The sequence below is a fragment of the Sediminibacillus dalangtanensis genome (assembly GCF_017792025.1).
In the GTDB taxonomy this organism is placed as follows: Bacteria; Bacillota; Bacilli; order Bacillales; family Amphibacillaceae; genus Sediminibacillus; species Sediminibacillus dalangtanensis.
The window spans coordinates 1,266,930-1,382,272 of sequence record NZ_CP046956.1; the positions used below are offsets into that span (position 1 = coordinate 1,266,930).

A 115,343-nucleotide genomic window follows, 5' to 3' on the forward strand; every position below is an offset into this window, starting at 1 on the left:
ATGTGCGCTGCGAAAAAGAGTGCAGCAAGTGAAAGTAAATTTGGTAAACAATGTTATTGCAATTTCTGCTTAGCTGCTGTAGTATAAGAATACAAGCTACGTTGTTCGTAATGATAATAAGTTTTAACCTTTAAACTGTAATAGGGAGTTTTAAATTGAATGTGGAATGTCAAGCCTCCATGATAGAGGAAGACAGGAAGGATTCTGCGAACACCCACTTTGAGGAGTGGTGGTTTAAAACTTTATTACGTGAGGTTACGGCAAATGTGGCTCTAAACACGATATGTAACAGCCAGTCCTTCATTGGGGGCTGGCTTTTTGAATGGAAAAAATCCCCTGTCTTTGTGGACAGGGGATTTTTCACTTATAACTGTCATCGTTGATAGAAATTGCGAACTAGTTTGAAATGAGTCTCCCTAATCTCCTATATACGTTGAGTTGGAGTACGGCGCTGCGGAAATACCCTGCGCTTTCCGCGGGCGGCTGGTGAGCTTCCTCGAGCTAACGCTCTGCGGGATCTCACCGAGGCCTTTCCTCCCGCAGGAGTCTCCGGGTATTTCCACAGCTAGGGACAGCTTCCTGTTTATAAACTGTATTAGATACTTCTCTATTGAATCACTTTTAATGCATGTAGCTATAAAAACAAGCAGGAAAAGAAGAAAAGCACGCGTTTCCTGGGAACCGTTTTTAAGGAGTCTTGTTGTGTTTCAAGGGAAAAGGTTTCTATGCTCACGGTAATCAGCATGCTTCTTAGCGCAGGGAGCATACGCAGACTCCAGCGGGAAGAGCGCGAGCTGAAGATCCACTTGGTAAAGCGGTTTTCTTTACCAAGTTAGCTGAAGCCGTGCCCGCGGAAAGCGAAGTATGCTACCGAAGCGTTGCTTAACACGCTTTTTGAATAGGCAATGGCACTTCCAGTACAGTTACTGCGCAGTTTATACATAGTGTGAAAAACAACTTCTGATTAAGAAGAAGTGTACATTCCGCCATTGATATGGACGAATTGTCCGGTCATATAGGCACCTTCATCGGATGCAAGCAGGATATAGCTCCCTACATGATCTGCAGGCTGTCCAGGTCTCCCGAGTGGAGTACTGCTTCCGAATTCGCTGATTTGGTCCTCCGGTATTGTGGCAGGAATAAGCGGTGTCCAAATCGGTCCTGGCGCCACGCCGTTCACGCGAATACCTTGTGGTGCAAGCTCCTGTGCGATCGAGCGGGTGAAAGCCACGATGGCTCCTTTAGTGGAAGTATAATCGACCAGTTGTTTGTTGCCGACATAGGCATTGATCGAAGCAGTGTTAATAATCGCACTACCGGTGTTTAAATGTGGTATGGCCACCTGTGTGATATAGAACATAGAGAAAAAGTTGACATCGAATGTCCGTCGTAATTGCGCCGGAGTGATATCACGCACGTTTTGTTTCACTTCCTGCCTGGCTGCATTGTTAACAACAATATCCAGCTTCCCATGCTGGTTGACAACATCCTCGACTAACTGATTGCAAAAATTCTCGTCGCCAATGTCACCGGGATGCAGGGTGCATTTTACGCCTTCTTGCTCAATCCGTTGTTTAGTGGCTTCCGCATCTTTGTGTTCATCTAAGTAGGCAATCGCCACATGGGCACCTTCTTTTGCATAGCCGATCGCCACTGCTTTACCGATTCCGCTATCGCCTCCAGTAATCAATGCGACACGATCTTTTAATTTCCCGCTGCCGACATGGCTTTCCACTTCATAAATCGGCTTCGGATCCATTTCTGACTCCAATCCTGGCTGGCGGGATTGCTGTTGAGTAGGAATACCATCAGACAGGGGAGTTTGTTTGTTTAGTTCGTCCATATTTATTTCCTCCTTAGTGATTCCATTGAATTCTTTTTGGATATACCCCTTAGGGATACAGGAAAAACAAGCAAGCGTCTTTATTGCCTTTTCTTAACATTTGTCATTCTTGCCGGTTTATGAATAGACAGCCTCATTCTTGCCTTGGTCCAAGATGCAGCCAGGTTTTTGCTTTTCTAAAAATAAAAGGTTTTCTGCGATTAGCAAGTATGGTAGCCTTGACTTATCAGAAATTTCCAATAAAGCAGAATTGATATAAACGGTATTGTAGCAGAATCTCGAATAATTCCCAGCCGATAGGGAGAATGAAAATGGGGAAACAATTATGAAAAGGAAAATGGTATTTCTATTAACAGGGTTGACAATTTTTTTAGCAGTCTTCTTATTGATTTCCACTTCCGTCATGAACCACTTGCAAATCAATAATGCTGCGGATCAATGTGTGGAAATCGGGGGCAGTCCCAATGTGGAAAAGGATTTTTTTGCCTTTAACTGGTCCTTTTCCTGTGACATTGATTAAACATGGAAATGAGGTAGTGTGGTGGAGAAAAATACAAAAGATCATCCAGAAACAGCTGCGAAAAAATTTATCGATAAACGTTTTCCGGATTGCCAAGGAGCGTTATTAGCAGGAAGTGTTGTCAGAGGGGAGGCAACGGTCGCTTCCGACTTGGATATCGTTATTTTCGTTGACCATTATTCTGGTTCATACCGAGAATCTTTTGTGGAGTTCGATTGGCCGATCGAGGTGTTTGTACATAACTTGCAATCTTATAAGGAGTTTTTTCTCCAGGACATGGAGCGTGCCAGACCATCCTTGCCCCGTATGGTGTCAGAAGGGATCGTTTTGAAGGATAGCGGCGGCCTGATCGACTCGATAAAAAAGGAAGCTGCAGCGCTTCTAGCCGCCGGCCCAAAACGTTGGACTGCATCCGTTATCGAACAAAAACGGTATTTTCTAACAGATGCGCTCGATGATTTTATCGGCAGCAACCTGCGGGAGGAAGACCTAGTGATTGCCAATACGCTGGCTCAGCTAACGAGTGAATTTTACCTGCGCGTCAACGGTCAATGGGTGGGAGCTTCCAAATGGACCATCCGAGCTTTGCGGCATTACAATCCCGGATTTGCAGATCGCTTTGCCTTGGCTTTTGACTCCTTTTATCGAGATAGCCATAAAGAAAAGGTCATCCAACTGGTCGACAGTGTTATGGAGCCGTATGGGGGGCGCCTGTTCGCTGGTTTTTCTATTGGGAAAACTGCGGCAGAGCAAAAGTGAGAAAGAATGCGGGATGGAAAGTATTTATATACCTTCATTTTTTTTGTGACACGTCATGAATTTTCTCCATCCCGTAAAAAAGTGAAGGGGGAGGAGCGGATGAAAGCATTACTAGCAGCAGTATTTGAGCTTCTTCGCATTCTTATCATTTTCTTATTTTTGGCGGCGTTGATGTGGATTGCTCTGGGCAATATTTATACTTGGTCTCCCAGAGCGGAGAAGTTTCAGTGGCTTGGCGGGATTGCCGTCTACCTGGTTTTATTTGTCCTCTATCGAAACAAGTGGCAGTTTTCCGGGTGGTATCAGGGAGAAGGACGGAAAAGACTTAATAAAACAGTCACCATGGGTCTTTTGACCAGTGCACTTGTCCTTTTTGTTGCCCCGTTTGTATTGAGCTTAACGTTGTATTAATGAGAATCTTGCAAAATTCGCCAGGGTTCGTTGAGTCCTGTTGTGACAAAGGGAGGGCTTTTTATGGATTTAACCACCAGTGGCATTCTTATCCTTACCTTTTTTTCCTTATATTTACTGATTGCGACGACGGGTATGCTGGTTTCGTTTCTGTTCCATAAAAGAAACAGAATAGCAGGTTATATAACGGCCATATTCATACCACTCATCGGTTCATTCTTATTTGAAGCACATACCTATTTGCTTGCCCCTTTTCTCGTCGGAACACTATATTTATACAGCAACAGACCGGAAAAACGTCAATGGAAACGTCTAGTGGGGGAGCGATATTCCTGGCCGAGTTATCTTTCACTCCTTTGTGGCGTACTTGGATGGGTATCCTGTTTGTTATTCCTTATCGCTTGGAAGAGCTTGTACTTACACGGATGGTGGCTGTTTCCTGCCATCTCGATTCTGACCTCAGCGGTGCTTCTTTTTTCAAAAAAAGAAAAGAACCTGCTTGCGGCTTTATCCATTGTCCTTTCATCTTCTGCCCTTTTATGGCTGTCGCAGGTTTTAGCGGCTTCCCAAATGGGCCAGCCCACGTAGAATGGAGGCCGGTGAGGAGGTCTGTTGAGAGGCTAATGTGATTAGAATCATCTTAAAAGGAGATAAATACAGGGAGCTTTAAGTACAGTTGCTTCCCTTATTCGAAAGAGAGGCAGGGTTCTAAAATGAAACAATTTGGAAGGAAAGAAAGAGATAAGCAGTATCATTTTCGCCCAGGCGTGTATGGTTTACTGATAAATGAAGAAAACTCACTTGCCGTCATCGAAACTGAGGATGGGAAGTTCTTTTTGCCTGGTGGAGGCATTGAAGCGGGAGAAACGCATCAGGAATGTTTGAAGAGAGAGGCAATAGAAGAAATGGGAATGGAAATAGAAGTTGGACCGTTTATCGGTAGTGCCCGACAATACTTCTATTCTACCAATCAGTACAAGTACATGCTGAGTGAAGGTCATTTTTATCTCTGTTACCAGGCAAGATTGCTTGGAGAACCAAGTGAGCCGGGACACTATTTGCGCTGGTTCAGCCTAGCGAAAGCGACGGAACACTTATTTCATGAGTATCAGGTTTGGGCGGTCGGGAAAGTGAAGAACCGATTGACCAATGCTGGAGGTAGTTATGGAAAAAATGATTGATATAGGTTCCAAGCAGTTGGAAATACTCGATATAGGGGAAGGAAAACCGGTCGTCATCCAACCAGGAATGGCTTGCTCCATCTATGAATGGGAAAACATTGCCCGGCAGTTGGCAACCCATGCAAGAGTTATTCTGTTTAACCGTGCAGGGTGCGGGAAATCGACGCTTGGCTATGGGTTGAGAAATATAGAGGCAAACGTGGATGATTTATATAAAGTGTTAGAGCAATTACATATAAGCAATCCTCTTCTGGTCGGACATTCATACGGCGGTTTATGTATGCAGCATTTCGCCAAAGCCTATCCCGAGAGGATATGTGGTCTCGTTTTGGTCGACTCTTCTTCGGTTGATTACCAACTGCTTGATGAAGTCGAGATAGAAGATGATGAAAATTCGAACGATGCCTGGAGAAAGAAATGTGCGTATTACGCCCGTTTAACAAGCAGAGAATTAAGCAATGAACTGACTGCCTGGATAGAAGAGGTTCCGGAGGGCGTTCCTCCTGGGAAATGGAGAGATTTTTTATGCAATCCTGGTTTATTTAAGGCCATGTCAGAAGAAATTCAATCGATGCCAGATGATGTGGTCAAGATAAAGTCAATGGGTTCTTTTCCTGAAATTCCCTTGACAGTTATCGTACGTGATACTGATCTATCGGTTCGAGAGATGGTGGAAAAAGAGGGATTGAACGATTCAGATGCGCGAGATGTAGAGGATATTTGGCAAACAATCGTCTTCAATCAGACAAAGTTGACGACAAACGCTACTTTTGTACGAGCGAAAAATGCCAGTCACGACATTCATCTGGACAGACCTGACCTCCTTGTGGAAACCACCATGGCAATGTTGAAAGAAGAGGGGAAATGGAGATGAAAACAGAAGGCGATATTATCCAGCTGATTGAGGAAGATAGCTGGATGATGGACATTATCCATGCAGCTGCAACACTTCGTTTGCCAGATTGGTGGGTGTGCGCTGGATTTGTCCGGGCGAAAATTTGGGACACTTTGCATCAAGTTAATAAGCGGACACCTCTTTCCGACATCGATGTTATTTTCTTTGATTCAACACGATCTGAAGAAGAGTACGAGAAGCGATTGGAGCAACAGCTATCGTGCTGGCATCCCATGGTCGGTGAAAAATCAGGCGCGGATGCATCTAATCAATGGACTTCCCCCCTATACATCCTCAGTGGATGCAATGGCTAACTTCCCGGAAACTGCCACAGCTATCGGTGTGAAAATTAATGGGTATGGAGATATTGTCATGGCTGCTCCGCATGGAATAGAGGATGTAGTAAATCTGGAAGTGAAACCATCCCCAAGATTTTTGTCCGATAAAAGGCTTCTGAAGCTATTTGAACAACGAATGAAAAGCAAAGAGTGGAAACGGAATTGGCGTAACGTAACCATTTATAAGGGGGATGCTTGATGAGTGAAATTGATGCTGTTTTTATCGATCGGGATGGAACGCTTGGAGGTGATGACACCGTCCAGTACCCTGGTACATTTGAATTGTTCCCATATTCTTTTGAAGCTATAACACGCTTGAAGGAGGCTGGTATATATGTGTTTTCTTTTACAAATCAGCCGGGCATTTCAAGCGGAAGAGCTACTTTAGAAGAATTTAGAGAGGAGTTGAACCGTTTCGGTTTTACGGATGTATTCATCTGTCCTCATAAGCCAGAAGAAAATTGTCATTGTAGAAAACCACAGCCAGGGATGCTGCGTGCCGCAGCTGCAAAATACAAAGAATTGGATTTGGAAAAATGTGTGGTTATCGGTGATCGGTGGAGCGATATGGCTGCGGCAGATAAGGTGAATGCAACGAAAATCCTTGTAAAAACGGGTGCGGGGAAGACTACTCTGATAGATTCTTCGAAAATTGATTATGCAGCAAATAATCTAAAGGATGCGGTGGAGTGGCTATATCAATCTTTTGATTTAAAAAAACAATCAGTACTTAAAGTAGACGATGCCTAACAATCTTATCATTTCCCAAAACTCATTAGCTTTTTGTTTGAAAGGTTTCTGATGTCAGGGCTAGAAAGAAGGGGGAAAAGTGGCTGATCAAGAAAAAAACATTGTCATAGGAGCGGGAGAGTACCACAACAATCCAGGCTGGATACATACACAGGAAGAGGAACTGAATTTGCTAGAAGAAGAAGGGTGGCGAAAAAAATTTGCTCCCGGCTCGGTTTCTGCCATTTTGGCAGAGCACGTTTGGGAACATCTTAGCTTTGAGGAAGGAATAATAGCAGCTGAAATATGCTACCGATACTTGCGTCCTGGAGGCTATGTCCGGTGTGCTGTACCTGACGCCAATTTCCGGAATGAAGAATATCAAATAGGAGTACAAGTAGGCGGTCCCGGGTTTCCGGATCACCCGGCTGCCTCCCACAAAATTGTACATGACTATAAGAGTTTATCGAAAATGTTTCAAGCAGCTGGGTATGATGTGAAGTTGCTGGAATTTTGTGATGAGCTGGGGGATTTTCATTACAAGCAATGGGATGAAAAAGCCGGGTTCATCTATCGATCAAAACGGTTTGATCATCGCAACCAAAATGGACAGCTGGGATTCGTGTCTTTGATAGTGGATGCGATTAAGCGGTAACCCTGCGCTCCTTGAAAGCGGGAGACGGATCAGCCAGTACATAGAATGCGATATTGCCAAGAGAAATAATTTGTCGGTGGATTTTTCGCTTTAGGAAAAATTCGCCGTGTTAAGCTGTCTGCAGCAAAAATGCTGCAGGCGGTTTTTTTTCTTTTTTAGATGAAATAGTGAATTGTAAAGCCCGAACTCTATCCAATTAATCTAAATAAAATAGGGAGTAAACAAGCAGTTGTGATTAACAGACAGAACGTGTTGCTCCCGATTTTAAAATAATGGTAGTTTAGGCTTGATTTCCTCTCGGAATTATTTATAATTAAAGTTAAATAATAATTATTATAATGTGATAAGATTTATTAAGAATGAGAGGAAGTGTTGGAGATGAGCTCCGAAGTCGTTGATGCGGGAACTGCAAAGGAAAAAACAGCATGCACTCCCATCAGCAAATTAGTTGATGGAATGATATTGCACGGTGAACTTATAGCGGCTATCATCAGTGGCCTGCTCGTGTTGACGGCCTGGTCGATGGAGGATAAAATAACGGAGCCATTGTACATTTTTCTGCATCTTGCAGCGTTTTTGATCGGCGGATTTGCAAAAGCGAAGGAAGGCATAATCGAAACCATTCAGGACAGGAAACTGAATGTCGAAATGCTGATGGTATTTGCTGCAATAGGCTCAGCGGCAATAGGTTACTGGACAGAAGGAGCCATTTTGATTTTTATCTTTGCTTTAAGCGGGGCTCTGGAGACTTATACGATGAATAAAAGTCAAAAGGAGCTTTCCGGCTTAATGGATTTGCAGCCGCAAACAGCGGTGCGGCTTGTAAACGGAAAAGAAATGGCAGTAGCGGTTTCGGAATTGGCGGTGGGTGATCTTGTTTTCATTAAAGCAGGAGAAAGCGTACCTGCAGATGGACAGATAAGCAGAGGAAGCACTTCGTTGGATGAGTCAGCGATAACTGGTGAAGCATTTCCGGTGGAAAAACAGAAAGGTGACAACGTATTTGCCGGTACAATCAATCTGAATGGCGCCATTACTGTTGAAGTCAGCAAACCTGCTGATGAGACACTGTTCCAAAAAATCATCTATCTAGTCCAATCTGCTCAGAGTGAAAAGTCACCATCCCAGCTTTTTATCGAACGATTTGAAGGTTCTTATGTGAACGTAGTCTTGCTTGCTGTTCTATTGATGATGGTGATTCCCCCTTTTGTAATTGCTTGGAGCTGGCAGGAAACGATTTATCGTGCCATGGTGCTCCTGGTGGTAGCTTCACCGTGTGCATTGGTCGCTTCCATCATGCCGGCGATGCTATCATCGATTTCCAAAGGTGCCCGAAGCGGTATTCTGTTTAAAGGCGGAATCCATCTGGAAAAACTGTCCCGAATCAAGGTTGTAGCCTTCGATAAGACAGGTACGCTGACAGTAGGGCATCCTCACGTTACCGATGCTTATTTCCGTGATGACGATGTGAGTATTTTAGAAAATATCCGGGCGATAGAAGCGAACTCCAATCATCCCTTGGCTCAATCGATTGTACGATATGCAGAATCACAAAAATACTTCCCGAAGTCTTTACCTGAACAAGTAATCGAGGAACGCGGCCACGGGATTAAGGCAGTATTGGGAGAATCGAGTTGGAAAATAGGCAGTGCTGAATTTGTCGGAAGCGAAGAGGCAGCCGAATTTCAAGGAGGAATTGCCGGTCGGTTGGCTGCAGAGGGAAAGACGGTTGTTTTTGCTGCCGACGAGAGGGGGATCGCTGCAGTGATAGCCCTCAAAGACACGGTTAGACCGGAAACGGCTGCGGCATTAAAAACATTGCAAAAAAATGGCATTACGACCGTTATGCTGACCGGGGACAACGAAAAAACTGCTGCAGCAATAGCAGCGGAATGTGGAATCGATGATTTTAAGGCAGCGTGTCTGCCTGATGAGAAGTTAACTTATATCGACCGATTGAAAGATCAGTATGGAACGGTCGGCATGGTCGGTGACGGCATCAATGATGCACCCGCCCTGGCCACGGCTAATGTGGGAATAGCCATGGGGGCAGGTACCGATGTGGCACTGGAAACAGCAGATATCGTCTTGATGAAAAATGACTTAAGCAAGATCGCCGACGCTGTATCGCTTTCTCGGCGAATGAACAGGATCGTTAAACAAAATGTTTTCTTTTCTGTTGCTGTCATTCTGTTATTGATCATGACCAATTTTCTGCAGCTTCTCGATTTGCCATTAGGAGTAATCGGCCATGAAGGCAGTACGATTCTGGTTATTTTAAATGGGCTGCGGCTTTTGCGCTAGCTGGCAGTCTCCGATTGTCAGCTATGCCAGACTTCATCCGCAATGTTTATAATGTGCTTTAATTTCGCCCACTGTTCTTCTTCTGTCAGCAGGTTTCCTTCTTCTGTTGAGGCAAAACCGCATTGCGGGCTCAAGCATAGCTGATTTTTGTCTACATATTCCGCAGCTTGTTCGATGCGTTTCTTGATCAACTGTTTGTCCTCTAAATTACCGTGTTTGGAGGTGACCAGTCCTAAAACAATTTGCAAATCTGAACGATTGACAAAACGTAGTGGCTCGAATCCACCGGAACGATCGTCGTCATATTCAAGAAATAGACCGTCTACATCCAAACCGCCGAAAATCACTTCAGAAACAGCGTCATAACCACCAGAAGCGGCCCAGGTGGACTGATAGTTTCCCCGGCAAATGTGCATGGTAATGATCAGGTCATCTGGTTTATCGGCAATAGATTCGTTGATACATCGGGCAAAAAAGCGGCTGAGTTCGTCTGGGTCCTGTCCATTTTCACGTATCCGCGCACGTCCGTCTTCCGAGAAGAACAACGACCAGGATGTGTCATCGAGTTGTAAATAGCGACAGCCGGCATCATAAAAAGTTTGGATCGCTTTTTTGTACGCAGTGGTTAAGTCAGCGAAAAAGACTTCCTGGTCTTCATAAGGAGAGTATTCCAGTTTTCCGCGGAAATACAACATGTTGGGACTCGGTATCGTCATTTTGGCGGTATGGTCTCCGGCTATGTTATGTAAAAATTTATAATCTTCCACCATTGGATGCTCGCTGAAATTGACTTTTCCTGTGATTTTAATTCCGCGTGCTTTCGTTTTTGTACCATGGAATTGAATACCGCTTTCCGGTACGTAAGCTTCTACGCCATCAAGTTGCTCCAGAAAGTCGAAGTGCCACCAGGAACGGCGGAATTCTCCGTCTGTCACAGCCTGAAGACCCGCCTGTTTTTGTTTTTCCACTGCCCGGATAATCTCCTCGTCTTCCACGTTTCGAAGTTGTTCTGCTGTTATTTCTCCATTTTGCCGTTGCAAACGTGCCTGTTTAAGCCTTTCCGGACGCAGCAAGCTGCCGACATGATCTCCCTTAAACGGTGGGGTAGGAAGCACGTTTACAGGTTGGTCAAATTGATTTTTTTCCATAAGAATCTTCCTTTCAACTAGTGAGTTAATGTTGGTTCCTAATGATGGTGCTTTTGCATAAAGATAGTAACGTAGATTGGGATTGTGCTTGATTTCCTTCTGTTTGAACAAGGTTAACCAATCGCTCCAGCACAATAGTTATTTGTTTGTTGGAGGCGCCTGTTTCAAGAAACACTATGCATCCTTTTCCCATAGTTGGAAAACAGTACGCAGACTATCATCGCAGGTATTTCCACAGCATGATACTAGCACCCAACTTGTAAAGGAAAGCTGGAAATCACTTTTACCGGTTTTCCTCCACTTAAAAGTGCAAGCCAAAAAAACAAAAAAGAGTCTTCTAAGAAGAAGGCTCTTTTAATCCACGTTCTTCTTATCTGCTAGACACATATGTCTACTGGATTTAGCACCATGCCGAATTTGGCTGGTTGCTGAGGTGTCTTCGGGCCAGTCCCTCAACCTCTCTTGATAAGCGCTTTATTCAATTTGCATGATTAATTGTCATTAACCATACACTAAATGAAAAAGAAACACAACAGAATTTTTCAAATTTTCATTGCTGCAATAAAATGAATGCGCTTCCAATTTATTTCCGCTATAATGATAAAAAGATAGTTAAATAGATTTATAAGAGGGGATGGAATGAAAAAGAGAATAGGTTGGATTACCGGTGGCATTGTGGTTCTGCTAACAGTTGCGCTTCTGGGTGGAAGTAATTATTTTTATAACCAGGGAGTCAATCGGGGGGAACAAGTCGAACTTTATAGCGAAGAGCCACCGGTGTTGCCGAGTAGCGAGGCAGACCGTAAATTGTTGGCAGAAGCGCAGGACTGGTTTGCCGCTAAGAAACTCAAAGAATTGGAAATGACATCCTATGATGGATTGAACCTAAAGGCTCATTATTTGCAAAATCCGCAAGAGTCCGGGAAAGCAGTTATACTGGCACATGGCTATCGAGGTTATGGGCAGCAAATGGGTGACCTAGCCAAATTTTATTATGATCATGGATTTTCGATTCTTATGCCGGATGCACGTGGCCATGGGGAGAGCGAAGGGGATTATATCGGTTATGGCTGGCACGATCGCCTGGATTACCAAGGATGGATAAAACGGTTAATCGATGATTATCGAATGGATAGCATCTTTTTGCATGGTAATTCAATGGGAGCCGCATTAGTATTGATGACCAGCGGAGAAGATTTGCCTTCTCAAGTAAAAGGAATTATTGCGGATAGTGGATATACGGATGTAAGTGAGGAATTGTCTCATCAACTTCGGCATTTGTATCATCTGCCTGCTTTTCCCTTGATATCTATCACTAGTGGTATGACTAAACTTCGCGCTGGTTACTGGTTTGGCGAGGCTTCGGCCATTGAGCAGGTCAAAGACAACACCCGGCCGTTGTTTATTATACATGGCGACCGGGATGAACTCGTCCCCACCGAAATGGCGCATCGATTGTACGAGGCAGCCGATAGCGAAAAACAGTTGTGGATCGTACCGGGAGCTGGGCATACGGATGCTTACGCCGCTGCGACTGCCGAATTTCAAAAACGATTGGAAGCATTTATCGAGTCGGCTCTTGGTTTCTGAAACGGAAAGAATTTTCCTCTTTAACGAAAGGCATCTTTGTCAGGATTGTAAGCGTTTTTGGCAAAGAGGAGAGTTTAGTTATAATAAAAATATATTTGAAACGATACCGTCCAGGTTGTATAGTAAAGGGCATAAAATATGATAATCAAGAGGAGATTTTCATGGGCAGACATTCTAGAAAAGTAGAAATACTTACTGCTGCATCCAAAATCGTCAGCGAACGAGGGATATTTAATCTGACCTTGGAAGCTGTTGCGGAGGAAGCTGGTATCAGTAAGGGAGGATTATTGTACCATTTTCCTTCCAAAGAAGCCCTGGTAGAAGGAATGGTGGAACACTTGACCAATAACTATCGGGAAAAAATCGCCAACAATGCAGAAATGGATCCGGAAGAAAAAGGGCAGTGGGTGCGTGCCTATGTAAACGTCACTTTTAATCAAGTATATCAAAATAAAGACATGAATGCCGGATTGCTGGCAGCAAAGGCGGTCAATGAAAAACTGCTTGATCCCATTCGGGAACTGTATGCTGAATGGCAGCAGGAAATTGAAGAGGATGGGATTGATCCCGTAAAGGCAACCATTATCCGTCTTGCTTCAGATGGTATCTGGCTGGCGGAGTTATTTGATATTTACCATATCGAGCAGGAGAAAAAGGAAGAGGTTTACAAGACACTATTAGAGTGGGCCGACGAATAAGGTTGCTCCCTTTATTTAAAAAAACACTGTTAAAGGATTGTCAGGGTTATCTTATCCGGTTCAGGCTGTGAAATGTCGATACATCAGCGGCTCTTTAGCAAAACGCATGTTATTACATGATAGCTGAATCCTGCTCCAAAATATTGAACGAAAAAAGAATAGTACACCTGGAGGATGGGACAAAACCATCGTGACCAACACAAAACCCGAGCGAATTCGAACCATTCGAATTCGCTCGGGTTTTGTTTTTTATAAATTAATTTCAGAGATGTCTAGCTCCAGCGCCTACCCCCTCGAGGTCTTAAACCTATCTCACCTTCTACATATTTCACCAATCCCGAACAAATTTAAAAAAGTTTTATTACCCTCCCTCCTACCACTGCTGACAAGGGATTGAGCGGTCATCCTTCCATGGAAGAAAAGGAATGTAACCCCTTACATAATGATGAACGGTTTGAAACAAAACCGTCTGGATGGTATAGTTTAAAACGTGTTTTCAAACCGTCCGGACAGTACAGTAAAATGTAAAATCTACTTACGAAATAAATAGGGAGGAATCCTTCATGAATAAAGTTCTTTTGACTGCAGCCGTTACTGGCGCAGGGGATACGACGAAAAAAAGCAAGCATGTACCTGTCACACCGAAAGAAATTGCAGAAGCAGCCATTGCTTCCGCGAAAGCCGGGGCCACTGTAGCACATGTACATGCCCGTGACCCGGAGACCGGAGGGATCAGTCATCATATTGATCATTATCGAGAGATTGTAGACCGTATCCGTGAATCGGAAACAGATGTGATTATCAACATTACTTCAGGTGGGGGTGGAGACTTCATCCCTAGTCTTGACACACCGGCAGCCGGAGGGAACGGAACCGATATGCAAACACCGGCAGAGAGACACGAGCCGGTAGGAGAGCTGCTCCCGGAAATGTGTACGTTGGACTGCGGCAGTACGAATTTTGGGAACATGATTTATCTTAGCCCGACAGACTGGCTGCGCGAACAGGCAAAGCTTGTCCAGGCCAGTGGAGTGAAGCCGGAGCTGGAATGCTTTGACACTGGCCACCTTCGTTTTGCTAAACAATTGATCGATGAAGGACTGATAGACGGTGATCCAATGTTCCAGTTCTGCCTGGGTATTCCTTGGGGAGCGGAAGCGGATGTCGAAACCATGACGTACATGAAAAATCGATTGCCTGAAAATGCCCATTGGTCTGCATTTGGCATTGGCAGAATGCAATTGCCAATCGCTGCTCAAGCAGCGATGCTAGGCGGCAATGTCCGCGTGGGATTGGAAGACAACCTGTATTTGAGCAAAGGTGTTTTTGCGCGGAATGATCAGCTTGTCGAAAAGGCGATCACTATGCTGCACGGAAACGGTATGGAAGTGATGACACCACAAGAAGCCCGTGAATCTTACGGATTGAGAAACCCGAACGGAGGAATGAAATCATGAATCAAACAACACAATCAACGAAGACATTTGCAGTCATCGGCACCGGGGTTATCGGCAATGGCTGGATCGCACGCTTCTTGGCTAATGGTCATGATGTCGTAGCCTTTGATCCTGCAGAAGGAGCCGAAGAGAAAACGCGCCGTGCAGTGGAATTGGCATGGCCATCCCTGAAGGAAATCGGATTGGCTGAAGGGGCAACCATTGATCGCTTGCGCTTTGTTCCTACCATAGAAGAAGCAGTTGCACAAGCTGATCTGATTCAAGAAAACGTACCGGAACGGGAAGAACTGAAAAAAAACGTGCTGGCTAGCATTGATCAGCATGCCAAGCCGGACGCAATCATCGGCTCGAGTACTTCCGGCATTATGCCATCGACGTTGCAGGAAGGTTTGCAGCATCCAGAGCGCCTCGTTGTCGCCCATCCATTCAACCCGGTCTATATTTTGCCATTAGTGGAATTGGTCGGCGGAAAAGCTACCAGTCAGGCGACGATCGATGCAGCAAAAGAAGTTTATGCTGCTATCCAAATGAAGCCGCTGGTCATCCGTAAAGAAATCGAGGGTCATTTAGCCGACCGCTTAATGGAAGCTTTGTGGCGCGAGGCACTTCATATGGTGAATGACGGAGTGGCAACAACCGAGGAAGTGGATGCCGCCATTATTTATGGAGCAGGTCTGCGCTGGGCGCAAATGGGGCCATTCCTGACATTCCATTTGGCCGGCGGTGAACAAGGAATGCGCCATATGCTCGAACAATTCGGGCCAGCATTGAAGCAGCCGTGGACCAAACTGGTCGCACCAGAGTTGACCGATGAGTTGAAAGAAAGGGTTATTGAAGGCTGCGAATCCCATGCTGGTGATGCTTCTATTGCCGAATTGGAAAGCAAACGGAATGAATTTCTCGTCAAAGTGCTGGATTTAGTGGAGGATTACTGGCCGGAAACAAAAAGTATTGCTAAAAGAGGTGAGTAAAGATGACCGACAAGCCGTTTCATTATCAAAACCGTGTCCATGATGAATGGGTGGATTATAACGGCCATATGAACGATGCTGCCTATGCGAAAGCATTCAGCCAGGCCGTTGATGCATTTATTGAAGATATTGGATTGGATGAGGAAACCCGTACAAGTTGGGGATATACAATTTTCACCCTCGAGACGCATATTTGTTATTTGCAAGAGGCGCATCGCGACCAGGAACTAAGACTGGATATTCAATTGCTGGATGATGACACAAAACGTCTGCATGTATTTTTCACCATGAAAAACGCTGATGGTGATTTGCTGGCCACAAGCGAGCAAATGCTGATGGGAATCAATACCGAGCAAGGCCGACCTGCTCCATTCCCCGATCCGGTCGCGGCTGCCATCGAGCAGCTGCGCGACGCACAGCAATATTTATCAACACCGAAACAAGCGGGCAGGCACATCGGTATTAAACGCTAGTCCGTCCTGCCCGGTGGTTTCAAGAGAGGAGAATGCTTGTGAATAAGATTGAAGTTAATAATCTGACCAAGATTTTTGGCTCCCATCCCCAGCAGGGGCTGAAACGATTGAAAAACGGGGAACAAAAAAGCGAAATATTAGAAAAAACGGGCATGACTGTTGGTGTTAGCCAAGCAACATTCGCTGTCAAACCGGGTGAATTTTTCGTCATTATGGGACTGTCCGGAAGTGGAAAATCGACGCTTATCCGCTTGATTAACCGACTGATCGAGCCGACAGACGGAGAAGTTTTGATTGAAGGTGAAGATATCACCAAGATGGATACGACCAACTTAATCGAAACACGACGCAAAAAACTCGGCATGGTCTTCCAGAAATTCGGTTTGTTGCCGCACCGGACTGTATTGAACAACGTGGCTTATGGCTTGGAAATTCAAGGAGTCGACAAGCAGGAACGGTACCAGAAGGCAGAAAAAGCAATCGAGGATGTGGGTTTGAAAGGCTATGAAGCTAGTTATCCGAATCAGTTGAGTGGTGGAATGCAGCAGCGGGTAGGGCTTGCGAGAGCGTTAGCCAATGATACCGACATACTCTTAATGGATGAAGCTTTCAGTGCGCTCGATCCGATCATCCGAAAAGAAATGCAGGATGAAATACTTCATCTGCAAAACAAACTTGGCAAAACCGTCTTGTTTATTACGCATGACTTGGATGAAGCATTAAAACTAGGAGACAGAATTGCCATCATGAAAGATGGCCGGATTGTCCAAGTCGGCACCTCTGAGGAAATATTAGAAAACCCCGCAAATGAATATGTCTCCAACTTTGTGAAGGATGTAGATCGATCCAAGGTTTTGGAAGCTTCTCATGTCATGAAAAAGCCGGAAGTGCTGATGACATATAAGGACGGTCCCCGTGTTGCCGTTCGGAAAATGGAAGAAGTCGGAGCCTCTAGTATTTTTGTCGTAGACAAAGAGAAGAATTTCAAAGGATTACTAACGATTGACGACGCCATTCGGGCTTATAAAGAAAAGATCGATTTGGAAGAAGTATTGATTACGGATGTAGCCTCAGCTGCACCGCACACTCCGTTAAATGACTTGATCGGAATTGCTGTCGATGCCAAGTACCCGATCACGGTAATTGAAGACGGACGGCTGCTGGGGATCATTTCCCGCGTATCGATCCTGTCGGGTCTAGTACTTGGAAAAGAGAAAGATGAGGTGACGCCATCATGAACTATTTCCATTTCCCATTAGAAGACTGGACGAATTCCTTTGTGAATAACTGGTTGCTGCCGGTAATGGGCGGATTTTTCAACGCAATCAGCGATGCACTTGGGGCCTTTATCGAGGCGGTTACCAATCTTTTGATCGTCATTCCACCTGAAGTGATTGCCATCATCTTGATCGTGTTGTCTTGGCGGATTGCCGGTAAAGGAATGGCGCTTTTCACCTTGATTGGATGCATCTATTTAGGATCGGTTGAACTGTGGCCTGCTGCGATGCAAACGGTGGCTATTGTGCTCGTTTCGACTTTGTTGTCGGTCCTTATCGGTGTTCCTGTCGGAATATTGACGGCTACCAGTTCCATCATGGATAAGATTGTCCGTCCCATTTTGGACTTTATGCAGACGTTGCCGAGTTTCGTCTATTTAATCCCGGCAATTCTGCTATTCGGCCTCGGCGGTGTTCCGGCTGTTATTTCCACCTTTATTTTTGCAACACCGCCGGCTGTCCGCATGACAAGCCTGGGAATCAAACAAGTGCCGGAAGATGTGGTGGAAGCTTCCAGAGCTTTTGGTACAACGAAATGGCAGCTGCTGTTTAAAGTTCAACTTCCGTTAGCCTTGTCGACAATCATGGCAGGGGTCAATCAAACCATCATGCTTGCTTTATCGATGGCTGTCATTGCTTCGATGATAGGAGCTCCCGGATTAGGGTCGACCGTCCTTTCTGGTATTTCCACGGTAAACGTTGGGCTCGGTTTGACCGGTGGACTTGGAATTGTTGTCCTGGCCATCATATTGGATCGTATCACGCAAGGATTAGGTAAAAGGTTTTAATGAATCCGTAAGCCCGTCAATTCACGGCCGGATTTCAACTATAAAAAAACAGGGGAGAGAAAATTAGCATGAAAAAACTATTATTCGGTCTTATGGCCGCACTATTTGTCGCATTGATCGCAGGATGTTCTTCTGACAGTGAATCAGAAGGAAACGGCGAAGAAGCAAGTGAGAGTAAAGACCAAACCATCACTTTCGGTGTCACACCTTGGACAAGCACCGTGCCTCCGACTGAAATCGCAAGCTTGGTTCTGGAGGATATGGGCTATACGGTAGAACACACGGATGCCGATGTAGGCAGTGTTTTCATGGGACTTTCCCGCGGGGACATCGATGTCTTCATGGACTCTTGGTTCCCGATGCACAAAGTCCATCTGGACAAATTTTCCGATTCTGTCGAAGACACAGCGGTAAGCTATCCGGAAGCCGAAACTGGATGGGTAGTCCCGAAATATATGGAAGATATCAATAGCATGGAAGACTTAAAAGGAAAAGAAGATCTTTTTGACAATAAAATGTACGGCATTGAAGAAGGTGCCAGTGCAACGAAAGAATCAAAAGAAATGATCGAAGAGTATGGTCTTGATATCGAGCACGTCGCTTCCTCTGAAGGCGGCATGCTGGCTCAGGCTCAACGCTTGATGAGTCAGGAAGAACCGGTCATTTTCTTTGGCTGGCGCCCGCACACCATGTTTAACAAATATGATATTAAAGTGTTAAAGAATGACAAAGGCTTCTTCGAAACGTCTTCTGTCCATGTGGTAACCAATAAAGATTTGAAAGAAAATGCCCCAGAAGCATATGAGTTCCTGAGCAACTGGAGCATTTCCATTGATGATGTCGAAGAAATGATTGTGAAAATCGAAGAAGAAGACCAGGATCCAAAAGAAGTAGCACGTGAGTGGATCGAAAGCAACCAGGATAAGATCGATGAAATGACTGGTAAATAAGAGAGTAAAGGGGTCTGTTTGCGGCTGCAGTCGTAACAGGCCTTTTCTCTATATAAAATAAATGATAGAGGTGGTAATAGTGCCGAAAACTGCACCTGTCGTATTCGAAAAAGACGTGCCCTGCCGGCTGCGCGATGGCGTGACCTTATACGCAAATGTATATCGCCCGGACCGGGAAGGCAGTTACCCTGTATTGCTGACAAGGCATCCGTACAATAAAAATCTCGTAGATTTTTCTCACCGATATGTGGATCCTTTCCGCTTGGCAGCGGCCGGATATGTGGTGATCATCCAGGATGTCCGCGGTCGTTTTTCATCCGAAGGGCAATTTGTTCCATTCATCCATGAAGGAGAAGATGGTTACGATGCGGTGGAATGGGCTGCGAACCTACCTTATTGTGATGGCAAGGTCGGTATGTTCGGTTTATCCTATTATGGCTTTACCCAGCTGTTTGCCGCGGCGGAATCACCACCGTCCTTAAAAGCGATTTTCCCCGCTCAGACCGGAAGCAGTCTAAATGAAGATATGCTGTTTCGGCAAGGAGCATTGGAATATGGGTTATTTGCAACGTGGATGCTTGATTCGGTCGCTCCAGATTTAATTCACAGGGAATGTCCGGATGACTATCCTTTTGTCAGGAAAGATATAGAGTCAGCATTGCACCATATCAATGATACTTTTCATCATGTCCCGCTAACGGAGTGGCCGCCTTTGAGGAATCTCCACCCGGTCCTATCTTTGTATCAACAATTTATTACCCAGGAAATATCCAATGAGGCCCAAAGTAAAGCTTCGATAAAACATCAATTATCTTCTCTTGAACTGCCCGCATATCATCTAGCTGGCTGGTATGACTGTTTTCTCGGTTCTACTTTGGAAAATTTTCAGGAAATGTGCAAAGCCGGAGAAGAGCAGCGCCTAATCATCGGCCCATGGGGACACGGCGATTTTTCTGCTGCTCAAGGGGAACGTTTCTTTGGAGCCCATGCAGCAGGAGATTGGATGGATGAAGAACGAGACATTACTGCCTTGCATATAGAATGGTTTGACAAAAAGTTGAAGGCCACCACTTCTGCTTCTGGGAGAGAAAGTGCGCCGGTTCAATTATTTGTGATGGGCATCGATAAATGGCGTGAAGAAAAAGAATGGCCGCTTGCACGGACTCGCTATATCCCGTATTATCTCCACAGCAATGGCAAGGCGGGTTTAGAGTCTGGTACTCTTTCGACCACCAAACCGCAAGAGGAGCCAACCGATCAATTCTGCTATGATCCGTCCAATCCAGTACCTACGGTTGGAGGAAACGGCTTATTTTATAAGGGAGAAAATGCAGGTCCGTGTGATCAGAACGAAGTTGAGGCGAGAAAGGATGTCTTTGTATATACATCCGAAGCATTGAAGGAACCTTTAGAGGTGACAGGTCCGATAGAGGTGGTGCTATGGGCAGCAACCGATGCTGTTTCAACTGACTTTACCGCAAAACTTGTCGACGTTTGGCCGGACGGGAAGGCTTTCAATCTAGCAGATGGGATAGTCCGAGGAGATACATGCCAGGAATCGGAGATTGGTGCCATTCGTTATCAACTGGATCTTTGGGCGACGAGCAATGTCTTTCTGCCGGGTCATTCCATCCGACTGGAAATTTCATCAAGCAACTTTCCGCGGTATGATGTCAATCCAAATACAGGGAAAACAACGATAGATTCCGAAGTAATGCTTCCGGCCAGTCAGACTATCTACCATGACGAAAATTATCCATCGTACATTTTACTACCAGTAATTCCAACAAAAATATAGAGGCCGTGACAAAAGCATGGTGACAAAGCAAAAACCGAACGAATCCTAAATGCCAATCGTATTCGTTCGGTTATATTTGTATATTCTCTTTTATCCTGTTGTTTGTTGCGTGCTTCGAATCGCTCCGGCAAGATACTATGCGTTCCCGCGGAAAGCGAAGTACCTTGCCAGAGGGGGAAGTGGCACTTTTCATAGGGTGAAATGTTTGCTTTTTGCTCATCAAAAAAACCGAACGAATGGTGGATCGTTCGGTTTTTATTTTGGTCATGATGCTTTTGTCACAGGCTCTTATCATCCCTGTTTTTTGTTTTTATTTTTCTTACCTTGGTTAATGCGGCCAATGCCTAGCTCACGCGACTCCCGATATAGTGATTTGACGAAGCTTGCTGTCATCAGCAGCATGATGATCGAGAATGGCAGGGCTGCAATGATCATGGTGTTTTGCAAAGCCTGCAATCCGCCGGTGTATAAGAGTGCCAGTGCAGTAGCTGAAAGCAATACACCCCATGTAAGCTTGATAAAGTGTCCCGGATTTTGAGAACCGCCTGTCGTCATCATGCCAAGTACGAATGTACCAGAGTCTGCTGACGTAATAAAGAACGTACCGATCAGAATCATGGCTATGATCGAAGCGACCATCCCGAACGGATAGTTGGAAAACACGCCGAATAAGGATTCTTCTGTTGCCAACTCGGAAATTTTGGCTATTCCTTCATGCTCAAGTGATATAGCCGTACCGCCGAAAGTAGCAAACCAGAGAAAACCGATTATAGATGGTACAAGCAGAACGGTGAAAACAAATTCCCGAATGGTACGTCCTCTTGATACGCGGGCGATGAAGATACCGACGAATGGTGACCAGGCTATCCACCATGCCCAGTAAAAGATGGTCCAATCATTGATCCATTGACGGATATCTGGATCAAGAGGTGCTATTCGGAAACTCATCCCTGGTAAGTGCTGTACATAAGATCCTAATGTATTGGTAAATATGTTCAACAAGAATAATGTCGGTCCCATCACAAAAATCATACCAAATAAAATTACAGCTAGTACCATGTTGGCATTACTCAGATAACGTATTCCTTTGCTGAGACCTGTCCAAGCTGAAAACATGAACAACACTGTGACGATAACGACAATAATAACCTGAATAACGATATTTACCGGTATATTAAAAAGATAAGACAATCCACCGTTTATTTGAACGGCACCAAAACCAAGTGTAGTCGCAACCCCCATGACGGTGGCAATAACGGCAAGAATATCGATTACTCTTCCAGTATTTCCTTCAGCTGTTTTTCCAATCAATGGCTGTAAAGTCGAGCTTACTAATCCTGAGCGATCATGACGAAAATTGAAATAGGCGAGTACAAGGGCTACAATTCCATAAATTGCCCAGGCATGAATCCCCCAATGAAAAAACGTAAAACGCAGGGCATCTTTAATGCCTTGCTGTGTTCCTATTTCTCCTGTCGGTGAACTAGTGGCGTAGTGACTGATCGGTTCTGCTGTTCCCCAGAACACTAACCCAATCCCCATTCCGGCACTGAACAGCATGGCAATCCAGGTTGCTCTGGAGAATTCCGGTTTGTCATCCGGTTTGCCAAGTTTGATTCTGCCGACAGGGCTGATTAATAGAACTAAACAAACAATCACAAACAAGGTTACAACGATTAAGTAATACCAGCCAAATTTGTTGGCAATAAAAGCCTGGATATTAGTGGTGGCCGTCTCTAGACCGTCAGGCCAAGCCACACCAAAGATGACTAAAACTAACATAATTCCAGCCGATACTTTAAACACGGGTGTGAATTTATTCCACATTTTGTTCTAGCTCCTTCCTTGAAACAAATTTTAAAAAAGAGTATGCAATACTTCACGAAGGCACTCTAATAGACTGTACCCTTGTGGCAAGAGAAAAAACGGAAAATGTGTGCTGAAAACATTAAAAAACATGTTTAGATAAATACAGCCTGCTATGTTATGCCATTTCCTTTATATTTAGCATTAAATCTTTTTTTATAAGCTGATTCACTTTTATGTATCTGTTAGAAACTTCCCTTTCAGCTGCTCCCGGCTTCGGTATGGGAAACAGCTGTGTACAAAATAATGAGAAGTATATTCAGAAAGTACTTTTTTAAAAGATAAGAAAGTATAAATTTCAGAGATGTCTAGCTTCTACCGCCTCGAGGTCTTAAGCAAGTCCTCTGTGTGGCAAAAGGCCGCCACTTCGAGGTTTTTGCTTAAACTTGTCGGAGGCCCAAACGATGTGATCATGCAGGCGTTGCCACAGGACGTGGCGGCTTTAGCCTGTACTCCTTTGAACAGGCGCTTGCGCTTTTGTCCAAAAAATGCAGTAATTGATCCCCTCATAATGCAAATGCTTGGAGGCTATCAAATAGGGAAGTTTTACCTGAATCAGAATTTACGTCTTACTTCCATAGTGAAAAGGAGAAATGAGTGGTAAAATGCAGCTTTGAGGGGGAATTTGATTGAAAAAGAAATGTTTGTATTTTATTGCCTTCCTGTTCTTGCTGATTGCTGGAGGATGTGGTACAGGGCAGCTAGATTCGAATTCCACAGACAAACAGGATAATCAGCAAACAGAAGAAACGGGAGATAAGCCAGAGCAATCTTCAAAAGAAACAGACGCTGAACAAGAAGGTACAGCAAAGGAAGCAGCTGCTGAAGAAACTGACACACTCCAGCTCCCTTCCGGAAATGCAGGTTCATTTTATCGATGTAGGCCAGGCCGATGCAACACTGTTTTTGTTTGGTTCTTATAAGATATTGCTCGATGCTGGAGACTGGGATAACAAGGATGTAGTCGACTATTTACATTCTCAAGGTATTTCTCAAATCGACATAGCTATCGGAACACATCCTGACGCTGACCATATTGGCCAACTTGATAAAGTGGTCAGTCAGTTTGAAGTTGGGGAAGTATGGATGTCTGGAAACACAAGCACATCGGATACGTACCAACGGGTCATGGAAGCAATCGATTCCACTCAGACAGGTTATGAAGAACCGCGTATGGGAGATATTTTTGACATTGGTGATCTGCAGGTCGAAGTCCTTTATCCAGCCTCGATATCCGGAGAAACGAATCAGGAATCGCTCGCTTTTAAAATGTCCTATGGAGACATTGATTTTATTTTTACCGGCGATGCGGAAAAAGCACAGGAACAGGAAATGATCGACAGTGCAACAAATCTGGAAGCAGAAATACTTCAGTTGGGACACCACGGTTCCAATACGTCAACAAGCCAAGCTTTTTTGGAAGCAGTCTCTCCTGAATTGTCCATTTATAGTGCAGGTAACGAAAACCAATATGGACATCCCCATCAGGAAGTGATAGACCGTGTCCGGAATGTGGGAGCGGATTTATACGGAACCGATGCCCATGGAACCATCATGGTGACAACGGATGGATCATCGTATCAAGTGACCACTCATGAAAATGGAGAAATCAAAGCCGGGCAGTCAAATCTGCAGGAAAAGACAGAACGGGAAGCCGAATCAGAGTCAGCAGTAGAAGCAGGACAAGACACGGAGGGACAATGCATCGACATTAATAGCGCCGGTTCAGAACAAATCCAGGAAATTATCCATATTGGGCCGGAGCGGGCACAGGATGTAATAGATGGACGCCCATTTCAGTCAATCGATGAATTGACAGAAGTCAGTGGTATTGGCCCTTCCCGACTTAAAGACATCAAGGATCAAGGCATTGCTTGTGTAGGAGGATGATTAAGCATGAAAGGTATGTTGGATCGTATCGAAGACGAGAAGTTTGCCGTTATTCTTGTGGAAGAAGAGGGCAAGGAATTTGTAATAGATGTAAGGCTGCTTCCTAAAGGAGTAAAAGTAAACGACTGGTTGGAATTTACTGTCCAAGAAGGTGACATAGCAAACATCCGAATTGATAAGCGAAAGACGTCAAACCGTCAAGAGAACTCGGAAGCACTAAGGGACCAGGTGCGTTCCCGGTCAAGAGGAAGTAAATTTAAGCGGAAATAATTGAAAGGAAACTTGAGCAGCAGCCCAAGCCTGCTTGTTAGATAGACACTGCGCAGAGCAGCGACTCGGAAAGTGGTGAAATCAAGCTTTGACTTTGACAGGCATGGCTGTAATGTATGGCCAGCCGTCATGTAAAGGGCATTTCTTCTTGCTCCGGTCCAAAGCCAAACGTCCGTCGATCACTGGGTGTATAAAAACCATCAGCGTATGAAAAGAACGCTGATGGTTTTTTGGGCAATAATCGCCTGGTTCTATTTTGTTGTATTACCTATTTCATTAATTCTCCAACAATTTCATAGGAACGCAGCCGGTCTTTGTGATGGAAGATTTGAGAATTGATGATCAGCTCATCGGCTTCTGTTTCCTTGATGAATTCCTCCAATTTTTGTTTCACTGTTTCCGGACCACCGATAATAGAAGCAGGTGATTCGAGCGTTTTTGCTACGGCTGCCTTTTCATGTGGAGCCCATAAGTCGTCGATGTTTTCCACTGGCGGCTGCAGTCTGGATGGCTGGCCGCGTGTAATGCTCAAAAATTGCTGTTGTTGGGAAGTTGCCAAGTACTGAGCCCGTTCGTCCGTATCGGCAGCCACGATATTTACCCCGAGCATGGCATATGGTTTGTCCATGTTTTCCGACGGTTGAAAATGATCACGATAAATTTTCAAGGCAGGAAGGGTGTAATCTGGTGAAAAATGACTGGCAAATGAAAACGGCAATCCCTTCATTGCAGCCAATCTGGCGCTGAATCCGCTGGAACCAAGCAGCCAAATCGGGATATTTAGTCCTGTTCCCGGATAAGCGCGAACCCTCGCCGAAGAATTTTCATCAAAGTAACTTTCCAATTCTTCCACCTGCTGGGGAAAGTCCTCTGGTGTTGTATTCAAGGTGCGTCGAAGAGCATAAGCAGTTGCCTGGTCACTTCCGGGGGCGCGTCCCAAGCCAAGGTCAATCCGTCCTGGATACAGGGATTCCAGTGTTCCGAACTGTTCGGCGATTACTAAACTTGCATGGTTCGGCAGCATGACGCCTCCAGAACCGACCCGGATACGGTCGGTAGCGCCTGCTACATGGCCAATTACTACAGAAGTAGCCGAGCTGGCAATCCCCGGCATGTTATGATGCTCAGCCAGCCAGTAACGGTTGAATCCCCACTTTTCTACATGCTGAGCCAAATCGACTGTGTTTTTATAGGATTGTCCCGCATTGCTGCCTTCATTGATGGGCGCAAGGTCGAGAACCGACAATGGTATATTGTTGAAAAACGTTGCCTGATTGGTAGTCATTACATTCCCACTCCTTTTGTAAATCACTGCCACTAAATCATACGGCTAATCACCAATACCGTCCAATATTCTGTTTCGTGGGTAGATAGGTTGCTGCGTTTTAGACTTCGATGGTTTGAGAAGAGAAGTCTGTATGGAGTATGGAGAAATAAAGATAAACAGCAATGAATATTTAACTATGGTAAAAAATTAGATAATCTTTCTAAAGAACCGATTTCGGCATATGGCTTTATATCGATATTATTCTTTTTGGCATGAGGATTGAACCATATGCCCTTCATATCTGCATTTTGACAACCGGCAATATCTTTTTCCAGGTCATCTCCAACAAATAATGCAGCTTCCGGGTGCACATGAAGCTTATCTAATGCTAATTGAAATATGCGTATGTCAGGTTTACTGTAACCCACTTCCTCAGAAATAATAATCGTATCAAAGCAACGGTTTAAAGCAGTGTTTATTATTTTTGCTTTTTGCCGCTGAGTCGTCCCGTTTGTGATAATAGCAATTTTCATTTGTTTCTTTAATGTATGTAAGATATTTATAGTAGCTTGATTTATGGAAAAACAATAAGGGAAATGCTCATTCCAAAAATCTTGAAAGTAGTTACGTGGTATTTTATATGTTGGTGGAAATTCATCAAAAAAGGATTTCAAAACCTTTGTTTTATCACTATGGCCATAGCTTTTTTTGTCACATTCTTTAAATTGATGAAGCATTTCGTATTATTTTGAATGTATTACATCCTCATAACATTTTTCTAAAATCATTAAAAACATTCTCTCTACTGCCATATCCCTATTAAGCAAGGTATCATCTAAATCAAATAGAATTGCTTTATAGCCTCTCAAACAACTTCACAGCCTTTCTCCTAATAGAAGAATCTCTAGTGCTTCATCCTGTTCATTTCTGTTTAAAGGTATTACGTTATAGAACAAACAACAACGAAATCTTTTTTTATTTTAACATAAAATGACAAATGATTATTTGGGCCTTAACAAAAATAGAAGCGAATCCCGGAGATCCGCTTCCATTATAATCAATCTGATTCATCCATTTTTAAAATGATTTTACCAATGTTTTGATTGCTCTCCATGCGGCGGTGTGCCTCTTGAACCTCTTCCATTGGAAACACTTTATCAATGATCGGTCTTAATTTGTTTTGTTCAAACAAAGACAGTACTCTTCCAGCAAAGTCTTTTGTTAGTTCAGCTTTATAGTGATCAGACCTTGGAGTAAGCAGGGTTGCCTTCCATTGAACCCGTTTGCTCATCAATTCCATTAAGTTAACGTTTTCCAGCTGTGCCCCACCTAACAAGCCGATTAAGATCCACCGGCCATCGGTTTGAATGCTATTCAGGTTTTTCCGGTAATACGAAGCACCGATGAAATCAAGAATGACTGCTGCTCCACGCTGGTCGGTGGCGGCCAGCACTTCTTTGTCAAAGTCCTGCTCTTTATAGTTGATGGTGGTGTCAGCACCTAAGGACTTGCAAAAATCAAGCTTTTCGCTGGAACCTGCAGTTGTAATGATATGAGCGTCTACAAGCTGCCTGGCCAATTGAATGGCGGCAGTTCCGACTCCACTCCCACCTGCGTGAATCAGGACGGTTTCTTTATCCTTCAGTTCTCCCAGCCAGAATAATGTTTGGTAAGCAGTTAAAAACACTTCCGGTATTGCTGCTGCTTCTTCAAAAGACAGGTTATCAGGAATGATCATTGCCCGTTCTGCAGGCATAACAGCGTATTCAGCGTACCCTCCGCCATTTACCAGTCCCATTACTTTTGTACCGGGTTCGATCCCTGTGTCACTTCCTGCTGTCTCGACTACACCTGCTACTTCAATACCTAATACATCAAAGTCTAAATAACCGGAAGAGGACTGTCGATTGATGATATCTGTTCGGTTGATGGCAGCTGCCTTTACCTTGATCAACAATTCACCGGAATTCAGTTCCGGTTCCGGACGTTCACTTAGCTGGAGTTGTTCAGCGCCACCTGGCTGCTTGACTGTGATAACTCGCATCGTAAAAACTCCTTTATCCCATTATTTTAATGGTTTCTATCGTTTTTATCCTATCACAGCCCTCAGCCAACGGGAAAAATTTGAACCGGCTGGATATGGATTCACAAGCATAGACGGGTTGGACGCGATATATAAATGTAGAAATGACCATTTGGAGGGAAGTCCTGGATGAACAGCAATCAAGAAGTGGCATTAAGCGATATCCGCCTGGCCCACAATCGAATAGCGGAGCTTATCGGGAAAACTCCGCTCCTTAAAGCACCTGCCCTTTCGGAGCTTGCAGGGATTGAGGCATATTTAAAATTAGAAACAATCAATGAAGTGGGCTCCTTTAAGATACGGGGAGCAGCAAACAAAATGCTGCAGCTTACCGAAACACAGTGCAAGCAGGGGGTCACCACCTATTCAACAGGCAACCATGGCATGGCTGTAGCATTTATCGCCCGGGAACTGTCCATACCGGCCGTGATTTGTATCTCCAACCGTGTGCCGCATGCAAAAGTAGCTGCACTTCAAAGGCTGGGAGCGAAGATTGAGATAGTAGGTGATGGTCAAGATGATGCAGCCAAACGTTGCCAGCAGTTACAGGAGCACGATGGCCTGACGGTTATACCGCCATTCGATGATCGGGACATTATAGCGGGGCAGGGAACGATTGCTCTGGAAATATTAGAAGACTTACCGGGACTGGAGGAGGTGATCATTCCAGTATCTGGGGGAGGATTGATAGCCGGGATCGGATTTGCATTGAAACAACTAAAACCAGATGTTCAGGTCACTGGTGTATCCATCCAAGCGGCATCTGCAATGCATGAGAGCCTTAGAGAGGGAAAACCCATCGAGGTACCGGAAAAAAACACGATAGCGGATAGTTTACTGGGCGGAATCAATCTGGAAAATCACTATACTTTTACGATGGTACAGCAATATATGGATCAAATGATTCTTCTTTCAGATCGGAACATCGTCAAAGCGATGACCTTCTTAATGGAACAGGAACGGATTGTCGCGGAGGGAGCCGGAGCTGCTGGGGTTGCTGCCGTGTTAACCGAACAGTCTGCCATGAAACAATCCACTGTTATCTTAGTTACCGGAAATAATCTCGATTGGCAGCAATTTTATGCGGCAAAGGAGGAGGGATAGGGATGATTGTATGTACGGAAGCACAAATAAGAGCGCATATTCAACAGAATCTTCAAATAGTGAAAGCAGTCGAGACAGGATTCGCCCACCTGTTTGAAGGAGAAGTGGCAATGCCTCCGATTATGCGCATCGATTTTCCTGAACAGCAGGGCGAAATCGATATTAAATCCGCTTATGTACACGGTATGAATCAGTTTGCGGTGAAAATGTCGACCGGTTTCTTCGAAAATCATCGATTAGGACTTCCGAGTGGGAATGGCATGATGCTAGTATTTAGTGCGGAAACAGGCGTACCACTTGCTGTTCTGTTGGATAATGGTTACCTAACGCATTTACGTACAGCAGCTGCAGGAGCTGTCGCAGCTGATCTTTTGGCAAATGAGACGGTGGAGGCAGTAGGATTGATCGGGACAGGTGCCCAGTCACGCTATCAGCTGGAAGCATTACAGCTAGTCCGACAGTTTTCCAAACTGTTTGTCCATGGACGGAATGTCGACCATGTTCGTAAATTTTTAGCAGATATCAGATACATTTACAGTGGGGAAGTGATTGTCTGCGAGACAGCGGAAGAGGTTGTACGGAATTGTGGTCTTCTGATAACCACCACTCCGGCTGAGTCCCCATTGATTCAGGCTGAATGGCTACACCCCGGTCTGCACATTACGGCGATAGGAGCGGACGCCGAACACAAAAACGAATTGGACCCAGCAATTTTTAAAAAAGCAGATAGAATTGTCTGTGACAGCAAATCGCAATGCAGCCGCTTAGGGGAGCTTCATCATGCCTATGAAGCAAAGGTGCTGGATTCTCAAACGCCTGTCGAAGAAATAGGAGCGATAGTCTCCGGAGCGAAGCCGGTCCGGAGGGAGAAAGACGCCATAACCGTTTGTGATTTAACTGGTACCGGTGTTCAAGACACGATGATTGCCGCTTATGCCTATGAATTGCTAAGCAAAAGCAACGCAGGTACGGTGTATTGAAAATGGAAGGCGGGGAGCAGGTCGTGTTTACAAAGGAAGAGTATAAAGAACGCGTGAAGCGCACCAAGGAACAGATGGCGATTGATGGTATCGAAGTGCTGCTGATCACCAATCCATCCAACATGAATTATCTGACCGGGTATAATGCGTGGTCTTTTTACGTTCACCAAATGGTCGTTGTCCTTCCTGATGAGGAAGAGCCTCGTTGGATTGGCCGCAAGCAGGATGCCAATGCAGCGAAAGAAACGACCTGGCTTCAACATCAGCATATTTTATTTTATAACGACGACTATATTCAGTCACCGATTCTGCATCCTATGGACGCAATTGCCCGCGTTCTAGTTAAAATGGGGAAAGGAAGCTGCCGGATCGGTGTCGAAATGGAAAACTATTATTTCACCGCAAAAGCGTTGAAACAACTGGAAACAGGGCTTCCCAATGCAGTATTCCTCGATGCAACGCTCCTAATCAATTATTTACGGATGATCAAGTCGGACAAAGAAATTAGTATGATGCAAAAAGCGGCAAAGATTGCCGGGCGGGCAATGGAGAGAGCGATGGAAGCAATCGAGCCTGGCCGGAGGGAAAACGATGCGGTGGCCGACATCTATCATGCCCAAATCAGTGGCACTTCCAGCTTCGGTGGTGATTACCCCGCCATCGTTCCGCTTCTGCCTGCAGGAAAAAAGACTTCTTCCCCGCATATCACCTGGTCGGACCAGCCTTACAAGGCAAAAGATACGGTGATTGTCGAACTAGCAGGTTGTTATCAACGCTATCATGCTCCGTTGGCGCGGACAGTTAACCTCGGAAAACCAATGGATAAAGTAAAGGATTTGGCTGAGGTCGTCGTAGAAGGATTGAATGAAGCCCTGTATGCAGTGAAACCGGGCTCGACCTGTGAGGAAATAGAGGAAGTTTGGAGGAAATCAATCGCAAAACATGGTTTTCTCAAGGATTCGCGAATTGGTTATTCTGTAGGCCTAAGCTATCCGCCTGATTGGGGCGAGCATACAGCAAGTATCCGCGCCGGGGACAAGACGATACTTCGGCCAAACATGACTTTTCATATGATTCCGGGAATTTGGTTTGACAGCTACGGAGTAGAAATCAGTGAGACGTTTCAGGTTACCGAAACAGGATGTGCTACGTTGACGGATTTTCCAAGAAAACTTTTTGTGAAGTGAGTGAAAGGGTCTGTCTCCCTAAAGTTTCGATGGGGGGCAGACTCTTGCTATGTAAGAACGGTATTCCTTTGGTGCCTGGCGGTCTTGGTCCCTGTGTAATCCCTTTCCGTAGATGACAATGATGGAAACTTTATCTCTGGTTTATTCCAAGATGGTGACGAGGGATTAGTTCCAAGTCACTCTTTTTCTGTTAACAAAGTAACGTTAATTGCTAAAGACAAAAGGAAAACAAGGATTAATTGGCGAATTTTGGTTAACAAGGCTCTATTTTATAAGCTGGAACGGTTTCAATGCCTGTTAAACATTCCAAGAATACAGCCAGTAGGGGGTAAGCTATGGAAAAATACATAGAAAAGTTCTGGGCGGAAATAAGGTCGGTTCCAAAAGCGAAAAACATCAAGAAACTAACAAAAGGGTTTTCCGCTGACAGTAAATTTCTCATACAAGCTGAAAGGGAAAAGTACTTGCTGTGCTTTGCCGATAAGCAGGATTACGAGAAGAAAAGGAGGCAGTTTCGGTTATTAAAGAAAATGATAGAAATGGGAGTGAGAGCACCCATTCCCGTCGAGGTTGGTCTACTAGACGATAGGAAAAGCTGTTATTCGATTTATTCCTTTTTGGAGGGGGAGGATGCTAGAGAAGAAATTCCTCACCTCTCCGAACAGAATCAATTTGTTGTCGGGGAAGCAGCAGGTAAGCAATTAGCCAAGATTCATAATCTTAGGGCGCCCGAACATATCGGCAGCTGGCATGACCGGTCAATAGCCAAGCATTACAAGTACCTGAACGCTTATTGGGAGACAGGTGTGAAAATAAAAAACGAGCAGCAAATCATTGATTTTATTGAGGAACATAAGCATTTGTTAAAGGACCGTCCAAATCGATTTCAACATGATGATTTTCACTTGGAAAATATCATTCTGAATAACGGGAAGCTTGCTGGTATCATTGATTTTGATAATTATGATTGGGGCGATCCTTATCATGACTTTGTCAAAATGGGCTTGTTTCAGCGGGAAACGAGTATCCCTTTTGCAATCGGGCAGCTGGAAGGTTATTTTCATGGGAAGATACCAGATGATTTTTGGACCTTATATGCTGTCTATCTCGCAATGGCAATGTTTTCTTCTGTAGTATGGACGGTTCGGTTCTCTCCGGAAAACCTGGAACAAATGCTCAAGCGCTTGATGACTGTCCAGCAAGAACATCACTATTTTAATCTGGTAAAGCCTGTCTGGTACACCAACCGTTTAATTTAGGCGAAAAATGGTATAATCTGCCTTCCGAAGTAAACAATAAAGGTAAATAGTTTTTACTTGGAGGGATACCCATGGTGGATAAAAGTGAGAAGGAAGGAATATTGCCAAAGTTTCCGGACTCCTACTGGCTGGAGAGTTCAAACATACCGCAATTTTCTCCTTTACAGGAAGATATACAAGCCGATGTCGTTATCGTTGGCGGTGGCATTACTGGAATAACAGCCGCTTATTTGCTCATCCAGGAAGGTTTGAAGGTGGCTTTGCTGGAAGGTGATCGGCTGATGAATGGAACAACCGGCCACACTACCGCGAAAATAACTGCCCAACATAATTTAATCTATGATGAATTGATCCGTCATTTTGGAGAAGAGGCAGCGAAGCAGTATTACGAGGCTAACACAGATGCACTGGAATTTATCGCTAAAACGGTAAAAGATCATGATATCGACTGTGGATTTATCCGGCAAGAAGCGTATTTGTATGCTACGACGCCTGAATATGCCGATAAATTGGAGAAAGAGTACGAGGCCTACCAAAAATTGGGGATCAGCGGTGAATTGCAAAGCGAAATTCCGTTTGACCAAAAGGTAGAAAATGTCCTTTCGATGAAAAATCAGGCACAGTATCACCCGTTGCAGTATCTAATCAAACTTGTTGAAACGATTGAAAAATCAGGCGGGCAGATTTATGAACAGACAACTGCTGTAAATGTGGAACGTACAGATAAGGGAACCGCAGTGCTAACAAGGGATGGTTTTCGTGTGACAGGGGAGTATGTTTTGGCCTGTACGCATTTTCCTTTTTATGAGGGAGCGGGACTCTACTCGACAAGAATGTATGCAGATCGTTCTTACCTGATAGCAGTCAAGACAAAACAAGACTATCCGGGCGGCATGTACTTAAGTGTGGATCAGCCGAGCCGTTCCCTCCGCGCTGCAACAGCTGGCAAAGAAAACATTGTGCTTGTCGGAGGAGAGAGCCATAAAACGGGTCAGGGGAAGGACACACTGGAATATTATAAAGCGTTAGCTTCCTTCAGCGAGGAAGTTTTGCATTCAACCGATATACTTTACCGCTGGTCGGCTCAGGATTTGACGACGTTGGATAAAATTCCATACATAGGCCAGGTGACTGCAGGGCAGCCAAACGTGTTAATTGCAACAGGATACCGGAAATGGGGAATGACAAGCGGGACTGCAGCAGCAAGACTGCTAAGGGATATCGTGATGGATAGACACTCCCCATACCGAAACTTGTTTGCCCCGTCACGATTCCAAGCCGATCCAAGCGCGAGAAAATTTGTGAAAGAAAATGTAGACGTAGCCAAGCACTTAATCAAGGGCAAGCTTGAATTGCCTGTTAAAAGAATCCATGACTTAGCCAGGGACCAGGGGGCGGCTGTCACGATTAAAGGGAAACGGAAAGGTGCATATCGTGATGAAGAAGGGAAGGTGCATGTCGTTGATACGACCTGTACGCATATGGGATGTGAAGTGAATTGGAATCATGGGGACCGGACGTGGGATTGTCCGTGTCACGGATCCAGATTTTCTTTTACTGGAGAAGTGGTCGAAGGACCAGCCGAAAAGCCACTCCAAAAAGATGAACATACCTTTTTCGATAATATTTTCTCGGAGGATTCAGGTTACTGATGTTGAAGTCCGCGAAAGTGAATAGAGCCTGGGACAAAAGCATCGTGACCAAAATAAAACCGAACGATACTACCATTCGTTCGGTTTTTTTGATGAGCAAAAAGCAAAACGTTTTACCCTATGAAAAGTGCAACTTTCCCCTCCGGCAAGGTACTTCGCTTTCCGCCGGCACGGCTTCAGCTAACTTGGCAAAGCATACCGCTTTGCCAAGTGGATCTTCAGCTCGCGCTCATCCCGCTGGAGTCTTCATACCTTGCCTCCGTTAGATCGAGATACCTTCTCTTTGGATGTGTTTTTCGTTTTGCCTATTGCCTTTACGATAGAAAGCTGAGCTGCATGGAAGTCGCCTTTTTATGCTATTGTCCAATCTCTAAAGAATAAAGGCCCCCCATGCTGATTTTCCGTTTTCTTCCCTGTTTGGATACCTATCAGCCAATAGAAAAATACGGTTCATCTATCGTGTGGAAATCAGAGCCCAAAAACATAGCGAAGGCAAGATACGGAGACTCCGACGGGAACAGCACGAGCTGAAAATCCCGCAAGAAAGCGGTTGGTGCTTTCGGAGGAAGTTGAAGCCGTGCCCGTGGAACGCGTAGTATCTTACCGTAGCGATTCGAAGCACGCAACAAACAACAGGATAAAACGAGAGTATACAAATACAAACCGAACGAATTTAATTGGCATTTAGAATTCGTTCGGTTTGTTCTTAAATGGCCATGCTTTTGTCCCGGCCTTTTTTATTCGTGCTGGTGTGTAATGTTTAGATCTCTTTATCTTAAAAAGCCGCTTAATCAGCCAATTTTAATGCTGCTTTAGAAGTTTTTAGGTCGACCTCAAGCTGTTCTTCCAAATCACTTGGATGATAATAGCCCTTGTCGATCATATATTGGCTTATTTTTTCATGGGCTTCGATTGCGTAGTTCAGTTGTGTACGTAAAACATCTCTTACTTCCGGAGTTGCTGCCTCGGTCAGCGCAAAAGTCATATTCCGGACAGCGGATTTTGTGGTAATCAAAAAATCAGTAGCAATAACTTGATCTGTCATTCCACTCAATCCAGCAACTTTTTGCAGCATATTTGTCATGTTAATTCCTCCTCTTTTGTTTTAACAGCTGATTCAATTGTTCTACATGCACTTTCCCCTCGCTGACATCCCTTTCCAAAATCGACTTCAGCTGATCACATCCTACCAGTCCGTGCATGGTGGCCGACTTTGTCAGACACAAATTTTTGAAGGTAATTATTTCATGCAGTTCTAATCGTTCATGGAGCGCTAATTGATCTGACATTTGTTCACATCCAATCATCTGCTTTTTTATTAGATTGCTTTCTTTCCTCGAAATTATTCGTTGGAGCAGTTGTGCATAGACTTCCTGGATTGAGACAAAATATCAATTAGTTCAATACATTTTAGGAGGATTCCGATGGGACAGGAAGACTTAGCTTTTCATGAAACAATGGATCTGCATGAACTATTGAATCTAAAGACCGTGGCCTTGCTGAAGTCCAAAATGATGCAAGGAATCGTGTTTGATCAGGATCTTCGCGCTATGCTGGAAAAAAACGTCCAACTGTCGATTATGGACATCAAACAGCTTCAGCGTCTTTATCCATACGCAAAGACACAGTAAAAATGGGGTGTAACAAATGAATGATTACTTAGATCCAATCAATTCGGTTGGCATGCCGGAGAAAATCGATTCAGCGATAGCGCTAGACTTGCTTATTACAATCAAAGAAGCCATACGTAACTATTCTGTAGCTTTGACAGAGGCTGCCAGTCCGGAGGTCAGGACGACCATCCGCAATCAAATGGAAGCTGCCCTTGATTTTCAGGAAGAAATCACTAATTTGCTGGTAAGGAAAAAGTGGTTTCATCCGTATGATGTAGCTGAACAGCAAATGCTTGATTTGAAGTCCGCCCAGACGGCGGTCGATATAGCTGGACTGGACCTCTTCCCGGAAAACAATAATCGAAAAGGGTTGTTCCCAACACCGCCGCAATAAGAAAATAACGGAGGAGATAGACACCATGAAAGCAGTAACATACCAAGGAGTGAAAAATGTTGCCGTCAAAGACGTCGAAGCTCCTAAAATACAAAAGGCTGACGACGTCATTGTAAAACTGACCCATACCGCCATTTGCGGCTCCGATCTACACTTGATTCATGGCATGATCCCGAACACCCAGGAAAATTACATCATCGGACATGAACCAATGGGAATTGTGGAAGAAGCAGGGCCGGAGGTTACGAATGTGAAAAAAGGCGACCGTGTCGTGGTGCCGTTCAATGTCAGCTGTGGGAAGTGCTGGTTTTGTGAAAACCAACTGGAAAGCCAGTGCGATAACGCCAATGATAATGGGGAGATGGGTGCCTATTTTGGTTACTCGGGGACCACAGGAGGCTATCCTGGCGGTCAAGCGGAATACATGCGTGTTCCATATGGAAACTTCACCCCCTTCAAAATTCCGGAGGATAGTGAAGTGAACGACGATAACCTGGTGTTACTCTCCGATGCCGGTACCACAGCTTACTGGAGTGTCGATAACTCCGGCATGAAAGAAGGCGATACAGTCGTTATTTTGGGCTGCGGTCCGATCGGGCTGTTGGCTCAGAAGTTTGCCTGGCTAAAAGGAGCAAAGAGGGTAATCGCCGTTGACTATGTCGGTTATCGACTGGAACATGCCAAGCGCACCAATCGAGTGGAAGTCGTCAACTTTGAAGACCATCAAAATGCCGGCGCCTATCTTCATGAAATAACCAAAGGCGGTGCGGATGTGGTGATTGATTGTGTAGGGATGGACGGGAAGATGACCGACCTGGAATTTCTCGCTACTGGCCTGAAATTGCAAGGCGGCTCGATGGGGGCTTTGGTAATGGCAAGTCAGGCTGTACGAAAAGGTGGGAATATCCAGGTCACGGGTGTTTATTCCAGCCGGTATAATGCTTTTCCTTTTGGGGATATTTTTCAGCGGAATGTTTCTATAAGGAGCGGACAAGCGCCTGTCATTCATTATATGCCGTACTTACACGACCTTATTTCACAGGGGAAGGTTGATATAAGCGATATTATTACGCATACATTGCCACTGAATGAAGCAAAACATGGTTACGAAATATTTGATACGAAGACGGAAGACTGTATTAAAGTGGTTTTGAGACCTTAATGCTGATTTGTTGGCATTCTATAATAAAAGGAAAGGAGGTTACGCTTATGGATGCACACCGTGCGCAGGAAATCACCTCATCCGATGCTATGATCGATGTCACATACAATGGTGGAAAAGTCTATATTGAACACGTCGACCAAGGAGCAGGAATGGCGACCGTCCATCCGCTTGATAACCCAGAAACAAAACAAAGTGTTCAGGTGGAAGACTTGTTAGAACAGTAAAGCATTCAATAAATCTACTTGCAAAATCGGACGATGACATGGGTAGGAAGTATGAACAATTGATAACGATATGAAGAAACAGCGAATGAAAGCAAACTCTTACCCTGTTGTTTGAGTGCACCTCCTTGCTACACCAAGCTACTGCGCTTCCCATGCTTCAACTTCCTCAGAAAGTGAAATACTTTGCCGGAGTGTTCTTTCTAAATAGAAAGTTCATTCACGCTTTATATGAACAAAAAAACCGAACGAGTTCGAATCATCGTTCGGTTTTTGCTTTGATCAAGCTGTTTGAATTTCGGCATAAGTACTGTCCAGCTGGTTTGTTTACATTCAACACTTGCACTGCTTGTTTTGGTTTGTTTTTTTGTCCATGGCTATAACTGTATCTCGCCATCTTCTTTGACCGGTAGATATTTCGTGAAATAGGCTCCTGCTATCAATAACAACAAAGTAATCACCCAGCTGATGTTACCCAAAAAATCCAACCAGTAACCTAACAGCTGTGTGACAGCAATCAAATAAAAGCAAATGGATGTCAAGGCGGTCTTTATTCCGGTTACCTTTGCTTTTCTTCTTTTCTTTATGTTGACGCTTATAGAAAAAACTAGTGCAATCACCGTGAGTATGGTGAGAATAATCGGAAGCAATCTACCCCTCCTTACCTAACGCTTATTCTGATGATAGATTTAGTTTAACATATATTAGGAAATCCGTAATGGGCGGAAAATTAATGATCTCGAATCTGAAGACAAAACAAATGCGATTGGTACGAAGTGATGAAGGTTATGCTAAGATAGAAACTATCCTGAGTGTCAACGAACAAAACCCAGTACAGAAGGATTTTATGGTGTAAGGTGGCAAGGTCGACTATTGAAATAAGCACAAAGGAGAAACAAAAGATGGAAATAAGAAAACCTGACGAGTCTGAACAGGAGTTGATTTTGTCGTTGTCTCCACAAGCGGTACAAGAGGGAACAGTAGGAGAATCAGCACCTGATACAGATAAGGCGAAAAAGCTGATTGAGTCTGTTCTGCAAAAAGGTGGATGTTATTGGGCTGCTTTTGAACAAGACCAATTGCTTGGATGGAGTTTAGTAGGGAAGGGCAAGGATTCCTTTACAGACAGGCCATTCGGCTTTGTTTATGAGCTGTTTGTCCTCCCCGGTTATAGAGGAAAAGGGATTGCCGAACAATTGCTGAATGCTGTCTGTGATCAACTTAAGAGTGCGGGATATCCGGAAGTACGCTTGAGTGTTCATGCACAAAACAGAGCGATTGAACTTTATCAAAAGATGGGATTTACAGAAAAGACGATTACGATGAATAGGGAGTTATAAGTAGTATCGATTAATTGTTGTCTTGCCAGGACTCATAGAAATACCAAATAAAAAACAGAATACTGATCAACAAAAATCCGGGAATAAAAAAATTATGGTATATGGGGTGCATGTCCGGGTTTGTAGGGAATTCGCCACTAGAAGTTTGTGCGAACCAATAGATATAACGGTTTAACCGTTCCATTGTGTATAAGAAGCCGCTTGCTAACAAAAACACTGATCCAAAAATCAGTCTTGTTTTGCGATCGATCATAGGTAAGACTTCCCTCCATTCGTTATTGATTTCATTTTACCTCGATTTCTATTTCAGTTCCAGCTTTTAGGAGAAAAGTGGTGATTTCGTATGATCATTAAAAAAATTTCATGCCACGTTTAGGATCGGCAGCTTCCAAAAGTGATGGGAAAGAGTTCTGCATGTCTTTTTGATGATTTTGTTCACAGGGATGTCTCTTTCCTTGCAGGAGAGCAGTTCGGCGTTCAAGAAAGCTGGCGGGCTAGCAATGACATCCTACCCTGATTATAGGAAACGGTGCCAGCTGATGTCTTCCGAAATGCTAGAAGAGATAGCAAGAAGTCACTTTCATAACCTGTTCACCGGGATTTAGCGTTAACTTGACTGCTTGAAAGTTTGCCTGTTATGCTAATTTCATTCTTTCCCTGTAGAAAGGGTATCCTGTGCAAAGATAGAAAGTTTCACGTTTTATCTTCTCTGAGAAAAAACGGAAATGCCCTCTTACACGAGATGCCGTTTAGAATGTAGGAGGTAGTATGATGGACAGGTTGGAAACGTTAAGGAAAAAACTTACATATAAACATGTTTTGGTTGCGGTTTTGCTAGTACTGCTTGTTACTTGTTCGATATTTTTCGTTTATCATAACTATTCCTTCTACGATCGACCGATCGCCAAAGTGACGGAAACAAACCTTGTTGATAAAGAAGAAGTAACAGCTGAACATGGTAATAAGGATGAAGTCTTTACACAAGAGGTTGTAGCAGAAATAATGAATGGTGCTAACAAAGGGGAGGAACTTCACTTAACGAATGAGTATTCTGCTTCGGCTACTTATAGTCAGGAATATCGTGTGGGGAACGATTTGTTTGTGTCCATCGATCCTGATAATGCAAACGCACACGCCGAGTTGACCGGAACCATCTTGGATGTTAAACGAGACAAGTACATCGTGCTTGTTGCGTGGGTGTTTGTGTTCATTTTATTGCTAGTTGGAAAAAAACAAGGGTTGTATTCTGTCATAAGCTTAGCCATCAATGCTGTGTTAATTTCTTATGCCTTAGATATGTATATCCAGTACGCAAATTTCGGCTTGCTGTTGATGTGCGCCTGCAGTGTTGTTTTATTCACCTTAACTTCTTTATTACTTGTCAACGGATTCAACGAAAAAACGTACGCGGCGATAGCTGCAACCCTATTAGGAACATTAACCTCCTTGCTGATTACGTATTTGGTTATGTGGATCACTTCTGAAAAAGGTCTTCGTTACGAGGAGATGGGCTTTTTAACACGTCCGCCGCAAATGGTGTTCATGGCAGGTATATTGATCGGTTCTTTAGGAGCCGTCATGGATGTGGCGATTACAATGTCTTCCTCCATTTTTGGGTTATATGAGAAGAAAACTGACATTGCAGTCAAAGCGCTTAAAACTTCTGGGATGGAAATTGGAAAAGATATTATGGGCACGATGACCAACATCCTGTTTTTTGCTTATATCAGCGGCTCGATTCCGACCATGATTTTATATTTGAAAAACGAGTACCCAGTATCTTACACGTTTTCCATGAATCTTTCCCTGGAATTGGCCCGGGCTTTAGCTGGTGGCATAGGAATCGTACTGACCATTCCAATCGGGCTTTATACAGCAATATTTTTTGTTAATCGAAAGCGGGCGAAATCATGAACACTTTAGTTTGGCTGGCAGCGATACTGTTTTTATTGATGATTGGCATTGGAGGAAAAAAGGGAGCACGATCCTTTTTCGCCATCATGTTGAACTTTGGTGTGCTGATTATTATCTTGTTTATGATGCTTGGACGTGATAACGATCCGGTTATTTTGACGATCATTGCCAGTACCCTTATTAGTTGTATCACGCTCTTTTTTATTAATAAAGTCAACATTACGACCAAAACGGCCTTTGTGTCTACGGTTATCACCATTGTCCTGTTAATCTTTTTTATTGTCTTCCTGACGGATAGATCGATGATTCAAGGATTCAGTGAAGAAGAAATGGGGGAACTTTACGTATTTACGATGCATATAGGGGTGGACTTTGTAAAGATTGCAGCTTCTGTGATCATTATGAGTACAATCGGCGCAATAACGGATGTGGCCATTTCGATTTCCTCTCCAATGCGGGAAATATTTTACCATAACCCCTCGATGAGCAGGAAAGAGCTGTTTGTTTCTGGTCTAAGCATCGGCAGGGACATTTTGGGGACCAATACGAATACGGTTTTCTTTGCTTTCATGGGAGGCTATTTGGCATTGTTGATTTGGTATAAAGATTTGGCATATTCACTTGGCGAAATTATCAACTCCAAGGTGTTCGCGGAAGAAATGATCGGCATACTCTGTGCGGGAATGGGAGTGGCTATCGTCATTCCGATCACTTCCTGGGTTACCGCTCTTGCGTTAGTACGGACAAAAAAGAAGCGTGAGGCCTCCCAATAGGTTTAAAAGATGGTCGAACAACAAACCCTCCGGAAAAAACCGGAGGGTTTGTTTTGTTAGTGGCTGAAATAGTGCTGAATTCCTTCGCTTATGCCAGCGGCCACGTTATCCTGATAAGTTTCGGTTTTGATTTCCCCAAGCTCTGCTGGATTGGAGACAAACCCAAGTTCAATCAAGACCGACAAATCGCTATTTTTCTTAAGTACACGATAGTCTGCTTGTTTTGTTCCATTGTCCTTAAGAGAGACGTGGTCCATTATCCCAGATTGAATGTTTTCTGCCAACTCCAAATCTTCATCTTCGGTATAGTGATAGGTACTGATGCCGCCGACTGTCTCAATAGGAAAAGAATTGTAGTGAAAACTGATAAAAGCGTCTGTATCGGAACGATTGCTGATTTTAATCCGCTTCTCCAGTGAAATATACGTATCATCATTTCTAGTCATGATAATGGTGGCGCCGCTTGCCTTCAGGTTTTTGGCCACTTTGGAAGCCGTCGCCAATGTCAAATCTTTTTCATAGGTTCCATCGATCCCGATTGCGCCAGGATCTTTACCGCCATGCCCTGCATCCAGAACGATCGTATAACCTGTCAGTGGCTCGACTGTTTGGCTTTGTTCCTGTCCATTCTTAATAGCGACAGAATCCTGTTTTTGTACTTTTCTTTCTGTCAAACTGCTGACACTTTGTTTCTTGTACATTGCTGTCTGCTTGCGTTTATGTAAAGAATCATGATTCTGTTCCATCGGGAAAAGATATTGCGAAGCTACCCAGCCTACTTGGTTGTCATAATAGGTTTTTACCCAGCCATAGGCTTCATCGAACACGGTGACTTGATCTCCATTCTGGAGTTTTCCGACTACTTCTCCACTGCTGGTAGGCTCATCACGGATTAAAAGGGAAGAACCATCTTCCACGTCAACCATATAAGTCTCGTTATCTGCTGCCATAACAGATGGAGCGAGCAACAAGGAGAGAAGCAGCAAGACTGCGCCTGCTGTTAAAGTAATTAATCGGTTCATCAAAAAACCCCTTCCTATCAAACTATTTTCCTGCCTCAGCTGTCTAGCACGATATTCCTCCAGCATACCCAGTCTGCAATCCTTTTAAACATTCTTTCTATTATTTATAGTGAAATATCTAGCAAAATAGTACTTCCAACGGAAAAATAGTAAGAAAGGTAGGGATGACTAGGAAAATAGATAGGGGGGAGAAGACGGATGAATTTCCCTGAAAAAGGGTAGCAAAAAAGAAGAAATTCTCCACGGACCCAAACAAGGTCTTTGCGGGAATTTCTTCTCTGCCTCAGGATGACAATTTTTGCTTGAAAGCTGTCAGTTTTTCTTTTACTTCTGAACTCAACTGTTTGATTTGTTCGATATCAGGTGTTTGGTTTTGTGCATACGCAATCAAAGGATAGAGACTATCTTCAATGTTTTTGTATTCGTCTGGAAAGTTTGTTTCCACTGATTTTTCGATTTTGTCCCATTTCTCGGAAAGGTTTTTACCTAGTTTGTTTATGGTTTCTGTCTGATTAGGTTGATTTGTAACGATAGAAACCAGCTCATCGAGGACGCCAAGTACTTTCTCCACACCGTCTGCAATTTTCCTCTCGCTTTGTGCGTCGATGGAAGTAACCTTTTCTACTGGTACCGTTTCCGCCGGTCCGGCTTCCTGCTGTTGTTCCTGCGCGTCCTCACCAAGGTAATAGTACAGCCCGAGTCCTAGTAAGGCAATCCAAAAAAGCTGCTTCAAGGGAATCATCTCCTTTTGGTTTTGTCGAAGGTAGCCTTCCCCTAAAGCAGGTAAGATTATGCAGATGAATGTTTGGTTGGATTTTTTGGAAACTTTTCTATTCGAGTGTTTTTACCCATCTAATCGGAAAATAGACATTGTAAATCAACTAGCCCCGCTTGAAAACCTGAAAAAGCCATTATTAGGCTATAAAAACAGACTATTCATTATTGTTCTTTTCCAGGAAATCAATCAAATCAGAAATTTCCCGGAATACTGCTTCAGGCTCTACTGAATATTCCGAGGACTGGTATTCGGGCAGCCATTTCGCCGCCCCGATGTGAACGCCCGCTTCTTTACCAGCATTCATATCATCATCACTGTCCCCGATATACATCGCATCGTCGGGAGCAACATGTACGTTTTTCAAAGCTTGCTGTATTCCTTCTGGCGCGGGTTTGGCTTCCTTGACGTCATCTCCTGTGATCAATACATCGAAATATTTCTTCATATCCAATTCTGCTAGAGAATATTCAAAGCTTTTTCGGGATTTACCAGTAACGACTCCCAGTTTCAATCCTCGCTCTTTTAATCTGGAAAGCAGCTGGTCAATCTCCTGATTCTTATCGACCAACCGGTTGTGATTTTCTTCATACTGTTGGTAATAATAAGAGACAGCTTCTTTAACATCATTGCTCTGCAGATTTTGTTCGATTAATTCCGGCTCGGGCGGCCCGAACATTTCTTTGATTTCCTCTTTCGAATAGTCTTTTTGATCAAATTTTTTAAAAACCTCTTGAAATCCGAAAATGTTGACGGGGAGTGTGTTAGCGAGTGTGCCGTCAAAATCGAAGATGATTGCTTTCATTGTTTCCATCCTTTCTTCTATTTTCTTTCTGCTATCGTCTGTTCCGGTCTTTGATGTTATACCCGAAAAATGGTATAGAAAAAAGTGACATAGGAATGAAATTGGCTACCACTGCTATGCTAACCTAACAATCAATAGTCGCCAAGCCGAAGTTATCCTCTATCTTCCCTTCGGACGTTTGAGCCATAAAAGGACAGAGAAAAGCGCTTCATCCGGTTGATGAAGTTCAAAGTAAGCGGAAGAAACGAGCAAAGTGCACTTCATCCGGTTGATGAAGTTCAAAGTAAGCGAAAGAAACAAGCAAAGTGCACTTCATAAGGTTGATGAAGTTCAAAGTAAGCGAAAGAAACAAGCAAAGTGCACTTCACAAGGTTGATGAAGTTCAAAGTAAGCGGAAGAAACGAGCAAAGTGCACTTCATCCGGTTGATGAAGTTCAAAGTAAGCGGAAGAAACGAGCAAAGTGCACTTCATCCGGTTGATGAAGTTCAAAATGAACGAGGGAACGAAGAAAAGCATTTCCTATAGGCATTGAAAATGCAATTGGAGGAAGGCAAGCATATGCTTACAATCTATAAAAAACTCCTGCTAGACTTGTTAAAATTTCTTGCAAACTAGATAACTGGCGTAGAAAAAATAGAAGTATAAGACCAGCCATTCTTTGGAATCGTCTAAAGGTTCGATGTTCGGATTTTTTCTCTAACGATGAAATTGCCCCTACATACGTTATACGTTTGAAATGAAACCTGGAAAGGCATTAGATTAGTATAGAGAATAGGAGGGTGGCAAATGAATAGACAGATTGCTGGAAAGACGATTAATGACTGGATTCAACAGTTTCCTTTACTAGAACAAATCAAACAATATCAGCCGGTATACTGGGAGAACCCAGGGGTCCGGGAAGACCTTCTGGGTATGGAGAAGTTAAAAGCAGATGATATTACCGATGCAGCGGAAAGATGGAAGCGTTTTGCTTCCTTATTAAAAGAACTTTTCCCTACCTTGCAGGATACGGAAGGGAAGGTTGTCTCCCCGCTTCGCAGGCTTGACAGGTACAAGGAAGCCTGTTCGAATGTGCTTAAAGAAGACAGTCCCTTTTATCTGAAGTGTGACAACCAGCTGCCGGTGGCAGGATCGATCAAAGCCAGAGGCGGTATGTATGAGGTGCTTAAACATGCGGAATCTCTGGCGCTTAAAGAAGGATTGCTTAAGCAGTCAGATGATTATCGTGCGCTTACTTCCCCGGCCTGCAGACAGTTTTTTAGCAGACATTCTATTGGAGTTGGCTCGACCGGCAACTTAGCTCTCAGTATAGGTATTGTCGGAACGGCGCTTGGATTTGAGGTGCATGTTCATATGTCGAGCGATGCCAAACAGTGGAAAAAGGATTTGCTGCGAAAACATGGTGCTCAAGTTCATGAATATAAAGGCGATTTTAGTGAGGCAATCACTAAAGGCAGACAGCAGACAGAAGCAGATCCAGCTGCTTATTTTATCGATGATGAAGATTCCAAAGATTTGTTTCTGGGCTATAGCGTAGCAGCAGCTGAACTAAAACAACAGCTGGATGCAGAGAATGTTTTCATCAGTGAACAAAACCCACTTTTCGTTTATTTACCTTGCGGTGTCGGCGGAGCACCGGGTGGTATTGCTTATGGTTTAAAGCAGTTGTTCGGTGGGTTGGTTCACTGTGTTTTTGTCGAACCGACTCATGCACCGGCAGTATTGCTTGGACTAATGACAGGTCTTCATGAAGGTATATCTGTTCAGGATTTTGATTTGGATAACCGTACTGCTGCGGACGGTCTTGCGGTGGGAAGGCCATCCAGGTTCGCCTCTTCTGTCAGTCAACATACGGTAAGTAGTATTTATACAGAAAACGACGACATTTTTTATCAGTTGACTTATGAGCTTTGGAACCAGGAAGGCATTTTTTTGGAACCTTCGGCAGCGGCTGGATTATCAGGGCCAAATCGGATTCAGGAAGATTCCCGTTTATCACACAAAGCGCCGGATGGAGTCCACGTCGCTTGGGCGACAGGGGGAGCGTTAGTCCCTGATTCTGAACGGGAAATGATTTATCAGAAAGGTAAGCAGCTTGCTGAAAGCAAATAACCCTCGTATAACAAGCGTTTTGAAAAGGGCTCCTGTGGACACATATCTGCAGGAGCTTGTTTTACGGAGGAATGGCTACTTAATAACAAACATATTATGGAATAAACTACGAGATGAAGGTAAGATGAAAACATAGACAAAGAGCAGAAGTCGAAAAAATCAGGGGGTTTAGGATGAAAAGATGGAAAATGTTTTTGCTTGGACTAACAGCATTTTTTGTTTTGTTCTTCATTGTAACCGGTTTCAAAACTATCACCTTGACCAGCAAACAACCTGAACCACATCCGATAAAGATCGACCTGGCTGAAGAGGATGCGGTTGCCAGGTTTTCGAAGGCGATTACCTATCCTACCATTTCTCACCAAGATTACAGCCAATTCAGTTATTCCGAATTTGATGGTTTTCTCGGTTTCCTGGAGGAAAGCTACCCGCTCGTCCATGAGCAACTGCATCTTGATAAGGTCAACGAATATGGACTTATTTATAGGTGGCAAGGCAGTGAAGAAACAAAAGAACCAATCGGCCTCACAGCACATTATGACGTAGTCCCTGTATTAGAAGGGACAGAAACAGCTTGGGGTCAGTCCCCGTTTAGTGGGGAAGTGGTGGATGGAAAGATTTGGGGGAGGGGGACGCTTGATGACAAGATCGGAGTAATAGGTATCCTTGAAGCTGTCGAAAACCTACTGTCCGAAGACTTTCAACCAGAACGGGATGTTTATCTTTTGTTTGGTTTTGATGAAGAAGTCGGCGGTGAGAAGGGGGCGCAGGCTATTGCGGAAGAATTGAAGCAGAGGAACATCAAGTTTGAATTTATTCTCGATGAAGGAGGAGCCATCATCGATGGAATGGTCCCGGGCTTAGATAATCCGGTTGGCGTGGTTGGCTTGTCTGAAAAAGGGATGGCGACAGCCGAACTTTCTACCGAAGGAAGCGGAGGGCATTCCTCACAGCCAGAAAATCGAACCAATATCGGCAGGATTGCACGGGCAATCACCAAACTGGAAAGAGCACAATTCCCGGCTGATCTGCAAGGCCCCGCTGAGGAGCTATTAGCCTATACTGCTCCTGAGATGAAAGGAGCAATGAAATATATTTTTGCCAATCAGGCCATATTTGAACCAGTAATCGAATCGATTCTGTTGGAAAAACCGGCTACCGCCGCCCTGCTTCGCACGACAATCGCCCCGACCATTTTCCAGGCAGGCGAGCAATACAATGCCCTACCAGAAAAAGCATCGGCGGTAGTCAATCTGCGTGTCATGCCGGGTGATTCTTTAGCAGATGTACAGTCTTTTATTGAGGAAACCATTGACGATGACCTCGTCCATGTGAGTGTAACCGGAAATGAAGCATCTTCCGTCTCTTCCGTTGACAACTGGCACTTTAAGACCATCCAGCAGGCTGCACGGAATGCGTATCCGGATGCGGTTATCGCTCCCTATTTAATGTTTGCGGGTTCAGACGCCAGGCATTACGATGGAATCGCCGACAATACGTATCGCTTTTTGCCGGTTTTGATTACTGCGGAAGATTTGAACCGTATGCACGGAAGCAATGAACATATCAGTATCGATAATTATTTTCATGCCATTTCTTTTTACCGGGAAATCATAAAAACCGCCGATAAACAGGCAGGGGATCAATAGGATATTATAGAAGTGTTCAGTAAATAATCAGGAAAAAGGGTGTGAACCAGTCATGAAAAGAGGTCTTTGGAGGGTACCGATTCTGGTCGGTGTGATTGCTAGTTTGGCAGCTTCGCTAGTATTTCTTTGGATAGATTCACCTTCACCGTACCTTGGTGCTTTGGTAATAGGTTTCTTGATTTTTGAGATTAGTTTTTATCACCGTTTTCATCAAAGAAAAGAAAAAAATAGATAGAAATGATAAAATTTTTTGCTGTATGTCAGACTCTAATCGAGAGGAGTGTGCCCATTCGATGAAGCTTGCCTTTACCACACTAGGCTGCCCGCAATGGGATTTAGATACCATGATCAATTACGCAGTTGAAAATGGATTTCAAGGCATAGATTTTCGGGGGTTCCAAGGAGAAATGGACATCTTTCGCACGCCTGCGTTTTCCAGCCAGCGGGAGGAAACCAAACAAAAATTTAATCATGCAGGTCTCGAAATCCCCTGTTTCTCCAGTTCTGTCAGGTTATATACTAAATCAGCAGAGCAATTTCAGACTTACCTGAATGAGTTGAAGGAGTATGCAAAACTATGCCACTTTTTCCAGACTCCTTACATTCGTGTGTTTGGAGGAATCATCGGTGACATTGCAAGGGAACAGGCACTGGATAGACTCGAACGAAATCTTAAGGAAATGCTGGCGATTGCAGAGGAGTATCAAGTAACGTTGCTGCTGGAAACGCATGATGATTGGACGGCGTGCGGCTATGTAGAAGAAGTTCTGCAGCGTGCCCGTTCCCCTTATTTGCAAGTTTTGTGGGATGTCCACCACCCATACCGGATAGCTGGCGAAACACCGGAACAGACATGGGAGACACTTGGCGGACATATTCGGTACACACATTGGAAGGATTCTTACAAAAGCAGTAATAATGAAAAGGGGTATCAGCTTTGTCTGATGGGAGAAGGGGATGTGCCACTACAGCGGATTTTTCAGTTGCTCCAAACGAAAGGGTTCGATGGCTATTATACATTGGAATGGGAAAAAGTATGGTGGCCGGACATTGAAGAACCCGAAGTGGCCCTTCCCCAATACGCAGCGTTTATGAGAGAAATGGAATGAAACAGGCTGGCCCTGGAAAAGGACCATACAAAAAGGAGAAAAGGCAATCGACAGGGTAATTAAATTACTTCCGAAATTAAGAAATCCGTTCTTAGATTAATAAGACGGATTTATTTGTTTTTTATATGATAGGGATAATCTATTGAGGGAAAGTTTTGTAAAACACGCTTCCCGCAAAGCAGGGAAGTAGGAGTTCTCGTGTAACAAAATTTATCAGAATAAGGGACTGTCAGCGCAGGCAGAATTGTGCAACAGCAGGAGTCGTAGCCCGGTAGGAGCTTGTCTGCCTCTGAATAGACTGAAGCCGAGAAAGCAAGGTTTTCTGCCGTAGCGATGCCAAGCCCTCATGGTTTTTAGAAGACGAAGTAGGTTGCAGTAATTTACTTATAGAATAAACGTCTTTTCGAGAATAGGAAAACTTTATGTGCAAGGAAGAACTAAAAAATGGAAGCGTTTTATAAAAGGGGCGATAACAGTGATCAATTTTGGAGTTGTGGGGTGCGGACGTGTAGCCGGAGTACATACAGAAGCTATTGCGGAAGCGGACCATGCGAATTTATACGCTTTATGTGATATCGACCATAACAGAATTCGGAAATATGCAGATCATTATCAGGTCGAAAACGTTTATACCGATTTTGAAGCGATGCTCCGTAACCCGGCTGTAGATGTGGTGAATATTTGCACCCCACATGGTTTGCATGCAGAAATGGCTGTAAGAGCAATGGAAGCGGGAAAGCATGTCATGATCGAAAAACCGCTTGCCCCTACCTTGGAGGAAGCCGATCGCATCATCAAGACGGCCAAGCGGCACCGTGTGAAAGCGACAGTGGTTCAACAAAATCGATTTAACGAAGCGATACTGACCACCCGACGTGCTTTGCAGGAAGAGCGCTTCGGCAAGTTGACCTATGGAACCGCCTATATCCGTTGGCGGCGGGAACAGGATTACTATGATCAGGACGCTTGGCGTGGAACAAAGGCTATGGCTGATGGCGTTCTGATGAATCAGGCAATTCATACCATAGACTTACTCGTCTGGCTCATGGGACCAGTTAAACGGGTAACTGGCAGGACTGCAACCAGTCAGCATAGACTCGAAATGGAAGACTTGGGGATAGCCATGCTGGAATTTGAAAGTGGAACGTTAGGAATCGTCGATGGAACTACTACCGTTTTTCCTTCTGATTTAGGTGCAGGTCTCAATTTGTTTGGTCAGAATGGAATGGTTTGTATTGGAGGGAATGCTGCAAATCGTATAGAAAAATGGCGGTTTGGCCGGGATTTTCAGCAGGAAGAAAACCAAGTGCTCGCTTTGCAAAAGGAGAATCCTGCCAGTGTTTACGGTATCGGGCACAAGCATTGCGTGAAGGACTTTGTACAAGCTATCCGGGAGGACCACAATCCATTCATATCATTAGAGGATGGCCGTTATGCACTGAAGTTGATATTGGCAATCTATCAATCGAATACGACGGGTCTTCCGGTCGATTTAACAAAATAATTTTCATTAAAACTGCGGCTGCTAGCAAACTGATCAAGGAAAGGATGAATGAAGATGGAGCAAGTACGTATCGGAATCATCGGGGTTGGAAACATGGGAAGTGCCCATGCGAAATACCTGCAGGAAAATACTGTTCAGGGGGCTAAATTAACCGCTGTTCTGGATACGAATGAGGAGCGTGCCAAATGGCTGGAAAGTCAACTAGAGGAAGAGATTTCTGTATATTCGGAAGAAGACGCCTTTTTTGATTCTGGTTTGGTTGATGCCGTTCTAATCGCCACGCCACATTATCAGCATTCCAGGTTGGCGATAACAGCCTTTCGTCGAGGGCTTCACGTACTGTGTGAAAAACCGGCAGGTGTTTATACGAGCCAAGTACGGGAGATGAATCGGGCATCTGAAGAAAGTGGAAAGGTATTCTCCATGATGTTTAATCAGCGGACCAATCCGCTTTATCAAAAGCTGCGTGATGTCATTCAAGCAGGAGAACTTGGGGAAATTCGCCGGATCAATTGGATTATTACCAACTGGTATCGTTCACAGAGCTACTATGATTCCGGCGGCTGGCGGGCAACCTGGGCGGGGGAAGGAGGAGGAGTGCTGATCAATCAGTGTCCTCACCAGCTCGATTTATGGCAATGGATGACCGGCATGATGCCAGAAAGAGTACGTGCTTTTTGTTATTTCGGTAAATACCGGGACATCGAAGTGGAAGATGAGGTCACCGCATTTGCCGAGTATGAAAATGGAGCGACCGGTGTTTTTATCACAACAACAGGAGAAGCGCCAGGAACAAACAGGCTTGAAATTGCTGGGGACAGAGGCAAACTGGTAGTGGAAGACGGCCGGCTCCGGTTTTGGCGGCTGCGGGTTCCCGAGCCTGAATTCAACCGGACTTATAAGGGTGGATTTGGGGCACCGGAATGCTGGGAAGTAGAGATCCCAATAGCGGGGGAAGAAACTGCACACCGAGGTATCACCCAAAATTTTATTAATGCCATATTAAAAGGAGAGCCCCTTTTGGCTCCCGGTACAGAAGGAATCAAAGGGCTTACGCTATCCAATGCCATGCACATGTCCGCGTGGCAAGATGACTGGGTGAATCTGCCTTTAGATGAAGAGGCTTATTACAAGATATTGAAGGAAAAGGTTGCGACTTCTGAGAAGAAGCGTACAGATGGCGATGTCCGGCTTGATGTAGACGGAACATATTAATTAGGACACGAAGCATGGGAAACAAAAAATGTGTCAAAAGGGGGAGAACAGGAAATGCAATTTTCTGTATTTACAGTGATGACACCTGACCTTACGCCGAAACAATTAATAGAACGTCTGGCGGAGACAGGTTATGACGGAGTAGAGTGGCGGTATAAGGAAACCCCGGAAGCATTTAAACGGGAACAGCCGAGCTATTGGCGTTTTAACAAATGTACTTTGCAGCCTGAAGTTACCGATGAAGAACTTGCGAGTTTGCGTAAGTCAACGGAAGAAAAAGGGATTGAAGTAGTCAGCGTCACCCCTTATCTTGATGTAGATGACATGCAAGCGACGGAGAAGGTTTTGCAGACAGCTCAAAAACTGGGAGCCACCACCATAAGGATTGGTGTTCCCCGGTATGACAGGACGGAAACGTACCAGGACTTATATAAAAAGGCGGTACAGTACATGAAAGAAGTGGAAGAAATGTGCAAGCAGTACAAGGTGAAGGGATTGGTGGAAACGCATCATCAGACAATCACGCCCAGTGCAAGCCTGGCTTATCGGTTGGTCCGTCATTTCGATCCCAGCCATATCGGCGTGTTATATGACCCTGGCAATATGGTGCATGAGGGCTTTGAAAATTATCGGATGGGATTGGAAGTCCTGGGAGATTATCTGGCACATGTTCAGGTCAAAAATGCAAGCTGGCAGATCAATCAGAAGTATCCGGATGGAAGCATAGGGTGGGAAGTGAAATGGGCACAGCTGGAGCATGGCGTGGTCGACTGGAAGCAGGTATTAACTGATTTGAAAGCTGTGGGATATGACGGATATGTCGGGTTTGAAGATTTTAGTGGCGTGTTTCCTACGAGGGAGGCACTTTCCCATAATATCAACCGAATCAAGCAGTTATTGACCGAAATATAAGGAAAGGGGGACGGTGAGTCATGAATATTGGTTGTTGTACCGATATCCAAAATGCCAAATTAGTGAAAGAGGCAGGTTTTGATTTCTTGGAATGCAAAGTCGTTTCCCTTATGGAAGAGCAAACAGATATCATTGACCAACAGGCTCAATTCTGTCGGGATATCAAGCTGCCAGTAATGTCCTGTAACATTTTTTTACCGGGAACTTTGAAAATAGTCGGCAATGAAGTAGATGAAGCGGCAATCGCCGGTTACCTGGAGGCGGCAATGCCTCGCGTCAAGCAAATAGGAGCTGAAAAGGTTGTCTTTGGAAGCGGTGTTGCACGTTCATTGCCGGAAGGGTTTTCGCGACAGAAAGGGGAAGAACAAATTGGCCGTTTTCTTGATGTAGCAGCAGATTATGCGGAACCACTCGGCTTGACTATTGTCATCGAGCCGTTGAATCAGATGGAAAGCAATATTATTAACAGCGTTCCGGAGGCCGTTCGATTAGCCAAGTCGGTCAACCGTCGATCGATTCAAGTGCTGGCTGATTTTTATCACATGGAGGTAGAGAGGGAACCATTAGAAAATATCATCACGGCGAAAGATTATTTGAAGCATGTCCATGTGGCCGACACGGACCGGAAGCCGTCCGGTACTGGGAGCTACCCGTACCATGAATTTAAGGAATGCTTGACGGCGGCTGGATATGACGGCAGCATAGCTGTGGAATGCAATTGGTCCAATCTGTCTGGTGAATTATATGCTGCCCGAAAATATCTAGCAGAAGTTTTCGCTTATCCATCGTAGTGTACCTTTTTTCATAGATATCCCTATATAGCCCTGCCAATAATTTTATCTACTACTTCTTATTTCTCCATAAAATACCATTGAAAAGACGGTCTATTAACTAGTATAAAACAACATAGCAGGCAATATACTAGGACAAACAGAAAGATAGTTTTCGATTTAATGTAAGCGCTAACAGAACTGCTGTCAGGTTTTCCGAGTCCCTGAATTCTATGAAGGAAATCTTCAGGAAAGGAGAATACGAGAATGAAAGACAAGGCGGAAATCGAGAACCAGTTTCCGGCAGGTACGGCTCAAAACGGACGTCTTCCAGCCAGATCGACGAAAAAAACGTCCTCTCCGTTAACTTGGTATATTTTTCTGATTCCCAGTTTCCTAGGTATCTTGTTGTTTATGATCTATCCAATCTTTGAATCTTTGCGGCTAAGCTTTTATCAGTCAAACGGAACGATCGAACACTTTATCGGTTTGGAAAACTTTAAAACGGTTTTGACATCAGGCCCTTTTTGGAACGCTGTTGGAAATACATTCTTTATCGGTATTTTTCAAATTGTCATTACGATACCACTCGGCTTTATCTTTGCTTCTTTGATTAATTCCACTCCTAGAGGAAAAAACTTTTTCAAAGTCATTTACTTTCTTCCTAATGTCACTTCCATTGTAGCTGCAGCCATGATCTTTGCATTTGTACTCCATCCAGAAATGGGGATTGTCAATTACTTACTTGATATCGTCGGATTTCCGACACCCGGCTGGCTTTCGGATCCATCGACATCGAAGTGGGCTGTTATTTTATTGGCGGTCTGGCATTGGATCGGGTTTGTCATCATCATTTGTCTTGCCAATCTGCAGGCAATTTCACCGGAAATGTATGAAGCGGCCCGGATTGACGGCGCCAGTGGTTTACAGCAGTGGTTGTTTATTACCGTTCCGAACATGGGAGGAACATTTGCCTTCTTATTGATAACCGGTTGGATCGGAGCCTTACAACGATTTAATGAAGTCTATGTGCTTGGCGGACCGAACGGCAGTCCGGCGCGTTCCATCCAAACCATGGGCGCATTTATTTATGAACGAGGGTTTACTGGATTTGAGTTTGGCATAGCCTCGGCAGCCACCTATATTATGTTCATGATTATCCTGGTGTTCACCTTTATCAATCTTAAGCTTTCCAATATGAAAATTTAGCAAGAAAGGGGTGAGTGAAGTGACACGTACGCTTTCCAATAAGCAAGCTGAACGTATGTCTGGCGCCTTCAAATTCATCGTTTTACTGTTTTTCGGACTATTATTGATGGCTCCGTTCATTTGGATGGTAAGTGTCGGTTTTGACCGAACGGCAAATATCAGCATGCCTTTTCCTCCCCGTCTGATACCAGAAGAGCCTTCCGGTTTCAATTATGGCATTGTTTTTGAAAATGGACGATTGATCCAGTCCTATATCAATTCAGCCATTGTAACAGTAAGCTCGGTGCTGCTTGGAGTATCCGCATCCCTGTTTGCCGGTTACGCTTTTTCTAAAGGCAGGTTCAAAGGCAAGAAACTTCTATTTATTCTTGTATTGTGTACACTGATGATCCCGATGGAACCTCGATTGATACCGTTGTACAAATTGTTCAACTCAGTCGATTTGCTGAACACGTTTTGGCCGTTGATTTTACCTACCGTCATCAATGGCATGTTGATTTTTCTTTGCAAGCAGTTTTTTGACCAACTCCCGGATACCTTAAGGGAAGCAGCGCAAATCGATGGGGCAGGCGAATTCAAAATTTTCTTCCGGGTATATTTGCCTCTGGCCGGACCCATTGCAGCAACCATGGTTATCCTGGCCTTTATCTGGAGCTGGAACGATTTCATGTGGCCGCTCGTCGTTCTCAATAATCAAGAACTGCATACAGTCCCTCTTTATCTGGCAAGCTTCTCGCTGGAAAATGGCACAAGTCTCGGTGGATTGACGATGGCACTGGCAACCGTCAGTATTTTGCCAATCATCATCCTGTATTTGTTCCTGCAGCGATACATTATCCAGAGCATTGCTTTAAGTGGAGTTAAAGGCGAGTGAGTGACAGCATCGTGTTGGCCGTCCCTTTTGTTTCTAAAAAAGTCGAGGAGGATAAAGCATGGAGAAAAAATGTTTTTCCAAAGTGAATGTACTGTTGGCTGCAGTGTTGGTGCTGGCAGGTCTGCTTGCCGGCTGCAGCAAGTCAGGAGCAGGGTCGGGAAAGGCTGATGGGGAATGGGCTGGACAAAAGATCAATGTTCAATTAATTGGCGACTTTGCGATGGAGACGAAAACGGATCCGGTAACAGGTGAGTCTGTCAAAGGGGTGGAAGTGCTGAAAGAGGAATTTGAAAAGCAGCATCCAGGAGCCACAGTTGAATTTACATTAATGCCTTGGGAAGGATATACCGAAAAAACACAGGCCATGATTACGTCGGGAGATGCGGATGTTTATCAAATGCCGGGAACCGTCGATTTTGCTCCCCAGGGAGTACTGGAACCCCTTCAGCCGTACATTGACAAAGATGAAGAGTTCGATTTAGACATTTTCATCGAAAATCAGGTCGAAGGCTGGAAAGCGTTGGGACCGGATGATGATGAACTGCAAATATATGGCCTGCCATTTCTCGGAGATGCCCGTTTTATAGCTTATGACAAGCAGTTATTTGATGAGTGGGGCGTAGAATACTTGTCAGACCATCCAACGATGGAAGAAGTAGCGGAAAAAGCAAAACAAATGACTGGAAAAAACCCGGTAACCGGAGAACAAAACTATGGGATTTGGTTCAGGGGCGATTGGTCATCAGCATTTACGCTGATTGATCTTGCAGAAGGGCAAAATGGTTCATGGGGCTCCGGTTTTGCCTGGGATGAGATCGAATTCAACTTTGACTCACCAGAAATGGTCAACGGGTTGAATTGGCTGCTTGATATGCAGGAGCTCGCTCCTGAAGGACTGGTGAGCAATCAAGGGAATGAGAAATGGCTGACAGAAGAAAACAATATCGCCATCATGCTCAATCAAGGACCGGGAGATACGGTTAAACCAGCCTACGCACAAGGGTTGGAGGATAGGATCGGTATAGCCCAAGAGTTCAAAAATGACGAAGGAGTCGGTGGATTGTTTGCCGGGAGTCCGATAACGATTGCCAAGGACAGTGAAAACAAAGACTTGGCTTGGGAGTGGGTCAAGTTCGCTACAAGTGAATTTACCCAACAGTACATTTTTGAAGAAATGGGGCTGGTTCCATCGATCAAGTCGGCAATGGAATGGGATAGCGTAAAGGATACCGAATTGATGCAGCCAGTGTTTGAAGCGATGCGTACACCGTGGACACCGCGTTATCCTTGGGGGTCTGCACAGCCGCGTTTTATCCTTACTTCTGAAGTGGAAGCGGCGCTTACAGGGGAAAGAAGCGCAGAAGAAGCATTGACCAAGGCACAAAAAGAGAGTACGGAGTGGCTGGATAACAGGTAACCAAAAAAATCTTAGCAGGAAGTAAGGTGAGAATCCTTCTTCCTGCTAAGTGGCATTTGTCGGGAGGGAATGAGAAGTGGAAGCAGGACTATTAGCTAAGGTTTGTATTTGGATAAACCGGTTCGCTTATCTCAATTTGTTGTGGCTGGTATTCTGTCTGGCCGGATTATTGCTGGTAGGAATTTTTCCTGCCACCGCTGCTATGTTTGCCGTTCAGCGGAAGTGGATTAGCGGCAGGACGGAAATACCTGTCTTCCATACCTTTTTTTCAACGTATAGGATGCTGTTTTGGAAGGCCAATCAACTTGGATTCCTTCTCCTGTTATTTGGCAGCTTGCTTTTTATTAATTTCCGTCTGGTTACGAACTGGGTTGGTGTGCTTACCGAGCTGTTTCAATTGCTCCTTCTGTTGCTTAGCTTTTTATACTTGCTGGTTTGGCTGTATCTTTTTCCGGTATTGGTTCATTTTGAGGGAACAGGCTTTGATACTGTAAAAAATGCATTGTTCACTGCAGTATCGTCTCCTTTTCTGACTGTTTTAGCGATCATAGGAGTTGTTTTGCTTTACTGGTTTAGTACGATCTTACCCGGAATCTTACCCGTGCTTGGGTGCAGTAGTATCAGTTTTATCCTGTCCGTTTTTGCCCAACGTGTGTTTAGTAATATCGAGGCTAAGGCCTCTTGATTTAACATGGAGAGTGAGGGAACGGCAATCGAACCTATAATAAATAAGGAACGGCACTATTGGTTGAAAATGATGCGAAAGGTCGCTGATCCGGTACTTTCTGCTTTAGAGGACCACCAATTAAAAGCTGCCATGCCAGTGGAAATGAAATCGAAAACCAATCGTGAAGCGTTTTCTGCCCTGGAAGCGATAGCTCGGCTATTGAATGGAATGGCCCCTTGGCTGGAGAAGAAACAAGAGGATTCAGAGGAGGAAAAAATCCGTCAGCGATATAGTGCTTTAGCACGGAAGGCGATTGACGCGGGTACCGATCCAACGTCACCCGATTATATGAATTTCACGGAGGGATTTCAACCAATTGTGGATGCAGCTTTTCTGGCCCATGCCATTATCAGGGCACCACAGCAGCTTTGGGAATCGCTTGACAGTCGGGTTAAGGCAAATGTGGTGACGGCTTTACGAGCTACTCGGGATCGAAAACCCTATTTTTCAAACTGGCTGTTGTTTTCTGCTATGATTGAGACTGCTTTATTTCAACTAGGCGAACTGGATTGGGATCCTATGCGGATTGATTATGCTTTAAAACAAACAGAACAATGGTATGCAGGGGATGGAATGTATAAGGATGGCCCGTATTTTCACTATGACTATTATAATAGCTTTGTCATTCAGCCTATGTTGTTTGATATAGTGGAAACAATCGGGGGGCAATATCAGGAATGGCAGGACCAATACCCGAAAGTCTTGCGCAGGGTACAAAGATACGCAGAAATTCAGGAACGTTTGATAGCTGCCGATGGAACCTTTCCTCCAGTAGGAAGGTCACTTGCTTACCGAACCGGCGTTTTTCATAGTCTTGCCCAGCTTTCGCTTCATGAGAAGCTTCCTGATTCTCTCGAGCCAGCTCAGGTTCGGACCGGTTTAACGGCCGTCATAAAGCGGATTTTTGAAATGCCAGGCAGCTTTAGCGAGGATGGCTGGCTTACCATCGGTCTTAGCGGCCATCAACCGAGTATAGGTGAAGGGTACATATCGACCGGCAGCACGTATTTATGTACAGCAGTCTTTTTACCGCTTGGTTTGTCTGCTGATGCACCGTTTTGGCAGGATCCGCCGCAGGACTGGACTGCCAAAAAGGTGTGGTCGGGGAAGGCGTTTCCAATCGATCGTGCGCTTCAAGATTAATCGGAAAGGAGATACCGGATGGAAAAAGGACTATTCATCATGCGCTTGGAACCGTTTGACTATGTTTATCCTCCCGCAGTCAGGGAGGAAATCAGTCAATTCATTGATATTTTAGCCCCTCCGATGGCGGCAGAAACGGCCAGGTTGCATCCAGAACTGTTAAGACAGGCAGATGTGATTTTTTCCGGTTGGAGTGGACCAAGGCTGGATGAATCCTTTTTGGAGACAGCCGAAAAATTAAAGGTCTTTTTTTATGCAGCCGGCTCTGTTAAACCGATTGTGACTGATGCGGTTTGGAAGCGGAAGGTCAAAGTCACCAGTGCCATTGGTGCGAATGCGATCCCTGTCGTTGAATTTACCCTATCACAGGTGTTGTTCTGCCTGAAAAACGGCTGGCAGTTCGTCCGGCAAGTCAAGCGGGAGAGACAGTTTCCGGAAAAACCATTTCCGATAGCAGGATCTTTCCAAAGCACGGTGGGATTGATTTCCCTGAGTACAGTCGGTCGGGGTGTTGCCGAGCAGTTAAAACGGTTTGATGTCGAGGTGCTTGCTTACGACCCTTTCGTGAACAAAAAGGAAGCTGAAAAACTTGGCGTCACGTTGTGTTCATTAAAACAAATTTTTCAGCAATCAGATGTTGTTTCCTTGCATGCTCCTTTACTGGATGACACGCGAGGGATGATTACAGGGGAGCATTTTGCAATAATGAAACAGCATGCCAGTTTCATCAATACTGCGCGGGGTGCTATCATAAGGGAACCAGAAATGGTCCGCGTATTAACGGAACGAACGGATATTACCGCGGTCCTGGATGTCACTGATCCGGAACCGCCAGCAGTTGGTTCACCATTGTATCAAATGGAAAACGTCGTGCTTACGCCGCATTTGGCCGGAAGCGAAGGGGCGGAGTGCGGAAGAATGGGAATGTATATGTTGGAAGAGTTGAAGAGGTATGTGGCTGGAGAAACGTTGAAATGGCAAGTGAATCCAGAAAACCTACACTTTCGGGCTTGATCGAAATAATGGATAAGAGGAATTGGGAGGGCGTACAGGTGTGAATATCACCTCTGAGAATATAGTCAATATACCAGAACAACCAATACTTGAAGGGGTGCTTCTGCTGCATGACTCCATATTCGGGGATGCAGATAAGCTAGCTGGAAAAATTAAAAAAAGGCAGTATCTGCTATTTACGCTAGCTTTTGATCTTGGTACGGTAATCGGTTATAAAATAGGCTACCCGGTGGATGAGAAAAAATTTTACAGCTGGTTAGGGGGAGTGAGCACGGATTACCGAAACATGGGGATTGCTTCCGCTTTGATGCAACATCAGCACGTGTATTTACGCGAAAAGGGGTATGACAGGGTACAAACGAAAACAATGAATCGTTGGCGTTCCATGCTGCTATTGAATATTAAGACAGGCTTTGATATTACTGACACGTACCTTGATAAAAAAGGGGAATTGAAAATCGTTTTAGAAAAGGAGTTAAGCTAGAAGTTACGTAAAAACTTCTTTTTCTAAATAGAAAAGTTATGAAGCAGCCGGAAAAACAAAGCAAGCAAAGAGCTGGGACAAAAGCATCGTGACCAAAATGAAAAGCGTTCTACCCTATGAAAAGTGCAACTTTCCACTCCGGCAAAGTACTACGCTTTCCGCGGGAACGCGTAGATCTTGCCGTAGCGATTTGAAGCATGCATCAAACAACAGGATAAAAGGAAGTCTAACCTTACAAAAAAACCGAGCGAATTCTATCAGCATTAAGAATTCGCTCGGTTTTTGCTTTGGTCGCCATGATTTTGTCCCGGCCTCTTTTATTTTTGGATGAAAAAAACTTTTCTGAACAGCGGGAATACGAGATAGCCAAGTAGGATGCCGGTGGTATTCAAGATTACATCATCGATGTCCATACTTCCGCGGTGGGTGATATGCTGAAAGAACTCGATGAAGGTGATGGAAGCTATAGCGATGCCTGCTAGGTTCGTAAGTTTGGCTTCCTCTCTTTTACAGCGATAGTAAATGCCAAAAGGGATAAACAGGCCGATATTGGCAGCGAGATTGTAAAAAGCAATGAGTGGGCGCGTCTCCCCATCCAAGTAAAACGTAATCGTTTTGAAGGGAATAACATTGACATGGTCGTAGACTTGGCCACCCGGACGGAAAAACAAAAGAATAAGCAAGAAAATACTATAACCTATTATGGTTACATTCAACGAATTCATTGGAATCTTGATCTGCTGCTTGAATAACAAGCTGTTAATAAAAAGGAAAGCAAAACTGTAGCAGATCCAGACGACTATTAACACTAGTGGATGCAGATATTCAGTAAGGGGCATCAAAATCGGCAAAATCAAAACAAACAGAATTTGCGCCATCAATATACTGAAAACAACCCTTTTTTTCACTCTATTATCACCATCTTTCCTATCAAGTTTACCATCGAATGAATGTAGTAGTAACTTCGAAAATAAAAGAGATAGCTGATTACATTAATGTACTATTTACAATATTGTGTGGCATACACTATAATGAAGTCAGGAGTTGATCGTATGAGCGAAGTGGATGAATTGGTCGACAAACTGCTGCAGGAATTGCGTCGCGGAACGATTACAATAGGGGTTCTCAGCCAGTTGGATGAACCACAATATGGCTATTCGCTTGTAAGCATACTTAGTGAAAAAGGTATGCCCGTAGAACCAGGAACGTTGTATCCGTTGTTGAGAAGATTGGAAAAACAAGGGTTGTTGGAGAGCAAGTGGGACACCAATGAGGGGCGGCCACGTAAATATTATTTGGTAAGCAGGAAGGGAAAAGAAGTCTTTGCCCAGTTGAAAAACGAGTGGAAAAGCATTGTCGGCAATATGGAAGGATTATTCAGAGAAAATGGTTGAGCGCTATATATATGCGGTCACACAACGTCTTCCGCAGGGGCAGCGGCAAGACATTGCAGAAGAATTACGAGGCTTGATCGAGGATATGCTGGACGAAGGGAACGATGGCCGGCCGGTAGAGAATTCGAATATAGAAAGGGTATTAATAGAATTAGGGAGCCCATCAGAATTAGCGGAAAAGTACCGTGGAACCAGCCACTTTTTAGTAGGACCAGACCTGTTTCCAGCCTATTTATCGGTAATGAAATTGGTTTTCATCATCGCTGTCTCAGCCATGGGGATCATTTTTGCAGTCGAAACTATCCTGACACCCCTTAGTATTCTAAGCCATTTTGTCGACTTTCTTATTTCCCTTTTTGTTACCGCCACACAAGCGTTTGCCTGGATTACTGCTGGTTTCGCTGCTGCTCAATATTTTGGTATGACACCTTTTGGATTGCCAGGGGTGTATAATAGGGGAAAATGGAACCCGTCCGAACTCCCGCCTGTTCCTGACGAGAAAAAACGAATAAAACGCGGCGATGTCCTAACAGGAATTATTTTTTCCATCCTACTATTGGTGGTAATGCGGTTTTCTAATCACTTGTTCGGAATCCTCTTATTCGAGGACCATCACTTGGAAGCAACAATTCCTTTTTTGAACGAAGAAAAACTGGATGAGGTAATGCCGCTTATTTACCTAATGGTAGCAATTGGTATTGTAAAAGAGATCACAAAATTAATGGCTGGAAAGTGGACCAAGAATCTGGCAGTCACTAATCTAGTGATAAATGGTGCAATCTTTTTACTGGCGATGCTTATACTGAGAGATCAGGCGATCTTAAATCCGGATTTTGTCCAACAGCTCACCGATAGCTGGGAAATCGGTAAACAGCAGGAAGAATATATGATCATAAAAACAGTCTGGAATCAATCGTACAACCTGGCTCTTGCTGCTTTTGTTCTAACCCTGTTGATAGACACGATGACTGGATTTTATAAAGCTTTGAGGAAGTAAAGAGTATTGACTTGAATTGCCTTGAATTGCCTTTTCGGCAAGTGGTCTTTTTGGTAGAAGCGATTCCACTTGCCAGAAAGGCAATCTAGTATTCGCTGACATTTCCCCTCTGGACATTGGCTACTTGGAGCGTTTAAGAACGCCCAAATATTCCTGCCATGGTCCTACATCAGTGCGGTAGCGTTCTGCCATCACCCGGACGATTTGCGAAATGTGGGTAAAGTCATGAACTACCCAGGTTGAAAGCAGTTCGCGAAGTTTCACTTCACCAAAAGCTGGATGGATGCCGATCCATTCAAACTGTTTATCAGAAACAATAAGCTGTTGAATAAGAGAGATGTTTTCGCCTCTCAGTGTTTTAAATTCCTCCAACTTTTGATCAACCGTTTTTTCTTCCGATTGATTCAAGTGGACAAACCGATCAAAGGGAGGAAAGGAGGTATCTTCTCCCTGGTCTAAAATAGTTTTGATTCGCGGCACCCAGTTTGTTTTTTCCGCTTCGATAAGGTGGCCGATTACTTCATCAGCATTCCAAGTTCCTTGGCCTTCATTACAGTGAAGCCAGCCGTTTGATAATCCTGTCAAAAAGGCTCCTAGGGTGTGCGGTGTTCGTTCGAGAATTTCGATTGACTCGTTTAACCGAAAATTCATTTTCCTGCTCCTCTCCAAATCAAGTCACTTATTTTATGCTTCCGGTTCTTTGTTTCATTCGGCAAATTACCGGTATATCCTTCTGTAATAAGCTGTTTTCTCATTGGATAAGTTTGTTAAAGAGGTAGTGGAAAGGATGATACGGAAGAAATTGGCGGAGGCGCAGGATGGAAAAGGACATCGGTGGTGTTAGTAGTGTAATACAAGCCAGGAAGATTTTATTAAGTCTAATCGAAAGGAGTCGATCATGGAATATAAAATCACGGAAAAAACAGGTTACACTCCCAAAATCGGGCATCTTGTTTCGATGATGGAGTATGCAAGAAAGACGACCCTCGATGCTGTTAGAGGCCTTTCGATAGAACAGCTGGATTACTTGCCAACGGAAAAAAGCAACAGTATTGGCGCCTTGTTATTACATATGGCAGCAGTCGAAATCGGCTTTCAAATAGAGATATTTGATGGCAGAAGCCCAAATGATAAGGAAACGGCCGAATGGGGAGCCGCTTATAGTCTCGGGGATCAAGGTAGAGCTGAAATTCATGGAAATCCTCTTGATTTTTATCTTGATAAGCTTGCTAAAGTTCGTCAAAGAACCTTGTCAGAATTCCGGCAGCGAAATGATGTATGGCTTTATGGGTATACAATGGGATGGTCAGCCGTCTAATCACTTTTTTATCTGGTTCCATGTAATGGAGGATGAAATTAATCACCGGGGGCAGATACGAATTCAGAGGAAATTGATCGAATAATTACTAAATCATCCTGTTCAAGCCAAAATGGCGAAGCAGAATGCGAAAACGCTCCTTGATCGTTTTTTATCAGCAGTCCTTGTTCCTAAGGGTGAGAATATCGTCGTGTATACCAAGAGGCCGGGAAAAAAGCATGGCCACCATAGCAAAAAAACCGAGGGAATTCTAAATGCCAATCAAATTCGTTCGGTTTTTCGTTGTTGTATAGGAAATGATAATTTTAACTGTCTGTGGATCATTATTGGCTGAACCAGCCACGTCCAGCTCCAGCACCTACCCCCTCGAGGTCTTATTCCCACCCTCTGTGTGGCAAAAAGCGCCACGCCGAGGCTGTTCTTAAGCTTGTCGGAGGCCCAAACGATGTGGGTCATGCAGGCGTTGCTGCAGGACGTGGCGGCTCTAGCCTGTACTCCTTTAAACAGGCGCTTGCGCTTTTGTCTTATATTCTCTTTTTATCCTGTTGTTTGATGCGTGCTTCGAATCGCTACGGCAAGATGCTACGCGTGCCCGCGGAAAGCGAAGTACTTGCCGGAATGGAAAGTTGCACTTTTCATAGGGGAGAAGGGATTGCTTTTTTCCAATCAAAAAAACCAAACGAATGGTGGAATCGTTCGGATTTTATTGGTGGCACGATGCTTTTGTCCCAGGCTCTTTTGAACAGGTAAGGATTGTTCCTTATCATGCTATAATAAAATAGAGAAACAGAATCGTGATCCAACTAGATTAGGAGTTTTTAATATGAAAAAAATTGCTGCTTCAGGATTTGCGGCAGCCGTCCTTCTCTATGCTGTCATGCATTATGTTACCTTTTTGGTTCCTTCTCATGCAGGGGAATGGATATTGTCTGTGGCAGGAATTGCAGCTGTCCTTTTTGCTGCTTTGATTTTACCGCTGCGCTCGTTTACGGTTCCATTGTTTTTGTTGGCAGCGGCAACGTCGATTCAACTAGCGTCAGGCGGTTCTTTTCTTTCCTTTCTTCTGGAAGGCATCATTCAGATGCGCAGCCTGATTGTTTTATTGCTGATTGTTCCGGTCATAGGCTGGATCCTGCGTGAGGAACCTTACATTGACAGTATGATGAACGCTGCCCACCATTTTCTGAATACTAGCAGAAAGTTTTATTTTGGAATCATGTTGATCAATCAGCTTATTGCCTATTTTCTGCTGTTTGGCTGTATCCCGATGATGTATCAATTTATCCATGCATTCCTTCGCGACAAAACGGGGGAAGCTTGGGAATACTTCAAGGGTACTGCCTTGTTGCGTTCCTTTGCGTTGACGACACTTTGGGTTGTCAGCATTCCGAGCTTTGCATTTGCTGTCGATCATTTGGACGCTTCTTTGGGTTGGACGATCGCCCAGGGGCTGATGATTTCTCTTGCAGGGATTGGTCTGGCTGTCTGGTTCGCTTCAAGAAAAGAAAAGCAGTATGGAATAAACTATACAGCAGGAATCAAATCAGAGATTGATAGATTGGTAAAATCAAAAGGACAAGACAACCATACAAAACAGCATGTACTGGAATTCGCCATCCTGTTTGTCTCTTTGTTCACGACTATTTTCCTTCTTCACATCACAATGGGGTGGGGATTATTAATGGTCATTCCGCCGGTCATTATTGTATGGACTTGTGGTTATTTTATCCTTAAAAAACGAACAGGAAGACTTATGAACCAGGCGAGGCAATATTTTGGGCATGATATGAAACATAAATCCCAGCAATTTAGTCTCTTGCTAGCTGCCGGGATGCTGATCTATGCAGTCAACCAGTCAGGTATAGGAAATTACTTGGTAGAAGGGTTGTTTTATTTGGAGGACATTGTTCCATTTTTGAATTTCCTGGTCATTCTGCCATTCACTACAATTATTCTCGGCTTTTTGGGCTTGGGCCCTTTGACGGTCATCGTACTGGTTGCTGGGATCCTCCAGCATGTGGATATGCCATATCCGCCGGAACTGGTAGTGTTGTCCATGACCTCTGGAAGCGTAATTTCAGTTTTGTTGTCTCCAGTTATCCTGCCTATCATCATTTTGAGTGCCACGAATGGATTGAGCATCCTGAAGAATGGTTTCCGCTTCAACCTGGGGTATGCCGTTGTTTTTTATTTCATGGTTCAATTATACATTCAGTTTATGTGGTATGTTGTCTATTAAAGGGATACATGGTTGCTTTTCCATAAAGAACTTGGACTTCGCCTAAAATAATAGAGGGAGGTAGTTGCTCTTTCCTGAACACAAAGTTCTTACACGCCCAGCGAAAAACCATAACAAACAATAAAGGGTGCTAAACGTGCGTTATGAAAAAAATCCACATAAATAGAAGGAGTGATAAGATGAAAAAACTGCAGCAAGATGCCGAATCCTTCCAGAAAGAAATGGGCTGGGAAATAAGGAAAGAAAGCTATGAAGTTAGCAGAGAAGATTTGTTGAATAATTACATGCTGTTGACAACAGAAGTAGCAGAGGTGGCGGAAGAATTTCGAAAGGCTTTTAACCTTACATATAAGGCGGTTCAGGAAGGAGAAGCCAAACAACAAGCATTTGAGAAGGCGAAGGCTGTTGTAAAGGAAGACGTTGGAAAGGAACTCGCAGATTGTATTGCCTACATAACCAAAATGGCTAATTACTTTGAAATTGATCTTGAGGATAGTTTTTATTCGAAGATGGAAGAAGTAAAACACCGAAAGAATAAGGATGTTTAGAAAAAACAGAAAAGCAACCCGGCATTTCTCTTTGGAAACCGGAGAATTCGCATTGATAAAGGGCAAAACGTAGTCTATCACTTAGATAATCGGATAATAGGTGCTCGGGAGGACTGCCCAAAACGTCATAATCGGTGACTGAGGGTCAGTCCCTTTTTTTTATTGTATAGGAAATTAAAATTTAACTGTCTGTGGATCATTATTGGCTGAAACAGCCACGTCCAGCTCCAGCGCCTACCCCCTCGAGGTCTTAAGCCCACCCTCGGTATGGCAAAAAACGCCACGCCGAGGCTGTTCTTAAGCTTGTCGGAGGCCCAAACGATGTGGGTCATGCAGGCGTTGCCACAGGACGTGGCGGCTTTAGCCTGTACTCCTTTAAACAGGCGCTTGCGCTTTTGTCCTTAATAGGGCATCCAAACAACAGGATTATCTCTTATAATGGAGGGGGTGACTTTCGATTTATTAAGCGTTTATAAAGATTTTCTCTAAAGCGATTCCGAGCCATTATAATAGAACGTGAAAGAGGGATCAGGCAATGAAGAACCAAGAAAAAATATTGATTGTAGAGGATGAAGTAGAGATTGCCAGGGTCATGATGGATCATTTACGGCAACACGGCTACGCTCCAACATGGGCCTCTACCGGCAGCGAGGGATGGGAGGAATTTAAAAATGACTGGTTTGATTTAATCCTTGTCGATTTGATGCTTCCGGGAATGGATGGTTTTCAATTAAGTAGAAAAATCCGCTTGGAAAGCGATGTTCCACTTCTTATTGTCAGTGCGAAGCAAGAACAGGAGCATAAAATACAAGGACTGGATTTAGGAGCGGATGATTATTTAACCAAGCCATTCAGTCTTGGTGAGTTGAGCGCCCGGGTTAATTCTCACCTTCGGCGGTATCGCAGATTTTTGAATAAAGCCGAACAGGCGGACAAACAAATGTATCCTGGTGGTTTGGAAATAGATTTTACCAATAAGGTGGTCAAGTTGAATAAGATTTTGGTACCTTTATCGATTAAGGAAAAGGAATTATTATTGTTACTTGCGAAAAATCCTTTTAAAACTTTTTCTAAAGCAGAGTTGTATCTTCACATATGGGGACAGCAAGAGCTGCAAGGAAACAATACGGTAACGGTCCATATCAAAAGTCTGCGTACGAAATTAAAAGATCAAACGAGGTCGGCGAAATACATTGAAACTGTTTGGGGAGTCGGCTACCGCTTCATTGGGGAGTCCGTTGTATGAAATTAAAAAACTGGCTTGCTTTAAGTTACTTGGTCGTTCTACTCCTGCCTTTGGCAGCCGTCTATGTACTCTACATAAGCATCAGTCGTTTTGATAGTAGCCAAGATATCAAGGAATCCCTAGAAGCTAGACAGCAAATGGAAGAATTGGAGACTATTCTGCAGGATGAAAGACTATATCATATTCAGCCTCAGGAAAACTATCGGGAAATAGCAAAAGCAGCTACTGGCTCACTTCGTATAACCCTTTACCGTCCTGACGGTATCACTCTCTATTCTTCATGGGATGATGCCTATGCAGGCAGGTTTTTACAGGTAGACACGTCCCAACTTTACAGCGGTTTGAACGACTTGACGAAAAACCCCCGTACATACGCTTTGAAACAAACAGTCTTTCATGATAGGGAGCTGGCAGGCATTTACGAAGTCACCCTTTCCAGAGATGTATGGATAGAAGGGGTGAATAACCGAACTATACTAGTGGGTGGCACCTTGATCCTGTTTAGTGCACTCATTTATGGAACGGTTATCTGGCTTCTTCATCGCAAGTTAAACCGGCCGCTTGGGCAGTTGCGTGAGAAAATGACGGCATTTGCCAAAGGGGAACCAATATCCGAAAATATGAAACATTCTCAGGATGAGATCGGTGATTTGATTGCACATTTTTATCGGATGAAAAGTCAAATCGAAAAAACAAGACAGGAACTTCTTAAGCAACAGCAAGAAAAACAATATATAGTTGCTGCTCTGTCTCATGATTTAAAAACACCCTTGACCGTTATACAAGCATACTCGGAGAGTTTATGGGGAGGACGCCCGCTTTCCGTTCAAGAAAGACAGGAGTATGCAGGCATTTTATTCAATAAACTAGCGTATATGAAGCAGCTGCTTCATGACTTATCCTTGTTCACTGCTCTGCAATCTGATGTGAAAGAGTCGGAACAGGTAGAAGTAGATGGAGATGAATTTTTTGACATGCTGCTGAACGGTTATGAAGAACCCTGCTCCCAGAAGGAAATCCAACTCCATGTGGAAGCATGTGTAGCAGATACTTACTATTTAAATCCAGGGCAGATTATGCGGGTAGTGGATAACTTGATGGCTAACAGTATTCGTCACACACCCCCAGGGAAAAGCCTGTGGTTGGCGACTGTGTCCAGTGACTGTAGGATACCGCAGTGGGTATTTCAACCATTTCGAAGGGAATTGGATACTTTTCGGACTGGAGGAACCTTGCTTTTGATTCAAAACCAAGGCAAAGCAATACCAAAGGATCTCCAAGAACGAATTTTTTTACCCTTTGTACAGGTTGAAAATGCCAGAGCGAGCGGCAGTTCAGGGCTTGGGCTCAGTATAGCTAAGAAAGTAATGGAACAACACGGTGGAAAAATCGGTTTATGGTCTGAACAAGGCTTTGGAACATTAATTGCATGCTGGTTGAGGGAAGGAGAAATATAGATGAAACATATAGGTTGGTTGAGTCTCGGATTATTGATGTTACTCGTCGTGACAGGATGTAAAGGAGGGGGAAGTGTGTCCTCGGAGGAAATTTTCACGAAGGTGCTTGCTGAAAGCGAAGAACCGCTTGTTTATTACGGAGAGGGCAGTTTGTCGATTCAAGATGGTGAGACAGTGGAGAAGACAGCCTTTAAAGAATATGCAGGTAGTAATGGGCAAAAAAAAGTCATTACCGAAGAGCCTTCTGCGAACAAAAGATCGATAGCACTTATGGATGGAGAGTCCATGACGATTTATGAAGAAGGAAGTAAAACAGCTCAGCGGATTGACTTATCCGCTGGCGAATTGCCTGCTTCCTTGACACAGAAGGAGCAGCTAATGAGTATGCTCGATTGGGTCAAGGATTCACATGATACGGAGATTATTGGTGAAGAAACTATTTTGGATAGGAACACTTACCATCTAAAACTAACGAGTAAAGAAGACGGGTTATTAGGGGATATGGACTTATGGGTGGAACAGGATAACTGGTTCATCGTCAAAATGAAACAAAAAGCAGGCGATGTAGAGACAACGATGGAATACACGAAGCTGGATGTGAATCCGGAATTTCCGAATGATACGTTTTTATTGAATTTGTCTGATAATGTAGAGGTGAAGGATATCGATGATGAGATGGCTGTACTGTCTTCTGTAGAGGAAGCGGAACAGGCATTGGGTACAGATTTTCTCATCATTGATGATGAGAAGCATGAATTGGACCGGATAGAAATGGATAAGCTCGGCGGTGAAATCAACCGTACAGAGGTAACATTATATTATATTCAGGATGATGTCCCATCTTTTTCTATCTCGATTTTTCCAACTCCGGAAGGGGAGGGAATGGCACTGGGCGACGGCAGTTTGAAAGTACGCGGTCATGATGCCGAAGAAATGGATGAAATCAGAAATATCAGCTGGGATGAACAAGGACTTCGCTATTCCCTAATGATTGACCATCCTGATCTGACAACAGAAGATGCTTTGCACGTAACCGAAACGATGAAAATGAGTTCAGAAATGTAGGTGACATTGTATGCTGCCAAGTTTTTATGAAATTTTAGTCTGTGCTCTACTCGGACTGATGATTCATTTAATCGGTCTTCTGGCCGGACAAATAAGTAAAAAGAGGGGTATAGTAATCGAAGTGGTTGCGGCTCTGCTGGTGACAGGTTCGATATTTTTTCTTAATCCTTCATTGGACGGATTCCTCTATTTTTCGTTTCTCACGAGTGGATGGTCTTCTGGTTTCACGTTAACTGGAGGATTAGCAAAATATAGAGATTTAAAGCGCGAGTTGGACACAGCAAGTGTGGAACAGATTAAGGCCGGGCGCAGTATTAACCGGATTGCACTTGATATAGGTTTTGCCCTATTCGTATATGCTGGAGCTATACTGTTCCTTTTATATGGACCAAAAGAAAGTCCGTTTCATTTCTTCATTGTTTTCGGCATGTTTCCGTCGCTTACGATTCTTATTAAAAGATTTGCTGACTGGAAAAATATACGTATTTATTATGCGGAAAAAGAGCAAGTGCTCTACATTATTTCCTGGTTCCATGCACGTAAGTATCCATTGCATGATGTAGAGTTGATAGGTGTAGAGTCTGCAGTAGACATACTTAAGCTTCATCCTTATTTTACCTTGTTCACTAGCAGGGTTGACCTTACAACATCTATGCAAAAGGTGTTACGTATTCAGTTTCCTGGAGAAAGTGTTTATATGACCGTTCACCAAACTGAATATTGGCGGAAAAGGATGACACTCTTCACATCTGATGTGACCGAAAAAAATGAAAAAGTGACCGTACTGCCTTTTTATCATCGTAAAAACATAAAAAGATTATTTGGAAAGCTTTACTTTGCTGTGACGGTAAAGGGTATATCAGCATATACTGGGCTGGTTTTGCTGCTGTATTTTTTTCACACACCACCAATGATGATGATTTTCTTTGCTAGCTGTTATTGGTTGTTTAATTTATATATATCCGACCGGGTGTTGAAGACAGCGATGGATGCCAAAGAAACAAACGACCCAACCGTCACTAATGCTGCTCGCAGGGTATTTTCACGGGCAGGGATCCCAAACGTAAAAGTCTATGTAACAGATTCTGAGGAATATAACGGGCTGGCGTTTGGAATGAACATTGGTCATTCATTGATTACGCTGACCTCAGCCACGTTAAAGCTTCCAGCTGATGTTTTGGAGGGTATCCTGGCTCATGAAGCAGTACACGTTAAAAAGAGGGACGTGATGTGGAAACAGATAGCCAACGCAGTCCTGTTGCTTGGATATGTAGGAATCGTGTTCGGAATCGCGGAAAATATTTCAGACATTGAAGCTGTCAAGACGCCATTATTTTTCGTTTTTTGGCTGATGTTTATGTTATATCCAGTATTTCAATCCTTAATCTCACAGTGGTGCGAAGTTCGAGCGGATTTTTTGGGATCCTCCTATTTAGCTGGAGGATCGGGTCAGATGGCAGAGAGTTTGACGGCGATCGCTGTCAAACAGGACGAAGCAGCGTTGAAGATTGTTGATTATAGTGAAACAAAACAGAGTGAGATGCTGAAGGAATCATCGCTTGACCGATCGCCATGGTGGCAGCGAGCTGTGGAATTCCAACTGATGCCCCATCCACCGATGTATTGGCGCATTAAGGCTTTGCGGTCACACCAGCAGAGATGGGGATTAGCGGTCGGTAAATATTGGTTTGTATCCAGGTGGAAAGAATCTGTTTACCGGAAAATATAGAAAGCAAAAGCTTGAAGTCCCTTTCAAGCTTTTGCTTCGTTAAGTCGAGAGAATAGTGCCACCAGCCAAATGAATCAGGGCGTGTTCTTTTTCAAAATCCCCATTAAATAATAAGTAAAGTAGGAGGAAGATGACACCGATTAATCCCCAAAAAACAGTTTTTTTACCGGCCCCTCCCTTAAAAAAGAAAAAGACAAACAGAAAATAAACAATACCAGCAATTATAAAAAAGACGACACCTGATACAAGTTCACCCTTTGTGTATTCCCGGGAATACCCCCAAAAATGGAGCAGAATAGTGATAAACGAGAATAGGCCGAAGCCATACATGAATTTTTCTATTTTAATTATAATCCTTCCCTTCTTTTAGTAGCATTTTCTATTATTCAATGAATTTGATTCATAGTAAGTCCGCATCTTATTTCTTAATCACTTTTTGTTTTTAAAGCTTGTAAAAACAAGGAAGGTCACCAATACAAAAAAGACGATCCCTACACCAAGTAATAGCTGAACAATCTGATTCATAAGTTTCTCCTAAAAGGTTACTTGAAGTAAATTTAATGAAGCTTCTCACAAAACAATACTGATTCTGTTTAACTCCATCGTAGTTTGTATGTATATCGAAACCATCAATCTGTTTTCTCAAAATCATTTATTCCATATTCACAACATTTTGCAGCTGAAAGTTTTTTAAGTCGAGTTCTACATAAGAAGGCATACCGAGCTTTTGCCAAAGTGTAAACGCGTTTACGTGATTATATTTTGCAACGAATAAAGAGATGACCGTTCCATGGGCAACGATTATTGTGTCTTCCTGACAGGATTGAACGTGAACCAGCGATTTAACAGCAGTATCGAAACGTTTAAGTGATTCATTAGCTGTTTCCGCTCCGAAAACTAAATCGTTTGGACGGTCGAAAAAAGACTTGATTAATGACTGCCACTCATTTTCTGGATAGATTTTCCGATTTGTGTCGCGCTCGTGTTCGTGCAAATCTTTTTTAAATTCGTGTTGCCGATTCAACTCTGTACCGATAATCTTCGCAGTATGAATTGCCTTTGGTTCCTCGCTTGAAAAAATCGTGTGGAAGTTATACTTATCTAATAAGGGAGCTAATTTTGCTGTCTGATCGTTGCCCTCATCCGAAAGCACCCACTTGGAAGATGGAATGGAAGAGGAAATGATCGGCTTTGCGTGTTTAATCAAAAGTAATTGTCCCAATAAAATGGCCCCTATTCCTATTTTAAAGATTAAAAGATTTAAAAAAAAATTGAGTAAACAAGCAATATATTCTTCACCTGGGATGAACAGGAATTGTGCTAAGATGGTACCGAGCAGCCGGGAGAAAATCATTATTAACGATACGCCTTTAAGGTTTAAATAATTGTCTTTTTTATTGATGACATCATCTGCGATGATCGAAATTTTCGGATCGATAAAGATGATAAGCAGAATTGTAGCTAAACCATTAATCAAACCTGAAAATGGATCGGTTTTTGGGGCATTATCAATCAGACTTCCAGTAAACGGCTGCAGCATCATGTTTGCCAGACGGTACACCATGACCTACCATCAGGTTGAACAGGGACAAAGCAGATGCGAGCAGCATGACTCTCGCTCCTGATAACTATTTTAGCTCTTTTCTATCTACTTATTTTAGGAAGCGGTAACAAGTCATTTATTTTTACTCCAACGCTTTGTTAACAAATCTACTATCAAACAGCCGATTGTACCGCCAATCATCATGCTAATCCACCAGCCCCAATCAAAATCATTCTTCCAAATGCCTCCAATTAGGAAGGCGATCGTAAATCCTAACAAGATGCCGATATATAGCGAGTACCATTTCAAAAATTTCAGCCTCCTAATAAAAACATTTGATCCTATTTTAACATAAATTTCCTAGTGATGAGCGTTGCAATTGAGCACAAAAAAACAGAGTGTCCATTTTTAACGTAAATGGGACTCTGTTTTTTAGATCGTTTACCTGTCTTCATGTGTCCAAGTGGTTTCTTCACCAGTAACCGGGCACATCGGAAACGACTCGCCTTCCTTGAAGGTCACTTTTTCGCCGGACTGGCATTGGTACTGCCCGCCTACTGGAACCCCTTGTCCAGTTCGGTATTCGTCATATCGTTTTTCCATTTGGATACCTCCTGTACCGCTAGTTTTTCCTGATCGATTAGTTCTTACTCTCCTGTTCCGATTCTCATAAGTAAAGAGAAATAGGAAAGAATAATAAAGCTTAACATTCAACTGGTCAGGGAGGGTTTTCTCAGTGAAGAAAAAGAATATTTGGCGGAATCCTGTGTTTTCCGTATCTGCTGTCATCATATTTGCTTTGGTCATTTTAGGCGCTCTGTTGCCAAAAGGATTTGGAGCTGTTGCAAATCGACTGTTCGATTTTACTGCGATTAATTTTGGCTGGTTGTATTTATTTGGCGTATTTATTTTGATCGTCTTTTTAGTTGGGTTGGCAGTCAGCAAATTTGGTGCTATCCGTTTAGGTAAGGATGGGGAAAAACCTGAATTCCCGTTCTTTACATGGGTAGGAATGCTATTCTCGGCAGGATTCGGGGTAGGACTCGTGTTTTGGGGCGTTGCTGAACCGATGAGTCATTTTTTCACTACACCTTTTATCGGAATGGAAGGGGAAACGGATGAAGCGGCGAGAGTGGCAATGGGATACGCGTTCTTCCACTGGGGTGTGAGTCAGTGGTCTGTTTTTGCGATTGTTGGATTGGTTATCGCTTTTTTTCAATTCCGTAAGCAGGAAAACGGTTTGATTTCGACTGCGTTACAGCCGGTAACCGGCAACAATCCGCTTGTGACAAATACAATTGATGCACTTGCGGTCATTGCAACGGTAATGGGTATTGCCACTTCGCTCGGGCTGGGGGTTCTACAGATGAACGGGGGACTGCACTCCGTTATGGGCATGGAGAACTCCGGTACGATCCAGGTAATCATTATGGCCGTACTGCTGGTAGCCTATATGTTTTCATCTGCTACGGGGCTTGATAAAGGAATACGGTATTTAAGCAACCTCAATCTCGGGCTGGCGTTAGGTCTGCTGTTATTCGTGTTTATTGTTGGCCCCACGGTGTTTATCCTTGAAACCTTCACCCTGGGAATTGGTGATTATTTCGCCAATTTTGTATCCTACAGTTTTCGGATGCAGCCCTACAAAGAGGGGACTTGGGTCAGGGAATGGACGATTTTTTACTGGGCGTGGGCAATTGCCTGGTCGCCATTCGTGGGTGCGTTCGTAGCCAGAGTCTCCCGAGGCCGGACTATTCGCCAATTCATTTTGGGCGTGATGGTGATTCCGCCACTGATTGCCTGCTTGTGGATCGCGGCTTTTGGCGGCACAGCATTATGGCTGGATCTAAACCAGGGAACCGATATAGCAGAAGCAGTCAATGAGGATGTCGCGACTGCACTGTTTCAGTTATTCGATCACTTGCCACTCAGCCTGTTGATGTCGATTTTGTCTATCTTGTTGATTTTTACTTTTCTCATTACCTCCGCCGATTCTGCCACCTATATTCTGGGAAGTATGACGGCATACGGAAGCCTGCATCCTCCTAAATTCGCCAAGTTTGTTTGGGGATTTTTAATGGCAGCAATCGCTGCTGTCTTGTTGTTTTCCGGCGGATTGGAAGCCTTGCAGACGGCTTCACTGATAGCTGCATTGCCGTTTACAATCATCTTGCTATTACTTATTGTTGCGATTATCAAGCTGCTCAGCAAGGAACCACTTCCCGTGCGTAAGGCGGATGTCAAACGTTTTCGCCGTATCAGTAAGGAAGCGGAAAGGCGGGAGAAGCAGTAAAGATTAACTGCCGTTATGCAGCGAGACAGAAAAGAAACGGGTGCTAAAGCAGAGCGGTCAGAAGAAGCTGAACGATCAGATCCCTCTTACATTCCTCCGTTGTGCTATCAATCAAGTGCATCAACTGTTCCTTTTCATGTTTGCTCTCCTGTTATCGTCCGGTTTTGCAGAAGTTCTGTTATGTCCCAGATCTTATTGCTTCTTTATTCCTAATAAAAAACGCGGTAAGATTGGGGAAGAGGCATTTACATTACGGAAAGGATTGGGCGCAATGGAGAGAATTATCCATCAAGACAACAACATGATGTACGGAAAATACTATTTCCTGTTGTTGTTGTCTGTTCTGACCCTCAAGAAATCATCAAAATTGGAAGCATGGAAGCAGCGGGCCAAAAAAGAGCTTGAAGAGGAAAAAGAAATCACTCGTTTGTAAAAGAGAGAAATAAGAGGGGGAAACGTTTGATGAGTGAAGCATCAGCAGTGAAAAAAGTGGACAGGCCAAATACGCGGACAAGTCTGCATCACCAGTTTAAAGAACTTGGTTTGAAGGAAGGGATGGTGGTGATTGTCCATTCCTCGCTAAGTTCTCTCGGCTGGGTATGTGGTGGGTCAACTGCGGTCATTCAAGCTTTGATGGATACAGTCGGAGAAGAAGGGACGATTGTCATGCCGGCTCAGACTGCGGAAAACTCTGATCCAAGCAACTGGGAGATGCCGCCGGTACCAGAAGAATGGTGGGAGACTATCCGTGCAGAAATGCCGGCGTTCGATCCTGATGTCACACCGACGCGAGGGATGGGGAGTATTGCAGAAACGTTTCGCGGCTTTCCGGGGGTCAAAAGGAGCAATCATCCAACTTATTCATTTACTGCCTGGGGAAAGCATGCGGGAGAGATCATCCATGAACAGCCATTGACTGCAGGATTTGGCGAGGACTCACCATTGGCAAAAATCTATCAGTTGGATGGATTTAGCCTGCTGCTTGGCGTCGGTCATGACAGCAATACTTCCTTGCATCTGGCAGAACATGCCGTTCCGCACAAAAAGAAACTGGAAAAAGGGACTGCCCTGCTGGAAAAAGAGAAACGAGTCTGGAGGACCTATGAAGAAATCGATTATGACTCCGAGTTGTTTGCTGAGTTGGGCAGGGAATATGAACAAGCTCATACGGTAGCTGCTGCTAAAGTCGGAGCTGCTGAAGCGAAACTCATCAGACAGCGCCCATTGGTCGATTACGCCCGTGAGTGGTTGAAACACAAGCATTAGAAAATGGCACTACATATGAAATTCTTAGCCATCTTTTTTATTCAGAAAAGCCAAAGGGTATCCGTTCTTTGGCTTTTGTCTACCTTCTTTCACTCATCAGGGTCTATCACGGTGAACGGCCGCATCATGTCGTAATCTTCATGCTCCAGGATATGACAATGCCAGACGTAGTCGCCGTTATAGGGAGCGAATTTGGCAATGACGCGTGTGATTTGGGCAGACGGGGCGGCGATGGTGTCCTTCCAGCCGCGCTCGTTAAGAGCAGGCGCTGTTGCGGTTCCCGTATAAACAATCTTACCGTCCAGATTATAACGTTCCAGGTCAAACGGTCGTCGATCGAGTACTTGAAATTGGACAAGATGGATGTGGATCGGATGCGTAAAATTCGTGACGTTGACTAATGACCATATTTCAGTGGTCCCGAGTTCGGGCTTCTCCGTTACAGGATCGTGCCATTTCTTGTTGTCCAGTAGTAGCAGCGGCCGGTCATACTCATCCGTGGAACCGACTAATTTTAACTGACGGATAGCAGTAATATTGTTTTGTTTGAGGGAAGGAATACGGGACAAATGCCTCGGGATTTTGCTTGTATCTTTTCTGGAGAGCGGTTTTGTCACCCGGAATTGCATGATATCCCCGGTCGGATCATCTGGATCGGCATTGGCTCCAAGGTTGTTTTTTATCACCACTGTCTTGCCTTTTAGCTTGGAAAAATCCACAATTACATCGACCCTTTCGGCTGGTTCGACCCCGATTTGTTCGATCTTCACTGTATTCTTCAGCAAGCCGCCGTCAGATCCGATCTGATAAAATGGTTGACCGGAATCCAACATCAATTGATAACTTCTGGTATTCGAACCATTGAGAATACGGAAACGGTATTTACGGGGTTCTACTTCTAAAAATGGCCACACCTTTCCGTTCACCAAAATTGTATCACCCAGAAATGCTGGTACGATCGATGGATTTGGCAAATTGGCCGCCGCGTCATCAGGCTGACGTGGATAAGCCAGGGAGCCATCATTGTTAAAAGAGCGGTCTTGAATCAACAAAGGTATTTCGAATTTGCCCGCTGGCAATTGCAATGCTTTCTCCTGTTCACTACGGATGATATACATTCCAGCCAACCCGGCATAAACATTCAATCGCGTGATTCCCATAGCATGGTCATGGTACCACAAAGTAGTGGCCTGCTGGTGGTTCGGGTATTCATACACTTCTCGGCTGAACGACGGGCCGGTTTCCTTAAAACCGTTCGTGAACCATGCTTCTGGATAGCCATCACTGTCCGGTTTTGTTTCACTGCCATGCAGGTGGACTACCGTTCTCACCTGCGGTTCATTGGCGACATTGTGAACAGAACCATCAATCGGCAGGATGTGCCTGTTCGGTAAGTGATTTGTCCAGCGAACGCGAATCGGTTCATCTTGCTTTACCTCGAAGGTGGGGCCGGGAAATTGACGATTATAACCCCAAAGCCTCGTCGGCGGTAAATCTTTATGCAGTTTTTGCCGGAACTCTTCCATTCTTACTTCATAGTAAGGACCGTTCTTTGTCCTGTGGTTCGGCTGAAGAACCTTCATGATCGGCAGCCGATCCACAAATTTTTCGAGAGTCGGACTCATGGTTTCATCTCCAGTCTTGGTGCATTTACTATAGTAGATGACAGACGCACATGTTTTGGAAAGGCTGATATAACAAGCTGCCGTTTTTTGTATTAGTCGTGAAGTCATCTGACAGTGCTTGTCCATGCAGGACTATTTTGGAACATGTTACAATGGGAAAAGGAAAAACAGAGGTGAACGTAATGAACCCAACACAGATAGTGAAAAGATTGCAGGACCATGAGCCGGCTGTATTAGGGAGTGAAGAATTTGCCAAGTTTGCTGTGCTGCTTCCGCTTATCGAAAAAGAAGGGGAGTTGCAAGTGGTATTTGAAGTCCGTTCCCATACGTTGAGAAGGCAGCCCGGCGACATTTGCTTTCCGGGTGGAAAAATTGATCCTGACGATGGATCAGCAAAAGAGGCTGCCATTCGGGAAACGGTGGAAGAACTAGGAATCAAATCGGAAGAGATAACGGAAGTTCATCCCATTGATTATATGGTTTCGCCTTTTGGCATGATTGTATATCCCTTTACAGGTTTTATGGACGAAAAGGCAAACATCAGCCTCAATCCGCAGGAGGTCGAGGAAATATTCACTGTACCGCTATCCTTCTTTTTAAAAACGAAACCTGTCATTCATGACGTCAATATGCACATCGAACCAAAGGAAGACTTTCCATTCGAATTGGTAGCCGGTGGAAGGGACTATGAGTGGCGGCCGTTAAAAATGGAAGAATATTTTTACCAATATGAGGACAAAGTTATTTGGGGACTGACGGCAAGAATAATTGCTCACTTTGCATCATTGGTGAATAGCTGAGTAAGAAAGGTGTGGAAGACTGTCACATAGGCAGTCTTTTTCTTCTGCTTTTGCTCAATTTTGGGAAGAATAAAAGAAATATAAGTTGCAGGAAAAACACTACCATCTTCGTCAAAATAGGAGTATGATGAAGCAAAAAGTGTAGCTTCATGGCAATATGGAAAGGAAGTTTTATAAGTGAAACCTTCAAGAAAAGAATTCGCCATTATCGGGCTGGGCAGGTTCGGTGGAACCCTGTGCAAGGAACTGGCCGAGTCGGATATCGATGTGTTGGCAATCGATAAAAGTCCGGAACGAATTCAGGAATACGCATCTATCGCCAGCCATGTTGTGGTGATGGATGCGGTGGATGAACAGTCGCTTCAATCTGTGGGCATCAGCAATTTTGACTGTGCTGTCATCAGTTTTGGAGAGGACATTCAATCCAGTATCCTTGCTTCCCTGTTGTTAAAAGAAATGGGGATGAAGAAAGTATGGGTAAAGGCCCGGAATGAAAGTCATCAAAAGGTTTTAGAGAAAATTGGAGTCGATAAGATCATCAACCCGGAGCAAGATATGGCAAAGCGGATCGCCCATCATATTGTCTCCGATCAAATTGTCGACTATATCGAGTTATCGAAACGACATAGCATGATGGAGGTAATTGCGACAAAGAACATGGTGGGCAAAGCGATCGGAAATCTGGATATTACGAGGAAGTATTTTTGCCGCACGATTGCAATCAAAAAAGATGAAGAAACCCTCGTGATGGAACCGTCTCTTGATACGAAAATCGAGCATGGGGACATACTCATTATCATGGGAGAAAATGAACGGTTGAACCGATTGGAAGTAGGGGGGGTATAGCACCATGACAGTGTCCCATGACAAATTTCCTTGTTTTTATGCCATTTCCTCTGCATTACTTTATAGGCAGTTCAGTTAAAAAAATTATTCCTATGAAAACGGAGTCCATATATAAACGCAAACATATATGCAAGCTGAAAAAGAACAATAGAAAAAAAGCTGCTTCCTTAAGAAGCAGCTTTTTTCTATCCATTTACCTTTGCTGGTTTCTTTGTCAACGTGAAAAAGGCGGTAAAACCGATAAAGGAACTAATAAACAGAATCAATCCCATCGGCACTGCAGAAGTTTCATCCATTCCTACAAGCGGTGAAGCTACTGATCCGATTAACAGTGGAAGCAATCCCAACACTGCACTAGCGCTGCCGGCGCGATGGCCTTGATGCTCCATTGCCAGCGTAAACGAACTGGTCAAGGTCATTCCCATGGTGGTCATGTAAATGAAAATGGCAATGACCAGTAGTGTAAGCGGACCTTCGATGATACTGATGAACAAAATAATAGCTGTCGCAGTAGCGGCGGTGCAAACTGCGATTCGAAGTAAATTCCGTTCGTGGATGATGCCGCCAAAACGTCCGACAATCGAACTTCCAGACATTATCGCCAGACCGTTAATCCCGAATAATATACCAAATACTTGCGGGGAAACGCCATAGATTCCCTGGTAAACAAACGGCGTACCGGATACATAGGCAAAACTTCCTCCGTGGACAAAGCCGACAATAATCGCATAGCCGATAAACGAGCGATCTTTAAATAAGCTTCCCATCGTTTTAATGGTATTACCAATAGAACTTGGAATCCGCTTTTCTGGTGGTAAAGTCTCCTTCAACCGGAAGAATACTGTCATCACGATCAACAATCCGAGAAGGCTCAGGAAATAAAAAATCGTGTGCCAGCTGGCAAAAGGGAGCAACAGAATGGCACCGCCTGCCATCGGGGCGATCATCGGCGCGGCCGCGAGAATGACCATTAACAAGGCATAAAACTTAGTCAGTTCTCTTCCGGTAAAGACGTCCCTTACGACGGCACGGGATAGGACAACACCTGCAGAGGCAGTCATCCCCTGTAAAAAACGGGCAGCAATCAGTGTGAAAATATTAGGTGCAAATGCACAGAGTATCGATGCCAGGGCAAATAACGTGATTCCGATTAAAAGAGGCTTGCGTCTCCCGACTGCATCACTGATCGGTCCAATGATTACCTGGCCGGTAGCCAGCCCAATCAAACAGGTCGTCAAGCTAAGCTGGACAAGCGAAGCACTTGCATGTAAATCGGAAGCGATATCCGGAAAGCTGGGTAAATACATATCAATATTCAGCGGTCCCATAATGGCAAGCATTCCAAGTAATAAAGCGAGCGAAAGACGCTCTTTTCCAGTTGGATTTTGCAGCATGAATACCAAACACCTTTCATCAATCGATCAATCTTTTTCTTTAAATATCAATAGATTATAGTCTAATTCAGAAAGGCGTGGCTGTCCATTGAATCATTCTGTCTTTTTGAAATCAGGCTAAAAAACACAGGCAACTGTCGAAGGATAAACGACAGCTGCCTGTGTTTTTTCTACATTAAATCATAAACGGATTCTTCTAAATAGAGCCAGTGGTAGTACTCCACTTCCGCGTCCGTCATGTTGTTCACTTCGTTTTCGTTAAGAGATGCCAATTCGCATAAATCTTGTTCCAGATTATTCCGAAGGGCTTGGCTCATTATAAAGTCTCCTTTGTATAAGATGGTTTTGGTATTTAGATAATTTGTTCTACTTACTATATATCTCATTCTGAGATAAATAAAATATCATTTTTCGATTGATTTTCGTTGTATGATGCTAAAGTGATATTTAAAGATTATTTGAGACATTTTAAGCAGTTTACCTTTCTTATAGGAAGAGAATTAGGGAAAGAATGAACGGCCGCTTATTTTAGAGCATTTATTCTAAAAGATTCTCACTTTTTGCACAAAATGTATAAACTACGACATAGCTTGAATGCGGCTTCTTTACTTCTTACTTTTGTTGAGTTGGAGTTCGATGCTGCGAAAATACCCTGCGCTTTCCGCGGGCGGCTGGTGAACTTCCTCGAGCTGACGCTCTGCGGGATCTCACCGAGGCCTTTCCTCCCGCAGGAGTCTTCGGGTATTTTCTTCGCTAGGAACAGCTTTCTGTTTAGAAACGCGTGTACTGGACATTTTTTTATTCATGGTCATCCATGCACCGTATCATCAAAAGATTGCTAGGAAAACAAGCAGAAAGTCCAAGAACAGGAGAAAAGACGGAAACTCCAACTGTCTTTTTATGAAAAGAAGTACCTATTTCCTGACAAACGTTTTTAAGATGGCTTGTTGGTTAAGCCTACGCTTCCTTTAATCTGCATGCCACTTAGCGCAGGTAGCATGCACAGACTCCTGCGGGAACAGCACGAGCTGAAGATCCACTTGGTAAAGCGGCTTTCTTTACCAAGTTAGCTGAAGCCGTGCCCGCGGAAAGCGAAGTATGCTACCGAAGCGGTGGTTAGCACGCTTTTTGAATAGGCAATGGAACTTCCCATTACAGTTACTGCGAAGTTTCTATCAACTGTAAAAAGACTAAGACGCATAAAGTCGGCGAGAAGAATTAAAATGTAAGGCAAAAACAAAAGGGAAAGGAAGCGCCTTCATTGACTTCTTCTATATAGGGGAGTTATACTTTTCATCAAAGGTATCCATCCTTGCATGATAAGCAAGGGACATTTTGGGGCTTTACTAAATCGATTTAGTGAAAAGTGTTAATAAGAAAGAGCTTTCTTTGACCTAAGGAAATTGCGATAATATGCACATTTTAATTGAAAACGCTTCACTGACGTGGAGAGAAATCTTTAAGGGGGATGATGTACAATGCCACAACAAAACTGGGGAATTCTAGGTCCTGGGACAATTGCCAGGGAATTTGCGGTTGCAATAAACGAAGTAAATGGAAAAATCGCCGCAGTTGGAGGTAGAAAGCTGGAAAAAGCCCAACAATTTGCCGAGGAATTTAACATCGACAAAGTTTACGGCAGTTATGATGAACTATTGCAAGATGAGAATTTGGACATAATTTATATTGCAACACCTCACACGTTTCATTATCAATATATCATGGAGAGTCTAAGACAAAATAAGCATGTTCTTTGTGAAAAATCAATTACCGTCAATTCGAAGCAGCTCCAGGAAATTGTCGAGTTGGCAGAAGAAAAGAATCTGGTAGTTGCTGAGGCCATGACGATATTCCATATGCCGGTGTACCGGAAAGCAAGGGAAATCTTGCAGTCTGGTAAACTGGGAAAACTGCGAATGATTCAAGTGTCACATGGGAGTTACAAAGACCCCGATCCTGCCAACCGGTTCTTCAACCCGGACCTGGCTGGCGGGGCTATGCTGGATATAGGAACGTATGCTTTATCCTTGTCCCGTTTTTTCTTATCCGAGCAGCCTGACTACGTAGAGAGTACAGTGAAAAAATTTCAAACCGGAGTGGACGAACAAGTAGGTATTCTGTTGAAAAATAAAGCAGATGAAATGGCGACCATTTCGATGACACTGCGGGCGATCATGCCGAAAACCATATTGGTGGCAGGGGAAGAGGGATACATTAAAGTCGATGACTATCAACGCCCGACCAAGGCGACGATTTATTATACCCCAGAGGACCGGACAGAGGTAATCGAAGCAGGCGAATCGGAAAAAGCATTCCATTACGAAGTAGAAGCTATGAATGATTACGTTGCGAATAACCGTAGAAATGATACGCTGCGACTATCTGTTGATGTCATGAAATTGATGGACGAAGTTCGTAAGCAAGGCAATGTGCGTTATTCTTTTGAATGAATAGGATGTTTATAAGGGCGTCGCATGGAAGGATATTCTGTGTGGCGCTTTTTTGCGTTATATAAGATCTACCAACTATATTGGACGACAGGTTGGAATGGAACGATTAATAAGACCTCCGTTCTGTAGGAAGCATTTTTGGTGACAAAAGATGCAGTGGGAATAAGGATAGGATTGTATTGGGTAATCTTGTAACTTGTTTACATGTGACTCAAGAAGATCGGCAGTCGCTGAAACCAAAACGGTTTTCATTCCGTAAGAAAGAGGGAGGAGCAAAAAATGAATAGGCTGCCTTTCATTCTTCGTCGAGAAAAGAGACTATGGTAGAATGAAAGCAGTGTGTAAATGAAAGGTTTAGAGGGGGAGAAGAGTGGAAAATCAAACGTTTAACATGAATACCCAACAGAAGGCAAAGCTGAAGAAATTCGGCGGATTCTTCGGGAAATTGATTGGTTTCCTTGTCATATTATTGATTCTGGGCGTTTTGTCATTGCACTGGATCACCGATTATATATGGATGGATTCGCTAGGGTTTAAGCAGGTGTACACAACAATCCTCGGCAGCAAGGTACTACTTGGCGTAATCGGGTTTGTTGTATTTGCGGCGTTGACCTGGATAACGGCAGCATGGATCCGGAAATCGTTCTTGAAACAATTTAATCCATCACAGTTGCCGTCATTGATACGCAGCAAGCGATTGAGTATATTCACCATTCTATGCATTTCATTGTTTGTGGGATTCATCGGAAGCAGTATCGTACAAGGATTCGGCTGGGAGCTTTGGTTGAAGTTTCTTAACCATACTTCATTTAATATAACCGATCCGCATTTTGGTATGGATATTTCGTTTTATATGTTTATTTTGCCGTTTGTTCAATTTGCGGTGAATACACTGATCGGTTTAGCGTTCTTTTTGCTGCTTGCCGAAATCGGAGCTTATTCCGTTTTCCATATGTATCGAATCAGCCGTTCCGCGCAACTGCAACTTGGAATTACTTTGGGAAGCATTGGTTTATTGATGGCTGTATCCCATGTGCTTGAACCATATAGCACGATGCTGACCAATAAGGTCAACCTCTTCCAAGAGAGCGTCGTACATGGTATGAGCTATACCGACAAAGTTATCAACATCCCTGCGGCCTACGTCATGGCCGCTGTCGCCGTGATTGGCACAGTTTGGGTGATCGTCTCGCTTATGCGCGGACGATTGAAGGCAATGCTGATACCGGTTATTGCTTATATGGCGATTGGTGTCGTAGCAGAAGGGGCTTCCATCATTGTGCAAAATTATGTCGTGTCTCCTAACGAATTTTCGAAAGAAAGTCCTTATTTGGAACATAACCTGGAATTTACCCGGGTAGCTTACGACCTGGATAACATTGAAGAATTTGAACACCCGGGGAACGAGTCGCTTGATCAAGCAATGGTCGAACGCAATGAACTGACGATCAATAATGTGCGGATCAATGATGCAAGGCCGATTCTCGATATATACAATCAATTGCAAACCTTCCGGACTTACTATCAATTCAATGACATAGATATCGACCGTTATCAAATCGACGGCGAGTATCAACAAGTATTTCTTGGTGCCAGGGAATTGAACACCGTCGATCTGCCTTCTCAGGCGAAAACATGGGTGAACGAAAACCTGCGTTATACACACGGTTACGGCATCGCAATGAGTGACGTGAATCAAATTACCTCGCAGGGACAGCCGGAATATTTACTGAAAAATGTTCCTTCAGAAGGTGCTATGGACGTGGAGAGACCTCAGATTTATTTTGGGGAAGAAAACTATGATAACGTCATCGTGAATAGTGAAGTGGATGAATTCGACTATCCTGCCGGCGATGAAAATATGTCGACCAGGTACGAAGCGGATAAAGGGATAGCTTTATCAGGTTTAAACAGGCTGCTGTTCGCCTTGGACGCTGGTTCGTTTAGAATGTTCGTTTCTGATCAGTTGAACAGTGACAGCCAGCTGTTGGCAACGCGTAACATTATGGACCGAGTCGAGCGGATAGCACCGTTCTTGGAATATGATGAAGACCCTTATATTTTTGTCCGCGATGATGGCAGCATGGCATGGATGATCGATGCTTATCTGACAGCAGATCGTTATCCGTATTCCGAAGCACATCAAGGTAATGAAAGCTATATCCGCAACTCGGTAAAAGTGACGGTGGATGCTTACAGCGGGGAAGTCCATTTTTATGCAGCCGAGCCGGACGAACCGCTGCTTCAAACCTATCAAAAGATGTTCCCGGATTTGTTTACCGAAGAAATACCGGAAGACGTTGCGGCGCATTTCCGGTACCCGATCGATATGTTTAAAATCCAGGCGAAAATGTATGGTACGTACCACATGTCCAATCTGGAAGTATTCTACAATCGGGAAGATTACTGGCAATTTCCAACCGAGAAATATTTCAATGAAGATGTAGAAATGGAGCCGTATTATATTACAATGAAGCTTCCGGAAGCGGAAGAGGAAGAGTTTGTGCTGATGATGCCTTATACACCGAGAAACAGACAAAACATGGTGGCATGGATGGGTGTCCGAAACGATGGGGAGAATTATGGCGAGACTTTTGTCTATCGTTTTCCGAAGCAGCGGAACGTATATGGTCCGCAACAAATTGAAAACCGGATCAATCAGGATAGTACGATTTCCCAACAGTTGAACTTATGGTCTCAGGGTGGATCGGAAGTCATCCGCGGAAATCTGCTGGCCATTCCGCTTGAGGATACCGTCATCTATGTGGAACCGATATACATCGAGTCTTCCAACGAAACCTCATTGCCTGAAGTAAAGCAAATCATTCTAGCCTATGGCGATGAAATCGTCATGGAACCGACTTTTGATCAGGCGATGGAGCGGATGCTCGGCTTGATTGACCCGAATGTCGAACTTGATGAGGGAGAAGGCGGCACAGACGGCAATGATCAAGTAGATGAAATCATGGGATCAGAACAGATTTTGGAAGAAATTTCTTCTTTGTTCGACCAATACCAGCAGGAAATGTCTGAAGGTAATTGGGAAAAAGCTGGTGCGATCATGTCGCAGATCGAAGAACGGTTGAGTGAAAGGGAAGACCAACAAGCAGAGACAGAAGGAACAGAACAGACGGAGGATCCACCAGAACAAGCTGGTGATGAAGACCAGCAGGATTGATAGAAAGGAGCTTCCTTGTCAGGGGGAGCTCCTTTCTTGTAGCTGTTGGGAGTCCTGCAATATGGTGCACGGATAGTCGGGTATCGGTTTTCTTTACCTGCTATTCTTTAGGAGAAAGGAGGGGCATCCTTTGGATTCATTAAAATTAATGAATGAGGCAATGAGGTATATTGAAGATCACTTGACAGAGGAAATGGTTATGGAGGAAGTGGCAAGGCAGGCATTATGTTCGGAATATCATTTCAAGCGGATGTTTTCTTTTTTGGCGGGAGTTTCCCTCTCTGAATATATTCGCCGGAGACGTCTGTCTCTTGCTGCGTTCGACCTGCAATACGGTCAGGAAAGAATTATTGATATAGCCTTGAAATATGGATACCAGTCGCCGGATGCATTTACAAGAGCTTTTCAACATTTGCATGGTATCACCCCGTCAGCTGCCAGAAAACTTGGCCATTCCTTAAAAGCTTATCCACCGATGTCCTTCCAGCTTACCATTAAAGGAGGAAGAGAAATGGATTACAGGATTGAAGAAAAACCGGCATTTCGTGTTGTCGGGATCACCAGGAGAGTCCCTATTGTTTTTCAAGGAGTAAATCCGGATATCGCTGCAATGTGGAAGTCGTTGAATCAGGAACTGATCGATCAAATCAAGGATTTATCCAATGTGGAGCCATACGGACTCATTCAAGCGTCGACCAATTTTTCGGAAGGGCGCATGGAAGAGAAAGGAGAACTTGATCACTATATTGGTGCTGCGTCCACGAGGGACTGTCCTGATAACCTGGCAAAGCTTGAAGTGGCTGCGGGCACGTGGGCAGTATTCAGAGCGGTCGGTCCATTCCCGGAAACACTGCAGAACATATGGGGACGTATCTATGCGGAATGGTTTCCGTCTGCTGGTTACCAGCAAAGACAAGGGCCGGAAATTTTGTGGAACGAGAATATGGATACCGATGCACCGACATTTACCAGTGAAATATGGATACCGGTGGAAAGAAAAAAGTGACCTATCAAAGAGGGCTGTTTTATCAGCTCTCTGTTTATTTTTATATGGTAAACTAGACAAAAATATGGCTGGTGAAGGAGTGTGGAAGATGAAATCTGGTTGGGAGCGGTCGACCCCGTTAATAGTGCCAAGTCTTGAAACCATCCGAAAGTTGCCCATTCCCATTTTCAATGACAGGGAATTGACCAGCATGACGCTCTTAAATGGAGGATTGAGCATTACGAATTTAAAAATCACCACCAATACGGAGGAAAGATTTGTACTTCGTATCTACAGTAAGCAAAATACTTCTATATGAAATGGAAAGAAATATTTTGAAGATGCTGGAGGAACGGATTCAAGTACCCAAAGTCCTCTATAGTGATTCCTCATGCGCGGGACTGCAGTATCCCTTTTTAATCTTAAGCTGGATGGAAGGTGTACAGCTTTCTGAGTATATGCAAAACGGGCAACATCAGGATATTGCTTCGTTGGCAGCTGAAGTTGGAGGAACACTGGCAAAAATTCATCACATCCATTTTCCGGATGGAGGCTTTTTTGATGACAGCTTAAACATTGAGGAAACAGTCAAATTGGACAAGAACAATTTTATGGAATTTATAGAAGGAAGTCTCGTAACGGGATATGGACGGAAACATCTTGGCAAAGATACTTGCGAGGAGATACTCACCTTTTCCCGGGAGCATGCCAGCATGCTTGATTGTCTTGGAGAACAGAACTGTCTCGTCCACAGTGACTTCAATCCGTTAAATATATTGGTAGATACTCGGAAGAAAGGTTGTACGATTAGTGCGGTTCTTGATTGGGAGTATGCTTTTAGTGGTTCCCCGTTATTCGATATCGGAAATATGCTTCGCTATGAAAGGATAGAAGACTCCGATTTCATTCCACCTTTTATTTCTGCTTATCAAAAAGAGGGAGGCATCTTGCCAAAAGAATGGTTGCAGCAGGCAAAGCTATTAGATTTAATCGCGTTAAGCGAATTGGTAAACAAAGAAGTATGCGGGACGGCAAAACCGAAAGATATCAAACGGCTCATGCTGAAGATGATGATAGAGTGGGAGAAATATGATGCAGTACAAACAAGTTACGTGTGAATGTAAGTCAACATTTTTCTGTACATCACTATCTTGCGCTTTCATTCGAATGTCGTTTCAATCCCGATTATTTCCGTTATAATAAATCATGAGGTGATGAATTGGACAGACGTAAATCAACTTTCATTTCTGAAGCATGTTGGCTTGCGGTTTTGACCAATGATTCCAGCTATGAAGGTGTACAAACGACCGGGATTTTTTGAGCCCTTCCTGTAAATCCCGAGTAAACACTGCTCACTCATCAAGATGTTAAAGAAGTCACGAATTTAACACCCGCAGCTTAACGGGTTAAATACAAGGGAAAGGGGGGCTATCTTGAAAGACAGGCAGCCACAGACAGTCTATTATTCGTTATTTGAGGACAGTAAGTGGAGATTATATCTCTGCGCAACCGAAAAGGGTCTATGCTATGTCGGTTCGCCCGATACATCATTAAACGAGCTGAAAGAATGGACGGATAAACGATTACCTCAAGCGATCCTGGAAGAAAACAACCAGTTGCTTGAGCCGTACAAGCAGGAACTAAGCGATTACTTCCGTGGGAGGCGAAAAGATTTCACATTTCCGGTCGATTTGCACGGCACCGCTTTTCAAAAGGTAGTTTGGGAGGTGTTGGGTCGAATCCCTTATGGCGAAACATACACGTATGGGCAGGTAGCAGAATTGATCAGGCGCCCGAAAGCGGTACGGGCCGTCGCTGCAGCCATAGGCGCCAATCCAGTTATGATTCCTATTCCTTGTCACCGGGTCATTGGAAAAAATGGCAAGCTGACTGGTTTTCGAGGCGGACTGGATATGAAACAAGCTCTGCTCCGATTGGAAAAACCTAGTGAAACTCATGCTGAATGGTAGAACAAAAAAAGATAAATCGCTTTAGCCAATTGTGTTTCGAATGGAAAATAGCACGCTTGGATATTCCAATCCCAGCTTGCTATTTTCCATTCCGTAACGGTTAGATTGAAACTCAAACCCTCAGCGATCCACGAAATCCTCTCGCACCATAGTAGGATTCTGCTCCATTGTGATACACGAAGACATGGCCGTAACGCCGGTCGCAAAAAAGGGCACCGCCTCGTTCTCGTATATCCTTCGGTGTTTGGACCCAGCTAGATGTTTTCAAATCGAATTCGCCAAGTTTCTGCAACGCTCGATATTCCTCTTCGGTCAACAATTCTACACCCATAGAGGCAGCCATATCGATGGCAGTATTTTCAGGTTTGTGTTTTTTCCTAGATTCCAGGGCTTCACGATCGTAACAGACACTCCTGCGTCCTTTAGGGCTTTCCTTGGAACAATCATAAAAAAGGTATTCGTCCTTCTCCAAATCATACCCTACGACATCCGGTTCGCCGCCAGTTCTTTCCATTTCATGCAATGACCATATTTTCTCCGTATCGGCTTCGAGCTTTGATTGGACGGTGGACCATTCCATATCCTCATGCCGGTTCAAGTTTTTCTCAAAACGTGCTTTCAACACGCTGAGCAATTCTTCCTGTTGTTCGCGGGATAACGCTTTATTTTTTCCTGGCAAATTCGCTTCCTCCTTATTGCTTTTATGTAAAGACTAAAACAACCTTGAATACGACTCCATTTGTAATTCAATAAAAAATGAATATAATCCTTTTTTGTTTAAACAAATAATCCGGGTGAAGGATATTCTTGTGTTACTTGGCTGTTTGGTAATGCATTTTGATCATTCAGTAAGGCGCTGGTTGATAAAAGTAATTAGGAGTCTTCACTTCATCCTTGTATTTATTGTGAAAGACATGGGTCGATGCAGGTGAAACGGGAGGAATCAGCCATGACCAACGCCCGGTAACATCCCTTCCATTTGCCGCTTCTTTTTGTTCAAATGCGTGGAATTGCTGGGCGGCGGTATGGTGATCGACAATGTTGACGCCAGCACGCTTGAAAGAATCGAGAACGGCTACATTCAATTCAACGAGTGCTTTGTCCTTCCAGAGGGAAGCGTTTGAGCTCGTATCCAGTCCGATCGCTTTGGCGATTTTGGGTAAACAATTGTAACGATGGACATCCGCCAAGTTGCGTGCTCCGATTTCAGTTCCCATATACCAGCCGTTGAACGGAGCGGCTTCATAGTTTATGCCGCCTATTTCCAGCCGCATGTCCGATATAATGGGGACAGCATACCACTTGATTCCTAGCTCGTGTACTTCCGGGTAGTCCGGATGGTCGATTGCCACTTCTTTTACCAAATCAGTGGGTAAGTCGGCCCAGTAAGGCTTTTGGCTGCCGACCTGGACGACCAATGGCAGCAAATCGAAGTCCGTCCCTTTTCCTGTCCAGCCCAATTCCTGACAGGCTTTGGTGAAAGCCAGCGAAGATGAATCGCCGATGATTCCTTCTTCTGTTTGATAACCAGCATAACGGATCAGCTGATGATTCCAGATCCGGACATTTCTTCCGTCATTTGTTTCTTGTTTGAAGATAGTAATGGAAGGACGTATCTTTCCCTGATTGGTGGCGAACAGAACATGTTCGAACAGCGCTTCCATAATCGTCTCTTCCTTCTCTAGATCACGAGCATCGATGACATGGAGCCTGTCCCAGAACAATCTGCCGATACAACGGTTGGAGTTCCTCCAAGCCATTTTCGCCCCTTGGACTAATTCTTCTTTCGTATGCTGGTAAGTTCCCGTTTGGATAATCTCCTGTTCGACTGATTGAAGTCGGCGATCCGTTTCTATTTTTGTTTTCCCCAACTCCTGATGACATTCGGAAATAAACTGTGCGGCTTCTGTGTATATATTCTCTCTCACTCTGACGCCTCCAGACGTATGAACTAGCAGTCTTCCTTTATTTTAAGTGACTGCCTGCTGCAAGGCAACGACTTCACGAAACCGTCATAATTGCGGAGACAAAGGATTAGGAGGATAATGTGAACAAAACGATGTAATAGGAAGGAGACTATCGAGCATGGTATTATCCATGAAAAAATCATTATATAAAAAGCTATTGGAAAACTTATCGACAGATCCATTCACCGTTACATTTTGGGATGGCACCGTCAAACAATACAATCAAGGTGTTCCCGAGTTCCATATTGCCTTTCATCGCCCGCTCAGCACCAAACAGCTTACAGAGGATCCGATGCTGGCGTTTGCGGAAGGATATATGGATAAAAGCATCGAGGTGGACGGGGACTTAGAGTACATCATCGAAAGCATCTTCAACCAGCAAGGGAGTATTCTCGATCAGCCCCTCGCACTGAGTGCGTTAAATAAATTTAAATCGACCGGCAAAAAACAATCGAAAGACAATGTAGCCCGTCATTATGATTTGGGTAATGATTTTTACAAGCTATGGCTCGATGAAACAATGAATTATTCTTGTGCCTATTTTAAATCACCTGATGACAGTTTGTATCAGGCACAGAAAAATAAAACACATCACATTCTAAAAAAACTGAACCTGCAGCCAGGACAAAAGCTGCTGGATATCGGGAGCGGCTGGGGCTATTTACTGATAGAAGCGGCCAAAGAATATGGTGTAGAGGCGCTTGGCGTCACGCTGAGCGAGGAGCAATACAAACAAACGAAGCGCCGCATTGAAACAGAGGGCTTACAGGGACAGGTAGAAGTCAAAGTGATGGACTACCGGGAATTGATCCATGAGGGGACAACGTTCGACCGGATTGTCAGTGTTGGCATGCTGGAACACGTCGGCCATGCCAACATCCCGACTTTTATGGAACATACCAATCGGCTGTTGAAAGACAATGGGGTAGCTCTCTTGCATTGTATTACCGGCTTAGTCGAAGTGGAAGGAAATGCATTCTTGAACAAATATATCTTTCCGGGCGGCCAAATTCCTTCGGTCCGTGAACTGGTCGATGGAATGACCCAGAATGATCTGCGCATCTTCGACATGGAAAGCCTGCGTCTGCATTACACGATTACGCTCAGACACTGGAAACGCAATTTTGAAGAAAACCTCCATACGATCAGCCAGCAATTCGACGAACGGTTTATCCGTATGTGGCGGCTTTATTTGAATGCTTGTGCGGCCAATTTCACTTGCGGAATCTCAGATCTCCATCAATTCTTGGTCACCAAAGGTCCGAATAATGAATTGCCGATGACAAGGGATTATTTGTATGAATAATTTGGAAGCTGCGGATATCCGTTGCTTTCTGTATGGCGACAAACACTTTCTGCTAAAAATGCCCGGAAAGTCTTGGAATCTGTGAAAATTGAAGTAAAATGAAGACATATCACTAGAGAAACGGAGCGATACCAGTGTGATTTCCTGTGGACAAACAAGAAGCATAATCGAATAGACGGGAGGAAGCATTGGTATGGTGGAGTATGTTTATTTTGCGCCAGAAATTACTTTCAGGGAAAAAGCCGGAGAGGTGTATGCGAAGCACCGTAAGCTTATCCTAGAGCAACTCCCACAGACTGAAATTCATTATATCGGGAGTACAGCTGTGAGAGGTTCTCTTACCAAAGGGGATGTCGATTTGCAGGTGCGCGTTGACCAGCAAGACTTTCCCGAAGCGAAAAAAGGCTTGCAAGGTATGTACGACGTTAATGAGGGAAGCTACCAAACTTCTTTCTTTTGCGGATTTGAAGGGGAGGATGAGTTGCCGGTTGGCGTGCAGCTGACGGTCATGGGATCGGAAGCTGACCACTTTTGGAAAACGACGCGCTTCTTTCAAGCTCATCCGTCCTATAACGAAGCATATAATCAATTGAAGAAACAATTCGACGGTAAAGAGATGGAACATTATCGCAATGCAAAAGCGGAATTTTTAACCGATATTTTGGCCAGCGAAGCATACCAAAACTATTTAAAGAAGTAGCAACTTACACCAGGACGGCAGTCAGCAAACGATTGCCGTCTTATTTTATGGATGGAGGAGCGGAAAATGACCACTTCAACAAATGACCGAATGTTTTTAACCATGGCATTGGAAGAAGCAAAATTGGCACTGGAAGAGAATACATATCCGGTGGGGGCCGTTATCGTCGACGAACAGAACAAGGTGATTGCCAAGGGAAGAAACCGTGTCCATACAGATAAAGATGCGACAGCCCACGCGGAAATCGATGTCATCCGCAATGCCGGGCAGGCAATATTGGATGCTAAAGTAAGCGGGAGGGTATTGACCATCTATAGTTCGCTTGAGCCTTGCCCGATGTGTACCGGGGCGATTTTGTTCTCCCATATCAGGAGGGCGGTCTGGCTGAAAAATGATGAGGAAGGGTTTGGCGGTTACCGGAAAATAAAGGAGACAATGGTTTTCGATCGACGTTTTTCCAGCGTGAAAATGGTGGCGGAGCCCCTCGACGATTTAAAGCATCAGCAGGAAACGCTAATGGACAAATGGGCGGACAATCCGCATAATGTTATCAATCTGCGAAAAGCTTCAGGGAAATAGAGCTATTGCGAGAAAGGGGAAAGCTGGATGGATTACCAGGTGCGGTTTCTTTTGAAGTCCGATTTACTGAATTGCTCTGAAACGTACACAGATGTCTTCAACCGTCCCCCATGGAACGACGGTTGGGAACAGGAAAAGGCGCAGGAACGGCTGACCGATATTTTTTATCAGCCGAAGTTTATCGGGTTAGGTGCTTTTACAGAAGATGGCTTGTTGGTCGGTTTTTTGCTGGGCTATTCGGAAACATGGGTGAAAGCAAACCATTTTTATTTGAATGAGATGTGCATCAAATCAGCTTATCAAGGACGGGGGATCGGCTCCAGCTTAATAGAAGCACTTGAGAGCCATTGTGCCGATAACGACGTCGATAGCATTTATCTGCTTACTGCCAGGGAAGGACTTGCAGAAACTTTCTATAAGAAAAATGGCTTTGAGAATAAAGCGGGTATGGTGATGATGGCCAAGCGTTTAACGGATTAAACAAGGAAGAAGAAAACGGAAAAAGATATAGGCACCGACACACGTCTATATCTTTTCTCTTTTTTAATAATAGGGATAGTAAGGAAAAGACGGATAGTATCCTTGTTGGCCATATGCGATATTCGGCTGGGTACTTTGCTGGCAATCTTTGTATGGTCCGATGTAAGTGGACGGATGGATAGGGGCGATCGTTTTCTCCCATTGGCGCTGGTCCAGGCAATACGTGTGGGCCATGACATTGGCTGGGGTGAACTTCAGTAAGTCAGAACCAAGAATCACTTCAGGTGTCGGAGCGTCAAAAATGGCCAGCAGATGGGTATTGTCGACCGTCGCCATTTCATAATGCCACCAGCCCTGCGGCACGTTGGCCACCTGGCCAGGTGTGATTGGATAATTAAGTATTTCCTTTGTATAGGGATTCATAATCGAAACAGTCGCTGCGCCTGAAATACAATACACGAGCTCTGCAGCATTTTGATGATAATGCGGTTCGACGACATTCGTACTGCTTAGGAAAATGTCGAGCAACGAAACGTTTTCCAATGTATTGAGTTGTTCAATGCCCAAAATATTTATTAAATTTTGATTGTCTTTTTTGAACAAATTGCTTTTATTAACGTCGAACGTAAACTGAGCAGAAGGGGATGTGTAATCGGCATTCGGGTTCATCCAGTTCACCTCTTTAAAATTTATACAGCCTTCCTCCGTATGTTATGCCGTAGGGAAAAATGGGTGAATGTCATGATTGCGTAAGGGGGGATTACCATGAAAAAATCCTTGGTCATTGCCATATCGTCGGTATCAGGAGGTGGCAAAACAACGATTACTAATGAGCTGGCGTGTCAATTGCCAGCAGCAAGCATTTTGCGTTTCGATGAATATGCCTTCGAGGGACCTGAAAACCTTGCAAAGTGGGCAAAGGAAGGAGCAGATTACAATGCTTGGAATCTTGCGCCGTTGCTTGAAGATGTCCTGCTTTTGAAAGAAAGATATGATCTCATCCTTTTGGATTATCCTTTTGCCTATCAGAATAGCCGGATGAAGGATGTTATTGATCTCGCCGTGTATATCGATACCCCCTTGGATATCGCTTTAGTGCGCCGAATGTTAAGAGATTATCCAGAAGGATCGGCCACGGTGATGAAAAAGGACTTATCGCATTATGTCACATACGGGAGAGAGGCATATTTGGCAATGGAACATAAAATCATGCCAAATTCAGACATCGTGATCGAAGGAACACTTTCGAAAGAACGAATCACGCAACGCATCATAGAGGAAATAGACAAGTTCAAATGGTAAATGATATGAATGTTGCTGTTGCAAGTTTTCCATAAAACTTCATGCTATCACCAGTTTTTTCTAGTAATATAGCATTATAGTTGTCATCATTTAGCAGCGATTAGCGAAAGGGAGGGAAATACAGTTGCCTACTTACCATAAACTAGTTCGGGATTACATACCACAAATCATCGAACAAAACGGAAAAAACAGTTTAACAAGTATACTGTCTGATCAGGAATACATAGCGGCCTTGAAACAGAAAGTGAACGAAGAAGCGGAAGAATTGGTCACTGCTGAAACGAAGCAGGACATCATCGAGGAAGCCGCTGATATGCTGGAACTGTTGCATGCGATAGCAGAAGTGAACGGGACTTCCATAGAAGAAATAGAAAAAGAGAGGAAGAAGAAAAAGGCGGAGCGTGGCGGGTTTAGGGAGCGGGTGTTTCTTTTAGGGGTGGATGATTGAATAGAAAATAGGATAGCTGAACCTTAAAACAGCAAAGAAGAAAAACAGCGAGGAGAAAAGAAAATGGGAATGAGTTTTGGAGAAAGTTTAAAAATGGGGTTTGATTTATTCTGGACGATGGTTACTGCGGAGCCTAAGCTGACAATGCTTTTATTATTAATGATTATCGTTCCTTCCATTTATGCGGTAATCATTAACTCGGACATGATTTTCAAATATGGATTTTGATAAATACTTAACCCTCAAAGCACAAATATCCCCAATCCCTCATCTGCATCCCTCTACTGTGTAAGTTTCCACTTTGGTGGACTTCAATAAGCAGACAAATGATATCACTGTAAAAAATAAACAAATGACAATCATGGTCTGGGAGTAGGCGAATTATTCAGTTTTACCCTTTGAACAATATGTTAGATATCTTTTATTTAAGGAAAATCATTAAATAGTTAAGTTCTTCACAAAATCTGCATAATTTATGGGTATGACTAAAATATAGTAATAAAATTTTCTAGTGAGGTGATATCCAATGGATGAACATAAACAGCATCACAATCATCATCATGAAGACCAAAATGACCATGGTCATAAACATACTGAACATCATCACCAACACCATGAAAACGATCATGACCATGATGAACATGGTCACGGTCATCATGGTCATGATCATAGTCATATGTTAGATGATTTCAGAAAGCGATTTTACAATTCATTAATTGTGACAATTCCAATTTTGATTTTATCCCCAATGATTCAATCATTCTTAGGCTTCGAATGGCGTTTTCCGGGTGACATGTATTTGTTGTTCGCCTTATCTACCTACATTTTCTTTTATGGTGGGTTACCCTTTCTGAAGGGGTCAATTGACGAACTTAAACAAAAAAATCCTGGCATGATGACACTTATTGCATTGGCTATCGTTGTTGCCTATGGATACAGTTCTTTAACTGTATTCGGGTTATCTGGAAAGAACTTTTTCTGGGAACTAGCCACATTAATTGACATTATGCTATTGGGACATTGGATTGAAATGCGATCCGTCATGGGGGCATCCAATGCCCTTGAGGAACTTGTCAAAATGATGCCCTCAGAAGCTCATTTAGTTGATGAAAATGGAGAGATCACGGAAGTAACAATATCAGATTTAGAAGAAGGGGACAAAGTCCTAGTCAAACCAGGGGAAAAAGTTCCCGTAGATGGGTCCATTATAAAAGGACATTCTGCTATTGATGAATCAATGCTTACAGGGGAGTCTGTGCCCGTTGAAAAGAGCGTAGAAGATGAGGTGATAGGTGGATCCATTAATGGGGAGGGCTCGTTAACTGTATCGGTTGTCAAAACAGGTAAAGAAAGTTATTTGTCACAAGTGGTTACAATGGTCAAAGAAGCCCAAGAATCGAAGTCAAAAACCCAAGATTTATCCAATCGGGCAGCCAAGTGGCTATTCTATGTAGCACTTGTAGCGGGGTTTTCCACATTATTTATTTGGCTTTTCCTAGGGTATGATTTTAATTATGCACTTGAACGAATGGTAACCGTTATGGTTATTGCTTGTCCGCACGCACTTGGATTAGCCGCACCATTAGTGGTAGCAAGATCCACAGCATTAGCAGCGAAGAAAGGATTATTAATTCGAAACCGTGCAAGCTTTGAAGATGCGAGGAAACTTCAATCCGTTGTGTTTGATAAAACAGGGACATTAACAGAAGGGAGGTTTGGAATTACAGACATTGAATTAGAAAAAGGGCTTACAGAAGAGGAAGTGCTAGTGTTAGCTGGATCTATCGAAGCACAATCTGAACATCCTATTGCGCGAGGAATTATAGAGGATGCTAAACAAAGAAACATCTCGTTTAAGAGTCCTGAATCCTTTGAGTCCCTTACAGGGAAAGGGCTTCAAGGAAAGGTAGAAGGAAAAGACGTGAAAGTGGTCAGTCCTGGATTTATTCAAGAACAAGGATTATCTTATCCGAAAGAGCGTTTTGAAGAACTTTCGCAACAAGGAAAAACGGTCGTTTTTGTATTAATTGATCAAGAACTTGCGGGCATGGTTGCTCTGGCAGATAAAATTCGAGAAAGTGCGAAAAGTGCTATTAGCGAGTTGAATAGTATGGAAGTTCAATCCATGATACTGACTGGTGACAATCAACAGGTAGCGAACTGGGTAGCCAATCAATTAGGGTTGGATGATGTTTTTGCGGAAGTATTGCCCCATGAGAAAGCCGATAAAATTAAAGAAATTAAACAAAAGGGCTTAAAAGTTGCCATGACAGGGGATGGAGTGAACGATGCACCCGCTCTAGCTAATGCAGATTTAGGTGTTGCAATTGGAGCTGGAACAGATGTAGCTATGGAGACAGCAGACGTCGTTTTAGTTAAAAGTGATCCAAATGATGTGGTATCGATTATTTCTCTTTCAAAGGCAACATATCGAAAAATGATTCAGAACCTTTGGTGGGCAGCAGGTTATAATATCGTGACAATCCCACTTGCAGCAGGTATCCTATCCCCAATAGGTATTGTATTAAGCCCAGCAGTAGGGGCAGTTTTAATGTCGTTAAGTACAGTAATTGTTGCTATTAATGCTAGGTTATTTAAAGGATGATGATTTCGTTACTTGTAAATCTAAAACTAGATAAAGGACTGAAAAACGCTTGGATTTATATTTTGAACCCAAGCGTTTTGCAATAATTTTCAGCAAAACCTATAAAGAAGTCTTTGTCATTTTTGTCGTTTGTAATTATGCCATTATTTACTTCCTGTACATATGAAGAATTTTTAATATTTACAGGTATTAGTGATGCTGAGAAAGAAATTGGTGAACTCATACAGATGATGGCTTTACACACCCAGTCAAAAAATTAGTTTACGTAAAGAAAAAGAAATAAATCACATTTATGATCACATCATCATTGTTTGATAATCGTTCATCCGAAAAGATTCTTAACGAAAAGGTTAAGGAAATGATATGGATAACAAAAGATGATGAGTATGTATTAAAATGGAGAATCACTGACAAAGATCATTTGTTTTAATCTCACATTTTACTCCTTATGAAACAAACGACATTCTTTCTAAATAACTTCCCTTTAAAAAATTATTTGCGTTTAGCAATGATAAAGAAATAAATAATTCCAATAATTAAAATGGGTATCCCCATAAACAGGCATAGCTCAAAGAAGTGTTTTACATACATTTCCCAGCTATCGCCTGTTGTAAGTGATATAGAAGCTGTGAGACATCCTAGACCAATGAAAATTAATAATCCAGCTAAGATGTATTCAAACTTTTTCATTATGATTCTCCTCTTCTAAAAGTAGGAATAATATGGTAAATGTCGTGCCTTTTCCTTCAACACTATCCAAGTGAATTCTTCCCCCATGTACGCCAACCAATCTCTTGACAATGGATAATCCTAAACCAGTACCACCGAGAGATCTGGATCTTGATTTATCAACCCGATAAAATCGATCAAATAAATGTGGGATATCTTTATCCGAAATACCTATTCCAGTATCCGAAATTCGAATACGGATGGATGAATGATGATAAGATATCGTTACTTTAATCGATCCTTCCTCTGTATATCGAACAGCATTTTCAAGTAAATTTGTAAAAATTTGCTCCATTCGATATCCATCAGCTACAAAAAGCGGGATATCCGTTTCTTGATTGTAATGAACCGTTAATCTTTTTTCTTCTGCTTTGATTTGTATTTTATTTACAGCCATCTCTAATACATGGGTAAGATCTATTTTTTCATATTGTAAATTTAGTTTTCCTTCCTCAATTTTGGATAAATCCATTAAATCATCCATTAATTTATTCATTCGGACGGTTTCGTTTTCAATGATATTGAGAAAAAGCTTTTTTTCTTTTTCATCTCGATATAACTTCTTTTGGATAGCTTGTGTATATCCTTTTATATAGGTTATAGGTGTTTTTAACTCATGAGAAATGTTCGAAAAAAACTCATGTCTATTTTGTTGATATTTTTCTAATCTATAAGACATATTATTGATTGCATTGGCTAGTGAACCAATTTCGTCTGATCCTTGATAGGGAACACGCGCACTAAAATCTTGCTCTTTAGAAATTCTTTTTGTTACTTGTTCCATTTGAAGTAAGGGAGAAACCATCTTTCTAGATACAAAAAAAGTAAATCCAATAGCGAGAAGGACGGTTCCGATACCTGCTAAAGTCAGCATTTGGGTAACATTTTTTATGGATTGATCGAGAGCACTAATAGAAGAAAATAGGATGATGTTGCCTATGTGTTTGTTATCGTGGATGATGGGTTCTCCTATTTTTAAATACTTTTCATCACTCGTTACATACTCATCTTTGATGGATGTGTTACTTGAAAGTGTGATTAATTCTTCTTTACTCACGAGGCTATCTTGATGAGAATGGGTAATGCCTGAACTAGACAATACCCTTCCATTTAAATCACTGATGACGATTTCAACATTTGTCATGTTGGCAAGAGTATTAAACATTTGTAGAATCTTTTCATCTTGTACATCCGTGATCATATTCGCGTATTGAGAAGAAAGATCACTTAATTTTGTTTCTACATCGTCATAGAAATAGTTTTTTAAAATTTGATTTACTGTAAAACCTAAAGGCAACAGAACTAAAAGGTGAAGGGTGATAATCGTAACTCCTAATTTAATGATAATACTATTTCGTTTCATATTGATTCACCATTAGTAAATTTATATCCTACACCCCATATGGTTTTAATGGGTTGATAAGTCAACCCTGCTACTTTCAATTTGTCTCTTAAATTTCTTACATGGGAATCAACAGTTCGAATATCGATAATTTCATCTATACCCCACACCAGATCTAACAATTGCTCACGCGTATACACCCACTTTGGATTTGAAGTAAGAAGGTACAACAGATCAAACTCTTTTGGTGTCAATTTAAGAAGAGTTTCTTTTACATATGCTTCCCTTGCCTTCGGATATATGGTTAATTCTTGCATTCTTTTGGTTAAATCATTAGATGGCTCTCGATGATCAAAAGTACGTCTTAATTGTGCTTTTATTCTAGCTTCGAGTTCTTCTGGTTCAAATGGCTTGACTATATAATCGTCTGCGCCTAAGTTTAGCCCTTCTACCTTATCCTTGGTTTCATTTAATGCAGTCAATAAAATAATCGGGATGTTTTGATCTTTTGCTCTAATCCGCTTACATACTTCTAATCCGTCTAGTTGAGGCATCATAATGTCCAAAAGCACTAAGTCAATCTTTTGATTTTTTAAGAGTTGTAAGGCATCTTCACCGTTATCGGCTTCAAATAAGTGAAATGTGTTATTCAAATGCACCTTGAGCAACATTCTCATTTGCATCTCATCATCAACAATCAATAATGTTGGTTTTTCCATACAAATCATTCCCTTTCTAGGGACTATTTTGAGCTTATTATAATATTTTTCATCTTTTTGATAAAAGCCTTAACTAGAGTTTTAAGGTAAGTTAAGGCTTTGATGAAAAGGGGAGTTAATGACTATTTGCTTTTCCTTCGTTTACACTTTCTTCCCATGTTACGCCACCATCATGTGTGAAGTAGATGTCCTTATTAACAGTTGCCACAACAATTTCTTGGTTATCCACTGGATTTTGTTGTATATAAGATATTGCATCGCCTTCTAAAATAGGAAAATTAAGGTTAGTAGTTTCCTTACTATTTAAATCAATCCTCATTAATTGGATCTCATCAGATTGAACGCCTACTAGTAATCGGTTATTGAAGTCAAAAGTGACCGCTGAAACCTTCCCAAGGTCTAAAACCTCTTCAAACTGATCCCCATAATCAGATGATAAAAAGACACCTTCACCTGTTCCGATTGCCACGATTCCAGTTTCACTTGGATGTGCTGCCAGAGTAGATGTTTGTCCTTCTATACCTGATAGTGTGCTCTTGGTCCATGTTTTAGTTTCATCAGTGGAATAGTATATCCCAGGTCCATCCATACGAGAGTTTTCTTGTGGATTGAAAACATAGATGTCTTTTGTTTCATATCCTGCGGTCATGCCGTGAAAATCGACTTCTCCGTATAGATCTAGTATTTCCATGTTTTTTCCTTTATCGGTACTTTTAATAATTCCTAGTGGATTTTTTAAATTCGTATTTGGATCAGGATGTCCACTACTATAAAAACCGTCTTTATACATAGAAAATCCCATAAAATCATGTTCTTCACTATCGGTTGGTTTTGTCCAATGCCCATCCTTGTATATCCTAAGTCCATCATGAGAAGGAACCAGTATCTCTTCTCCATCATTTGTATATCCAATTCCATGTATATGGGTAAAGGTAATCTCTTCGTCTTGGCTTGTGTTAACCATGATTAAAAAGAAAATTGATAGGATCATTGCTCCAATCGTTGTCCATTTGAAAATATTCTTCTGTTTTGATTTTTTTTGATGTAGTATACGTTCTTCCTTTTTCTTAACATTTAATTTCGTAAGCTTCATAGAACTGAGTATAAACAAAGTAGCAACCACCAATAGAATGATCATAGCCCCTAATAATCCATAAGTCCAAATACTTAGTCCGCTATTACTTGTTTCATCCGTACCATGAGCAAAGACCTGTGTTGGGAGTAAAAATAATAACAAGTTCATTATTGTGAAAAGAATTGTTTTCTTTTGCATGTTTGATTCATCCTTTGACCTTTAATTTGAGTTACATATCATAAGTTTTAAAGTTTGATAAATTGAGAATATCTATAAAAAAGACCTTGGAGCCCAAGGTCAAAATAGGGAGTGTTCAATATAAAATACTATAAGTTTTTCATCACCTTGTTATTTTCATCTCCATTACCATGACAATCTTGATACATTTGTTCTAATTGTTCATCATTAAAAGATGGATGCATTTCTTTCATCATCGGTAACATCTCAGTAAAACTCCAGCCATTTCCGCCATCATGAGCAAAAACAATGTTACCAATACCTAGAACAAGGATCAGTGTTATAGCACCTGATAATAACATTTTTCTCATCATTTCACCTCCTCTCAGTAATTTAAAATCCCGTAAATCCATTAAAAAAATTATTAGATAAAAAGGATGTCAACTTTGTCATCCAATCAAAAAATAAAAAGATTCCCATTAAAATCATGGTGACCCCACCGATTTTCATAACTTTTCTATTATGTCTTTTGATCCACTTCATTTTGCCAACAAAAAAAGACATAGTGAAAAAAGGGATAGAAAACCCTAAAATATAAGCAACCATGTAAAACATTGCCTGATCAGGGTTAGAAACAGCCAGTGCAATAACTCCTGCTAGAATGGGGCCTGTACACGGAGTCCATCCCGCTGCAAAGGCAAAACCAATTACACTTGATCCAATATAACCACTTGGACGGTCTCGGAAGGTAATGCGCTTTTCCATCATCATAAATTTAGGTTTGAAGATACCTAGGATAACCAATCCTAAAAATATAATGAGTATTGCACCTAATTGGCGAATGAGGTCGCCATATACAATAAAAAATTCTCCTAAAATAGAAGTAGAGAATCCTAAAGCAATAAAAATAATTGAGAATCCTATCAGGAAAAATAAAGTATGTAATAGAGCTCTTTTCTTTAGTATTCCTTTATTGTTTTGCAATTCATCTACGGAGACACCCGTTATATAGGATAAAAACGCAGGGTACAATGGTAAGCAACAGGGTGAAATAAACGACAACACCCCAGCCCCAAACGCTAAAAGTAAATTTACTTCTTCCATGCTAATCCTCCAAAACTATGGTCTAATTTGATTCATATATTCGTTGATTTCTTCTTCTGTCATACCAGCTGGGATTCGGTTAACAACCTTCCCATTCTTATCAATTAGAAATGTGATTGGTAATGATCCAACTCCATATGCGTCCATAACAGAGCCGTTTTCATCTAAGAGAATAGGGAATGATAAATCTTTTCTTCTTACAAATCCTTCAACCGTTATTTTGGGTTCACCGACATCAACTGCTAAAACGGTCACTCCTTTATTTTTAAAGTATTGATGCTGATTTTCCATATATGGCATCTCCTTTTCGCATGGAGGGCAGTATGTAGCCCAGAAGTTTAAGAAAACCCCTTTCTCCCCTTGAAAATCACTCAACTGGATCGTTTCACCCTTTAATGTTTTAAGAACAAAATCTGGAGCCTGGTCACCTATTTCAACAACCTCAGTTTCCTTTTGCGTGTTATAAATAGCGAAAATCACGGCTGCTAAAAGTATAATGAGTATGGACGTTCTCATTATTTTTCTGCGTTTCTTTTTATTCATTGAGAAAACTCCTTTTATTCTTTACCAATAGGTCAAAGTATCTAATATTCCTAGAATAATCATCAACCACCCAGCTACACGTTGAATAACTTTTCCGAATTTTTTTCCTCGTTTCATGAATTTACCACTAAGTCCAAAATACCAAATCAAAAAGAGGACTAGTAAAAAGGGGACGGATGTTCCAAGACCAAAAATGGAGGGTAAAATTATTCCATATGATGTGGAAAGTACAATCGGCATAAGTGTCATAAAAAATAAAATAAACATTGTTGGGCAAAAAGCAAGAGTGAAGCTAACTCCCAACAAGAAACTCCCTATTTTATTGTCCCTTAACCGATCTGGGGTGTTCGCTATGTTGATATTCCATCGTATCGAAAATAAGTCGACCATATAAATCCCCATGACAACTAATAAGGGTCCTATTGCTTGTCTCATCCATGGAATGACGTAGGTAAACTTGCCTTGTATTTCGGAACCTAAAAGCCAGACAATAAAACCTAATCCTGAAAAAACTAACAATTTTCCAAGAATAAAAAGGGAAATATGCACCCATGGAATTTTTTCTTGTAAAGAACGATTGCCATAGATTGTAATGGCACCAATATTCCCTGTGAATTGGCAGGGCGCAACAGCCCCTACAATACCTAAGATAAATGCTGAAAAAAGTGGGATCCCTTCCCATGTAAGTGCTAAATGATAAAATGGGTCACTAAGCCAATTGCTAATTTGACTAAAAAATTGATACATAAACGTCTCCTCATTCATTTTTTCTTAATGTATATGATATCTTCTATTTTTGCAGAAAATTTGCAGATACAGATAAGAAACATTTTGCATAGTAATTTAGGTAAAGGAGAAACTATATAGTGGCAATAAATATTAGATAAGTAAGGAGAATACTTCATGGAAAATACACAACTACAAGAATGTATAAATGAATGTGAAAGTGCATTATCCCATTTACAACATGCTATGAGTAAGATGGATCATGAACAATCAAGGGCTAAAATGGAGCATGCACAAAAGGACTTACTAGACTGTATTGAGGAATGTAAAAGCATGTTAATGTAATGTTTATCAATAATCATAACTAACCATATCAATCTCCCCAATGAACCAACGGGGAGGTTTTTTTATGTGACGCAATAAATCTTCATTGACTAGTTATTAATGGAATAAACATATTAAGAGGACAAGTGCATCTGGTTGACTAATAATCCCACCAACAGATTAATTCTATACCCTTATCCATGTTCAATGATGTGATTACTTAATCGGTTTTATGACAATCCACCTTAATTGTTGTGTCTATTATTTGGTGTATCCATTAAAAAAACAAACCGTAATCAATAAAGCAAAGAGGGAATTCCAAAAAAATAGACTATTGAGTTTACAAAGGAATATAGTGATGACCACATATTATTTTTGTCAACAGTTGCCGGAATGCTTATGGGACTCTTTATGGGGTTGTTAGTTGGGATTCCGTCAGGTTTAACGGCGGTTATCGATGGCATGGTTTCTGAGATTATGGGTAGTATGATGGGCGCAATGTTGGGAGAAAAGATTCCAATTGAATTTAAGGACATAATGATCAAGATCATGTTGGCATAGCGCTCATATTATGGTTCCAATTGTTAATCCAGACAACATCCCTACTGTTATAGCGGTCATAATGCCATCAATTTCTTTTGTGTGTTTGGCATTTTTAATACTAAAGACCTGAACATATGTAATAGAATAAATGAAATCAGTAAAATCACATAATAAAATGTTTGTTTACTCAATTGTCTATATTGTTTTTGACGATAGAGAAGGAATTTAGTATATGGCAATAGGAATCTATTCACGTAGGGAGAAGTAATGCATAATGAATGGATATGGTTACCACTATGATGTAAGCTTCAATTTCTAGTAAAACACTTTATTAAGCTTGATTGGGTATTTAACCATTTTTGCTCCTTTTACATATACTGTGGTATGTGTAAGGAGGGATATAGTAATGCGATTACCAGCAACCGACTTGGGGATAATGGCTGAGCATCTTGCAACGCATGAAGGTGTGATCAATAAGTTGAAAATTTACTATGCAACTGTAAGAAACTCAGCCTTAAGAAATTTGCTTCACACACACTTACAAGTTTTGAGAAATCATGTTCGAGCTATGTTGATATTAATTGATCCCAATCAACAGGGACCATATCATTTGCATGAAATGGAAGATGTTCATTTAAATTTTGGTAATGAACAGTTTTCTGAACAGGAAAAAGATATTACCTTAGAAGCAAGAGCTACGGCAAAATTAATGTCTAGTAATAATTTTATGTCCGCCCTAATGATGAATGATGCAAATGTTAAACATGTTCATATTGAAATGGCATTACAGGAAGTGAGATTACAATCGCTTTATAGTGAAATTGTTCATCATATAAATGGAGATTTTACCCCCAAAGTCACAGAAAAGATGCAATTACTGACAATGCAAAAATATTATCATGTTTTAGGTGAATAAGGAATTCTAAAAAAGGTAAAAGTGCACCAATTTAATTTGATGCACTCTTACTTGCTTAATAAGGAGTATGCAAGATAATATTTAATAAGAATCCTAGATGAACGAAATGTGCATTATTCGATGAATAAAAAACAGTTTAAATTGATACAAATAATGAAATTAAGTTCGCAGAAAATTGAAGATATAAAGGATCTAACCCTTGATTTAACAAGAGTCAGGATTAATTATTATAAGATGCAAATAGCTGTTGCTAAGTCTTACAAAGACATTCTTCGTTTAAACACGGGGGATGTCTTTTTTTGTTTATTCACCTAAAGGTAGGCTTATTTTGAAGAAGTACAAAAAAACTAAACAAATAATTTGCTACGTAAATCTAATAATAGAATAATCATTCTAAGAAACGATTACATTAAAAGTAATCCTCTGTCTTAATTCATCTATACTGCGCAACAAAGAAGTTGACTAAGAACATCAGAGGCGTTTATTAATTTTTTAAAATATTAGATATAGATGATAAAGAGGAAAATCCATGGATAATGAAAATGTGCATACTGTTGGAATACTTGCTGATAGAGCTTTTGATTTGTTTTATACAGGGTCTAGATGGAGAAGTATATGCCGACCGTTATATTTCATCCCCGTCAAAATCCATGCATATGATTTTTCCATCTTTGGAGAAAGATATAGGATGGAAGTAAGACAAAACCAATCGAGGAGATATCATGACACATAACAACATGGGATGGAACTTTGACAACAGCTATGCACGTTTGCCGGAACGGTTTTTTGAAAGTGCGGAGCCGACGCAGGTGTCCTCCCCAAAAACAGTTCTATTCAATAAGCAGCTGGCAGAGGATTTAGGATTGGACATAAACGAACTGCAAACGGAAAAGGGTACCGCGGTTTTTGCCGGGAACACACTTCCGGAAGGGGCACAGCCGATTGCACAGGCCTATGCAGGTCACCAGTTTGGAAATTTCACCATGCTTGGTGATGGACGGGCGGTCATGCTCGGTGAGCAAATCAAGCCAGACGGGGAAAGGAAGGATATTCAACTCAAGGGGTCTGGGCGTACACCTTTTTCCCGTGGTGGTGACGGTCGTGCAACGCTTGGCCCGATGCTGCGCGAGTACATCATAAGCGAAGCGATGCATGCTCTTGGAATACCGACCAATCGCAGTCTGGCGGTAGTGACAACTGGAGAATCTGTGATGCGTGAAATAAAGCTTCCTGGCGCTGTTCTTACCCGAGTGGCAGACAGTCATCTGCGGATCGGCACGTTTGAATATGCGGCCCGCTGGGGGACTGAAGAGGAGCTCCGCGAATTGGCGGATTATGCGATCAACAGGCATTATCCGGATATCGAAGACAATCCAGACCAGTACCTGACCTTTTTCCGGGAAGTAGTCAAGCGGCAGGCGGAATTGATTGTCGACTGGCAGCTTGTCGGCTTTATCCATGGCGTGATGAATACCGATAACATGACGATCAGCGGTCAAACGATTGATTATGGTCCATGTGCGTTTATGGATGTATATGATCCGGCTACTGTGTTCAGTTCGATTGATGTGCAAGGACGTTATGCATATCAAAACCAGCCCGGAATCGGCCAATGGAACTTGGCTCGCTTCGCTGAGACTCTGTTACCGCTGCTTCATGAAAAGCAAGAGCACGCGATCAATCAGGCGAAAGAGATTCTTGGCGAATACAAGGATTTCTATGATGATTATTGGCTTGCGGGAATGAGGAAAAAACTCGGGCTGCACAATCAGGAGGAGCAGGATGAAGTGTTGATTCAAGGCTTGCTCGACATCATGGAGGAACACAATGCTGACTTTACCAATACTTTCCGCGCTTTGACAATAGACAAACCGGAGAAGACACCAATGCATGGTACGGAAGCATTTACGGACTGGTTCCAACGCTGGCAGGAAAGGCTGTCCAGGCAGGAAAAATCAAAAGATGAAGTTCATCAATTGATGAAGCGGTCAAATCCCAACGTGATTCCACGTAACCATCTTGTTGAGGAAGCATTGGAAGCTGCAGTTCAAAAAGGAGATTTCACCTTGACAGAGCGGCTTATCGAAGTGCTTTCCTCGCCGTATGCTTATACCGACAAACAGGAGCCTTATACTGAATTACCAGAACCATCCGACCGTCCATTTCAGACTTATTGTGGAACGTGAGGTTATATAAGTAGTCCCCCTTATCAAAGGGGGACCACACCTTGCCCAACAACCTGTGAGATGCCTGACAACAAGCAACCAGTTAGAAGGTATGGGGGTAATTTATAGCACCGAGATGGAGACAGCTTTAACTATATTGCCGGGCTCTCATTTTTGGTTCAGTATTACCATTCACACCAACTTGTGGTGGACTAATTTTCATTGTGTTTTACTACAGAATCCAGCGCTTTTTTCAATTCTTCCGGTTTTTGAGTACCAATTATCACTGTGTTATCTTTCAACTTTAAAACAATCCCTTTATTTCCGCTCATATTATAAGCTATTTCACCCTTTGTATTAATGCGGATTCCCCAACCTCCAAATTTTTTAAGTGAGTTGTAAGTAATCCTTTCATAGTCGTGTAGATTTCTGAAAAGGTATTTCTTATAGTGAAAATGAAACGGGAAAAAACGAATATAAATTCCATCTGTACGAACTTCTATTATAAGCTTTAGTAATCCAAACAACACTGGAATAGTGACACCAAATATCAACCAAAATACAACTGTTATCCCATCTGGTGCAGGGTTATTACCTATAGGAGAACCAAAAATAATTTGTTGAATGAACCAATACCACATGAAAGCGACAATCAGTAAAATCAATCCCCATAATCTAATTTGTCGTGGTCGCTGGACTTCTCGATACTCCACTTTATTATTCTCCGTCATAAAGATACTCCTTTTTTATTTACTATATGATTCTATTAAAGCACATATCAGGGGACGTTACCGATGCGAATGTTGTTTCTTATTCAACTAACAGGCAGGTTAACCAAAGAGCGGTTTATTTGTGTTCAATAAATGGGCTAGTTTGTTGAGAGGATAAATTCTGTTTTTTAGCGAATAGAATAACAAACAAACTTATCAAGAATACAGATATGGCAAAATAACAGAAACAAGGAGGTAGGAATATGAGAATAAGTAGAATAGATCATGTAGGTGTAATCGTAAACGATCTCTCTGCTGCTAAAGAATTTTTTCTCGATTTTGGCCTAGAAATGCTTGGAGAAGGAGAAGTGGAAGGTGAGTGGGTAGAACGAATAATTGGGCTTAATGGCGTTAGAGAGACGGTTGTTATGTTAGGGATGCCGGATGGTCAGGCAACTTTGGAGCTGGTCAAATTCCATACACCGGCAGATGAAAAAGGTATGCAAGAATCTTTTGCAAATACTTTGGGTATCCGGCATATTGCTTTTGCTGTAGAAGATATTGAAGGCGTGGTGGCCAAATTGAAAAAGAAAGGCACGGAACTTTTTGGTGAGATACAAAATTACGAAGACACTTATAAGTTATGCTACATTCGTGGGCCTGAAGGGATTATTTTAGAATTGGCGGAGAAAATTAGATAATTAGAGAGGTTATAAAGCACTGCTGTTTGATTTAGAAGATGGGATAAGCAGTAGATAAAATGTGTTTGATCGTTGGTTTCAGACCTATTGTGATACTTGAGTTTTTTGTGCTTAATTTCAAACACCCGTATCTTTTCGACTCCGCTTTTCGTTTATAATAAGTGAAAGACTAAATTCAAGGAGTGATTGGCAATGCGGCCGCTTGTTAACCAAACTCCAGCCGAAACGAAGGAAACCTTCACAAATGCTATCGAAGCCCATGTACCTCATTTGAAGAACTATTGTATTTCCCTGACCAGTTCGAAGTGGGACGGAGAAGACCTAATGCAGGAAACGCTGGCAAAAGCTTATCAAAGCCATAGGAAAGAAACGAAACCAATCACCAAAGCATACTTGTATCGAATAGCTTCCAACACGTGGATCGATCAATACCGCAAGCGAAAGCCGGATGAAGACTACAACAGGGAGCTATCCAGCCTGCCGGCGGAAAAGGCTGCGGATTCTGACTTTGTTTTGGAAGCAATTGAAACGGCGTTGCGTCAGTTGTCCCCCAAACAGCGGGTGTCTCTGCTTTTGACAGAAGGGTTTGGCTATACAGCCTTGGAAGCAGCCGAACTGGTCGGAACCAGCGAGGGAGCAATCAAAGCAGCGCTGCATCGGGGCCGAGCAAATTTGAAACGGCGAAGAAATTGGCAAGAGAGTGACTCGGATGAAGAAACCGTAGCAGGTTATATAACAGCCATTCATCATGCGAATCCGCAAAAAGTCGTCGAGCTTTTTAAAAAGGAAACACAGGAACCAACGATGGCTTATCGTTTTTCCGGTTTGCGAGCTGCTTCTTTTTCCGTCATCCCGATTTCAGCGGCAAATACTGTCTATGTAGTTGTCACACTGTCTTTGCCAGGTGGAAAAATGCTGGCTGTTCCGTTTTATCGAAAGGAGTGGCAGTCTCTATTGGCCTTGATTACAGGGGAGGTTTCTTTCGCGGCATAACGAAAGGAGTTATGAGAAATGTCCAATGTCATACCTTATGTGGTGGAACAGACAAATCGCGGAGAACGATCCTATGATATTTACTCACGCTTGTTAAAAGATCGCATCATCTTTCTCGGTTCAGAAGTGACAGATGAGACAGCCAACAGTGTAGTGGCCCAGTTACTATTTCTTGCTGCGGAGGATCCGGAAAAAGATATATCGTTATACATCAACAGTCCTGGCGGCTCGATTACAGCAGGTTTTGCGATTTATGACACGATGCAATTTATCAAGCCGGATATTCAGACAATCTGCACTGGGTTGGCCGCATCTTTTGGTGCTATGCTTTTAGTTGCAGGAACGAAAGGGAAGAGGATGGCCTTGCCAAACAGTGAAGTGCTGATCCATCAGCCGCTGGGTGGCGCCAAAGGCCAGGCAAGCGATCTGGAAATCAGCGCACGCCGGATTTTGCAAATGCGGCAACGTATTAACAACATTATTTCCGAGAGAACCGGACAGCCAATCGAAAAAATCGAAAAAGACTCTGACCGTGACTATTTCATGACCGCCGAAGAAGCGAAAGAATACGGGATGATTGATCACGTCATTCATTCCAAGGATGCACTGTAAAATCTTGAAATGGCCGATCCAATTACTGGGTCGGCCATTTTTCTATTTATCGATGCTTATCGTCCTAAAGTAAGCCTAACGGTGTTAGCTTGCAGGGATTTGTATTTAATAAGTTGAATATCGATATGAGAACACCAGAAAAGATAGAGGGCCCACTTGAAAGAAAGATATGGAACCCTTGTTGTTTCAGGTTTTATATATGAAAAGCTCGTGATTACTAAAAATATGTTTTTTATTAAACTAACTGGCAGGACAGTTTATTAAGAGGTTGGATTTTTATGGTAAAATTGACTTAGGAAAAATTGTTAAGGGAATAAAAATGAATTTTATATAAATTTTGATAACAATTTGTACAGCAGTTGGTTTATATTTATTTACAATAAGTCTTTCGGAATTAAAAGGAGGATAAGATAGAAAGAAATATATCTTATTTATGGTTTTAGATTATTTCTAATTTTCGTCTTTCCAAACCTTCTTATGACCTTACATTGTCATTAAAATAATTGGATTAAAATGCAAGGCAATCGTTCTTTTGCTAAATGTCAGGATTGCAGAGTAAGAAATGAGGAGATTATTATTAAAAAATTAATTGCACGTCTAACAATCATTTTGCTTTTATTAAGTGCTTGTTCGGAGAGTGAACAAGTTATTGAAATAGAAGATAAAGGTTTATCAAGTTCAATATTTATTCAAAAAGTGGAAAATAATTCATCCTCTGAAGAAATGACCAAGATGGTGAATGATAAACAAAAAATTGAAGATGTTTTGACTATGGTAGATGGGCTTAAAGCCAAAAAGACATCTTCGGAAGAAATGATGGATAAGATGAAGTCCACTAACACTTATATGTTTGCTTTTTCTAAGGGCGAGGAATTAAAAACGGGTAAAGCAGCACCTTATGCTTTTTATGCCTTAGAGAATGGCACCTTTATATTTCCCTACAATGATTTTAACTCTACACATAAACCTCTTATCACAATAGAAAAACATGAAGGGCTAGTAGATGAATTGAAACAACTGTTAGGAATTCAATTTTAGATAGAACGTTTACTAAAAAACGGAGGTTTATCTGTAAAAAGGGGAACAAGACCTTATTGCGATAAAAGTGGAAGATTTAAGTAACGGAGCGTTAGTTCAATTAGCAAATGATTAAAGGTTCTTTTTCCTATTTATGGAAGATTTTTTATATACATCACCATTGACTTTAAGAAAAAGGAATAATTCTGTAGCTGTATATAAAAGATCCCATTCCATTTATCGATAAGCAAAAATAATCTCCCGCAATCATACTCATAGGTGATATAGTAAAAACAAAGTGATTTTTTGGAGGATTCGATGTACCGTTATACATTTTGGCTTTGGTTTTTATTACTGGCAGGGTTATGGGGATTTGCCCTCCTGCAGCCGCAGGGAGCGGCTGGGATTTCTCCTGCCCGCTGGATTGGCAGTGCATTGCTTTTTGCCTTGTATTTTTTGCTTCCGCTGTTCCGCAGGCGGGCAGTAGCCCAGGCAATATTATTAAGCAGCTCCGGTCTAGTCATCATGGCTGTGTTTTGGCCGTTACATACAGATTCGCCTAACTATTTTAGCTTGTTGTTGTTTGCTTACTTGGCAGGAGAGGCTGCATATCGGCTGCCTGGCCGTCATGCTTTTATCTCCGGGGCTGTAATAGGAATTTGGGTCGTTCTTCCGGCATTTGAAGAAAACGGGCAATATTTTTCCTTTTCGT

Annotated in this window: 117 protein-coding genes, 1 other RNA gene, 2 pseudogenes and 1 riboswitch (2 of these 121 cut by a window edge); of the genes and pseudogenes, 88 read left to right on the plus strand and 32 right to left on the minus strand. The window is 43.0% G+C overall.

Annotated elements, in window-relative coordinates; all coding sequences use genetic code 11:
* Positions 1-32, plus strand: the end of a protein-coding gene (locus ERJ70_RS06455) for an aspartyl-phosphate phosphatase Spo0E family protein (RefSeq protein ID WP_209368022.1). 163 nt of this gene lie to the left of the window's left edge; 32 of the gene's 195 nt are visible here — the last part of the coding sequence; its start codon lies off the left edge, out of view; its stop codon occupies positions 30-32.
* 58 nt (positions 33-90) lie between these two features.
* A non-coding RNA gene (gene ssrS / locus ERJ70_RS06460) (6S RNA) lies at positions 91-277 on the plus strand.
* Between the two features lie 687 nt (positions 278-964).
* Here ssrS and ERJ70_RS06465 read toward each other — a convergent pair.
* Entirely contained in the window at positions 965-1,843 is an 879-nt protein-coding gene (locus tag ERJ70_RS06465) for an SDR family oxidoreductase (RefSeq protein ID WP_209368024.1), read from the minus strand.
* Between the two features lie 325 nt (positions 1,844-2,168).
* Here ERJ70_RS06465 and ERJ70_RS06470 point away from each other — a divergent pair, with 325 nt between their 5' ends.
* The 10 genes and pseudogenes from ERJ70_RS06470 (at position 2,169) to ERJ70_RS06515 (ending at position 9,635) form a co-directional block, all read left to right on the plus strand.
* The gene (locus ERJ70_RS06470; RefSeq protein WP_209368026.1) at positions 2,169-2,363 is read left to right on the plus strand and encodes a hypothetical protein; all 195 of its coding nucleotides are present in this window, start codon (positions 2,169-2,171) and stop codon (positions 2,361-2,363) included.
* A gap of 21 nt (positions 2,364-2,384) precedes the next feature.
* Positions 2,385-3,122, plus strand: coding sequence for a nucleotidyltransferase domain-containing protein (locus ERJ70_RS06475; protein WP_209368028.1), 738 nt, complete (start codon positions 2,385-2,387; stop codon positions 3,120-3,122).
* 99 nt (positions 3,123-3,221) lie between these two features.
* On the plus strand, positions 3,222-3,533 hold the full coding sequence (locus ERJ70_RS06480; protein WP_209368029.1) for a hypothetical protein: 312 nt from the start codon (positions 3,222-3,224) through the stop codon (positions 3,531-3,533).
* 63 nt (positions 3,534-3,596) lie between these two features.
* Positions 3,597-4,121: a hypothetical protein gene (locus ERJ70_RS06485; RefSeq protein ID WP_209368031.1), complete on the plus strand. Its 525-nt coding sequence runs from the start codon at positions 3,597-3,599 to the stop codon at positions 4,119-4,121.
* Positions 4,122-4,246: 125 nt separating this feature from the next.
* Positions 4,247-4,714, plus strand: a complete 468-nt coding sequence (locus ERJ70_RS06490; RefSeq protein WP_209368033.1) for an NUDIX hydrolase — start codon at positions 4,247-4,249, stop codon at positions 4,712-4,714.
* Positions 4,698-5,588 carry an alpha/beta fold hydrolase gene (locus tag ERJ70_RS06495; RefSeq protein WP_209368035.1) on the plus strand — a complete coding sequence of 297 codons (891 nt, stop codon included), beginning with the start codon at positions 4,698-4,700 and terminating at the stop codon, positions 5,586-5,588. Before ERJ70_RS06490 ends, ERJ70_RS06495 begins: the two co-directional genes overlap by 17 nt.
* A pseudogene (locus ERJ70_RS06500) lies at positions 5,579-6,146 on the plus strand (nucleotidyltransferase family protein). The gene ERJ70_RS06495 and the pseudogene ERJ70_RS06500 overlap by 10 nt, the downstream one beginning before the upstream one ends.
* Positions 6,146-6,697, plus strand: coding sequence for an HAD-IIIA family hydrolase (locus ERJ70_RS06505; RefSeq protein ID WP_209368036.1), 552 nt, complete (start codon positions 6,146-6,148; stop codon positions 6,695-6,697). The pseudogene ERJ70_RS06500 and the gene ERJ70_RS06505 overlap by 1 nt, the downstream one beginning before the upstream one ends.
* Positions 6,698-6,776: 79 nt before the next feature.
* Positions 6,777-7,331, plus strand: coding sequence for a class I SAM-dependent methyltransferase (locus ERJ70_RS06510; protein ID WP_209368037.1), 555 nt, complete (start codon positions 6,777-6,779; stop codon positions 7,329-7,331).
* A gap of 378 nt (positions 7,332-7,709) precedes the next feature.
* Complete coding sequence (locus ERJ70_RS06515) at positions 7,710-9,635, plus strand: heavy metal translocating P-type ATPase (protein WP_209368038.1); 1,926 nt, start codon at positions 7,710-7,712, stop codon at positions 9,633-9,635.
* A gap of 17 nt (positions 9,636-9,652) precedes the next feature.
* Here the strand turns inward: ERJ70_RS06515 and ERJ70_RS06520 are convergent, their stop codons facing one another.
* Positions 9,653-10,783: a 5-methyltetrahydropteroyltriglutamate--homocysteine S-methyltransferase gene (locus ERJ70_RS06520; protein ID WP_209368039.1), complete on the minus strand. Its 1,131-nt coding sequence runs from the start codon at positions 10,781-10,783 to the stop codon at positions 9,653-9,655.
* A 367-nt stretch (positions 10,784-11,150) separates the two neighbouring features.
* Positions 11,151-11,255, minus strand: a riboswitch (SAM riboswitch).
* A gap of 167 nt (positions 11,256-11,422) precedes the next feature.
* On the opposite strand from ERJ70_RS06520, the gene ERJ70_RS06525 reads away from it, so the two are divergent.
* From ERJ70_RS06525 to ERJ70_RS06565, 9 genes are all read left to right on the plus strand, one after another.
* A complete protein-coding gene (locus ERJ70_RS06525; RefSeq protein ID WP_209368040.1) occupies positions 11,423-12,373 on the plus strand; it encodes an alpha/beta hydrolase in 951 nt (316 codons plus the stop codon).
* A gap of 161 nt (positions 12,374-12,534) precedes the next feature.
* Positions 12,535-13,071 carry a TetR/AcrR family transcriptional regulator gene (locus ERJ70_RS06530; protein ID WP_209368041.1) on the plus strand — a complete coding sequence of 179 codons (537 nt, stop codon included), beginning with the start codon at positions 12,535-12,537 and terminating at the stop codon, positions 13,069-13,071.
* A 563-nt stretch (positions 13,072-13,634) separates the two neighbouring features.
* Positions 13,635-14,528, plus strand: a complete 894-nt coding sequence (locus ERJ70_RS06535) for a beta-keto acid cleavage family enzyme (protein WP_209368042.1) — start codon at positions 13,635-13,637, stop codon at positions 14,526-14,528.
* The gene (locus ERJ70_RS06540) at positions 14,525-15,499 is read left to right on the plus strand and encodes an L-carnitine dehydrogenase (RefSeq protein WP_209368043.1); all 975 of its coding nucleotides are present in this window, start codon (positions 14,525-14,527) and stop codon (positions 15,497-15,499) included. The genes ERJ70_RS06535 and ERJ70_RS06540 overlap by 4 nt, the downstream gene beginning before the upstream one ends.
* A gap of 2 nt (positions 15,500-15,501) precedes the next feature.
* A complete protein-coding gene (locus ERJ70_RS06545; protein WP_209368044.1) occupies positions 15,502-15,972 on the plus strand; it encodes a thioesterase family protein in 471 nt (156 codons plus the stop codon).
* Positions 15,973-16,010: 38 nt separating this feature from the next.
* Positions 16,011-17,210 (plus strand): quaternary amine ABC transporter ATP-binding protein, encoded by a 1,200-nt coding sequence (locus ERJ70_RS06550; protein ID WP_209368046.1) that lies wholly within the window; start codon positions 16,011-16,013, stop codon positions 17,208-17,210.
* Positions 17,207-18,037 carry an ABC transporter permease gene (locus tag ERJ70_RS06555; protein WP_209368048.1) on the plus strand — a complete coding sequence of 277 codons (831 nt, stop codon included), beginning with the start codon at positions 17,207-17,209 and terminating at the stop codon, positions 18,035-18,037. Before ERJ70_RS06550 ends, ERJ70_RS06555 begins: the two co-directional genes overlap by 4 nt.
* Positions 18,038-18,105: 68 nt before the next feature.
* Positions 18,106-18,987: a glycine betaine ABC transporter substrate-binding protein gene (locus tag ERJ70_RS06560; protein WP_209368050.1), complete on the plus strand. Its 882-nt coding sequence runs from the start codon at positions 18,106-18,108 to the stop codon at positions 18,985-18,987.
* A 79-nt stretch (positions 18,988-19,066) separates the two neighbouring features.
* Positions 19,067-20,785, plus strand: coding sequence for a CocE/NonD family hydrolase (locus ERJ70_RS06565; RefSeq protein ID WP_245208138.1), 1,719 nt, complete (start codon positions 19,067-19,069; stop codon positions 20,783-20,785).
* Between the two features lie 291 nt (positions 20,786-21,076).
* Here ERJ70_RS06565 and ERJ70_RS06570 read toward each other — a convergent pair whose 3' ends face one another.
* Positions 21,077-22,612, minus strand: a complete 1,536-nt coding sequence (locus ERJ70_RS06570; protein WP_209368054.1) for a glycine betaine uptake BCCT transporter — start codon at positions 22,610-22,612, stop codon at positions 21,077-21,079.
* A 668-nt stretch (positions 22,613-23,280) separates the two neighbouring features.
* Here ERJ70_RS06570 and ERJ70_RS06575 point away from each other — a divergent pair.
* Genes ERJ70_RS06575 through ERJ70_RS06585 form a run of 3 tightly spaced genes read left to right on the plus strand, consistent with a single transcriptional unit; the run spans position 23,281 to position 24,811 of the window.
* Positions 23,281-23,574, plus strand: a complete 294-nt coding sequence (locus tag ERJ70_RS06575; protein WP_209368056.1) for a hypothetical protein — start codon at positions 23,281-23,283, stop codon at positions 23,572-23,574.
* Positions 23,510-24,541 (plus strand): MBL fold metallo-hydrolase, encoded by a 1,032-nt coding sequence (locus ERJ70_RS06580; RefSeq protein ID WP_209368058.1) that lies wholly within the window; start codon positions 23,510-23,512, stop codon positions 24,539-24,541. Before ERJ70_RS06575 ends, ERJ70_RS06580 begins: the two co-directional genes overlap by 65 nt.
* A gap of 6 nt (positions 24,542-24,547) precedes the next feature.
* Positions 24,548-24,811, plus strand: coding sequence for a DUF3006 domain-containing protein (locus ERJ70_RS06585; RefSeq protein ID WP_209368059.1), 264 nt, complete (start codon positions 24,548-24,550; stop codon positions 24,809-24,811).
* A 268-nt stretch (positions 24,812-25,079) separates the two neighbouring features.
* On the opposite strand, the gene ERJ70_RS06590 is transcribed toward ERJ70_RS06585, so the two are convergent.
* The 3 genes and pseudogenes from ERJ70_RS06590 to ERJ70_RS06600 form a co-directional block, all read right to left on the minus strand.
* A complete protein-coding gene (locus ERJ70_RS06590) occupies positions 25,080-26,096 on the minus strand; it encodes an LLM class flavin-dependent oxidoreductase (protein ID WP_209368061.1) in 1,017 nt (338 codons plus the stop codon).
* A 176-nt stretch (positions 26,097-26,272) separates the two neighbouring features.
* Positions 26,273-26,929 (minus strand): annotated as a pseudogene (locus ERJ70_RS06595) (HAD family hydrolase).
* A 206-nt stretch (positions 26,930-27,135) separates the two neighbouring features.
* Complete coding sequence (locus ERJ70_RS06600) at positions 27,136-28,122, minus strand: NAD(P)H-quinone oxidoreductase (RefSeq protein WP_209368063.1); 987 nt, start codon at positions 28,120-28,122, stop codon at positions 27,136-27,138.
* Between the two features lie 168 nt (positions 28,123-28,290).
* On the opposite strand from ERJ70_RS06600, the gene ERJ70_RS06605 reads away from it, so the two are divergent.
* The 5 genes from ERJ70_RS06605 to ERJ70_RS06625 all read left to right on the plus strand — a co-directional run bounded on the left by ERJ70_RS06605 (position 28,291) and on the right by ERJ70_RS06625 (position 34,343).
* Entirely contained in the window at positions 28,291-29,265 is a 975-nt protein-coding gene (locus tag ERJ70_RS06605) for a pyridoxal-phosphate dependent enzyme (protein WP_209368065.1), read from the plus strand.
* Positions 29,266-29,267: 2 nt separating this feature from the next.
* Complete coding sequence (locus ERJ70_RS06610) at positions 29,268-30,245, plus strand: cyclodeaminase (RefSeq protein ID WP_209368067.1); 978 nt, start codon at positions 29,268-29,270, stop codon at positions 30,243-30,245.
* Between the two features lie 2 nt (positions 30,246-30,247).
* Entirely contained in the window at positions 30,248-31,432 is a 1,185-nt protein-coding gene (locus ERJ70_RS06615) for a M24 family metallopeptidase (RefSeq protein ID WP_209369175.1), read from the plus strand.
* Positions 31,433-31,767: 335 nt separating this feature from the next.
* Positions 31,768-32,691, plus strand: a complete 924-nt coding sequence (locus tag ERJ70_RS06620) for an aminoglycoside phosphotransferase family protein (RefSeq protein WP_209368069.1) — start codon at positions 31,768-31,770, stop codon at positions 32,689-32,691.
* 71 nt (positions 32,692-32,762) lie between these two features.
* Positions 32,763-34,343, plus strand: coding sequence for an FAD-dependent oxidoreductase (locus tag ERJ70_RS06625; protein ID WP_209368071.1), 1,581 nt, complete (start codon positions 32,763-32,765; stop codon positions 34,341-34,343).
* A gap of 787 nt (positions 34,344-35,130) precedes the next feature.
* Here ERJ70_RS06625 and ERJ70_RS06630 read toward each other — a convergent pair.
* Positions 35,131-35,427: a spore coat protein gene (locus tag ERJ70_RS06630; RefSeq protein ID WP_209368073.1), complete on the minus strand. Its 297-nt coding sequence runs from the start codon at positions 35,425-35,427 to the stop codon at positions 35,131-35,133.
* A gap of 1 nt (position 35,428) precedes the next feature.
* Positions 35,429-35,632 carry a hypothetical protein gene (locus ERJ70_RS06635; RefSeq protein ID WP_209368075.1) on the minus strand — a complete coding sequence of 68 codons (204 nt, stop codon included), beginning with the start codon at positions 35,630-35,632 and terminating at the stop codon, positions 35,429-35,431.
* A gap of 135 nt (positions 35,633-35,767) precedes the next feature.
* On the opposite strand from ERJ70_RS06635, the gene ERJ70_RS06640 reads away from it, so the two are divergent.
* From ERJ70_RS06640 to ERJ70_RS06655, 4 genes are read left to right on the plus strand one after another with little or no spacing between them, the layout of a single operon-like run.
* Positions 35,768-35,974: a spore coat protein gene (locus tag ERJ70_RS06640; RefSeq protein WP_209368077.1), complete on the plus strand. Its 207-nt coding sequence runs from the start codon at positions 35,768-35,770 to the stop codon at positions 35,972-35,974.
* 16 nt (positions 35,975-35,990) lie between these two features.
* Positions 35,991-36,350 (plus strand): spore coat protein, encoded by a 360-nt coding sequence (locus ERJ70_RS06645; protein ID WP_209368079.1) that lies wholly within the window; start codon positions 35,991-35,993, stop codon positions 36,348-36,350.
* Positions 36,351-36,375: 25 nt separating this feature from the next.
* Positions 36,376-37,512: a zinc-dependent alcohol dehydrogenase gene (locus ERJ70_RS06650; RefSeq protein ID WP_209368080.1), complete on the plus strand. Its 1,137-nt coding sequence runs from the start codon at positions 36,376-36,378 to the stop codon at positions 37,510-37,512.
* Positions 37,513-37,559: 47 nt separating this feature from the next.
* Positions 37,560-37,739: an H-type small acid-soluble spore protein gene (locus tag ERJ70_RS06655; protein ID WP_209368081.1), complete on the plus strand. Its 180-nt coding sequence runs from the start codon at positions 37,560-37,562 to the stop codon at positions 37,737-37,739.
* Positions 37,740-38,113: 374 nt separating this feature from the next.
* Here the strand turns inward: ERJ70_RS06655 and ERJ70_RS06660 are convergent, their stop codons facing one another.
* Positions 38,114-38,386 carry a hypothetical protein gene (locus ERJ70_RS06660; protein ID WP_209368082.1) on the minus strand — a complete coding sequence of 91 codons (273 nt, stop codon included), beginning with the start codon at positions 38,384-38,386 and terminating at the stop codon, positions 38,114-38,116.
* A 68-nt stretch (positions 38,387-38,454) separates the two neighbouring features.
* Here ERJ70_RS06660 and ERJ70_RS06665 point away from each other — a divergent pair, with 68 nt between their 5' ends.
* The 4 genes from ERJ70_RS06665 (at position 38,455) to ERJ70_RS06680 (ending at position 41,763) form a co-directional block, all read left to right on the plus strand.
* Entirely contained in the window at positions 38,455-38,592 is a 138-nt protein-coding gene (locus ERJ70_RS06665) for a hypothetical protein (RefSeq protein WP_209368083.1), read from the plus strand.
* Between the two features lie 46 nt (positions 38,593-38,638).
* Positions 38,639-39,076 carry a GNAT family N-acetyltransferase gene (locus tag ERJ70_RS06670; RefSeq protein ID WP_209368084.1) on the plus strand — a complete coding sequence of 146 codons (438 nt, stop codon included), beginning with the start codon at positions 38,639-38,641 and terminating at the stop codon, positions 39,074-39,076.
* Between the two features lie 771 nt (positions 39,077-39,847).
* Positions 39,848-40,990, plus strand: coding sequence for a YibE/F family protein (locus ERJ70_RS06675; RefSeq protein ID WP_209369177.1), 1,143 nt, complete (start codon positions 39,848-39,850; stop codon positions 40,988-40,990).
* The gene (locus ERJ70_RS06680) at positions 40,987-41,763 is read left to right on the plus strand and encodes a YibE/F family protein (protein ID WP_209368085.1); all 777 of its coding nucleotides are present in this window, start codon (positions 40,987-40,989) and stop codon (positions 41,761-41,763) included. The genes ERJ70_RS06675 and ERJ70_RS06680 overlap by 4 nt, the downstream gene beginning before the upstream one ends.
* A 56-nt stretch (positions 41,764-41,819) precedes the next feature.
* Here the strand turns inward: ERJ70_RS06680 and ERJ70_RS06685 are convergent, their stop codons facing one another.
* The 3 genes from ERJ70_RS06685 to ERJ70_RS06695 form a co-directional block, all read right to left on the minus strand.
* Complete coding sequence (locus ERJ70_RS06685; RefSeq protein WP_209368086.1) at positions 41,820-42,785, minus strand: N-acetylmuramoyl-L-alanine amidase family protein; 966 nt, start codon at positions 42,783-42,785, stop codon at positions 41,820-41,822.
* A 283-nt stretch (positions 42,786-43,068) separates the two neighbouring features.
* Complete coding sequence (locus ERJ70_RS06690) at positions 43,069-43,518, minus strand: hypothetical protein (protein ID WP_209368087.1); 450 nt, start codon at positions 43,516-43,518, stop codon at positions 43,069-43,071.
* Between the two features lie 199 nt (positions 43,519-43,717).
* Positions 43,718-44,365 (minus strand): HAD family hydrolase, encoded by a 648-nt coding sequence (locus ERJ70_RS06695; RefSeq protein ID WP_209368089.1) that lies wholly within the window; start codon positions 44,363-44,365, stop codon positions 43,718-43,720.
* Positions 44,366-45,152: 787 nt separating this feature from the next.
* On the opposite strand from ERJ70_RS06695, the gene dsdA reads away from it, so the two are divergent.
* The 14 genes from dsdA to ERJ70_RS06765 all read left to right on the plus strand — a co-directional run bounded on the left by dsdA (position 45,153) and on the right by ERJ70_RS06765 (position 60,505).
* The gene (gene dsdA, locus ERJ70_RS06700; RefSeq protein WP_209368090.1) at positions 45,153-46,478 is read left to right on the plus strand and encodes a D-serine ammonia-lyase; all 1,326 of its coding nucleotides are present in this window, start codon (positions 45,153-45,155) and stop codon (positions 46,476-46,478) included.
* 173 nt (positions 46,479-46,651) lie between these two features.
* Positions 46,652-48,127 carry a M20 family peptidase gene (locus tag ERJ70_RS06705; RefSeq protein ID WP_209368091.1) on the plus strand — a complete coding sequence of 492 codons (1,476 nt, stop codon included), beginning with the start codon at positions 46,652-46,654 and terminating at the stop codon, positions 48,125-48,127.
* A gap of 293 nt (positions 48,128-48,420) precedes the next feature.
* A complete protein-coding gene (locus ERJ70_RS06710) occupies positions 48,421-49,236 on the plus strand; it encodes a sugar phosphate isomerase/epimerase family protein (RefSeq protein ID WP_209368092.1) in 816 nt (271 codons plus the stop codon).
* 475 nt (positions 49,237-49,711) lie between these two features.
* Positions 49,712-50,740: a Gfo/Idh/MocA family protein gene (locus ERJ70_RS06715; RefSeq protein WP_209368093.1), complete on the plus strand. Its 1,029-nt coding sequence runs from the start codon at positions 49,712-49,714 to the stop codon at positions 50,738-50,740.
* Between the two features lie 54 nt (positions 50,741-50,794).
* A complete protein-coding gene (locus tag ERJ70_RS06720; protein WP_209368094.1) occupies positions 50,795-51,955 on the plus strand; it encodes a Gfo/Idh/MocA family protein in 1,161 nt (386 codons plus the stop codon).
* A 54-nt stretch (positions 51,956-52,009) separates the two neighbouring features.
* Entirely contained in the window at positions 52,010-52,867 is an 858-nt protein-coding gene (locus ERJ70_RS06725) for a sugar phosphate isomerase/epimerase family protein (RefSeq protein WP_209368095.1), read from the plus strand.
* 20 nt (positions 52,868-52,887) lie between these two features.
* Positions 52,888-53,658, plus strand: coding sequence for a sugar phosphate isomerase/epimerase family protein (locus tag ERJ70_RS06730; RefSeq protein WP_209368103.1), 771 nt, complete (start codon positions 52,888-52,890; stop codon positions 53,656-53,658).
* A gap of 246 nt (positions 53,659-53,904) precedes the next feature.
* On the plus strand, positions 53,905-54,846 hold the full coding sequence (locus ERJ70_RS06735; RefSeq protein ID WP_209368105.1) for a carbohydrate ABC transporter permease: 942 nt from the start codon (positions 53,905-53,907) through the stop codon (positions 54,844-54,846).
* A gap of 55 nt (positions 54,847-54,901) precedes the next feature.
* A complete protein-coding gene (locus ERJ70_RS06740) occupies positions 54,902-55,720 on the plus strand; it encodes a carbohydrate ABC transporter permease (RefSeq protein WP_209369178.1) in 819 nt (272 codons plus the stop codon).
* A 58-nt stretch (positions 55,721-55,778) separates the two neighbouring features.
* Positions 55,779-57,137 (plus strand): extracellular solute-binding protein, encoded by a 1,359-nt coding sequence (locus ERJ70_RS06745; RefSeq protein ID WP_209368106.1) that lies wholly within the window; start codon positions 55,779-55,781, stop codon positions 57,135-57,137.
* Positions 57,138-57,213: 76 nt separating this feature from the next.
* Positions 57,214-57,822, plus strand: a complete 609-nt coding sequence (locus ERJ70_RS06750; RefSeq protein WP_209368107.1) for a YesL family protein — start codon at positions 57,214-57,216, stop codon at positions 57,820-57,822.
* Between the two features lie 39 nt (positions 57,823-57,861).
* Positions 57,862-59,007, plus strand: coding sequence for a DUF2264 domain-containing protein (locus ERJ70_RS06755; protein ID WP_209369180.1), 1,146 nt, complete (start codon positions 57,862-57,864; stop codon positions 59,005-59,007).
* Between the two features lie 18 nt (positions 59,008-59,025).
* On the plus strand, positions 59,026-60,021 hold the full coding sequence (locus ERJ70_RS06760; protein ID WP_209368108.1) for a hydroxyacid dehydrogenase: 996 nt from the start codon (positions 59,026-59,028) through the stop codon (positions 60,019-60,021).
* Between the two features lie 40 nt (positions 60,022-60,061).
* Positions 60,062-60,505 (plus strand): GNAT family N-acetyltransferase, encoded by a 444-nt coding sequence (locus tag ERJ70_RS06765; protein ID WP_245208140.1) that lies wholly within the window; start codon positions 60,062-60,064, stop codon positions 60,503-60,505.
* Positions 60,506-60,822: 317 nt separating this feature from the next.
* On the opposite strand, the gene ERJ70_RS06770 is transcribed toward ERJ70_RS06765, so the two are convergent.
* Positions 60,823-61,413: a VanZ family protein gene (locus ERJ70_RS06770; protein ID WP_245208141.1), complete on the minus strand. Its 591-nt coding sequence runs from the start codon at positions 61,411-61,413 to the stop codon at positions 60,823-60,825.
* 144 nt (positions 61,414-61,557) lie between these two features.
* Here ERJ70_RS06770 and ERJ70_RS06775 point away from each other — a divergent pair, with 144 nt between their 5' ends.
* Together ERJ70_RS06775 and ERJ70_RS06780 are read left to right on the plus strand one after the other, a co-directional pair.
* Positions 61,558-61,899 (plus strand): PadR family transcriptional regulator, encoded by a 342-nt coding sequence (locus tag ERJ70_RS06775; RefSeq protein WP_209368109.1) that lies wholly within the window; start codon positions 61,558-61,560, stop codon positions 61,897-61,899.
* A complete protein-coding gene (locus ERJ70_RS06780; protein ID WP_209368110.1) occupies positions 61,892-62,896 on the plus strand; it encodes an HAAS signaling domain-containing protein in 1,005 nt (334 codons plus the stop codon). Before ERJ70_RS06775 ends, ERJ70_RS06780 begins: the two co-directional genes overlap by 8 nt.
* Before the next feature lie 120 nt (positions 62,897-63,016).
* On the opposite strand, the gene ERJ70_RS06785 is transcribed toward ERJ70_RS06780, so the two are convergent.
* A complete protein-coding gene (locus ERJ70_RS06785) occupies positions 63,017-63,547 on the minus strand; it encodes a DinB family protein (RefSeq protein WP_209368111.1) in 531 nt (176 codons plus the stop codon).
* A gap of 247 nt (positions 63,548-63,794) precedes the next feature.
* On the opposite strand from ERJ70_RS06785, the gene ERJ70_RS06790 reads away from it, so the two are divergent.
* From ERJ70_RS06790 to ERJ70_RS06825, 8 genes are all read left to right on the plus strand, one after another.
* Positions 63,795-64,214: a DinB family protein gene (locus tag ERJ70_RS06790; protein WP_374099768.1), complete on the plus strand. Its 420-nt coding sequence runs from the start codon at positions 63,795-63,797 to the stop codon at positions 64,212-64,214.
* Positions 64,215-64,661: 447 nt separating this feature from the next.
* Positions 64,662-64,964, plus strand: a complete 303-nt coding sequence (locus ERJ70_RS06795) for a hypothetical protein (RefSeq protein WP_209368112.1) — start codon at positions 64,662-64,664, stop codon at positions 64,962-64,964.
* Positions 64,965-65,037: 73 nt separating this feature from the next.
* On the plus strand, positions 65,038-66,453 hold the full coding sequence (locus ERJ70_RS06800; protein ID WP_209368114.1) for a hypothetical protein: 1,416 nt from the start codon (positions 65,038-65,040) through the stop codon (positions 66,451-66,453).
* A 179-nt stretch (positions 66,454-66,632) separates the two neighbouring features.
* Complete coding sequence (locus tag ERJ70_RS06805; RefSeq protein ID WP_209368116.1) at positions 66,633-67,001, plus strand: MazG nucleotide pyrophosphohydrolase domain-containing protein; 369 nt, start codon at positions 66,633-66,635, stop codon at positions 66,999-67,001.
* Positions 67,002-67,536: 535 nt separating this feature from the next.
* Positions 67,537-68,247, plus strand: coding sequence for a response regulator transcription factor (locus ERJ70_RS06810; RefSeq protein ID WP_209368117.1), 711 nt, complete (start codon positions 67,537-67,539; stop codon positions 68,245-68,247).
* Positions 68,244-69,704 carry a HAMP domain-containing sensor histidine kinase gene (locus ERJ70_RS06815; RefSeq protein ID WP_209368119.1) on the plus strand — a complete coding sequence of 487 codons (1,461 nt, stop codon included), beginning with the start codon at positions 68,244-68,246 and terminating at the stop codon, positions 69,702-69,704. Before ERJ70_RS06810 ends, ERJ70_RS06815 begins: the two co-directional genes overlap by 4 nt.
* A complete protein-coding gene (locus ERJ70_RS06820; RefSeq protein ID WP_209368121.1) occupies positions 69,705-70,769 on the plus strand; it encodes a LolA family protein in 1,065 nt (354 codons plus the stop codon).
* A 10-nt stretch (positions 70,770-70,779) separates the two neighbouring features.
* A complete protein-coding gene (locus ERJ70_RS06825; RefSeq protein WP_209368123.1) occupies positions 70,780-72,498 on the plus strand; it encodes a M56 family metallopeptidase in 1,719 nt (572 codons plus the stop codon).
* A 652-nt stretch (positions 72,499-73,150) separates the two neighbouring features.
* Here the strand turns inward: ERJ70_RS06825 and ERJ70_RS20210 are convergent.
* From ERJ70_RS20210 to ERJ70_RS06840, 3 genes are all read right to left on the minus strand, one after another.
* Positions 73,151-74,062: a lipid II flippase family protein gene (locus tag ERJ70_RS20210; protein ID WP_209368125.1), complete on the minus strand. Its 912-nt coding sequence runs from the start codon at positions 74,060-74,062 to the stop codon at positions 73,151-73,153.
* Positions 74,063-74,173: 111 nt separating this feature from the next.
* Positions 74,174-74,350: a hypothetical protein gene (locus ERJ70_RS06835; RefSeq protein WP_209368127.1), complete on the minus strand. Its 177-nt coding sequence runs from the start codon at positions 74,348-74,350 to the stop codon at positions 74,174-74,176.
* A 132-nt stretch (positions 74,351-74,482) separates the two neighbouring features.
* The gene (locus ERJ70_RS06840) at positions 74,483-74,644 is read right to left on the minus strand and encodes a hypothetical protein (RefSeq protein WP_209368129.1); all 162 of its coding nucleotides are present in this window, start codon (positions 74,642-74,644) and stop codon (positions 74,483-74,485) included.
* Between the two features lie 133 nt (positions 74,645-74,777).
* On the opposite strand from ERJ70_RS06840, the gene ERJ70_RS06845 reads away from it, so the two are divergent.
* The 3 genes from ERJ70_RS06845 (at position 74,778) to ERJ70_RS06855 (ending at position 77,600) form a co-directional block, all read left to right on the plus strand.
* Positions 74,778-76,334 carry a BCCT family transporter gene (locus ERJ70_RS06845; protein WP_209368131.1) on the plus strand — a complete coding sequence of 519 codons (1,557 nt, stop codon included), beginning with the start codon at positions 74,778-74,780 and terminating at the stop codon, positions 76,332-76,334.
* Between the two features lie 271 nt (positions 76,335-76,605).
* Positions 76,606-76,767 (plus strand): hypothetical protein, encoded by a 162-nt coding sequence (locus ERJ70_RS06850; RefSeq protein ID WP_209368133.1) that lies wholly within the window; start codon positions 76,606-76,608, stop codon positions 76,765-76,767.
* Positions 76,768-76,796: 29 nt separating this feature from the next.
* Positions 76,797-77,600, plus strand: coding sequence for an AAC(3) family N-acetyltransferase (locus ERJ70_RS06855; RefSeq protein WP_209368135.1), 804 nt, complete (start codon positions 76,797-76,799; stop codon positions 77,598-77,600).
* Between the two features lie 89 nt (positions 77,601-77,689).
* Here ERJ70_RS06855 and ERJ70_RS06860 read toward each other — a convergent pair whose 3' ends face one another.
* Complete coding sequence (locus tag ERJ70_RS06860; protein ID WP_209368137.1) at positions 77,690-79,225, minus strand: multicopper oxidase family protein; 1,536 nt, start codon at positions 79,223-79,225, stop codon at positions 77,690-77,692.
* Between the two features lie 182 nt (positions 79,226-79,407).
* Here ERJ70_RS06860 and ERJ70_RS06865 point away from each other — a divergent pair, with 182 nt between their 5' ends.
* Together ERJ70_RS06865 and ERJ70_RS06870 are read left to right on the plus strand one after the other, a co-directional pair.
* A complete protein-coding gene (locus tag ERJ70_RS06865; RefSeq protein ID WP_209369186.1) occupies positions 79,408-80,025 on the plus strand; it encodes an NUDIX hydrolase in 618 nt (205 codons plus the stop codon).
* 177 nt (positions 80,026-80,202) lie between these two features.
* Complete coding sequence (locus ERJ70_RS06870; RefSeq protein ID WP_209368139.1) at positions 80,203-80,871, plus strand: potassium channel family protein; 669 nt, start codon at positions 80,203-80,205, stop codon at positions 80,869-80,871.
* Positions 80,872-81,056: 185 nt separating this feature from the next.
* Here the strand turns inward: ERJ70_RS06870 and ERJ70_RS06875 are convergent, their stop codons facing one another.
* Both ERJ70_RS06875 and ERJ70_RS06880 read right to left on the minus strand, forming a co-directional pair.
* On the minus strand, positions 81,057-82,265 hold the full coding sequence (locus tag ERJ70_RS06875; protein ID WP_209368141.1) for a Bcr/CflA family efflux MFS transporter: 1,209 nt from the start codon (positions 82,263-82,265) through the stop codon (positions 81,057-81,059).
* A gap of 170 nt (positions 82,266-82,435) precedes the next feature.
* Entirely contained in the window at positions 82,436-82,582 is a 147-nt protein-coding gene (locus ERJ70_RS06880) for a hypothetical protein (RefSeq protein ID WP_209368143.1), read from the minus strand.
* A 1,161-nt stretch (positions 82,583-83,743) separates the two neighbouring features.
* Here ERJ70_RS06880 and ERJ70_RS06885 point away from each other — a divergent pair.
* From ERJ70_RS06885 to ERJ70_RS06910, 6 genes are all read left to right on the plus strand, one after another.
* Positions 83,744-84,715: a Gfo/Idh/MocA family protein gene (locus ERJ70_RS06885; RefSeq protein WP_209368145.1), complete on the plus strand. Its 972-nt coding sequence runs from the start codon at positions 83,744-83,746 to the stop codon at positions 84,713-84,715.
* A gap of 370 nt (positions 84,716-85,085) precedes the next feature.
* Positions 85,086-87,893, plus strand: coding sequence for a UPF0182 family membrane protein (locus ERJ70_RS06890; RefSeq protein ID WP_309507373.1), 2,808 nt, complete (start codon positions 85,086-85,088; stop codon positions 87,891-87,893).
* Positions 87,894-88,023: 130 nt separating this feature from the next.
* Entirely contained in the window at positions 88,024-88,899 is an 876-nt protein-coding gene (locus ERJ70_RS06895) for an AraC family transcriptional regulator (RefSeq protein ID WP_209368146.1), read from the plus strand.
* Positions 88,900-88,987: 88 nt separating this feature from the next.
* Entirely contained in the window at positions 88,988-89,197 is a 210-nt protein-coding gene (locus ERJ70_RS06900; protein ID WP_209368148.1) for a hypothetical protein, read from the plus strand.
* Positions 89,157-89,996, plus strand: coding sequence for a phosphotransferase family protein (locus tag ERJ70_RS06905; RefSeq protein WP_209368150.1), 840 nt, complete (start codon positions 89,157-89,159; stop codon positions 89,994-89,996). Before ERJ70_RS06900 ends, ERJ70_RS06905 begins: the two co-directional genes overlap by 41 nt.
* A 315-nt stretch (positions 89,997-90,311) precedes the next feature.
* Complete coding sequence (locus ERJ70_RS06910) at positions 90,312-90,848, plus strand: methylated-DNA--[protein]-cysteine S-methyltransferase (protein WP_209368152.1); 537 nt, start codon at positions 90,312-90,314, stop codon at positions 90,846-90,848.
* A 112-nt stretch (positions 90,849-90,960) separates the two neighbouring features.
* On the opposite strand, the gene ERJ70_RS06915 is transcribed toward ERJ70_RS06910, so the two are convergent.
* Both ERJ70_RS06915 and ERJ70_RS06920 read right to left on the minus strand, forming a co-directional pair.
* On the minus strand, positions 90,961-91,527 hold the full coding sequence (locus ERJ70_RS06915; protein WP_209368154.1) for a DUF4256 domain-containing protein: 567 nt from the start codon (positions 91,525-91,527) through the stop codon (positions 90,961-90,963).
* A 166-nt stretch (positions 91,528-91,693) separates the two neighbouring features.
* Positions 91,694-92,776: a nitric oxide synthase oxygenase gene (locus ERJ70_RS06920; protein ID WP_209368156.1), complete on the minus strand. Its 1,083-nt coding sequence runs from the start codon at positions 92,774-92,776 to the stop codon at positions 91,694-91,696.
* Between the two features lie 157 nt (positions 92,777-92,933).
* On the opposite strand from ERJ70_RS06920, the gene ERJ70_RS06925 reads away from it, so the two are divergent.
* From ERJ70_RS06925 to ERJ70_RS06940, 4 genes are all read left to right on the plus strand, one after another.
* Positions 92,934-94,121 (plus strand): SAM-dependent methyltransferase, encoded by a 1,188-nt coding sequence (locus tag ERJ70_RS06925; RefSeq protein WP_245208142.1) that lies wholly within the window; start codon positions 92,934-92,936, stop codon positions 94,119-94,121.
* Between the two features lie 193 nt (positions 94,122-94,314).
* Positions 94,315-94,821: a GrpB family protein gene (locus ERJ70_RS06930; RefSeq protein ID WP_209368158.1), complete on the plus strand. Its 507-nt coding sequence runs from the start codon at positions 94,315-94,317 to the stop codon at positions 94,819-94,821.
* Between the two features lie 66 nt (positions 94,822-94,887).
* Complete coding sequence (locus ERJ70_RS06935; RefSeq protein ID WP_209368160.1) at positions 94,888-95,400, plus strand: nucleoside deaminase; 513 nt, start codon at positions 94,888-94,890, stop codon at positions 95,398-95,400.
* A 27-nt stretch (positions 95,401-95,427) separates the two neighbouring features.
* Positions 95,428-95,880: a GNAT family N-acetyltransferase gene (locus ERJ70_RS06940; RefSeq protein WP_209368162.1), complete on the plus strand. Its 453-nt coding sequence runs from the start codon at positions 95,428-95,430 to the stop codon at positions 95,878-95,880.
* 63 nt (positions 95,881-95,943) lie between these two features.
* Here the strand turns inward: ERJ70_RS06940 and ERJ70_RS06945 are convergent, their stop codons facing one another.
* Positions 95,944-96,549: a cupin domain-containing protein gene (locus tag ERJ70_RS06945; protein WP_209368163.1), complete on the minus strand. Its 606-nt coding sequence runs from the start codon at positions 96,547-96,549 to the stop codon at positions 95,944-95,946.
* Between the two features lie 96 nt (positions 96,550-96,645).
* Between ERJ70_RS06945 and ERJ70_RS06950 the strand changes: the two genes are divergently transcribed.
* The 4 genes from ERJ70_RS06950 to ERJ70_RS06965 all read left to right on the plus strand — a co-directional run bounded on the left by ERJ70_RS06950 (position 96,646) and on the right by ERJ70_RS06965 (position 100,235).
* Complete coding sequence (locus ERJ70_RS06950) at positions 96,646-97,182, plus strand: nucleoside/nucleotide kinase family protein (RefSeq protein WP_245208143.1); 537 nt, start codon at positions 96,646-96,648, stop codon at positions 97,180-97,182.
* 124 nt (positions 97,183-97,306) lie between these two features.
* Positions 97,307-97,630, plus strand: a complete 324-nt coding sequence (locus ERJ70_RS06955) for a nucleoside triphosphate pyrophosphohydrolase (RefSeq protein WP_209368164.1) — start codon at positions 97,307-97,309, stop codon at positions 97,628-97,630.
* A 63-nt stretch (positions 97,631-97,693) separates the two neighbouring features.
* Entirely contained in the window at positions 97,694-97,858 is a 165-nt protein-coding gene (locus tag ERJ70_RS06960) for a hypothetical protein (protein WP_209368165.1), read from the plus strand.
* Positions 97,859-98,156: 298 nt separating this feature from the next.
* Positions 98,157-100,235 (plus strand): heavy metal translocating P-type ATPase, encoded by a 2,079-nt coding sequence (locus ERJ70_RS06965; RefSeq protein ID WP_209368166.1) that lies wholly within the window; start codon positions 98,157-98,159, stop codon positions 100,233-100,235.
* A gap of 492 nt (positions 100,236-100,727) precedes the next feature.
* Here ERJ70_RS06965 and ERJ70_RS06970 read toward each other — a convergent pair whose 3' ends face one another.
* From ERJ70_RS06970 to ERJ70_RS07005, 8 genes are all read right to left on the minus strand, one after another.
* Positions 100,728-100,925, minus strand: a complete 198-nt coding sequence (locus ERJ70_RS06970; protein ID WP_209368167.1) for a hypothetical protein — start codon at positions 100,923-100,925, stop codon at positions 100,728-100,730.
* Positions 100,912-102,327, minus strand: a complete 1,416-nt coding sequence (locus ERJ70_RS06975; RefSeq protein WP_209368168.1) for a HAMP domain-containing sensor histidine kinase — start codon at positions 102,325-102,327, stop codon at positions 100,912-100,914. Before ERJ70_RS06975 ends, ERJ70_RS06970 begins: the two co-directional genes overlap by 14 nt.
* On the minus strand, positions 102,324-103,025 hold the full coding sequence (locus tag ERJ70_RS06980) for a response regulator transcription factor (RefSeq protein ID WP_209368169.1): 702 nt from the start codon (positions 103,023-103,025) through the stop codon (positions 102,324-102,326). Before ERJ70_RS06980 ends, ERJ70_RS06975 begins: the two co-directional genes overlap by 4 nt.
* A 115-nt stretch (positions 103,026-103,140) precedes the next feature.
* On the minus strand, positions 103,141-104,298 hold the full coding sequence (locus ERJ70_RS06985) for a F510_1955 family glycosylhydrolase (protein WP_209368171.1): 1,158 nt from the start codon (positions 104,296-104,298) through the stop codon (positions 103,141-103,143).
* Between the two features lie 128 nt (positions 104,299-104,426).
* On the minus strand, positions 104,427-104,648 hold the full coding sequence (locus tag ERJ70_RS06990; protein ID WP_209368173.1) for a hypothetical protein: 222 nt from the start codon (positions 104,646-104,648) through the stop codon (positions 104,427-104,429).
* Positions 104,649-104,670: 22 nt separating this feature from the next.
* A complete protein-coding gene (locus ERJ70_RS06995) occupies positions 104,671-105,381 on the minus strand; it encodes a cytochrome c biogenesis CcdA family protein (protein ID WP_209368175.1) in 711 nt (236 codons plus the stop codon).
* Positions 105,382-105,396: 15 nt separating this feature from the next.
* Positions 105,397-105,924, minus strand: coding sequence for a thiol-disulfide oxidoreductase ResA (gene resA, locus ERJ70_RS07000; RefSeq protein WP_209368177.1), 528 nt, complete (start codon positions 105,922-105,924; stop codon positions 105,397-105,399).
* 21 nt (positions 105,925-105,945) lie between these two features.
* Positions 105,946-106,671: an urease accessory protein UreH domain-containing protein gene (locus ERJ70_RS07005; protein WP_209368179.1), complete on the minus strand. Its 726-nt coding sequence runs from the start codon at positions 106,669-106,671 to the stop codon at positions 105,946-105,948.
* A 156-nt stretch (positions 106,672-106,827) separates the two neighbouring features.
* Here ERJ70_RS07005 and ERJ70_RS07010 point away from each other — a divergent pair, with 156 nt between their 5' ends.
* From ERJ70_RS07010 to ERJ70_RS07020, 3 genes are all read left to right on the plus strand, one after another.
* Positions 106,828-106,995 (plus strand): hypothetical protein, encoded by a 168-nt coding sequence (locus ERJ70_RS07010; protein ID WP_209368181.1) that lies wholly within the window; start codon positions 106,828-106,830, stop codon positions 106,993-106,995.
* Positions 106,996-107,923: 928 nt separating this feature from the next.
* A complete protein-coding gene (locus ERJ70_RS07015) occupies positions 107,924-108,433 on the plus strand; it encodes a hypothetical protein (RefSeq protein WP_209368183.1) in 510 nt (169 codons plus the stop codon).
* A gap of 722 nt (positions 108,434-109,155) precedes the next feature.
* A complete protein-coding gene (locus ERJ70_RS07020) occupies positions 109,156-110,619 on the plus strand; it encodes a protein adenylyltransferase SelO (RefSeq protein WP_209368184.1) in 1,464 nt (487 codons plus the stop codon).
* A 191-nt stretch (positions 110,620-110,810) separates the two neighbouring features.
* Here ERJ70_RS07020 and ERJ70_RS07025 read toward each other — a convergent pair whose 3' ends face one another.
* Entirely contained in the window at positions 110,811-111,329 is a 519-nt protein-coding gene (locus ERJ70_RS07025) for a DUF6141 family protein (protein ID WP_209368186.1), read from the minus strand.
* A gap of 242 nt (positions 111,330-111,571) precedes the next feature.
* Between ERJ70_RS07025 and ERJ70_RS07030 the strand changes: the two genes are divergently transcribed.
* The 5 genes from ERJ70_RS07030 to ERJ70_RS07050 all read left to right on the plus strand — a co-directional run.
* Complete coding sequence (locus ERJ70_RS07030) at positions 111,572-112,009, plus strand: VOC family protein (RefSeq protein WP_209368188.1); 438 nt, start codon at positions 111,572-111,574, stop codon at positions 112,007-112,009.
* A 192-nt stretch (positions 112,010-112,201) separates the two neighbouring features.
* Positions 112,202-113,002 (plus strand): RNA polymerase sigma factor, encoded by an 801-nt coding sequence (locus ERJ70_RS07035; RefSeq protein ID WP_209368190.1) that lies wholly within the window; start codon positions 112,202-112,204, stop codon positions 113,000-113,002.
* Positions 113,003-113,020: 18 nt separating this feature from the next.
* On the plus strand, positions 113,021-113,614 hold the full coding sequence (gene clpP, locus ERJ70_RS07040; RefSeq protein ID WP_209368191.1) for an ATP-dependent Clp endopeptidase proteolytic subunit ClpP: 594 nt from the start codon (positions 113,021-113,023) through the stop codon (positions 113,612-113,614).
* A gap of 513 nt (positions 113,615-114,127) precedes the next feature.
* Positions 114,128-114,652: a hypothetical protein gene (locus tag ERJ70_RS07045; RefSeq protein ID WP_209368193.1), complete on the plus strand. Its 525-nt coding sequence runs from the start codon at positions 114,128-114,130 to the stop codon at positions 114,650-114,652.
* A 297-nt stretch (positions 114,653-114,949) separates the two neighbouring features.
* Positions 114,950-115,343, plus strand: the 5' portion of a protein-coding gene (locus tag ERJ70_RS07050; protein ID WP_209368195.1) for a sensor histidine kinase. The gene runs 773 nt beyond the window's last position; only the first 394 of its 1,167 coding nucleotides appear in the window; its start codon is at positions 114,950-114,952; the stop codon falls past the right edge of the window.

Coding starts and splice junctions, on each gene's coding strand:
- ERJ70_RS06810 (WP_209368117.1), top strand. CDS start 67,537: ATGAAGAACCAAGAAAAAATATTGATTGTAGAGGATGAAGTAGAGATT.
- ERJ70_RS07015 (WP_209368183.1), top strand. CDS start 107,924: ATGCGATTACCAGCAACCGACTTGGGGATAATGGCTGAGCATCTTGCA.
- ERJ70_RS06530 (WP_209368041.1), top strand. CDS start 12,535: ATGGGCAGACATTCTAGAAAAGTAGAAATACTTACTGCTGCATCCAAA.
- ERJ70_RS07005 (WP_209368179.1), bottom strand. CDS start 106,671: ATGTATCAATTTTTTAGTCAAATTAGCAATTGGCTTAGTGACCCATTT.
- ERJ70_RS06875 (WP_209368141.1), bottom strand. CDS start 82,265: ATGCTGCAAAATCCAACTGGAAAAGAGCGTCTTTCGCTCGCTTTATTA.
- ERJ70_RS06880 (WP_209368143.1), bottom strand. CDS start 82,582: ATGAGCCAAGCCCTTCGGAATAATCTGGAACAAGATTTATGCGAATTG.
- ERJ70_RS06650 (WP_209368080.1), top strand. CDS start 36,376: ATGAAAGCAGTAACATACCAAGGAGTGAAAAATGTTGCCGTCAAAGAC.
- ERJ70_RS06790 (WP_374099768.1), top strand. CDS start 63,795: ATGGAATATAAAATCACGGAAAAAACAGGTTACACTCCCAAAATCGGG.
- ERJ70_RS06480 (WP_209368029.1), top strand. CDS start 3,222: ATGAAAGCATTACTAGCAGCAGTATTTGAGCTTCTTCGCATTCTTATC.
- ERJ70_RS06685 (WP_209368086.1), bottom strand. CDS start 42,785: ATGAACCGATTAATTACTTTAACAGCAGGCGCAGTCTTGCTGCTTCTC.
- ERJ70_RS06655 (WP_209368081.1), top strand. CDS start 37,560: ATGGATGCACACCGTGCGCAGGAAATCACCTCATCCGATGCTATGATC.
- ERJ70_RS06800 (WP_209368114.1), top strand. CDS start 65,038: ATGAAAAAAATTGCTGCTTCAGGATTTGCGGCAGCCGTCCTTCTCTAT.
- ERJ70_RS06545 (WP_209368044.1), top strand. CDS start 15,502: ATGACCGACAAGCCGTTTCATTATCAAAACCGTGTCCATGATGAATGG.
- ERJ70_RS06520 (WP_209368039.1), bottom strand. CDS start 10,783: ATGGAAAAAAATCAATTTGACCAACCTGTAAACGTGCTTCCTACCCCA.
- ERJ70_RS06695 (WP_209368089.1), bottom strand. CDS start 44,365: ATGAAAGCAATCATCTTCGATTTTGACGGCACACTCGCTAACACACTC.
- ERJ70_RS06780 (WP_209368110.1), top strand. CDS start 61,892: ATGGTTGAGCGCTATATATATGCGGTCACACAACGTCTTCCGCAGGGG.
- ERJ70_RS06995 (WP_209368175.1), bottom strand. CDS start 105,381: ATGGAAGAAGTAAATTTACTTTTAGCGTTTGGGGCTGGGGTGTTGTCG.
- ERJ70_RS06570 (WP_209368054.1), bottom strand. CDS start 22,612: ATGTGGAATAAATTCACACCCGTGTTTAAAGTATCGGCTGGAATTATG.
- ERJ70_RS06665 (WP_209368083.1), top strand. CDS start 38,455: ATGGGCGGAAAATTAATGATCTCGAATCTGAAGACAAAACAAATGCGA.
- ERJ70_RS06760 (WP_209368108.1), top strand. CDS start 59,026: ATGGAAAAAGGACTATTCATCATGCGCTTGGAACCGTTTGACTATGTT.
- ERJ70_RS06725 (WP_209368095.1), top strand. CDS start 52,010: ATGCAATTTTCTGTATTTACAGTGATGACACCTGACCTTACGCCGAAA.
- ERJ70_RS06610 (WP_209368067.1), top strand. CDS start 29,268: ATGATTGTATGTACGGAAGCACAAATAAGAGCGCATATTCAACAGAAT.
- ERJ70_RS06505 (WP_209368036.1), top strand. CDS start 6,146: ATGAGTGAAATTGATGCTGTTTTTATCGATCGGGATGGAACGCTTGGA.
- ERJ70_RS06960 (WP_209368165.1), top strand. CDS start 97,694: ATGGGAATGAGTTTTGGAGAAAGTTTAAAAATGGGGTTTGATTTATTC.
- ERJ70_RS06825 (WP_209368123.1), top strand. CDS start 70,780: ATGCTGCCAAGTTTTTATGAAATTTTAGTCTGTGCTCTACTCGGACTG.
- ERJ70_RS07035 (WP_209368190.1), top strand. CDS start 112,202: ATGCGGCCGCTTGTTAACCAAACTCCAGCCGAAACGAAGGAAACCTTC.
- ERJ70_RS06975 (WP_209368168.1), bottom strand. CDS start 102,327: ATGAAACGAAATAGTATTATCATTAAATTAGGAGTTACGATTATCACC.
- ERJ70_RS06990 (WP_209368173.1), bottom strand. CDS start 104,648: ATGAGAAAAATGTTATTATCAGGTGCTATAACACTGATCCTTGTTCTA.
- ERJ70_RS06720 (WP_209368094.1), top strand. CDS start 50,795: ATGGAGCAAGTACGTATCGGAATCATCGGGGTTGGAAACATGGGAAGT.
- ERJ70_RS06865 (WP_209369186.1), top strand. CDS start 79,408: ATGAACCCAACACAGATAGTGAAAAGATTGCAGGACCATGAGCCGGCT.
- ERJ70_RS06640 (WP_209368077.1), top strand. CDS start 35,768: ATGGGACAGGAAGACTTAGCTTTTCATGAAACAATGGATCTGCATGAA.
- ERJ70_RS07020 (WP_209368184.1), top strand. CDS start 109,156: ATGACACATAACAACATGGGATGGAACTTTGACAACAGCTATGCACGT.
- ERJ70_RS06555 (WP_209368048.1), top strand. CDS start 17,207: ATGAACTATTTCCATTTCCCATTAGAAGACTGGACGAATTCCTTTGTG.
- ERJ70_RS06680 (WP_209368085.1), top strand. CDS start 40,987: ATGAACACTTTAGTTTGGCTGGCAGCGATACTGTTTTTATTGATGATT.
- clpP (WP_209368191.1), top strand. CDS start 113,021: ATGTCCAATGTCATACCTTATGTGGTGGAACAGACAAATCGCGGAGAA.
- ERJ70_RS06670 (WP_209368084.1), top strand. CDS start 38,639: ATGGAAATAAGAAAACCTGACGAGTCTGAACAGGAGTTGATTTTGTCG.
- ERJ70_RS06785 (WP_209368111.1), bottom strand. CDS start 63,547: ATGAATTTTCGGTTAAACGAGTCAATCGAAATTCTCGAACGAACACCG.
- ERJ70_RS06625 (WP_209368071.1), top strand. CDS start 32,763: ATGGTGGATAAAAGTGAGAAGGAAGGAATATTGCCAAAGTTTCCGGAC.
- ERJ70_RS06580 (WP_209368058.1), top strand. CDS start 23,510: ATGCAGGTTCATTTTATCGATGTAGGCCAGGCCGATGCAACACTGTTT.
- ERJ70_RS06525 (WP_209368040.1), top strand. CDS start 11,423: ATGAAAAAGAGAATAGGTTGGATTACCGGTGGCATTGTGGTTCTGCTA.
- ERJ70_RS06590 (WP_209368061.1), bottom strand. CDS start 26,096: ATGACTACCAATCAGGCAACGTTTTTCAACAATATACCATTGTCGGTT.
- ERJ70_RS06900 (WP_209368148.1), top strand. CDS start 88,988: ATGAAATCTGGTTGGGAGCGGTCGACCCCGTTAATAGTGCCAAGTCTT.
- ERJ70_RS06730 (WP_209368103.1), top strand. CDS start 52,888: ATGAATATTGGTTGTTGTACCGATATCCAAAATGCCAAATTAGTGAAA.
- ERJ70_RS20210 (WP_209368125.1), bottom strand. CDS start 74,062: ATGGTGTACCGTCTGGCAAACATGATGCTGCAGCCGTTTACTGGAAGT.
- ERJ70_RS06745 (WP_209368106.1), top strand. CDS start 55,779: ATGGAGAAAAAATGTTTTTCCAAAGTGAATGTACTGTTGGCTGCAGTG.
- ERJ70_RS06970 (WP_209368167.1), bottom strand. CDS start 100,925: ATGAAAAAGTTTGAATACATCTTAGCTGGATTATTAATTTTCATTGGT.
- ERJ70_RS06820 (WP_209368121.1), top strand. CDS start 69,705: ATGAAACATATAGGTTGGTTGAGTCTCGGATTATTGATGTTACTCGTC.
- ERJ70_RS06775 (WP_209368109.1), top strand. CDS start 61,558: ATGAGCGAAGTGGATGAATTGGTCGACAAACTGCTGCAGGAATTGCGT.
- ERJ70_RS06945 (WP_209368163.1), bottom strand. CDS start 96,549: ATGAACCCGAATGCCGATTACACATCCCCTTCTGCTCAGTTTACGTTC.
- ERJ70_RS06675 (WP_209369177.1), top strand. CDS start 39,848: ATGGACAGGTTGGAAACGTTAAGGAAAAAACTTACATATAAACATGTT.
- dsdA (WP_209368090.1), top strand. CDS start 45,153: ATGAATAGACAGATTGCTGGAAAGACGATTAATGACTGGATTCAACAG.
- ERJ70_RS06805 (WP_209368116.1), top strand. CDS start 66,633: ATGAAAAAACTGCAGCAAGATGCCGAATCCTTCCAGAAAGAAATGGGC.
- ERJ70_RS07025 (WP_209368186.1), bottom strand. CDS start 111,329: ATGACGGAGAATAATAAAGTGGAGTATCGAGAAGTCCAGCGACCACGA.
- ERJ70_RS06965 (WP_209368166.1), top strand. CDS start 98,157: ATGGATGAACATAAACAGCATCACAATCATCATCATGAAGACCAAAAT.
- ERJ70_RS06885 (WP_209368145.1), top strand. CDS start 83,744: ATGCCACAACAAAACTGGGGAATTCTAGGTCCTGGGACAATTGCCAGG.
- ERJ70_RS06605 (WP_209368065.1), top strand. CDS start 28,291: ATGAACAGCAATCAAGAAGTGGCATTAAGCGATATCCGCCTGGCCCAC.
- ERJ70_RS06620 (WP_209368069.1), top strand. CDS start 31,768: ATGGAAAAATACATAGAAAAGTTCTGGGCGGAAATAAGGTCGGTTCCA.
- ERJ70_RS06705 (WP_209368091.1), top strand. CDS start 46,652: ATGAAAAGATGGAAAATGTTTTTGCTTGGACTAACAGCATTTTTTGTT.
- ERJ70_RS06815 (WP_209368119.1), top strand. CDS start 68,244: ATGAAATTAAAAAACTGGCTTGCTTTAAGTTACTTGGTCGTTCTACTC.
- ERJ70_RS06985 (WP_209368171.1), bottom strand. CDS start 104,298: ATGCAAAAGAAAACAATTCTTTTCACAATAATGAACTTGTTATTATTT.
- ERJ70_RS06465 (WP_209368024.1), bottom strand. CDS start 1,843: ATGGACGAACTAAACAAACAAACTCCCCTGTCTGATGGTATTCCTACT.
- ERJ70_RS06485 (WP_209368031.1), top strand. CDS start 3,597: ATGGATTTAACCACCAGTGGCATTCTTATCCTTACCTTTTTTTCCTTA.
- ERJ70_RS06950 (WP_245208143.1), top strand. CDS start 96,646: ATGAAAAAATCCTTGGTCATTGCCATATCGTCGGTATCAGGAGGTGGC.
- resA (WP_209368177.1), bottom strand. CDS start 105,924: ATGAATAAAAAGAAACGCAGAAAAATAATGAGAACGTCCATACTCATT.
- ERJ70_RS06925 (WP_245208142.1), top strand. CDS start 92,934: ATGGTATTATCCATGAAAAAATCATTATATAAAAAGCTATTGGAAAAC.
- ERJ70_RS06930 (WP_209368158.1), top strand. CDS start 94,315: ATGGTGGAGTATGTTTATTTTGCGCCAGAAATTACTTTCAGGGAAAAA.
- ERJ70_RS07030 (WP_209368188.1), top strand. CDS start 111,572: ATGAGAATAAGTAGAATAGATCATGTAGGTGTAATCGTAAACGATCTC.
- ERJ70_RS06630 (WP_209368073.1), bottom strand. CDS start 35,427: ATGACAAATATGCTGCAAAAAGTTGCTGGATTGAGTGGAATGACAGAT.
- ERJ70_RS06980 (WP_209368169.1), bottom strand. CDS start 103,025: ATGGAAAAACCAACATTATTGATTGTTGATGATGAGATGCAAATGAGA.
- ERJ70_RS06470 (WP_209368026.1), top strand. CDS start 2,169: ATGAAAAGGAAAATGGTATTTCTATTAACAGGGTTGACAATTTTTTTA.
- ERJ70_RS06935 (WP_209368160.1), top strand. CDS start 94,888: ATGACCACTTCAACAAATGACCGAATGTTTTTAACCATGGCATTGGAA.
- ERJ70_RS06535 (WP_209368042.1), top strand. CDS start 13,635: ATGAATAAAGTTCTTTTGACTGCAGCCGTTACTGGCGCAGGGGATACG.
- ERJ70_RS06840 (WP_209368129.1), bottom strand. CDS start 74,644: ATGGAAAAACGATATGACGAATACCGAACTGGACAAGGGGTTCCAGTA.
- ERJ70_RS06850 (WP_209368133.1), top strand. CDS start 76,606: ATGGAGAGAATTATCCATCAAGACAACAACATGATGTACGGAAAATAC.
- ERJ70_RS06615 (WP_209369175.1), top strand. CDS start 30,248: ATGGAAGGCGGGGAGCAGGTCGTGTTTACAAAGGAAGAGTATAAAGAA.
- ERJ70_RS06855 (WP_209368135.1), top strand. CDS start 76,797: ATGAGTGAAGCATCAGCAGTGAAAAAAGTGGACAGGCCAAATACGCGG.
- ERJ70_RS06560 (WP_209368050.1), top strand. CDS start 18,106: ATGAAAAAACTATTATTCGGTCTTATGGCCGCACTATTTGTCGCATTG.
- ERJ70_RS06860 (WP_209368137.1), bottom strand. CDS start 79,225: ATGAGTCCGACTCTCGAAAAATTTGTGGATCGGCTGCCGATCATGAAG.
- ERJ70_RS06585 (WP_209368059.1), top strand. CDS start 24,548: ATGAAAGGTATGTTGGATCGTATCGAAGACGAGAAGTTTGCCGTTATT.
- ERJ70_RS06635 (WP_209368075.1), bottom strand. CDS start 35,632: ATGTCAGATCAATTAGCGCTCCATGAACGATTAGAACTGCATGAAATA.
- ERJ70_RS07045 (WP_209368193.1), top strand. CDS start 114,128: ATGCAAGGCAATCGTTCTTTTGCTAAATGTCAGGATTGCAGAGTAAGA.
- ERJ70_RS06940 (WP_209368162.1), top strand. CDS start 95,428: ATGGATTACCAGGTGCGGTTTCTTTTGAAGTCCGATTTACTGAATTGC.
- ERJ70_RS06515 (WP_209368038.1), top strand. CDS start 7,710: ATGAGCTCCGAAGTCGTTGATGCGGGAACTGCAAAGGAAAAAACAGCA.
- ERJ70_RS06600 (WP_209368063.1), bottom strand. CDS start 28,122: ATGCGAGTTATCACAGTCAAGCAGCCAGGTGGCGCTGAACAACTCCAG.
- ERJ70_RS06540 (WP_209368043.1), top strand. CDS start 14,525: ATGAATCAAACAACACAATCAACGAAGACATTTGCAGTCATCGGCACC.
- ERJ70_RS06740 (WP_209369178.1), top strand. CDS start 54,902: ATGTCTGGCGCCTTCAAATTCATCGTTTTACTGTTTTTCGGACTATTA.
- ERJ70_RS06710 (WP_209368092.1), top strand. CDS start 48,421: ATGAAGCTTGCCTTTACCACACTAGGCTGCCCGCAATGGGATTTAGAT.
- ERJ70_RS07010 (WP_209368181.1), top strand. CDS start 106,828: ATGGAAAATACACAACTACAAGAATGTATAAATGAATGTGAAAGTGCA.
- ERJ70_RS06490 (WP_209368033.1), top strand. CDS start 4,247: ATGAAACAATTTGGAAGGAAAGAAAGAGATAAGCAGTATCATTTTCGC.
- ERJ70_RS06495 (WP_209368035.1), top strand. CDS start 4,698: ATGGAAAAAATGATTGATATAGGTTCCAAGCAGTTGGAAATACTCGAT.
- ERJ70_RS06735 (WP_209368105.1), top strand. CDS start 53,905: ATGAAAGACAAGGCGGAAATCGAGAACCAGTTTCCGGCAGGTACGGCT.
- ERJ70_RS06645 (WP_209368079.1), top strand. CDS start 35,991: ATGAATGATTACTTAGATCCAATCAATTCGGTTGGCATGCCGGAGAAA.